This window comes from Jiella mangrovi (assembly GCF_017815135.1).
In the GTDB taxonomy this organism is placed as follows: domain Bacteria; phylum Pseudomonadota; class Alphaproteobacteria; order Rhizobiales; family Rhizobiaceae; genus Jiella; species Jiella mangrovi.
This window is the reverse complement of record NZ_JAGJCF010000002.1, coordinates 225,013-340,355: the sequence shown is the minus strand read 5'-3', so window position 1 is coordinate 340,355 and position 115,343 is coordinate 225,013. Positions and strand designations below refer to the sequence as shown.

The window sequence follows — 115,343 nt, the reverse complement described above, 5'->3', positions numbered from 1 at the left end:
CGCCGCCGAGAACAGGGAGCCCGTCTTCAGGCTGTTGGTCGCGGCGATGTCGCTGACGTTGCGCTGGTGAGCGCCGTCGCGCAGATCGGCGAACTGGCCGGCGACGAGACCGGAGACCCCGACGGCGCGCGTCAGGATCACGACACTTTGCGCGCGCACCTCGTCGCTGGCACCGGAAAGCTTCGCCAGCGTTTCGAAGGCACCCGAGAGCGCGGCGATCGCGGCCAGGATGGCGACGTCCTCGCCATAGGAGGCGTGGACCGCGGGACGGCCGCGCCGCAGGGTCGCGTCGTCCATCGACGGCAGATCGTCGAGGGTGAGGGACGCTGCATGGACCATCTCGATCGCGCAACCCGCATCGACGGCGGTCGCCACGTCGCCGCCGAGATCCGCCGCGATCATCACCGTCATCATCGGCCGTAGCCGCTTGCCCGGCGCAAGCACGCTGGCTTCGATCGCTTCGTCGAGCGCGGTCTGGCCGGGCAGCGCGCGCGGCACCAGCCGGCGCAAGCGGTCTTCGATCATTTCCCTCTGCGAGGCGAGGCTGCGCTTGAGCTCGGGCGTCATGGCGCCACCGTCGCTTTGCTGGCAGAACCGGGCATTGCTTCGGGGCAGTCGCTCGCGCATTCTGCGCAAGCCGATGTCGTCTTCAACTGCATGAATGGTCCCTGGCGGATTTCTCGATGATCTCTTAGCGGGAAATACGATCTGCCGACAGCCATATGTCTTTCTCCGCCCTGGCTGGAAGCTTTCGTGGCTGGACACTTTCGTTCGATCACGCGACCCCGATTTTCCGTATCGTTGCAAACGATTGAGCTATCGACAATAGCGTGACGGCGAGGATGCGGCAGCCGCAAGGGACCTGTCTGCGACGATTGGACACTAATGTTTGATGACGGATATGCGATGAGTGACGACGGCGCGCCTTCGAAAGCCTCCGACATCGCGGGGCGTAAAAGCGATCACATCGACATCGTGCTTGCCGGCGCCAGCGCGCAGCCGCGCGGCCGCGCCACAACCGGGCTCGACGAGATCCGGTTCGAGCATTGCGCGCTGCCGGAAATCGCGCTCGGCGCAATCGATCTGTCCGCGCAGTTCCTCGGCCGGCGGCTGAAGGCGCCGCTCCTGATCTCCTCGATGACCGGTGGGCCTGAGCGTGCGGCGAGGATCAATGCCCATCTGGCGGAAGCTGCGCAGGAACTCGGCATCGCGCTTGCCGTCGGCTCGCAGCGAATCGCCATCGAGGGGCGGGCAAGCGGCGGGCTCGACGCGCAACTGCGCCGTCTGGCGCCGTCCGTTCCGATCCTTGCCAATGTCGGGGCGGCGCAGTTCGGTCTCGGCTACGGCGTCGCGGAGGCCATGCGTGCAGTCGAGATGATCGAGGCCGACGCGCTGATCGTCCATCTCAACCCGTTGCAGGAAGCCGTCCAGGCCGGAGGTGACACCGACTGGCGCGGGATCTTCGCACGTATTGGAGAGATATGCCGGGGGGTGAGTGTGCCGGTCGTCGTCAAGGAGGTGGGCGCGGGAATCTCGGCGCGCCTTGCGCGAAGGCTCGTCGAGGCGGGCGTTCACGCGATCGACGTCGCCGGGGCCGGCGGCACCAGCTGGGCGGCGGTGGAGGCCGAGAGAGCCGTTGACCCGCGCCTCAGAAAGACCGCCATGGTCTTTGCCGACTGGGGCATCCCGACCGCGCGGGCGATCGCCGAGGTGCGGACATCCTGTCCGGGGACGCCGCTGATCGGATCGGGCGGGCTCAAGACCGGCCTCGACGTTGCCAGAGCCATCCGCCTCGGCGCCGACATTGGCGGCCAGGCGGCGGCTTCGCTGGCGGCGGCGGATCTGTCGTCGGAAGCTGCGGTTGCGCATTTTGCCGGCGTCATCGAAGAGTTGAGGATCGCCTGCTTCTGCACGGGTTCGGCCGATCTCGCCGCCTTGCGCAACGCGCCGCTCATCGATCCGCCAGGATTCGTTCCTTCGCAAAGTGATCCTGCGTAAACGTCGATCTACCCCGCACCGACCGCCTCGGCCGGATGAAGCCTCTGCAGGACCGGCAGATGGTTGGCGCCGCGCTCGACCAGAAAGGCCTTGAACGCCTTTTCGGCGGGGGCGGCGATCCTGTCCTGGCGGCAGACGGCATACCATTTGCGCTGGATCGGCATCTCGGCGACGTCGAGCACCGCAAGCCGGCCCATTTCCACCTCGAAGGCGATCGTGTGGGCGGAGATGAAGGCGATGCCGAGATCGGCCATCACCGCCTGCTTGATGGTCTCGTTCGATCCCATCTCGACGCTGCGGGCAAAGAGTCGATCCGTCTTTCCGGCGAAGAAGCCTTCCAGTGCTGCGCGGGTGCCCGAGCCGTGCTCGCGGATGATGATCGTCTCTTCGAGCAAGCGATCGCGACGGATGCCGTGCTGACGGGTCAGGGGATGCGCGGGATCGGCGATGATCACCAGCGGATGGTCGCCGAAAAAGGTCGAATCGACCGGGAAGTCGAGCGGAGGACGGCCCATCAGGGCGATGTCGAGCTTGTAGTTCTTGAGTTCGGCGACGACCTCGTGGCGATTGCCGACCGTGAGACGGACCTCGATTTCCGGATAGAGCCCGAGAAACGCGGCGATCAGTCTCGGCGCGAAGTATTTTGCCGTCGAGACGACGCCGAGATTGATCGTTCCCGAGCGGACGCCCTTGATCGAATCGATCTCGTCGGAAAGCGCACGAAGGCTCGTCTCGATGGAGTTGGCCGCGGCCAGAACCGCGCGGCCGGCCACCGTCAGCCGCATCCCGTCGCTCGTCCTGTCGAACAGGGCGAGACCGGCGTCTTCCTCGATTTGCTTCACCTGCAGGGTCACCGCCGGCGCCGTCAGCCCTAGTTTCCTCGCCGCGGCGGCAATCGTGCCGTGGCGGCTGATGGCCTGTATCGAGCGCAACTGGCGAAGAGTGAGGTTTCGCATGGTCATGTAGTTAGGTTGATTTACGGAATGCGTAAAGATAATAAATTTTACTTAGCCAATGAGGGTGCCCCTGCTCATCGACACCGAGCAAGCGAGGCGCACAATTTTGCAGCCCAATGGAGGATCACATGGCTTCGTCTCTCGACGCCCATCTCGAATCGGAATGTGGCGAAGACCCTCTGAAGCGGCAGGTCGGAGACACCATCCGTCATCTTGCCGGCGCCGCGATCAAGCTGGCCGACAAGATCGCCGCCGGCGGCGACGGCATGGGGCAGGCGCAGGGCGCGACGAATGCCGGCGGCGATGTCCAGAAGGAGCTCGACGTCATTGCCGACAAGGTCTTCATGGAGGCCGCCGAGGCCTCGCCGCTCGCCTTTTTCGGCTCGGAGGAGCAGGACGACGCGGTCGCCCTGAAACCAGACGCCAATCTGGCGATGGCGATCGATCCCTTGGACGGCTCGTCCAACATCGAGACCAATGTCTCGATCGGAACGATTTTTTCCATCCTGCCGGTCGAGGACGAGCATCGCGCCGATCCGTCGCGGGTCTTTCGCCAGAAGGGATCGCGGCAGCTCGGCGCCGGCTTCTTCATCTACGGGCCGCAGCTCCTTCTCGTCATGTCGATGGGCAACGGCACCCACACCTTCATCCATGCGCCGGGCCGCGGCGAGTTCATCGCGCTGAAGATGTCGATGACGATGGGCGAAAAGGCCGGCGAGTTCGCCATCAACGCCTCGAACTACCGCCATTGGGACCAGCCGATCCGCAGCTATATCGACGATCTTCTGGCCGGCAGCGAAGGCCCGCGCGAGCGCGACTTCAACATGCGCTGGGTCGGGTCGATGGTCGCCGACTGCTACCGCATTCTCCTGCGCGGCGGGGTGTTCCTCTATCCGGGTGACGGCCGCAAGGGCTATGCCAAGGGCCGTCTGCGGCTGGTCTACGAGGCCAACCCGATCGCGCTGTGCGTCGAGAATGCCGGTGGCGGGGCGACCGATGGAACGACGCGGATCCTCGATATCGAGCCGGAGGGTCTGCATGACCGTACGCCGCTGGTCTTCGGATCGGCGCGCGAGGTCGAGCGTGTGGCGAGATACATCGCCGATCCGTCCGCACTTGCCGAGCGCTCGCCGCTGTTCGGCAAGAGGAGCCTGTTCCGGACTTAGGCGAGATGAGGCCGGCGCGTTGGGAGGCGCGCCGGAATCGGGGAGGAAACGCGATGTCCGCAAAGCATCCGATCATCGCCATCACCGGCTCGTCCGGCGCGGGCACGACGTCCGTGAAGAATATCTTCGACCAGATTTTCCGCCGCGAGCATGTCCGCGCCGCCTTCATCGAGGGGGATGCCTTTCATCGCTACGACCGGGAGGCGATGAAGGCCAAGATGCTCCAGGAGGAAGCCGCCGGAAATCGCGACTTCTCGCATTTCGGCCCCGAGGCGAACATCCTGGAAAAGCTGCAGGAGGTGTTTCGCAATTTCGGACAAAAGGGCCTGGGCGAGACCCGTCACTACATTCACGACCGTGACGAGGCCGAACTCTACGGCGCCGAACCCGGCACGTTCTCGCAATGGGCGCCGCTCGAGGAAAGCGACCTTCTGTTCTATGAGGGCCTGCATGGCTGCGTGAAGACCGAGACCGTCGATCTGGCTCCGCTCGTCGATCTCAAGATCGGGGTCGTGCCCGTGATCAATCTCGAATGGATCCAGAAAATTCACCGTGACAAGGCGACGAGAGGCTATTCCACGGAGGCCGTGATGGACACGATCCTGCGGCGCATGCCCGACTATGTGAAATATATCTGCCCGCAATTTGCCCGCACCGACATCAACTTCCAGCGCGTCCCCGTGGTCGATACGTCCGATCCGTTCATTGCGCGCTGGATCCCGACACCGGACGAATCGATGATCGTCATCCGTTTTGCCAAGCCGCGCGGCATCGATTTTCCCTATCTTCTATCTATGATTCACGGGAGCTTCATGTCTCGCGCCAACTCGATCGTTGCGCCGGGCAACAAGCTCGACATAGCAATGCAGCTCATCCTGACGCCGCTGATCCTTCAGCTGATGGAAAAAAAGCGCCGCGCAACATGAGTTCGAACACGAATTCCAAGGAAGACAACATGTCTCATTCCGCCGAAAACATGCCCCACGACATGGCGGGCGTCTCGCTGCGCGACATGGCCAATGCCATCCGTGCTCTGTCGATGGACGCCGTCCAGAAGGCCAATTCCGGCCATCCCGGCATGCCGATGGGCATGGCAGACGTTGCGGCCGTCCTGTTCTCGAAATTCCTGCGCGTCGATCCCACCAAGCCCGACTGGCCGAACCGCGATCGCTTCGTCCTGTCGAACGGCCATGGCTCGATGCTGCTCTATTCGGTCATGCATCTCCTCGGCTTTCCGGAAATGACGATCGAGGAGATCGAGAATTTCCGCCAGCTGGACAGCCGGACCGCCGGCCACCCGGAATACGGCCATGCCGCCGGTATCGAGGCGACCACCGGGCCGCTCGGCCAGGGCATCACCATGTCCGTCGGCATGGCGCTCGCCGAGCGCATGCTCGCCGCCCGCTTCGGTGACGATCTCGTCGATCACTACACCTACGTCTTCTGTGGCGACGGCTGTCTGATGGAGGGCATTTCCCACGAGGCGATCGATCTCGCCGGGCATCTGAAGCTGAACAAGCTCATCTATTTCTTCGACGACAATCACATCTCCATCGACGGCGACACCAAGCTCTCGACCTCGATCGATCAGAAGGAGCGCTTCGAGGCCCATGGCTGGAACGTCTTCGAGGTCGATGGCCATGATCCCGATGCCATCGAGAAGGTGATCGTCGAGGCGAGAAAGAGCGACAAACCGGCCTTCGTCGCCTGCCGCACCATCATCGGCTACGGCGCGCCGAACCTGCAGGGCACCGACAAGGTGCACGGCAGCGCGCTCGGCAAGGACGAGGTCGCGGCGACGCGCAAGAACATCGGCTGGACGTCGGAGCCCTTCGTCATTCCCGAGCCGATCACCGCAGCCTGGCACAAGGCCGCCGAGAAGGGGCGCGAGGCTCGGGAAGCCTGGGAGAAGACCTGCGAGGCCGCGCCGAACAAGGCCGCCTTCGAGGCCCAATACGCGACGACGCTGCCGGAAAACCTCGCCGATCTCATGGCCAAGGCGCGCGCCGACATCGTCACCGAAAAGCCGAAGGTCGCGACCCGCAAGGCGTCGGAAATGGCGCTCGAGGTGATCAACGGTGCGAGTGACCTGACGATCGGCGGCTCGGCCGATCTGACCCCCTCCAACAACACCAAGACCAAGGGGCTCGAGGACATAAAGCCGGGCGAATATGCCGGGCGCTACGTCCGCTACGGCATCCGCGAGCACGGCATGGCAGCGGTGATGAACGGCATCGCGCTGCATGGCGGCTTCGTGCCCTATGGCGGCACATTCATGTGCTTCACCGACTATGCCCGCGGCGCGATCCGCCTGTCGGCGCTGATGGGCATCCGCGTCGTCTATGTCATGACCCATGATTCCATCGGCCTCGGCGAGGACGGTCCGACCCACCAGCCGATCGAGCATCTGGCGATCCACCGGGCGACGCCGAACCTCCTCCTGTTCCGGCCGGCCGATGCCGTCGAGACCAACGAGGCCTGGGAGATCGCCATGGGCGAGACCAAGCGTCCCTCCGTCATGGCGCTGTCGCGCCAGGGCGTGCCGACGGTGCGATCGGGCTCGGTCTCGGAGAATCAGACCCGCAAGGGCGCCTATCTTCTGAAGGATCCGGGCGCGGTTCGCGACCTGACGATCCTTTCCACCGGCACCGAAGTCGAGATCGCCGTCGAGGCGGCCAGGCAGCTGGAGGAAAAGGGCCTGAAGGTCGCGGTGGTCTCCATGCCCTGCTGGGAGCTTTTCGAGGAGCAGGACGCGGCCTATCGCAAGTCCGTCCTCGGCTCGGCGCCGCGCATCGCCATCGAGGCGGCGGCACGGCTCGGCTGGGACCGCTGGATCGGCGAGGACGGCCGCTTCATCGGCATGACCACCTTCGGCGCTTCGGCGCCGGCGCCGGAAGTCTATGAAAAGTTCGGCATCACGGCCGACGCCGTCGTCGAGGCGGCCGGCGAGATGCTGCGGCAATAAGCCAGAACATGAAGCGAAGGGCCGGCTGAACCAGCCGGCCCCTATCGTGGAGAAGAGGACCGGCATCGTCGTGCCTCCGGCGCGATGATGGAACGCGCCAGCCGCCGCGCCCATGGCGATCGCGACACCCGCATGCTCCTCTGGAGCCCTCATCCTGTGGCGCGAGCGGAGCGAGCCTCGAAGGGTTAAGGCGCGCCGCGACATCGACCGCTGCGTGCCCCCATGGTCGAAGACGTTGCGGTCCGCCGGCCGTTCCTGCAAAAGCGCCGCGAGAGCGCAGACCATGTTCACCTGCGGGCGGTGAAAGAGGAGAGACATTCATGAGCCGACCGATCGTCATCGCCCCGTCCATCCTTTCGGCGGATTTTTCCCGGCTCGGCGAAGAGGTCGCGGCGGTCGACCAGATGGGGGCGGACTGGATCCATCTCGACGTGATGGATGGGCATTTCGTCCCCAACATCACCTTCGGCCCGCCGATCGTCAAAGCGATCCGCGCATCGTCGCCGAAGGTGTTCGACTGCCATCTGATGATCGAGCCCTGCGACCCCTATATCGAGGCCTTCGCCGAGGCCGGCTGCGACATCATCACCGTCCATGCCGAGGCGACGACCCATCTCGACCGCTCGCTCCAGGCGATCAAGGCGACGGGCAAGAAGGCCGGCGTCGCGCTCAACCCGTCGACGCCCGAAAGCGTCATCCAGTATGTCCTCGACCGGCTCGACCTCGTCCTCCTGATGACCGTCAATCCCGGCTTCGGCGGCCAGGCCTTCATCCCCGCCGTCTGCGACAAGATCGCCCGGGTGAAGGCGATGATCGGCGACCGTCCGATCGACATCGAGGTCGACGGCGGCATCACGCCACAGACCGCGCCGCTGGTCGCCGCCGCCGGGGCGAACGCCCTCGTCGCCGGTTCGGCCGTGTTCAAGGGCGGGACGCCGGCCGACTACGAGCGCAACATGGCGGCGATCCGCGATGCGGCGTTTGGGGCGGTGTCGTAGGGTTGCGTGAGTCGCGGTCGATCCCGCGCACATAAGAGCTGCACGCAAGCGCCCCACCCATCCGCTTCGTCATCCCGGGCTTGACCCGGGATCCATTCCAAACCATCGACGCTGCAAGGGCGGCCGACAGCTATCTCATTGTCTATTCTGTATCGAAGAGATTTTTCAGATGCAGAGGAACGGGTCCCGGGGCAGGCCCGGGATGACGAAGCTTTGAGGGGGCTGCGAGCCTGTTCAGGCTGTCTGCGGCGGAAACCCGATCGGCCAGGTCTCGCGCCCCCCGCAATCTCAGGATCAACGGGCGCCGACAGCCTGCAGCCAACCGCTCATCCCTCGCTTTTCACCCGCTCGCTCTCGCCCTGCAGAAGGTCGATCAGCTTCGAGGCGTCGGCCTTGGTCAGCTGGTCGTCGAAGGGATGGCCGGTCTCCTCGCAGAGCGTCTTGAGGTAGGAGGCCTGCGCGCCGGTCATCGGCTCGCCGCCCGTCGTCCAGTCGGACGGGTCCTTCTCGGTGTTCGATCCGGTGTCGGTCTTGGCGTCTGTCTGGCTCATGGTTCATCTCCGGTTTGATCTGGTTGTTCCGGAAATGTTCCGTGCACCGATTGGTTCCGGAGACAGGCTCGGGCGCTCGTGTCACCCAATATGGATCGCCGCGAGGGATCGCGTCGGCAACTTATCGCCTTGCTGATCAGGCGCCGCTGAGCAGCCAGCGCAAAGAGGGGCGCGAGCTTGTACGACTCGTCATTCTCGGGCCCCGTCCCGAGAATCCAGGGGCGCTTGCCAAAATCGCCGGCCGCTCGCGTCTTCGTTGCGTTGAAACGGATTGTGCCCCACGGCTCCTGGATTCTCGGGACGGAGCCCGAGAATGACGAAGTGGTGAGGGCGGCGCCATCCAATCCAGCGCCCGCGCATGTCTCGATGCAACACCGCCCGTCGCCCGCATCACCCCTTCATCGCCTTTTCGGGATCGACGCCGGCCAGTTCGCAGACATAGGCGAACTCGGCCTCCGTCACCGGCTGGACCGAGAGGCGCGAATTGTTGACCAGCACCATGTCCTTCAGCTTCGGCTCGGCCTTGACCTGCTCCAGCGACACCGGCTTGGGCACGTCCATTACGGCCTTGATGTCGACGCACTCCCACTTGGCGTCGTCGGCGGTCGAATCGGGATGGGCTTCCTTCACCACCTCGACGATGCCGACGATCTCCTTGCCCTCGTTGGAGTGGTAGAAGAAGCCGCGATCGCCGACGCTCATCTCGCGCATGAAATTGCGGGCCTGATAATTACGCACGCCCGTCCATTCCTCGCCGGCCGCGCCCTTTTCCTTCTGCTGGTCCCAGGACCAGGTGGCCGGTTCCGACTTGTAGAGCCAATAGCGCATCTTACGCGGCATCCGGGTTGTTGACGGTCCAGTTCCAGCGGGTGACGGCGACGTTGGAGAAGAGGCCGGCCTTGGCATAGGGGTCGGCCGCGGCGATCGCCCGTGCGGCATCGAGCGTCTCGGCCTCGACCACCACGAGGCTGCCGGTCGGCTTTTCGTCTTCGCCGAGGAAGGGGCCGGCGAATTTCAGGGTGTCGCCGAGGCCTTTCAAATGGGCCAGATGGTCCGGGCGGGCATCCATGCGGACGTCCAGATGGTCGGCCTTGTCGGTGCAGATGATGGCGTAGAGCATGGCGGGTCCCCGAGGTTTGGCCGGCGCGCAAGCCTCTCTGCGAAGCTGCGGCCGACGGGAAGGATTTCGATCAAGGAGCTATCGAAAGCGGAGAAGGCTTTCAACCGACTTCGCGTTTCAGCGGCCTTGCCAGGAGCCGCTGGACGGCCTCGTCCACCGTCAGCTCGCGCTCGAGGACGGCCGCGACGGTCTCGACGATCGGCGCCTCGATGCCCGATTGCTGCGCCAGACGAAGGGCGATCGCCGCGGTGTAGACGCCTTCGGCGAGCTTGAGGTTCGACAGATCCTCGCCCCGCCCGAGGGCGGCGCCATAGGCGAAATTACGCGATTGCGGTGATGAGCAGGTGAGAACGAGATCGCCGAGTCCTGAGAGGCCCATCAGCGTTTCCGCCCGGCCCCCGAGCGCTTCGCCGAGCCGCCGGAGTTCGACGAAGCCGCGGGTGACGAGGGCGGCCTGGGCGGAGGCGCCGAGGTTGCGCCCGCTGACGATGCCGGCGGCGAGTGCCAGGACGTTCTTCAGGGCGCCGCCGGCTTCGACGCCGGTGAGATCGTCGCTGGCATAGCAGCGGAAGGTCCCGCTGGAGAGTTGCCGGGCCAGAGCGTCGGCAGCGTCGGCGTCTGTTGCCGCGACGGTCACCGCCGTCGGCAGGTCGCGCGCGACGTCGCTGGCAAAACTCGGACCCGACAGCGCGGCGACCGGGTGGGGCGCGAGGGGGCCCGCGACGAGTTCCGACATGAATCGGCCGGTCTGCCGCTCGATGCCCTTGGCGCAGAGAACCAGTGTCGCACCGGGTGCAAGATGCGGCTCGAGGCTCGCGGCCACGCCGGCAAGACTCTGGGAGGGGACGACGAGCAGGACGAACTCGGCGTCCGCCAGCGCCAATTCGGGATCATCGGTGGCCTGAATTGCCGGGGGCAGGGCTATGCCCGGAAGGTATCGCCGATTCTCGTGATGCTCGTTGATTGCGGCAAGGCTGCTGGCGTCGCGCCCGACGAGATGGACGGTTTGGCCGCCTCTGGCATGGAGGGCGGCGAGCGCCGTGCCCCAGGCGCCTGCGCCGACGACGGCGATCCGGCTCATGCCTTGGCTCCCCTTCGGCCATGGCCGACCAGCGGCGCGGATTTCTCGTCGAGCGGCCAGCGCGAGCGGACGGCGGCGTCGAGCGGATCGGTCAGCCCCGCCTCGAGCCGTTCGAGCCCGGCATAGGCGATCATCGCGCCATTGTCCGAGCAAAGGACGAGCGGCGGCGCAACGAGCCGCGCGCCGGCCGCCATGCATTCGGCAAGGAGCGCTGCGCGGATCGCCTGATTGGCGCCGACGCCGCCGGCAACGCCGAGGACGGGGTTGGCGAGGCCGGGGAACTCGTCGCGAAACCTTGCCAGCGCCCGGCGAACCCGGTCGGCCACGGTTTCGGCGGCGGCGAGCTGGAAGGCTGCGCAAAGATCGGCGACGTCCCCGTCGGAAAGTGGCGCGTTCGCTTCGGCGACGAGGCGGAGCGCCGTCTTCAGGCCGGAGAAGGAAAAGTCCAGCCGGGCCTCTCCTTTCATCGGCCGCGGCAGGGAAAAGCGCTTCGGATCGCCCGACGCCGCCATTTTCTCGACATTGGGCCCGCCGGGATGGGGCAGGGACAGGAGCTTTGCCGTCTTGTCGAAGGCTTCGCCGAGCGCGTCGTCGATGGTCGTGCCCCAGCGCTCGTAGTCGCCGAGGCCGCGCACCAGAAGGATCTGGCTGTGGCCGCCGGAGACGAGCAGCAGGAGATAGGGATAGGCGATGCCGTCCGACAGGCGCGGCGAAAGGGCATGGCCCTCGAGATGATTGACCGCGACGAAGGGCAGACCGCGCGCTGCGGCGATCGCCTTGCCGGTCATCGCCCCGACCAGAAGCCCGCCGACGAGGCCGGGGCCGACGGTCGCCGCGACGGCATCGACATCGTCGAGCGTCGCACCGGCGTCTTCGAGGGCGGCGCGAACGATCCCGTCGAGCGCCTCGACATGGGCTCTGGCCGCGATTTCCGGCACGACGCCGCCGAAGGCCGCGTGCTCGCTGATCTGAGACAGGACGACGTTCGACAGGATCTCGGCGCTGCCATCCGAGGAGCGGCGAACGAGCGCAGCCGCGGTCTCGTCGCAGCTCGTCTCGATGCCGAGAATGGTCCCGCCGGTCATGGATTGCGCAGTCTGTGTCATCGGCGTGGCTTCAGTTCCTGGCGAGCGGTGCGGACGCTTCGGTGGTTTCGGCGGCCATCTGGCCCGCCCTCGGCTCGTCGACAGGAGCGTCGGTGGCCGGGGGCAGGGCGGTTCGGCGCGACCGGAGATTGCTCCTTGCCCTTGATCACGCCATGCTATGCGCGATCTCATCGCGTGATGGCAAGGCGGGGACCGCTGCGCTGGTGGTGCGCCGGCCGAGACGAAGACGGACGCACGTCGCAAGACGACGCGTGTGCCAGGACCTATTGGGGAGTGAGCTTGAGCGATACGAAAATCCGAATCGGGACGCGCGGCAGCCAGCTGGCGCTGGCTCAGGCCAGCGAGGTTCGCGCCCGGCTGATGGCGGCGCACGACCTGCCGGAGGACGCCTTCTCGATCGACGTCATCTCGACCTCGGGCGACCGCATTCTCGACCGGCCGCTTTCCGAGGTCGGCGGCAAGGGGCTTTTCACCAAGGAGATCGAGGCGGCGCTCCTCGATGACCGGATCGACCTCGCCGTGCACTCGTCGAAGGACATGGCGACGGGCTTGCCGGACGGTCTGGAAATTTCGGCCTTTCTGCCGCGTGAGGACGTGCGCGACGTCTTCATCGGCCGTGCGGCGAAGACGATCGCCGAGCTTCCAGAGGGCGCGACGATCGGCTCCGCGTCGCTGCGGCGGCAGGCGATGCTGAAACGCATGCGCCCCGATCTCGACGTCATCATCTTTCGCGGCAACGTGCAGACCCGGCTGAGGAAGCTGGAGGAAGGGCAGGCCGACGGCACACTGCTCGCCATGGCCGGCCTCAATCGGATGGACATGCAGCATCTGGCGACCGAGATCCTCGATCCCGAGGTTTTTCCGCCGGCTCCGGGGCAGGGAGCGATCTGCATCGAAAGCCGGATCGGCGACGAGAGGGTGAAACGGCTGGTCGAAGCGATTTCCGACCGGCCGACGACGATCGCTTTGACCGCCGAGCGCGCCTTTCTGGCCGAGCTCGACGGGTCGTGTCGCACCCCGATTGCCGCTCATGCCAGGATCGCCGGCGACGGGACCTTGTCGCTGCACGGCGTGATTCTGACGCCCGACGGCAGCGAGATGCACGAAACGCGCCGCGAAGGCGTCGTCGAGGATGCCGAGCTGATCGGCAGACTTGCGGGCCGGACGGTTTTGGAGGCTGCCGGCCCCGGCTTCTTCGACGGCTGGGCCGGCTGAGGACCGGGGAGGCTGCCTTGTCGCGCGTCCTGATCCTGCGTGAGGCCGCGGAGGCGGAGCGGACCGCCGTCACCCTTGCCGGCCTCGGCCACCAGCCTTTGATCCTGCCGCTCGAACGCACGGTGGATCTCGATCCGGGCCGGGGTGGAGCCTTCGAGGCCGATGACCTTGCCGGTTTTGCCGCAACGAGCGCCCGGGCCGTTCCGGCGCTCGGCAAGCGGTTTGCGGGGGATGGGCGCCCGCTGCTCGCCGTCGGTGCGGCGACCGCTCTTGCCGGCGAAGCTGCGGGTTTCGGCAATGTTCACGTCGCAGGTGGGGCTGCGTCGTCGATGGGCGAGTTGGCGCTTAGCGCCGGGATCAAGGCAGGCGAGACGCTGCTTTATGCCGCCGGCCGCCGCCGGACCGGTACGCTCGAGGCCTCGCTTGCGAAGGTCGGCATTCGGTGTGTGATCGAGGAGGTCTACGACATCGTCCCGGTCAGCCTGTCCGAAGGCGTCGTGCGCAGCGTCTTTGCCGGTGGTCCGCCGGACTTCGTGCTGCTTCTGTCGGCCGGGCAGGCGGAAGGCTATGGCCGCCTCACTGACGAAATGCCGCAACTGTTCCGGCCGTCGCCGCGCCTTCTGGCGCTGTCCGTCCGTGTTCGCGATGCTTTGCCGCAATCTCTGCGAGAGGGGGCGGCCATTTCGACCAAGTCGAGCCTTGCATCGCTTTTCGAACTTATCGACTAACCTACATGACGTTGGCAGGTGAACTCGGCGCTTGCGCCATGCGTGCGAATGAAGGACCAATGAGCTTGGAAGAAATGGTGGCACCGGACATGAGCGGCGAAGGTGCCTCCTGGACCGCAAGCATGGAGCTGACGCTATGACCAATCGTCCCCGGCGATCCCGACCGAACAAGACGCGTGGCCAGACGATCGATCTCAAGGCGGAAAAGAAAGCGACAGTGAGCGAAGGCGAGAAGACGACGACGGCGCAAGCCGCCAAGACCGACAGGCCCGCATCCGGTCGCGCGCCCGCAGCCGGCAGTGTTGGGGGCGCCGCCGCCATCGCGCCGGCGGGAGCCGGCTCCGTCGCTCCGGCGAAGGCCGATCTCACGACGCCTGCCCGCGCATCGGCGAGCGGCGGCGGGACGAAGCCCGCCCCGAGTGCCACGGCCGCAAGTGCCGCCGCGTCCCGTGTTTCCATGGCGAGCGCGCCGTCGAAGGCGGGCGTCGCAAGCTCGCTCGCCAATCCCGACAAGGGACGCATCGGCGGTGCAGCTCCGCTCGCCGGACCGTCGCGAACGGCGGCTGCGAGCATCAGCCCCGCGGGCGCCGCGTCGTCTGCCGCGGCGTCTCCGGTCGGGGCGCCGGCCAAGAGCGAGGCGCGAAGTTCGTCGGCCCGTGCCGCTGATGCCACGCCGTCACCGACGCCCACGCCGGCGACCGCCTCGTCGGCCGCGGCAGGCGGCAAGGCGTGTTCGAGCGCTTCCTCCGTCGCGTCCGGCAGTACGGCTGGCAAAACATCATCGACCTCCACGGGCACCACGATGCCCGGCTCGCCACCACCGCCCAATCGCTCGGGCGGTGTCGGCATGGGCGGTGTTCTGGGGGCCGCCGTCCTAGGCGCGGTGCTGGCGCTCGGCGGTGCATGGATCCTGACGGCGAATGGTCTTTTGGGCGGTGCCGCGACCAACGCGCCGGCGACGGCCGACAACGACTATGCGACGGCGTCTTCGGTCGACGACGTTCAGGCCGAGATCGCCAAGCTGCGCGACGAGCTGTCGGCTTCGGCCGGGAATGGTGGCGGGACGGTCGATCTTGCGCCGATCGAAGAACGCATCGCCGCGCTTGAAAGCACGACGGCGGATATTGCCGCGATCAAGCAGACGGCCGACACGGCCAGCGAGACCGCCACGGCATCGCAGCAGGCCGTCGCCGGCATCAAGGCGACCAGCGACAAGGCCTCCGCCGACGCCGGGAACGCGGTGCAGCAGGCATCGGCGGCCAGTCAGGCGGCCGAGGCGTCGCGGCAGGCCGCGTCAGGGGCTGTCGAAACCGCCAACACCGCACAATCGACGGCCCAGTCGGCGCTGGATAAGGCAAATTCCGCCGCCAGCGCGGCGAGTGCCGCGAACGAGGCGGCCTCTTCTGCCAATTCCAAGGTCGACAACGCCATGTCCGATCTTCAGGAGCGCATTGCCGCGATCGAGGCCGCGAACAAGCGGGCCGAGATCGCGCTTGCGGCGGCCAATCTGAAATCCTCGATCGATACGGGCGGGCCTTTCGCCCGCCAGCTCGAGACCTACGCCGAGACGGCCGGTTCCACCGAGGCGACCGGTAGCCTGAGGACCTTTGCTGCCGATGGCGTTCCCACCGAGCGTCAGCTCGCCGCGCAGTGGCCCGATGTCGAGACGAAGATCGCGGCCGCACTGTCGCCACCGCAAACGAACGCTCCCGTCGGCGATCAGGTGCTGGCCGGGCTCCGCTCGCTGGTTCAGGTTCGTGCATCGAAGACGCCGCCGCCGTCCGACACGAGTGACAGTGCGATCCTCGCCCGGCTCGACGCTGCGATCGATTCCGGCGATCTGAAGGGCTTTTCTTCCGAGTGGGAGACGCTCCCCGACGATGCCAAGTCCGTCAGTGCCGATTTTGCCGACAAGGTGAAGGCCCGCATGACGGCGCAGGGGATCGTGGCTTCGACCCTCGAGGGCGCTCTTACCGGATCGCAGCCTGCTTCATCTGACACGCCGGCCGCCGCCGAACCCGACAACCAGGGTTAGCCCCAGGATAGATACATGCTGCGCATTCTCGCATTCTTTCTCATCATCCTGGCCATATCGCTCGGTTTCGGCTGGCTCGCCGACAATCCCGGTTCGGTCAGCTTCGACTGGCAGGGCCAGACCGTCCAGACGAGCCTGATGATCTTCCTGATCGCGCTCGGCATTTTCGTCGTCGCGGTGATGCTGGTCGTCTGGCTGATCTCGGCTTTCTTCCGCACGCCCCACACGATCCATAGCTGGTTCGAGACGCGGCGCCGCGACAAGGGCTACAGCGCCCTGTCGAGCGGCATCATCGCGGCCGGCGCCGGGGATGCGATCCTGGCGCGCCGCATGACCAAGCAGAGCCAGAAGCTTCTCGACCAGCGCAAGGAGCCGCTGATCCGCTTCCTCGACGCCCAGACCGCGATGATCGAGGGGGACTACGACCACGCAAGGTCAGTGTTCCAGACGATGGAGCGCGACCCCGAGACCCGGCTTCTGGCCATGCGCGGGCTTTATCTCGAAGCCGAGCGCGTCGGCGACGACGAGGCGGCACGCTTTTATGCCGAGCGGGCGGTGCGTCTCGCGCCGCATGTGCCCTGGGCCGGCGGCGCCGTTCTCGAGGGCAAATCCAATGCCGGCGACTGGGACGGCGCGATGGAGGTTCTCGAGGCGCAGAAGAACACCCGTCTGATCGAGCGCGACGAATCCCGGCGCACGCGCGCCGTGCTTTTGACCGCCAAGGCGATGGACCGGGTGGAGGCCGATCCCAAGGCTGCGAAGTCGGCCGCTCTTGAGGCGCACAGCCTCGCGCCGGAGCTGGTGCCGGCCGCGCTGTTGGCGGCGAAGGCGTGTTTCCGCCTCGGCGATCTGCGCAAGGGCGTGAAGGTTCTCGAAAAGAGCTGGACCTACGGGCCGCATCCGGACGTTGCAGATGCCTATGTTTCGGCAAGGCCGGGCGATTCGGTCGACGATCGCCTCAAGCGGGCGCGGCATCTGGCGGCCCTTCGGCCCGGCAATGTCGAATCGTCCCTGTGCCTCGCCCGTGCCGCCCTCGATGCGCATGACCTGACGCTCGCGCGCAAGTCGGCGCTCGAGGCCGCCGAAATCGAGCCGCGCGAAAGCGTCTATCTGCTCCTTGCCGATATCGAGGAAGAGGACACCGGCGAGGTCGGCCGGGTGCGCGAGTGGATGGCCAAGGCGATCCGCGCGCCGCGCGATCCCGCCTGGACGGCCGACGGTGTCGTTTCCGAGACCTGGGCGCCGGTCTCACCCGTCACCGGACGGCTCGACGCGTTCGAGTGGAAGGCGCCGCCGCAGCGCGCCCATGCGGTGCAGGCTCATGTGCTCGAAGAGACCGCCGCGCCAGCCGAGACGGTCGATGCCGGCGCAAACGCCAAGACCGGTGGCGGCAAGCCGCAGGTGGCCGGACATCCCAAGACCTCGGCCGACAAGGCGAACGACGGGAAGGGCGATGGCGCCCCGGCGCCGACGACCGCCGATAACGCCACAAAGAGCTCGGCGTCGGGCAAGGCCGGTGAGCCACTTCCCAAATATCTGCCGCCAGACCCCGCTGCCGTGAAGGCGGCGAAGAACGGCGCCCACACGGGTTCGCAAGGGCAGCCGCAATCCGACAAGTCTCAGGCGAAGTCGGAGTTCGGGCGCACGAGCGAAGAGCGCAAGGAAGCCCGGTTCGGCTGATCGAGGGCGATCGGGGCGTCTGATGGCGCCCCCGACGGCCTCTCCACTGCAACCCCTTCAATGACGGGTACGGATGTTCGATTCGATCAAGGGCTTCTTTCGCGCCATCTCTCTCACCGACGACGAGGATCAGCGCTCCCAGGGCGAGGACGACGTTCGGGTGGCGAGCGCAGCGCTGCTCTTTCACATCATCGAGGCGGACGGGATCGTCACGGATGCCGAGCGCAGCCGCCTCGTCGATATTCTCGGCGACGAGTTCGGCCTGTCCGTCCAGGAGGCCGAGCGCCTTGCCAGGGAGGGCAAGCAGGCCGACCAGCAGTCGATCGATCTTTATCACTTCACCTCCATTCTCAAGCGGGAACTTTCCGAGGAGCACCGCGTGCGCTTCGTCGAACTGCTTTGGGAGGTGACCTATGCCGATGGCGAGGTGCACGAGCTGGAAGACAATCTCATCTGGCGGATCTCCGAGCTTCTGGGGGTGTCGACCCGCGAGCGCATGCTGATGAAACAGGAAGCGGCCGGACGGCAGAACCGCTAGTGCATGGTCAAGAAAACTGGCAACCGGTTTTCGGAAAAGACCATGCCTGGCAAGAGATAGAGCGCGACGTCGAGCGAGGCTCCAGTGTGCAAGACGGTTTCGTCGAACGGCGCATATCGAGTGCCTGACGGTCTGAGATCAGGCGTCCGCTTTTATCGCGCTCGTCATGCTCGGGCCCCGTCCCGAGCATCCAGTGCGCCGGTTAAGCTTCTGTTGTGTCAAATGTTTCTGGATTCTCGGGACGGGGCCCGAGAATGACGAAGCGTCGAATGCTGCGCCGTCTCGATCAGGTCGTGGCTGGCCCTAGAGGATCGTCTCGCACAGTGAGAGCGAGGTTCATCTCATCTCGCTCTACTGGCCGGCGTTCTCGACCTTTCCAGCCAATCGGCACGCGGCTTGCTTGGCTTGTCTCGACCCATCGTCGAGTGTAGGTCGTGGGCATTCGCACGACACACTTTCCGGTGCAACGAACAGGTTGCGGCACCACAACATGGCATTCCACGAGCATTCACTGATGAACGAAACGGCAGCAAAGCCCGCCTCGGGACAGCCGGACTACGTTCTGGATGGCGCCGACGAGCGGCCCATCCTCGTCGTTCTCCACCAGGAAAGCTCGACCCCCGGCCGGGTCGGGCAGGTGCTCCAGCGGCACGGCGTCAGGCTCGATATTCGCCGCCCGGTGCTGGGCGAGGCGCTCCCTGAAAGCCTCGACGACCACCGCGGAGCGATCGTCTTCGGCGGCCCGCCGAGCGCCAATGACCGCGACGACTATCTGCGCACCGAGCTGGACTGGCTGCAGGTGCCGCTGTCGGAGGAGCGGCCGTTCCTCGGGATCTGCCTCGGCGCGCAGATGCTCGCCAAGCATCTCGGCGCGACCGTCAGCTCCCATCCCGATGGCCTTGCGGAGGTCGGTTACTATCCGCTGCGTGCGACCGAAAAGGGCCGTCAGCTGGTGCCGGAGTGGCCCCGGATGATCTATCAGTGGCACCGCGAGGGCTTCGACCTGCCGCATGGTGCGAGCCTTCTCGCTGAGGGCGACTGGTATCCGAACCAGGCGTTCCAATACGGCCCCGCGGCCTTTGCCGTGCAGTTCCACGCCGAACTGACCCTGGCGATGATGTATCGCTGGACGACCCGCGGCCACGAGCGGCTGCGGCTGCCCGGAGCGCAGGGGAGGCGTGCGCATTTCGATGGCCGCGGCATCTATGACCCGCCGGTCCTGCGCTGGCTGGAAGCTTTTCTGGCGCGGGCCTTCGGCCGCAAGGTCACGGGCCGGTAGAGCGCTTCCGGCGAAGACGGGTTGCCCTGAAATTCACATCGCTCAGAGCGCCGGGCGAAAAAGTGGAATCCGGTTTTGCGAAAAGCCGGCGCGCCAGCGAGAATATACAGCATCGAGCGATGCGAAGTTATCGCCCGATGCTGTAGTCAGGTCGCAATGTCCGCAAGTGAAAGCCGAATCGGCTTTCACTTGAACTGCTTTATGCCGCTTGGGCCGATTTCCTTCGGAGCGTCCAGGCGCAACGAGCACGAGCCGGTCGCCGAGAATTGGGCGGCCGGTGGTCTTGCTACTGCCGATCCGGCGACGTCTTTGCAGCGATGAGTTCGACGGCGCGGGTTAGCGCGAAGTCGTAGCCCCTGGTGCCGAATCCGGCGATCACGCCCTCCGCTCTGCCCGAGACGAAGGAGTGGTGGCGGAAGCTTTCGCGCTTGTGGATGTTCGAGATATGCACCTCGAAGACGACGCCGTCATAGGCGTTGAGCGCGTCGAGAACCGCGACCGACGTGTGGGTGAAGGCGCCGGGATTGATGACGATGGCCTCGGCCGCCTCGCGCGCCTCATGGATCCAGTCGATGATTTCGTATTCGCGGTTCGACTGCATGCAGCGAAGGTCATGGCCGAGCTCGCCGGACAGTTTCGTCAGCCGCGTTTCGACGTCCTTCAGGGTCTCGAAGCCATAGACTTCGGGCTGGCGCTTGCCGAGGAGGTTGAGATTCGGGCCGTTGATGCAGAATATCGTCGTCATAGCCCGCATTAGACGCAACTGGTCCGCTATGGCAAGATCGATGGCCGGAGGCGGCGCGCCTCTGACCACTCAGCTTCGCGATAGCGCGTCGGCCAGCCATTCGCGGGCGATGCGCGCGAGATTTCGGGAGCGCTTCTGCCGCGCGATGGATCTGACGGCGGTCTCGACGGCCTTCTCCCGGTCTGGCCGCAGGCCCAGAACAAAGGTCGCGACCGGAATACGGTCCGGCCAGAACCGGTTCATGATGAAATTGTCGGGCATCGCGCAGGAATCGGCGCTCTTGATCGACGGGTCGGCGATCAGCGCCTTGGTCGTCTCGTCGACGAGTTGCTGGCCCGGCGAGGCCTTGGCGAAGCTCTCGTCATAGGCCGTCTTCCAGGCAAAGGCCTGACCGGCCTGGACGAGAAGGACGAGGCTTGCGACCGGCCGTTCGCCGACGAGCAGCGAATAGATCCGCGCCCGTCCTTGCTCGGCGAGCGCGTTGACGGCTTCCCGGGCGAAGGCGGCACGGTAGCGGTCGAGCACCATGGCGCTACGGGCCTTGCCCTTCCAGCCGCTCGCCTCGAGCGTCAGAAACGCCTCGAGTGCGGCCCGCACGCAAGGGGGATCGCGCGACACACGCAGCTGGACGGGGCCGTGCGCCTCGAGAAGACGGCGCTGGCGCTGCAACTCCCGTCTGCGGCGGGGCGAGGCACATGTCGTGCGCATGTAGTCCGTCGTGTCACCCTTCACGAGCCCGGCGCGATCGAACGCATCGACCGTCTGGAGGGGAAGGCCGGCGGATGCCGCCGCGCTCTGCAGCGCGGCTGAAAAGGGCCCGTCGGTGTGGATCTCGGGCAGAACCAGAACATCCGGCAGTCCCGCCTCTTGCGCGACCAGCATTTCGAAGAACCCGAGCAGCGTCTCCTGCGGGTCGTCTCCGTCGAGGGGGAGGGTGCCGAGCCGGCCGAACGGGTGAACCCAGGCCCGGATCGTCGAAACGCCTTTGAAACCGAACGAGCGCTCGATCGTATAGGGCATCAGAAGCCGCAGCCTGCTTCGCTCCGGCCCTTCGTCGCGCAGCACCATGAGGCGGACGCTCCGTTCGTCGAGACGCGGCATGGCCGGCACGAAGAACTGCGGATCGAAGAAGACGTTCGGCTCGATCGACCGTCGCGACAGATGCTGCAATTCGTCGATCAGTCCGAAGGCCTGTTCCGGCCGGTAGATCGTGAAACGTCTGCTCCCGCCACTGCGCGCAACGGCAAGATCGAGGACGGTGGACATGGAATGACTGGCGCCACGCTCGCGCGACTGCGGATTCCGGGGATCGTTCTGGGAGTTGCCCGAGACAGCCGCGCCTGGCAAGGAGATGCCCGATGTCTCTCGCACGGTGCTGTCGCCCAATCCGGTGGTTGCAGACTCCATTCTAGGTATACTCGGTTACACGCTGGAGGTAGCTCCGCAATTGGGGCCGTCCTGGTGATTTTCGCAGAGAGATTTTAAGATTCTGTCGCGACAGATCGCCTTGCTCTCTCATTTCGTCGTAATATCCTAGATATCAGCAACTGTTTTGGCCACTGACGGATATCCGCTGTGTCCGACCCTGATGTCAGCCGGAGAACCCGCCGGCATCGAGATACGCCTGTTCCGCCGCCGTGGTTTCACGGCCGAGAACCGGATTTCGATGCGGGAAACGCCCGAAGCGGGCGATGATTTCGCGATGCTCTTCGGCGAATTCGACATTGTCGCGATCGCCGATCCGCTCCATCCAGGAGACGCATTCCTCCTGATCGGATAGCTGTTCGGAATGCATCAGCGGCATGGCGAGGAACTGGTTCACATCTTCGGCAACTGTCTCGTGATCGCCGCGCGAAAGGGCGGTGTGAGCGATCTCGAGGGCCTTTTCGTCCGTCGCGAAGGCAAGTGGCGAAGACCGGAACATGTTTCGCGGAAACTGATCGAGAAGGATGATCAGCGCCAGAGCCCCGTTGGCATCTTCCGCCCAGTGATCGAGCTCGCCGCGCGCGGCCATCTCGTAGAGATCGCCGTAGCGCTGCCGGATGGTCGCGTCGAAGTCGTCGTCCTTGCCGAACCAGCGCTCGGGGCCTGCCTCGCGCCAGAAGTCGACGATGGTCTGGGGATCGGGAGCGTAGGGGTGCGGCATGGCGCAGTTTTCTCGCGAGGGGTTGGGGCGCATCGGCTATGATGCGCGTTCAAGACATAGGCACGCTGGCGGAGCATCACAGTGGATCTGTCCGGGAAAATTCCGACGGGTGGGCGAGACGCTGCGGTTCGGGAACTCGACCTGCGCGGGCTGCGCTGCCCGCTGCCGGCCCTTCGAACCCGCAAGAGTCTGAACGCCATGGCCCTTGGCGAGCGGCTGATCGTGCTTGCGGACGATCCTCTGGCGGCGATCGACATCGCGCATCTGTGCAGCGAGGATGGGCATCGGCTCGTCAAAACCCGCAGCGAGGCCGGCGCCATGCAATTCGAAATCGTCGCCGGCATGGAGTGACCATGGTCGTCGCCGCAAGGAGCGGCGCCAGAGCCCCTCAGCCGCCGAAGCGCATGCCGGGGATGGCGAGGGGATTGGCTTCGATGGCGGCGCGGTCGGCCGTGTCGGGCGCAACGCCCCCGGTGAACGCCGAAAAGAGATCGCGGGCGTAGCGCTCCTCCAATCCCTGGCCGATCAGAACGATCCGCGTCTTCGGCTCCGTGTCTCCCGGCCAGCTTGCAAGTTGCACGGGCGGGTGAAGAAACCCCTGAACGCCATGCAGCACCAGCGGACGCTGGGGATTTTCGGCGAGAAGCACGATGCCTTTCATCCTCAGGATGGTCTGGCCCGCCGTCTGGGTGAGGATCTCCAGAAAGCTTGCAATCGCGTCGAAGGGGATCGGCCTGTCGGTCTCCAGCGAGAAAGAGCGGATGCCGTCGTGGCGGTGCTCATGGTCGTGATGCTGATGCCCGTGATGATGATGGTGATTGTCCACCTCGCTCCCATGGGCTCCGTCATGGGCGTGGTCGGATGCATCGGTCGCGTCGGTCGCTCGCCCGAAGCTTGCCGCGCTCGTTGCGCCGGCCGCCCGCTGAACCTCGCCGAGCCAGCCCCCGACACCGTCGCCGCGTGACAGGGCATCGGCGAGACCGCATCCAACGAGGATGCCCTCGGCACCGTCGATCGTTGCCGCGTCGACGATCGGGGCGCGCGGATTGATGCGGCGAAGCGCTTCGCCGAGTCCGGCTACCACGTCGGCGGAGACGAGATCACTCTTGGTCACGACGATCCGGTCGGCGACCGCGACCTGCCGGCGGCTGTCGAGATGGGCAGCGAGCGTCCTTCGCCCGTTGGCGGCGTCCACCACCGTGACGACACCGTCGAGCGAATAGGTCTCCGACAGGATGGGGTGGGACATGATCGCCGCGAGAATCGGGCCGGGGTCGGCGAGACCGGTCGTCTCGACGACCACACGTTTGGGCGGCGACCGGCCGGTATCCTCGCGTCCCGTCGCCAGATCGCTCAGCGTATCGACGAGTTCGCCGCGCACGGTGCAACACAGGCAGCCATTGGACAGCGAAATCACCCCGTCGCTGGAGACGGCCTCGATCAGCAGCGGATCGATCGCCGCCTCGCCGAACTCGTTGACGACGACGGCGGCGTTCTCAAGGGCCGGATCGCCGATCAGCCGGTTGAGAAGGCTCGTCTTGCCGGCGCCGAGAAATCCGGTCAGCAGGGTGAGGCGGATGGGCGGCCGGGCCGCCGGATTCTGCGAGATCATGATCGATGCCTAATCCGCGCCCTGGTCTGGCGCGTCGCGCTGGTTTCCGAACGCGGTGGGACGAAGATCGCGATGTGCGCCGATGTCGAGGCGTGGTCCGCGGATTGCCATCGGGCTTTGGACACCGAGGGGAAAGCGGAGCCTGCTCTCCTGGCCGCCGCTATAGGCGTTGACCGCCGCCGGCGTCTTGTCCGGCTGCCGGGCGCCGGATCCCGGCAGTTCGCTTTCCTCGGCAGGCGCTGCATCCGTTCCGGGCTGCGGCGTATCCTCCTCCGCGGCGGCGCTTGCGACGGGGGGCTCCGGCGTCGGCCGCGGGGTCGGGATCGGAATGCCGTAATTCTCGATGACCGAGATACCCGCCGCGACGACATCGTTGCCGGCGGCGCCGCCCAGTCCGACCTTCACCGTGACGGGTGGCCGCTTCATCTCGGTCAGATAGGGCGAGCCGTAGAACTGGTCCCGGTTGCGTTCCTCAAGCCGATCATTGGCCCGTGCCGTGCGCCCCTCCCTCGAGCAGATGTAGTCCGAGAGATCGACGACCTGGCTCGGGGTCGAGGGAAGATCCTCGATCGTCTGTGTCTTGATGGCCGGATCGGTCTCAAAGCCGGCCTCGAGAATCGCGGCGGACAGGCGCTCGCGCTCGATCGTGCCGTTGGCGCCGAGAACGACGGCGACGAGAGTGCGGCCGTTTCGCGTCGCCGAGGAGACGAGGTTGAAGCCCGAGGCGCAGATATAGCCGGTCTTCATGCCGTTGGCGCCGTCGAAGCGGCCGAGCAGCTTGTTGCCGTTCCTCATCAGCGACCGGCCGTTGCTGATCGCCTCGATATCGAAATAGCCGGTGAAGGCGGGGAACTCGCGACGGATGTGGATCGCCAGCAGGGCCAGGTCGCGGGCCGAGGAATATTGGCCGTCGCCCGGCAGGCCGTTCGGATTGATGAAGTGCGTGTCGTGCATGCCGAGCCGTCTGGCCTCGGCATTCATCATCGCGACGAACCCTTCCTCCGAACCGCCGGCAAGGCTCTGGCCGATCGCCACGGCGATGTCGTTCGCCGATTTGACCAGCATCATCTTCAGGGCATTGTCGAGCCGGATCACCGACCCCGGAGGGTAGCCCATCTTCGATGGTGCCTGGCTCGCCGCCGTGCGTGTGACGATGACCGGCGAATCCAGCGCGACCCTGTTCTCGCCAAGGGCCTTCAGGGCGAGATAGGCGGTCATCAGCTTGGTCGTCGAGGCCGGATAGCGGTGTTGCGTGGCGTCCTTTTGCGACAGCACCTTGCCGGTCGCGAAATCGACGACGATGCTCGCCATCGTATAGCGCGGTTCTTCAGCGGCGGGCGCATCTGCCGCAGGGGCGGGCGTCCCGGCAGAGGCAGGGTCAGCCGCCTCGGAAGCGCTTTCGCCGTCGTCGGCCGAATCCTCGTCGTTCGAGGCCGCGGCCTCGACGGATGGCTTCGGTGTCGGGACGACGGCCTGTGATGCGGGCGGCGCCTTCGCCGCGGCCGGCCCCGCAGGCAAGGCGAGCGCCACAGCGAGGATCGCGCCGCCGAGGAGGCTTGCGAGCCGTTGTCCGAGCGGCGATCTCACCACGCATTTCTCCCTGAACTGCGCGCCGCCCAGGCCGATCGCGCGGTCTTCGCTCTGTTGACAGGGCGCCTCGTGCATGTCGCACTGCGAAAGGCCGCTTGGCCGACGGCGCGGGCCGCGGCTGATGCCACATCCTCCGCCGGACGGCCGAACGCGGCCATGATCGTTGCGGCTCGCCTTATCTAACGCAGGCGGCCCATCTTTCACGGATCGACTGCCCCATAAAGGCCCAAGCGGACCTAGCCTCGAACGGAAACGGATCATGCCTGTCAGTAACCGAATCGCCGCCCTAAGACCAGAGATCGAAGCCTGGCGCAGAGCTTTGCACCAAACGCCCGAGCTTCTCTACGACCTCGACGACACCGCCGCCTTCGTCGCCGCCCGCCTGCGGGAGGTCGGCTGCGACGAGGTGACGACGGGGATCGGGCGCACCGGTGTCGTCGGGCTGATTCACGGCCGCGATGGGCCGAATGGCGGGATGATCGGGCTCAGGGCCGATATGGACGCCCTGCCGATCCTCGAGGAAACCGGGCTAGACTATGCGTCGGGGCGCCCCGGCACGATGCATGCCTGTGGCCATGACGGGCACATGGCGATGCTTCTGGGCGCGGCGAAGAGCCTGTGCGAGACGCGCGGCTTTTCCGGCACGGTGGCGCTGATCTTCCAGCCGGCGGAAGAGGGCGGCGCCGGCGGCAAGGCGATGATCGAGGACGGCCTCTTCGAGCGCTATCCGGTCACAAGGGTCTATGGCATGCACAATCTTCCCGGCCTGCCGGTCGGCCGGTTCGGCATGCGCCAGGGCGCGATCATGGCCTCGACCGACGAGTTCGCAATCACGTTGAAGGGCCGCGGCGGCCATGCCGCGATGCCCCATCGCTCGGCCGATCCCATCCTTGCCGGCGCCGCTCTCGTCCAGGCGCTGCAGGCGATCGTCTCGCGCAACGCCGATCCGCTCGCCTCCCTCGTCGTCTCGGTCACGCAGTTCCACGGCGGCTACGCCCACAACGTCATTCCCGAGGCGGCCGAAGTCTCCGGCACGGTCCGCGCCCTTGATCCCGCCATGCGCGACCTCGCCGAGACACGGATCCGCGAAGTCTCGGCGGGCATCGCCGCCGCCCATGGCCTCGAGGCCGTGATCGCCTGGGACCGGAACTATCCCGTCACCATCAACGACGCGGCCGAGAGTGACTTCTGCGCCAATGTCGCAATGGATGTCGTCGGCGCCGCCAATGTCGATCCGAACGCTCCGCCGCTTCTGGCCGGCGAGGACTTCTCCTACATGCTGGAGGAAAAGCCCGGCGCCTACGTCTTCATCGGCAATGGCGACTCCTCCGGGCTGCACACGGCGACCTACGACTTCAACGACGAGGCGCTGGTGCTGGGGGCGGCCTACTGGGTGCGGCTGGTGGAAAGGGCGCTCCCGGCAGGGTGACGGCCGGCGGTGCGTGCTGCAAAGCGCGGATATGCGTTGAGCCTTGATTAACTCCGCGCTCCCTCAGCGCGGGCCCGGTGCGATTAAGGGGGTGACGCCGGCGCCTGACGTCGTGCAAACTCTGCGGGTCGTTGAGGGTCATCGTGGCCCCTGGTTGCGATGCTGTCGAAACGAGGTCTGCGCATGAGATGCTTCCTAGCCGCCGCAATGATGAGCCTTCTTGCGGGCCCGGCTTTTGCCAACGACCCGCTGCTCGAAGAGGCGGTCGAGTTCACCGGCCAGATCTTTCATCTCCAGACCGGCGTTCCGGGGCTGGTGATCGCCGCCGTCAGAAACGGCGAAACCGCCGTCTTCGGTTTCGGCGAGACGGCCAGGGGCAACGGCGTGGAGCCGGGCGAAACGACCCGGATCGGCGTCGGTTCGATCACCAAGACCTTCACCGGCATGACGCTCGCCGGGCTCGCCGCCGATGGAACCGTCCTTTTGACGGGGCCGGTGGCGCCGCATGTCGATCTCGTCGAGACCTTCCCCGAGCGGGGCGGGCAGGCGGTTCGCTTCGTCGATCTCGCCACCCATTCGAGCGGATTTCCGCGGGAACTGAACCCCGTTGCGGACGCCGAGAAGTACAGCGACGCGTCCTTTGCGGGCAATCTTGGCGACGATGCCCTGTTGTTCAGGCCGGGCCGCGGCCTGCTTTATTCCAATGTCGGCTTCGACCTTCTGGCGAGGGCGCTTTCCGGCGCGGCGGACATGCCCTACGCCGCGCTGTTGAAAGAGACCGTGCTCGATCCGATCGGCCTTGCAGAGACCGGATATGACCGGCCGGACGATGCGGTGCGCATGGTCGGCTACGACTGGAACGACAACGAGATGGATCCGGGCGCCCCGATCCCCAACCGCGCCGGCGCATCCGGCCTTTACACCACCGCCGCCGACATGCTGCGCTATCTGCAATGGAACCTCGATCGCTTCGGCGAAAACGCCGAAATGCGCACGCTCAGCCATGCCGGCTACGTCATTCGCGATGGTCTCGATCCGGTCTCGGGCCTCGACGAATCCGGCCACATGGACGCGATGGGGCTCGGCTGGGTGGTGATGATGCCAAAGGACGACCGGCCGCTGATCATCCAGAAGGCCGGCGGCACCAACGGCGTCTTCAGCTACCTCGCCTTCGCCCCGACACGCGGGGTCGGCGTCTTCATGGCGATCAACAAGTTCGACTTCGCCGCCTCGGTGGAGATGGCGAGCGTCGTCAACCACCTCATCGCAACCCTCGCGCCGCGGTGATCGGCTGCGCCGGCGAGTGAAACTGGAGCCAGCGCCGCAGCTCATCTCTCTGGCGAAGATTTGGCTACGGCCGCCGCCGTTACCGCGCGGGGACGAAGCTAGTCGCCACTCCTTCACTTCGTCATCCTCGGGCTTGTCCCGAGGATCTACCGCCGTTTGGTGAAGGCCTGACCGCAAGCGGCCGGGCGCCGTTCGACGCTTCTGTTGCGGACCTCGCAGGAGATCCTCGGGACAGGCCCGAGCATGACGCTGCGTCGAGTGTGGCGGTCCGTTTCCGGCCGACCGGCTGTGGTAACGCCGACCCCAGCGCTTTAAGCCCTGCAGGCCGATGCGGTCTCGGGCCCTTCCGAGCAGGGCATCGCGGGGGAGTCTGCCGTTCAGAACTTCTCCGCCGCCCTCACTTCACGATCAGCGTTCCTGCGCCGTGCTCGGTCAAAAGTTCGAGCAGGACGGCGTGCTGGGTCTTGCCGTTGAGGATGACGACACCCTCGACGCCGCGCTCGATCGCCTCGATGCAGGTCTCGACCTTGGGAATCATGCCGCCGGTGATCGTGCCGTTGCGCATGAGGCTTTTGGCTTCCGAGACCGACAGTTCCTTGATCAGCTCGCCCTGTTTGTCGAGGACGCCGGGAACGTCGGTGAGGAAGAGCAGGCGCGAGGCCTCCAGCGCGCCGGCGATGGCGCCGGCGAAGGTGTCGGCATTGATGTTGTAGGTCGCCCCGTCCCGGCCGGGCGCCACCGGCGCGATCACCGGGATCATCTCCGAGCGCGCCAGAAGATCGAGCAGCGTGCGATCGACCTCGACGGGCTCGCCGACGTAGCCGAGATCGAGAACGCGCTCGATATGGCTGTCGGGATCGATCACGGTCTTCTTGGCCTTTTCGGCGAAGACCATGTTGCCGTCCTTGCCGCAAAGGCCGATCGCCCATTCGCCCTCGGCATTGATCAGCGCGACGATTTCCTTGTTGATCGAGCCGGCCAGCACCATCTCGACGATCTTCACCGTCTCGGCGTCGGTGACGCGAAGCCCGCCCTCGAAGCGCGATTCGATGCCCATCTGGGTGAGCATCCGGCCGATCTGCGGCCCGCCGCCATGAACCACGATCGGATTGACGCCGGATTGCTTCAACAGGGCGATGTCGCGGGCAAAGGCCTGGCCGAGCGTCGGATCGCCCATGGCATGGCCGCCATATTTCACGACGACGGTCCTGTTCTCATAGGCCTGCATGAAGGGCAGGGCCTCGGCGAGAACCCGGGCGCGGGACTCGCCATTGTCGTTTGTTTCGCTCATGGCTGGCTCCGATGGCATCGAAGATCGTTCGTCTGGCGCGGCTTCTAGCGTGAAACGCGAAGGAGCGGAACAGCCCTTGGCAAAGCCTGTCGCGATCGCGGGCGCGCGGTGATCACGCAAGACCTCACGCGATCGTTGGAGGCGCATGGCTGGGCGGGGCGGCGCAGCGCCCGACTTGAAGCGTCGAGACCGAGGCTAAAACGGCGCAAGCGGGAGATTTTCGATGATGCGAATTGTGAGGCGAACGATCCTGGCGGCGGGGCTTGCGATGCTCCTTGCGCCGATGCTTTCTGGCGCGGCAGCCGCTCAGGACGCCTGGGGCGCTGCGCGGGCCGAGGGCACGCACATCTTGATGCGCCACGCCATTGCACCGGGCACGGGAGACCCTTCGAACTTCACGCTCGGTGACTGCAAGACCCAGCGCAACCTGTCCGCAGGGGGACGCGCGCAGGCGGCGCGGATCGGTGAGGAGCTGAAGGACAACGCCGTGCCGATCGATGTCGTCCTTACCAGCCAATGGTGCCGGGCAAGGGATACGGCGGACCAGCTAAGATACCGGCCGGTCGAGGACGAGCCGGCGCTGAACTCGTTCTTTGCCGGGCGAGGTGACCGTAAGGCCCAGACGGCGGCGCTGAAGCAGCGGATCACGGCTCTGGATATGGCGGGTCAGAAGGCGGTGCTGGTCTCGCATCAGGTGAATATCACGGCGCTGACTGGCGTCTATCCGTCGTCGGGCGAGATCGTGGTAATCAGGCTGGGCGACGATGGCAAGGTGAGCGTCGAAGGGCGGATCCGGACAGAGTAGCAACACTGTCTGCGAATGCCTCGCGGAGATCGAGAAGAATCAGATCAACGATTAAAATACCTTAAGATTTTCTCGGTGAAGAGAATGAAGGCTCCATCTTTGTCGACTGGAGCGTTTGCGACTTCGACGATGATGGTAGTCATGTCAACATCAGTTGCCTTCATGTCCCAGAGAAGTTGACGGAGCTCGCTGATCTTTGGGGCAGCCCGCGCGTCATTGTTCATAGCCCAGCCGATTGAGTCTGCAAGCTGGTTTGGGCTTGGAATTTTTTTCCCTGTCGTGATGCGCAGAACGGGCGAGTGGGACTCGAGAACTTTTTCGTAGGCACTGGGATGGTTCGTCCGGAGATCCGCTAGGATTGCGTTGACTCGGCGGATTTTGTCATGAACCTGCGCCATTTCATACTCCTAATGGTGGCAGGTTATATATACACCAGTTTAAGTTGTTTCGGCCAGCTTTTCCTAGTACGGTGCTTTAATGTACGAATTCCATTATTGGTCTCTGACGATCGTCCGGATCTCGTCAAGCGCCGCCGGGTCCTCGATCGTCGCGGGCGTATCGAAGGGCTGATCGTCGACGATCGCCTTGATCGTGCGCCTGAGGATCTTGCCGGAGCGGGTCTTCGGCAGCCGGTCGACCACCAGAACCTGCCGGAAGGCTGCCACCGGGCCGATCTGCTCGCGGACGATCGCGACCAGTTCCTTTTCGATCGTCGCGCGATCCTTGTCCGTGCCCTTCTTCAGGACGACGAAGCCGCAGGGGATCTCGCCCTTCAGATCGTCGGCCATGCCGATGACGGCGCATTCGGCGACGGCGGGGTGGGTGCCCACGGCTTCTTCCATCTCTCCGGTCGAAAGCCGGTGCCCGGCGGTGTTGATGACGTCGTCGGTGCGGCCCATGACATAGAGATAGCCGTCATCGTCGAGAAATCCGGCGTCCGAAGTCGCGTAGTAGCCGGGAAACTGCGAGAGATAGCTTTCTCGGAACCGCTCGTCTGCGTTCCACAGCGTCGGCAGGGCGCCGGGCGGCAGCGGCAGCTTGATGGCGATGGCGCCCATGTCGTTTGCCCCAACCGGTTGGCCATGAGGATCGAGAACCTGGACGTCGAAGCCGGGCATCGGCACGGTCGGGCTGCCACGCTTGATCGGCATAAGGCCAAGGCCGAGGGGGTTGGCGACGATGGGCCAGCCGGATTCGGTCTGCCACCAATGGTCGATCACCGGGCGGTCGAGGGCGTTCTCGGCCCAAAGAAGCGTTTCGGGATCTGCGCGCTCGCCGGCGAGGAACAGGGCGGTGAACTTCGACAGGTCGTAGCGCTTCGGCATTTCGCCTTCCGGGTCTTCCTTGCGGATCCCGCGAATGGCCGTCGGCGCGGTGAAGAGCACCTTGGCGCCGTGTTCGGCGACGACGCGCCAATAGGTGCCGGCGTCGGGCGTGCCGATCGGCTTGCCCTCGAACAGGATCGAGGTGGCCCCGCGCAGGAGCGGCGCATAGACGATGTAGCAATGGCCGACCACCCAGCCGACATCGGAGGCGCAGAAGAAGGTCTCGCCCGCGTCGGTGTCGAAGATGTTCTTGAGCGACCAGTGGAGCGAGACGGCGTGGCCGCCATTGTCACGCACGACGCCCTTGGGTTTGCCGGTCGTGCCGGAGGTGTAGAGGACGTAGAGCGGGTCGGTCGCCTTGACGGGAACGCAGGGAACATCGGTGCCGGCGTCGATCTGCGCCATGGCCTTTGCCCGCAGCGCCTCCCAGTCGTGGTCGCGGCCGTCGATCAGAGCCGCCTCGAGCTCGGGACGCTGTTTGACGATCACCGCGCCGGGCTTGTGGGTGGCAAGCTCGATCGCCTTGTCGAGGAGCGGCTTGTACTCGACCTTGCGGGTCGGCTCGATGCCGCAGCTCGCCGACAGGACGAGTTTGGGCGCCGCGTCGTCGATACGGGCAGCGAGTTCCTTGGCGGCAAAGCCGCCGAAGACGACGGAATGGATCGCGCCGATCCTCGCGCAGGCGAGCATGGAGAAGACCGCCTCCGGGATCATCGGCATATATATGATCACCCGGTCGCCCATGGCGACGCCGAGTTCCGTCAGGGTCAGGGCGAGGGCCTTCACCTCCGCGAGCAGCGCTTCATAGCTGATGGTGCGCTTCGAGCCCGTCACCGGCGAATCGTGGATGATCGCGCTGCGCGCCCCGTTCCCGGCGATGACGTGGCGGTCGACGGCGTTGTGGCAGGTGTTGAGTTCGCCGTCCGGAAACCAGCGGCCATAGACGCCGCCATCGGCATCGAAGGCCGTTTCAGGGGGCTTCGTCCAGTCGATGCCCCTTGCCGCGTCCAGCCAGAAGCCGAACGGATCCTTTCGCCAGGCCTCTTGGACGGCGTGGTACTGGCTGGTCATCGCATCCTCCCCGATCCGACCTCTCCCGAAAGCCTTTATAGCCGGTTCGAGCCCAAGGTCATCAGGGAGGGAATTGACGGCAGGATCTCGGAGAAGCCTGACGAGGCCATCGCCGCCTTGCCGATACCGAGCGGCATTGTGGAGGAGCCGGCTGATCCGGCCCCGCCGACATCACACGTGCCGGCCATTTTCGGCGACGGGCAGGCCACGCTCCAGCATCTCGCCGATCGAACGGGCGAGGATTTCCTCGTTGTAGGGTTTCGGCATGTAGAGCTCGAACAGCTCTTCGCTTTTGTGCGGGAGCTGGTTCTTCGGGATCGCCGTGGTGACGATGGCCGGCGCGGCATGTCCTTCCTCGCGCAAAGCCGATAGCATGGCGATGCCGTCCATCTCGGGCATCATGAAGTCGGTCACGATCACGTCGACCTTTTCCCGTCGCGCAAGTTCCAGCCCCTTGCGCCCGTTGGCGGCACCGAGGACCTCATAGCCATGATCTTCCAGGACGATCGAGGCCAGCATCAGCAGCATCGCCTCGTCTTCCACGACTAGGATTCGCGCCATTATTCGACGCCTCCCGAATTCGCCGCGCCTTGCTGCGGCGGCGGTACGCTGGTTTTGACGCCGCCGGCGGGGGCGTCGATGGCCTGGTCCAGAACCAGGCCGGCATCCGTGATCTGAAAGATCCTGCCACTGTGGTCGAAATCGCTGTCTCGCACTTTCAGGAGAGTCGCTCTTCGCTCGACGGCGTGCCCAGACAGGGCATAGTGCAGAAGCAGGGTGTTGTCGACAAAACCCGAAAATTGCCCGAAGGCCAGCGTCTCGGGGAAAAAGAGTTGCGGCACTTCCATCGTATAGAAGATGGTCGAGCCCATGCCGACCACCTTGGCATTGAGTGCGCGCAGAAAGCTGCGAAGCCGCGTCTCGTCGGCCAGCGGCCTGCCTGTTTCGGCAAGGCCGTCGATCACGACGCGTCGCGCACCCGTCGTTCCGACCACATCGAGAATCTTCTGGCCGATCTCGTCGATCATATTGTCGCCGGGGGCAATCCAGACGAACTTCACCGTCCCGGCCTCGATTTTAGCGCGAAGATCGAGACCGATGCCTGCGGCCTTCTTGATCAGCCGGGCCGGCTGCTCGAAAAAGCTGAAGAAGACCGCCGGGTCGTCAGCTGTGGCGTCGGCCAGGAAATGCAGGCCGACGGTCGTCTTGCCGCTGCCGGTCGGTCCGATGATGGCGGTCGTCGAGCATTCCGGCACGCCGCCGCCCATCATCGTGTCGAGGCCGGAAACGCCGCTCGTCAGGCGTCCCGAGGCCGCTTCCGTCGTCTCGCTGGCCGCCAGGGTGGACTCGATTCTCGGGTAGACGAGCATGCCGGGCGAGGCGAGGCGGTATTCGTGCCGGCCCCTCAGGATCGCGCTGCCGCGGTGTTTGTGGACGATGAGATGGCGACGCGGCTGGTGCGACGAAAGGTCGTCCACGAGCTCGATCCAGCCATCGACCATGGTGTATTCGGGCGAGGAAGGACGGCGGTCGGAATTGGTGACCAGGAGGACGGTGATCTGGTTCTGTGCGGCGAGAGCGCCGAGTTCGTTCAGGAACCTGCGAAACTGGTTTTCCCGGCCGGCCGTATCGAAATATTCGCCGATCGCAAACAGGCCGTCGAAGACCAACAGGCTCGGCCGTCGCTTGCGGACCTCGTTCACGATGAGATGCAACAGAGCATCGACGCCATCGTTGCGGAGCGTCGCATAGGCGCTGGCGTAATAGATGTAGTCGGGAACCTTCTTCATGTCGAAGAAGTCGAGAGAGCCGAGAAACGAGAACATCTGCACGAAGCTCTCCGACAGGAGCGTCATGTAGAGACAGCTGCGGCCCTTCGCCGCCTGGGCAAAGCAGATCTGGTTGGCGAGAATTGTCTTTCCCGTTCCAGGAGAGCCTTGCAGGATATAGGAGGCACCCTCGGCAAAGCCTCCACCCAGTATCTGGTCGAGTTTGGGGATCCCGCTTTCAAAGCGCTGCATTGTCGTGTGAGGCATCTGGGAGGTCCCGGAACTTTGCGACTGTGATCGGTGGAGGTCGTCGGTGTATGGCGTTTGGTCGGCGGTTGCCCGGCTGAGATCGCTCCCTAAGTCCGACGAAGGATGCCGTGGTATGGCAGGACCAGGTGGTGTCATAGTTGCATATAGAACGCGCGGGCAAGTGTTCCCGTTCGGCTATGTTCTTTGACGACTAAGGGGGAGCGCACATCTGTCGCGAGGATCGATGCCTGTCTCAAACCCAGCTGAAAGTTCGCCCTTATGCTAGATTCCAGTCCGTTTGGCGCCGCCGGCAACAGGTCGGACGATCGGATCGGTTCGAGCGACAGGCTCGACCTCCTGGCCCGGAGCGACCTCCTCGACACCGACGCCGAGGAAGTGTTCGACCGCGGTGTGAAGCTGGCAAAGAAGCTGCTCGGGACCCACGTCGCGCTGCTCTCGCTGGTCGATGTCGAACGGCAGTTCTTCAAGGCGCAGCAGGGGCTTCCCTCGCCTTACTCCGAGACGCGTGAGACGCCGCTCAGCCATTCCTTCTGCAAGCATGTCGTGGCGACGCGGGAGATTCTGGTCGTTGAGGATGCGAGGAAAGACCCGCTCGTGCGTGACAATCTGGCGATCCCGGATCTGGGCGTGATCGCCTATCTCGGCGTGCCCATCGTCGTGGACGACGGTCACGTGCTCGGATCCTTTTGCGCAATCGATTCCAAGCCGCGCGTTTGGTCGAGCGAGGATATCGAAACGCTGCGCACGATCGCGACGGGCGTCGAAAGCGAGATCCGGCTGCGGATCGAGGCGGGGCGTCGGCTGGCGCTGCAGCGCGAGGCGGAGGCGGACAGGGCAAGGCTCGCGCTCGTCTTTCAAAGCACCGCCGACGGGGTTCTCAGCATCGATCGCAGCTCGACGGTCGTCTTTGCCAATCGACGCGTCTCGGAAATTCTCGACCTGTCGGAGAGCCCGGTCGGCGCATCGCTCTTCGACGTATTTCCGCGAGGCGATGGCGAGGCTTTCGTCGCGATGGTCGAGACGGCGCAGCAAGCCCGCGAGGCCGCCGAAGTGGTGGCGGAATGCTCGCAATCGGGCCGGTGGATCGAAGCGCGTGCAGCGCCTTCGGGCGAAGGGACCACGGTGTTCTTTCGCGACGTGACCGCGCGCCAGAAGACGCATGAATCGCGCAAACTGCTGGTGCGCGAGCTGCACCACCGGGTGAAGAACCTCTTTGCGATCGTGCGCGGCATGATCGCGATGGCGGCGCGCGATGCGAGCGATCCCGTGGAGATGGCGAAATCGCTGCAGGGAAGGCTGATCTCGCTCGCCCGCGCCCATGACCTCATTCGCCCGGCTTTGTCGGGCGATGGGGTCTCCAACTATCAGGATATCTTCCTTGCCGACCTCGTGCAGATGCTGGTCGAGCCGCACGGCAAGCCAGAGCTCGAAAAGAAGCTTTCCGTCGCCGGGCCGCCGCTACGTCTCGGCGTCAATTCCACGACGCATGTCGCGCTTCTTCTTCACGAGCTGACCACCAACGCCATCAAGTACGGCGCGCTTTCCCGCCCCGACGGACGCTTGGCCGTGGTCTGGTCGCTGGACGGCGAGAGCCTGACGTTTCATTGGTCCGAGGATGGCGGGCCGAGGCTCTCTGGCCGCCCCGCGTCCCGAGGCTTCGGCTCGCAGCTGATCGAGCTCTGCATCACGATGCAGCTCGAGGGAGAGATGGAGGTCGAGTGGCTGCCGACCGGCATGCAGCTCAGGGCACGGATACCGATCGTGGCCATCGAGCGCTGAGGAGGATCGACGGCGGGCCGATCTCGGCATCTGTCAGTCGATCGCAACGTCGAGGCCGAGATCGGCCAGCGCCCTTGCGAGCCTCTCCGGCGAGACGAAATGCACCCCCTGCCAGCCTGCGGCACGGGCGCCTTCGACGTTCTTTGCCGTGTCGTCGATGAACAGCGCCCTGGCCGGATCGATGCCGAAGCTCTCGGCGTGGATGTCGTAGATCGCCCGATCCGGCTTGATCTCGCCGACGTCTCCCGACACCGTCACGCCGCGAGGCACCTTGAGAAACGGAAAGCGCTCCTGCGCCTCGCGAAACGTGTCCGAGGCGAAGTTGGTCAGCATGGTCACGTCGACGCCGGCCTCGATCAGGCCGAGCATGACCGCGACGCTCTTGTCATAGGCATGGGGGACCATGAGGTGCCAGTTTCGGCGGAACGCCCGGATCTGGTCTTCGCGGTCGGGATGCCGCGCAATGGCTTCGGCCTCCGCCTCCGGCCAGGGACGGCCCCGGTCCTGCTCGAGGTTCCATTCGTGGGAACATACCTCGCTCAGGAAGAAGCGCCGCTCGGCCTCGTCCGGGATCATCTCGGCGAAGGCGAGATGCGGATCATAGTGGATGAGCACCTTGCCGATATCGAAGACGACGTGCCGGGGTCTGTCCGCTGTCACGGTCTGGTTTTCCTTCCTTTTGCCACGCCGCCCGCTTCTCGGGGCGGCGGGTGAGCGACCTTCGCCGCCTTCAAAACCTTGCGCATGACGGTCGGCAGGGCCTCGGAGGCGACGTCCTCGGGGCGCGACCACCAGCCATCGCTCGATCCGTCGCGAACGTTCTCGGCACGCCAGACTTCGAGGGTCAGCCGGAAATGGGTGAACCCGTGCTCGATCTCGCCGACGGGCTGCCAATTCGCCTCGAACGGCGCCGCATCCGGCCCGAGCGCGCCGTCGCCGCGCGCCGACCAGTCGCTTGTCGGGGGTTCGCTCATGCCGCCGAGCATGCCGGTTCCCGGCCGTTTGCGCAGGAAGACGGCGCCGTCGGGGCGCAGCGCGACGAAGGCCGCGCCGCGTCTTTCGGGCACTGCGGCCTTTTTCGGTTTCACCGGAAACCGTTCGGCTTCTGCCGTCTTTGTCGCCGTGCAAAAGGCGCGGACCGGGCACAGGACGCATGCCGGCCGGGTCGGCGTGCAGATGGTTGCGCCGAGATCCATCATCGCCTGGGCGAAGTCGCCCGGCCGCCGGTCCGGTGTCAGCCCGGCAACGAGCGAGCGGATCTGCGGTTTGGCCTTCGGCAAAGGCGTGCCGATCGCGGCAAGGCGCGTGACCACCCGCTCGACATTTCCATCAACGACGGCGGCGGGCTCGTCGAACGCGATGGCGGCAATGGCGGCCGAGGTGTACTCGCCGATCCCCGGCAGGGTCTTCAGCGCCGCCGCCGTTTCGGGAAACGCCCCGTCATGGGTCTCTGAAACCGTCTTCGCGCAGGCATGAAGGTTGCGGGCGCGGGCGTAGTAGCCAAGGCCGGCCCATTGCGCGAGGACGTCGCCCTCGGGCGCCGCGGCCAGATCCCCGACGCTCGGCCAGCGGGCGGTGAATTTTTCGAAATATGCTTTCACCGCCGCGACGGTTGTCTGCTGCAGCATGATCTCCGACAGCCAGATCCGGTAGGGATCCGGCTTCTGCCCGGCGGCGCGGGCGCGCGGCGACACGCGCCAGGGCAGCTCCCGGTGATGCCGGTCGTACCAGGTGATGAGGGCAGCCTGAAACGCCGTCGGATTGATTGTCGGCATGGGGTGAGGGCGCTTGTCGGCAGTGGAGACTGATCGGGGTGAGCCGGAGGTCGCGACGCTTCTCCGGCGAGGGGGCTGTGGTCGCACGGAGCCGCCGGCTTGGCAACAGATCGGACGCGGTCGTAAGCCGCTCGGACGGGGCGAGAAGGGCGGCCCGGCTGCTTGCGGCAAGAGGCTGGTCCGCGTTATGCCATGGGAAAATCAGCGGGAGGTGTCCGGGCAATGGCGGCAGACCAATCCGACGCAGACCGGCGCAAGCCGGCGCCGCGCTTTCGGTACGGCGCGCGCCCGCTCGCCGAGCTTTCGAGCGATCTGATCGACCCGATCCTGAGGCGAAAGGCGGGGATGACGACCGGTCTCGTCGCTGCGTGGGCCGGCATTGTCGGCGATCGCCTGGCGGAAATGACACGGCCGGAAAAGCTGCAATGGCCGAAAGACCGCTCGAACGGTGATGCCTTCGAGCCGGCGACTCTCGTCGTCGCGGCCGAGCCCAGGGCGGCGCTGCGCCTGCAGCATCAAACCAGCGAGATCCTGTCCAGCGTCAACGCCTTTTTCGGATTTTACGCGGTCTCCAAGGTGCGCTTCGTCCAGAAGCCCGTCGCCACGCCGAAGCGCGATCTGCGGCCGGCGACGCGTCCGCTCGGCGCAGACGAGACCGCGAAAATTTCGGCGATGGTCGAACGCATCGAGGACCCGAAGCTCAAGGCGGCGCTCGCGGCCTTCGCCAATGCGACCCTCAGCCGATTGCCGTCCAAATGAACGAAATTTAATGAGAACGGTGAACACAAGCCTGTCAGTTGCCCCGAGAACGAGCCTCCCCCGCCTTTAAAAGTTCGCCGTTCTTCCTTAAACCGCGAACGATCGCCGGCAGCGGCAAGCGGGAGAGAGTTCGCCCATGAGAGTACCATCTGCATCAAACCACGCCGTCCCCAACCGCAAGCTGCGGCGGGGCCTCACCGTCTCGGCGGCGCTCGCCGGCCTCATCGCCTTCGGCGCCTGGTCCGCTGACGCGGCTGCGGGCGAAGTCGGCGCGGCGGATGGCCCGGTTCTCCTCGCCCAGGCGACGTCCGAGACCGCGGCCGCCGACAGCGACGTGAAGGTCCCCGAGGCGAGCGGCAAGGTCGATGTCGAAAAGCTGATGTCCGGCGAGGCGCTGCCCGATGTCGTGATCGGCGACAAGAACGCGCCCGTCACCATCGTCGAATATGCCTCGATGACATGCTCCCACTGCCGGGACTTTCATTCGGAGACCTACCCGACCATCAAGAAAGAGTTCATCGATACCGGCAAGGCCAAGCTGATTCTTCGGGAATTTCCGTTCGATCCGCGCGCTCTGGCGGCCTTCATGCTGGCGCGCTGCGCCGGCGACGACGCCAAGCGCACGGCAATGGTCGACGTCCTGTTCGATCAGCAGCCGCAATGGGCCTACTCCAATCAGGCGTCTGCCGAACTCCTCAAGATCTCGCGGCTCGCCGGCATGACGGAGGAGCAGTTCAAGGCCTGTCTGAGCGACAAGGAGCTGCAGAAGAAGATCGTCGAGATCCAGCAGCGTGGCGAAAACGAGTTCGGCGTCAATGCGACACCGACCTTCTTCGTCAACGGCGACAAATATGCCGGCGCGCTCTCGCCCGAGCAGATGGCGGCGGTGATCAAGAAGCATATGTGAGGCTGCCCCGGGCGAAGGCCCGCCAGCAACGCCTGCGTCGAGGCCGGAGCGGTTCGTTCCGGCCTTTTTTCGTTGCGCGCGCAGCTTTGGAAGATTTGCTGCGGCGGCGCGCGACCCGGCGTTTTTGCAATGCAGCAATTGGCGTGCGGCCGATTTTGCTCTAGACCGGTCGGTGCAGTCGCATATCGGCTGAGGCGATGCTGGATGCATGGTACGGCAGGACATGCCAAAACGGATCTTCACCTTCAGGCAGGGCAATGCCGAAAAAACCGCCGACGCCATCGCGGCGCTGGGGGTGAAGGGTGCGAATCTGGCGCTTCTCGCCTCCCTGGACGCGCCGGTCCCGCCGGGCTTTACGATCGCCACGCATGCATGGCGCGAGATGAAGGGCGCGGGCGGCGATCTTCCGCAAACTCTCAAGGCCGACCTGCGGTCTTCCGTCGAATGGCTGGAAGGCGTCACCGACCGCCGCTTCGGCGGCGACAAGCGGCCGTTGCTCCTTGCGGTGCGCACCAGCGCGGGCACGTCGATGCCGGGTCTTGCCGAGAGCGTCCTCGATGTCGGGCTGACCGACAGGACGGTCGACGTCGTCGCCGAGGAACTCAACGACTGCGACTTTGCCTATCGCAGCTATCGGCGTTTCATCGAGAGCTATGCGTCTCTGGTCTTCGACGCGGATCTTTCCGAGTTCGAGGATCTGAGCGACCGCGAACGGGAGAGGGCGGGCTGGAGCACCGAGCCTCGCAACGTCAGCGAATGGCGCATGCTGATCGGCCGTTACCACGATTTTCTCGAGCGCGAGCTTGGCGCCGTCGTCCCGCAGACCCCGCTGCAGCAACTCGTCGAGGTGATCCAGGCAAGCTTTGCCAGCTGGCGAAGCCCGATGGCCTCGTCGTCTCGCCTCATCCATGCGATCCCCGAAAATGCCGGCCTCGCGGTGACCGTGCACGGCATGATCTTCAACGAGCGCAACCAGAAATCGGGGCGTGGGCGGGCGATCTCCCGTGATCTTGCCACCGGCGAGGCGCTGATGACCGGCGAGTTCGCGCTTGGCGGGCGGATCGAGGCCTTTCACGAGGCACCCGAGACGATCGATCTTTCCAGCCTCGCCGAGAATGGCGATGCTCCCTTTCCGAGCATCTTTGCCGATCTCGCCGGCCACGTCCGCCGCATCGAGGCGCATGTCGGCGATGCCGTCGAGGTCGAGTTCATGGTCGGGGACGGTGCCCTGTTCCTGATGCAGTACCGCCCGGCCCGGAGAAACGCTCCCGAAGCCGTGCGGGTCGCGGTGGAACTCGTCAGCGACGGCATCATCGAGCCGCAGGACGCGATCTTGAGGATCGATCCGGCCTCGCTCGAACTCCTGCTGCATCCCACCATCGATCGCACGGCGGAATTGACGGTGCTTGCGAAAGGCATGGGGGCCTCGCCCGGCGCCGCCAGCGGCGTGATTGCCTTCACCTCCGAGCGGACCCAGGCCTTTGCCGCCGAAGAGCGGCCGGTGATCCTGGTTCGCAACGAGACCCATCCCGAGGACATCCACGGCATGCATGTCGCCGATGGTGTCCTGACCATTCGCGGCGGCACCACGAGCCACGCGGCGGTCGTTGCGCGCGGTATCGGCCGGCCCTGTGTCACCGGCGCCGGTTCCCTGCGCATCAACGCCGAGCGCGGGACGCTGCATGCTGGCGGAAAGGTCCTCAAAGAGGGGGACATGATCACCATCGACGGCTCGTCCGGGGAGGTGATCCTCGGCGAGGCGCGGCTGATCCGGCCGAGCCTTGCGGGCGACTTCGCGACGCTGATGGAGTTTGCCGACGCTGCCCGTCGCATGCGCGTGCGCACCAATGCCGACACGCCGGACGAGGCGCGCGCGGCGCGCAACTTCGGGGCCGAAGGCATCGGTCTTTGCCGCACCGAGCACATGTTCTTCGAAGGCGACCGGATCCAGACGATGCGCGAGATGATCCTCGCCTCGGACGAATTCGGCCGGCGCCGGGCGCTGGACAAGCTGCTGCCGATCCAGCGATCGGACTTCATCGAGCTCTTCGAGATCATGGCCGGCCTGCCGGTCACGATCCGGCTCCTCGATCCGCCCTTGCACGAATTCCTGCCCAAGAGCGAAAGCGAGATCGCCGAGACCGCCCTGACACTGGACGTCGACGAGGCGGTGGTGCGCCATCGCATCCAGGCGCTCGAGGAGTTCAACCCGATGCTCGGCCATCGTGGCTGCCGTCTTGCCATCTCCTATCCGGAGATCGCCGAGATGCAGGCCCGCGCGATCTTCGAGGCGGCGATCGAGGCCGGCGAGCGGGCGGGGGCGGCGGTCGTGCCCGAGATCATGGTGCCGCTCGTCAGTCTTCGCCGCGAACTCGACTTCCTCAAGGCCCGCATCGACGCGGTCGCAGCCCGCGTCATGGAAGAGCGTGACCGGCGCATCGACTATCTGGTCGGCACGATGATCGAGCTGCCGCGCGCCGTCGTGCGCGCCGATTCGATCGCCGAGGTGGCGGAGTTCTTCTCCTTCGGCACCAACGATCTCACCCAGACCGTCTACGGCATTTCGCGCGACGATGCGGGGACGTTCCTGTCGACCTATGTGCGCGAGGGAATTCTGGAGCGCGATCCCTTCCAGACCGTCGATGTCGAGGGTGTCGGCGAGCTGATCGCGCTGGCCACCGAAAAGGCCCGGCGCACGCGCCCGGACATCTCGCTCGGCGTTTGCGGCGAGCAGGGAGGCGATCCCGCCTCGATCGCCTTCTTCGAGGAGACCGGCCTCGACTACGTCTCCTGTTCGCCCTTCCGCGTGCCGATCGCACGGCTTGCAGCAGCCCAGTCGGCGATCCGCCTCAGCCGGGCCGGCCGCACGCGCGGCCGGCGCTGAACGTTCGGGCGGTGGAGCCTCTCGTCACGCTGGATAGTAGAAGTAGATCGCGATGGTCGTCGCGATGCCGACGATGATGTTCATCGGCAGGCCGACCTTCACGAAGTCGAAGAAGCGGTAGTTGCCCGCCGCATAGACCAGCGTGTTGGTCTGGTAGCCGATCGGCGTGGCGAAGGAGGCCGAGGCGCCGAACATGACCGCGACGACGAGGCTCCTCGGATCGATGCCGAGCTTGGCGCCGAGGGCGATGGCAATCGGCGTCACGATGACGGCGACGGCATTGTTGGTGACGATCTCCGTCAGGATCGAGGAAAGCGCGTAGACGACGAGCAGCACGACGAGATGGGGCGCATTCTCGATCCATGGCGTGACGGCGTCGACGATCATCTGGGCCGTGCCGGCCTGCTCCATCCCCGTGCCGATCGCCAGCATGGCGAAGATCAGGATCAGGAGGTCGCCGCGGATCGAGCGCCAGGCCTCGTCGGCATCGATCACCCGCAAAAGCAGGATTGCCGCGATCGCGACGAAGGCGGCGGTCTGGATCTTGGTGATGCCGAAGGCCGAGACCAGAATGACGGCGGCGAGCGCCGCGATGGCGAGCGGCGCTTTCTCCCGGCGGAAGCGTCTTGCCCGGCTGACATTGACGCCGACGAGATCGTTCGCCTCCGATATCGCGGCGATCGAATCGGCAGATCCTTCCAAAAGCAGGCGATCGGCCGGGCGCAGCCGCGTTTCACCAAGGCTTGGCCCGGGAACGTGACGGTGACGTCTGACGCCGAGGACGGCGGTGCCGGAGCCTGACAGGCCGGAGAGCTCCCACACCCCGCGTCCAACGCCGCGCCGGTGCGGCGCGACCGTCGCCTCGACGACGACGCGCTCCTCGCCCTGGCGAGCGGGCAGCGACCGGGCCACGCGGAAGCCGTCGCTGGCGCGCAAGGTCAGGATTTCCTCAGGGCTCGCGAACATGACAATGCGGTCGGCCTTGCGCAGGACGACGCCGGCTATGTCGCGCCGGAGCGTCTCCGTGCCGCGGCGTAGCGCCACGGGACGGATGCCGCGCGAGGAGAGCGCGCCGACTTCGCCAAGCGGCTTGCCGATGGCGCTGGCGCCGTCGAGCACGACGACCTCGGTGAAGTAGCTGTCCTGGTCGTTCTCGGAGAGTTTGGCGCCCAAATCGCTTCGCGACGGCAACAGCCTCCAGCCAATGAGCGAGAGGTAGAGAAGGCCGACAACGGCCGTGACGACGCCAATCGGCGTGATCTCGAAGATCGAGAAGGCGGGCAGGCCCTGATTGCGCGCCACCCCGTCGACGAGAAGATTGGTCGACGTGCCGATCATCGAGCAGGTGCCGCCGAGGATCGTCAGAAACGACAAGGGCATCAGGAGCTTGGTCTCGGCAACGTTCAGCTTCCGGGCGATTTCGACCGCGATCGGCAGCAGAACGACGACGAGCGGCGTGTTGTTGAGAAAGGCAGAGGCGAAAACCACACCCGCGCCCGCCGCGACGAGCGCTGCCACGGGATTTCGGGCGGCGCGGGTCACGAGCCAAGTGGCGGCCGCGTCGAGGACGCCGGTGCGAATGAGCGTTCCCGACAGGACGAACATCGCGGCAATGGTGATCGGCGCGGGGTTGGAGAATACCGCCGTCATCTCCTCGGCGGGCAGATAGCCGCACAGAAGAAATGCGACCGCGCCGCCACAGGCCACCACCTCGGGCGGATAGCGCTCGATGACGAAGGCGACGAAGACGACTGCGATGATGACGAGCCCGACGAGGGCAGAGTGGTTCGACAGAAATTCGGCCATGGACCACCGTGCGAGATGAGACGGCACGAAGCTGGTGTCGGGTCTAAATTCGGCAAGATGACGACTGGCGATATATCGTATTGGCGCGACGTCCTCGCGGCGCCGGGTTGGCAGCGCCAGATCTCATCTCAAAAAAACGGCGCGACACGAGATCCGTGCGGCGCCGTCGAGCTGACAGGAGGGGTCTTGGGATATTGCCGCCGTCAGGCGGCTTCTTCGTCCAGCGTGAAGCCGGCGAACATTTTGTCGAGATCAAGGAAGCAGATCATGCCGTGGCCCGTCGCCAGAACCCCGGTGACGTAGCCACCGGTGAAGCTGCCGCGCATTTCCGGGGTCGGCTGGACCGCGTTGTTCTCGACGGTGAGGATGTCCGCGACCCGATCGACCAGAAGGCCGATGACGGCGGACTGGACCTCGGCGACGATGACCGCGCTGCGGGCATCAGGCTCGGAGGGCGCCATACCGAGCTTCGAGGCCATGTTGACGATGGGAATGATCGAACCGCGAAGGTTCATCATGCCCATGACTTCGTGGGGCGAGCCCGGCAGGGGGGTGGACTTCGTCCAGCCCCGGATCTCACGAACCGCTGTGGTGCGCACGCAGAACTGCTGGCCACCGATTTCGAAGGCGATGATCTCGATGACGTTGTCTCCGAGATCCGAGCTGAGGGTGTCGAGCGGTTGATCCAGCATCAGAAATTTTCCCAGTTGTCCTGCTTGAGGGCAGCGTTGCCGTTGGTGGAGTATGCCTGTCGCAAGTTGCTCTGAAGTTTACGAGCAGCCGAAACTGCCGCTTGCGAGCGCCGCGCCTGCGGGTCCCTTGCGGCTGCCGTGGAGAATTTCGACAGAAGCTCGTCCAGATCACGGGTCTGGGAAGCGAGGTTGTGGCAGGCCGCCGTCGATTCCTCGACCATGGTGGCGTTCTGCTGGGTGCCATCGTCGATCGAGGCGACCGCCTTGTTGATCTCGGCGAGACCGATCGACTGGTTGCGGGCAGCCTCGACGATGGCGCGAACATTCTGGTCGATCGTCTGGACTTCCGCGACGATCGTCTGCAGAGCCTTGCCGGTTTCACCGACGAGCGACACGCCTTCATTGACCTGGCTGGTCGATTTCTGGATCAGACCCTTGATCTCCTTGGCCGCTTCCGCCGAGCGCTGGGCCAGCGCCCGCACTTCCTGGGCGACGACGGCAAAGCCCTTGCCGGCTTCGCCGGCACGTGCCGCCTCGACGCCGGCGTTGAGCGCGAGAAGGTTGGTCTGGAAGGCGATCTCGTCGATGACGCCGATGATCTGGGAAATCTGGCTCGAGGAATTCTCGATCTCGCCCATGGCATGGACGGCCCGGGCCACGACTTCGCCGGAGCTTTCGGCGCCGGCCTTGGTCCGGGCGACGAGCGATCCGGCCTCCTCGGCGCGGCTCGTGGAGGCACGGACGGTATCGGTGAGTTCGCCAAGGGCTGCCGATGTCTGTTCGACGGAGGCGGCCTGCTGCTCCGTGCGGCGGGCGAGATCGTCCGAGGCGACACGGATCTCCTCGGTCGCGCAACTGATCTGCGAGGCCGTCTCGCCGACCGCCGTCAGTGTCTCGCGGAGCGTGGCGATCGACGCGTTGAAATCCAGTCGCAGCTTGTCGAGGGAGGGGATGAAGGGTTCCGCCAGCTCCTGGGAGACATCGCCCTTCGCAAGCTTGTCGAGGCCGCTCGCGATGGCGTTCACGGCATTGACACGGCCGGTGACGTCGGTGGCGAATTTCACCACCTTGATAACCTTGCCGTTCATGTCGAGGATCGGATTGTAGGTCGCCTGGATAAAGACCTCCTTGCCGCCTTTGCCGATCCGTCTGAATTCGCTGGAGATAAATTCGCCGCGGCCGAGCTTCGCCCACATCTCCCGGTACTCGGTAGTGGCGACCACGGCAGGCTCGACGAACATCGAGTGATGACGTCCCTTGATCTCAGCGAGCGCGTAGCCGAGAGCGCTGCAGAAGTTCTCGTTGGCCGTAATGATCGTGCCGTCGGTCTCGAACTCGATGACCGCCTGTGCCTTGGAAAGTGCTGCCAGCTTGCCGGTGTTTTCGGCGCTCTGCAGCTTGCTCGCGGTTATGTCGGTCGCGACCTTGACGATCTTGACGACCTTTTTGCCGGCGAAGACCGGATTGTAGGACGCCTCGATCCACACATCCCGGCCGCTCTTGTGGCGGCGCTTGTACTGTTTTGCATCGAACTGGCCGCGTGCGAGCTTATCCCAGAATTCGCGATAGGCGGGCGCCTGGGCCTCGGACGGATCAAGGAAGATCGAATGGTGCTTGCCTGTAATTTCGTGGAGATCGTAGCCCAGCACCGCGCAGAAATTCTTGTTGGCGGTGATGATGGTCCCGTCAGGCTTGAACTCGATGAAGGCCAGCGCCTTGTCGAGCGCGTCCATGATCGCTGTGCAATCTGAACCTGATCTTCCTTTTGAACCGAACATGCTTTCCTCCACCTTTGAAGCTGGACCCGGGGATCTGTCATCCGAGTCCGAACGGCCAATCGGAACTGTGTTTCACTGGAATTTTACAATGGTATCATGGATATGAATCATGTAATTATCCATTACTCATCTCAGCTGAGATATTATTTCGGTTATTTAGGCGCCAGGTATTAAAAATTTCCCAATCCGAAATCTGGCAAGAATATCAAGTTATTGATTTTTTGACGGGTCATCGTGAATTTTAATCATTGGCCGGTGATTTTATCTCGGCACAAGTTGTAATTTCAGAACGCGATTTGGGCGCATGACAAAGCACTGAGTGGATCATGAATTTTGCGGCGCACGTAAAAACTTGATTTCTACTACTGCGGGATCTTTGGGGTGCGCAATGATCAGGCGTACCCACGTTGCGCCGCAGGCGGCATTGCGCTGTTACGGCCAAGGCCGTCGATAAGGGCGGGAGTTGTCAGGCTGCAGCCTCGGCCAGTTCGTGACAAACCGCTGCGCGGCGCCGACATGACGTCGGCACCGCGCTCCTTGTCTCATGCCGGATGGGCATTCGCATTTCTTGCGGGAAACGGTTTTCGGCCCCTGGCTAGTCGGAATGGGGCGACGTGACCGCATCGGCCATTTCGATATCGCGCATGCGGCGCAGGCGATCCAGCGCATCGACCTCAAGCGGCAGCTTGGCCGCCGCGACGACCTGGTGCCGTTCGAGCCCGGTGATGTCTCTCAGGATGTCGCTGTCGACCCTGAGAAGTGTCGCAAGCGCATCGCGCCGCAATTTCTGAAGACGCCGTTCGCGGCTCCACGACCGGAGCCAGCCGCCCGATCCGGCGCGAACGTTTGCGGCGGCGGTTTCCTCGATGCGCGGTGAATAGACCGACTGAAGCATGACACTCTCCTTGCTTGGGACTGAGGGGAGAGTGGTCTGCGGGGATTGATGAGTCCAACGAATAGGTTTAACATCTACGATGAGCCTATCTCATAGATTCAGAGAAAGTCAGCGCCATGAACCAGATGGCTCCCGTCATCAGCAATCTCGACATCGATCTCGCCCGTACGTTCGTGGCGATCTGCGAGACCGGAAATTTCACGCGGGCGGCGGAGCGGGTGTTCCGTTCGCCCTCGGCGGTCAGTCTGCAGGTCAAGAGGCTGGAAGAGATCGTCGGCCGGCCGCTGTTTCGCCGTGAGACGCGTGCCGTCGACCTGACGGTGGATGGCGAGCACCTTCTCGGCTTCGCCCGCAAGATGCTGAAACTCAACGACGATGCCATGTCGTATTTCCGGCGGCCGGTCATCGAGGGGCGGGTCCGCTTCGGAGCGCCGAACGATTCGGGCGTCTTTGCCGTGCCTGAAATCCTGAAGCGGTTCGCTTCGACGCATCCCCATGTCGAGGTGGAAGTGCGACTGGATACGAGCTCGGAGCTGAGACGGCGCTGTGTCGCGGGGGAACTCGATGTCGCGCTGTTCACCTGCGAGGAAGGATTTGGCCTTCCCGTGCGCGAGGTGCATACGGAAATGCTCGTCTGGGTCGGGCTGAAGAACGGCTGTGCGGCGACGCGCGATCCACTGCCGCTGGCATTGGCCGGGCATGGCTGCTCCTGGCGGTCGCTGGCGCTGGATTCGCTGGATCGTGCGGGCCTCGAATATCGCGTCGCCTATTCCAGCGAGCAGTGCCAGGCGCAGATCGCCGCTGTGGAGGCCGATCTTGCCATCGCCGCGCTGCCGGCGAGTGTTTTGTCACCCCGTCTCGTGCGGCTCGACGGGCCGGGCCGTCTGCCGGCGATCGGTACGTACCGGGTCGACCTGATGACGCGCGAGGGATCGGGGCCGGTGGCCGAAGCGCTGGCCGAGCATGTCGCGGAGAATTTCCGCGAATGTGCCAGCCACGGCGCGCGGCTGTTTGCCTGAGGCACGGCTTCTGCCGGAGCCCGCAGGCTCCGGCTCGACTTATCATGGATCGGCCGGCATGCGCCGGGTATTCAGCCGTCGTCAGAACCCGCCATTGGCCGCGATGACGTCGTCGATGCTGATCGGCTGCAGCATGGCATGGCCGGCGCTTTTTGGCCGTTCGGCGCTCACCGTGCTCGCGGCCTCCGCATAGGGCGGCTCCGTGGGAACCGGTAATGCACGCGGGTCTGGCTGTGATCTCGGCGCTTTGAGGCTCGGTACCTGGGCGTGGATCGCCTGCGCTGGCGCCGAGCTGTCGATGTTTTGCGTCGGCGCGGTCTTGTAGGCCAAGAGCATGACACGAGCCGCCCGATTGGCCGCTTCGAGCCCTGGCGGGTTGACGAAGGCCGGGTCGCTCTTGCGGCGGGCGTCCTTGCGCTTTTCGTAAAAGACGTTGCCTCCCGCCTCCACCAGATAATGCATGTTGGTGTAGGGGAAGGTCATGCCGGCGGTGTGGAAGAATTTGGCATTGCCGACATAGCGGTGCCGGCCGCCATTCAGCACCTTGGTCGCCATCGAGGCCGCAAGCCGGCTGCCCTTGCCCATCTCGCGCGACAGGACGCCGGGGGCGAACTGGTTCTTCTGGCCGACGACGGCGCAGACGCTGTTGGGATATTTGTCGCTTTTCACGCGGTTCATCACCACCGTGCCGACGGCAAGCATTCCCTCCGGGCTCGAGCGGTTGGATTCGAAATACATCACGCGCGTCATGCATTCATGCGCGGTCATCACCCGCCGTCCGAACAGCGACGAGGCGCAGCCCGACAGGCTGATGGCGACGAGAAGCAGCGCGGCTGCGCGGATGGCTTTGGCCGATTTCGGAAATGACATTGGCAAACTCGGATGGCCGACATCGATTCGGGCGGTTCGAATTCACGATATTGTCCGTGAGGGCTTAACGGGTGGTGCCGAATTGCCATCAGCCCCGCAGAATTGCGGGAGTTGGTTAATAGTTGACGAAAATTCGAGGCAATTCCTCGGCCGCGGGACAAGCCGTTGGAAACAGTGCCGCCGCTCGATCGTTGAGGCTGTGAGACCGGCGACAGACCGGCCGCACAGCAACGAAAGGGCAAAGCCATGTTGGACAAGCCGATCGACTACAAAACCTGGATCCTCGTCGCGGACGGCGAGAAGGCGCTGTTCATGGAGAATATCGGCGACGGCGAATTGCCGAATTTCGAGATTCGCCGAGTCGAGGAACAGGACAACCCGCCGAGCCGCGAGCAGGGCGCCAACATGCCGGGGCGGATGAGCGATGGCGGCACCGCCCACCGTTCGGCGGTGGAGGACACCGACTGGCACGAACTCGGCAAGGAGCGCTTTGCCGCCGACATCGCCGAGATGCTCTACAAGATGGCCCATCGCGGCCGCTTCGAGAAGATCGTCATCGTCGCGCCGCCGAAGATCCTCGGCGAGATGCGCCAACAGTTCCACAAGGAGGTCGAAGCGAAGATCGTCGGCGAGATCGCCAAGGATCTGACCAACCACCCCCTCGGCGAGATCGAGAAGCTGGTCGCGGCCTGACGGTGTCGCGCAGGACCACTGGGGGAGCGGTGCGCGCCGCTCCCCGTCGTGCATTACCGGTGTCAGGCCGTCCGTTTTCGGCCCGTCAGGAATGATCGTTGGCCCGGGTTGCCGCCGATCTTGCGAAGCAAAGGACACGGGATGGCCATCGAACAGCTGATTCTCGAGCAGATGAAGAACGTCTACGAGCAGCTCAACGTCGAGAGCATCAAGAAGGACGTCGACGAGAAGGGCATCGATGCCGTCATCAATCAGGCGGCGCTGTGGGCCGGCGCTACCGGCGCCGTCGCCGGCACGGGCGGTGCCGTCACCATGGTGTTCGGGCTTCCCGTCAGCGTGATCAATACGCTCGTCCAGCAGTTTCGCGTCACCATGGCGGTGATCCACCACAAGCGCCAGAGCGTCGTTCCGTCCTTCGAGGACTTCATGAAGATTGTCGGCCTGTTGCTCGGCGTGCAGATCGGCGCCACGATGACGCGCAGCCTCCTTTTGAACATCGCCGGGCAGATCGGCGCGCGTGTGGCGACCGGCGGGTTCGCCATGGCGGTCCCGGTTCTCGGCGGCGTGGTCGGGGGCGGGGCGAATTATCTCTACATCAGGGGTATCGGCGCTTCGCTGAAGCGCATGAACATGAAGGTGATAGAGGGTGTCGAACGACCGACACTCGAAAAGGAAGACCACCTTCCCGCAACATGAGGTGTGTGAGCCGGGTGGTCGGTCGTAGTCGCGCGAGCGATGCAAAACGGCGGCAAAGGCGGGAGCGACGGGACGATCAGCCCTGTCGCCGCGCCAGAAACGCCAGCCGCTCGAACAGATGCACGTCCTGCTCGTTCTTCAGAAGCGCGCCATGCAGCTTCGGCAGCATCTTGGTCGGGCTCTCGCGCAAATCCTTGGCCTCGACGTCCTCGGCGACGAGGAGGCGGATCCAGTCAAGCGCCTCGGAGGTCGAAGGCTTCTTCTTGATGCCGGGCTGCTCGCGGATCTCGTAGAACTGGGTGAGGGCGGCGCGCACGAGATCCTGCTTGATGCCCGGATAGTGGACATCGACGATCCGTTGCAGCGTCTCGGGGTCGGGAAACTGGATGTAATGGAAGAAGCAGCGGCGCAGGAAGGCGTCCGGCAGCTCCTTCTCGTTGTTGGAGGTGATGATGACGATCGGCCGGTGCCTTGCCGCGATCGTCTCGCCGGTCTCGGTGACGTCGAAGCTCATCTTGTCGAGCTCCTGCAGGAGGTCATTGGGAAACTCGATATCGGCCTTGTCGATCTCGTCGATCAGAAGGACGACGCGTTCGTCGGAGGCGAAGGCGTCCCAGAGCTTGCCGGGCTTGATGTAGTTTTTGATGTCGTAGACCCGTTCGTCGCCGAGCTGGCTGTCGCGCAGCCGCGAGACGGCGTCATATTCGTAAAGGCCCTGCTGTGCGCGCGTCGTCGACTTCACCGTCCACTGGATCAGCCTGAGGCCGAGCGCTTCGGCGATCTGAAAGGCGAGTTCGGTCTTGCCGGTGCCCGGCTCGCCCTTCACCAGCAACGGTCTCTCGAGCGTGATTGCGGCATTGACCGCGACCATCAGATCCTTGCCGGCGACATATGTCTTGGTTCCGGTGAAGCGCATGTTCCGTCCCGTTCCGTCTCGCCGGCTTATGCGTCAACGCGCATCCATGCCGACCCTTTGCCCGCCGCAACCATAGGGGCAGCCCCCGGCGTTGCAAGCCGCTGGGGTCGGCGAAAGAAGACTGTCCGTTCAAAGGGGAGCGGCAAAGCACCCTCTTTAATCTTTCGCAGCTGCGAATAGATTTCGCCTTGATCGGCAGCGTCGATCTGCCCTCCTTCCTCTCGAGCCCGGCTTCGCCGCGCGATCGGCGGCCTCGGCCTGCATCCTTTGAACCGGAAAGTCCATCCATGAGCCAGAGCGCGACAAAAGCTGCCTCGGCGGGCGACAGCGCCGGCCTTGGCGGGGCGCTGACCTTCCTTTTCGCCCTGTCCTGCGGGGCGCTCGCGGCCAATCTTTATTACGCCCAGCCGCTGGTCTCGCTGATGGGCGCCGATCTCGGCCTGCCGATCGCCGCCGAGAGCGCGATCGTGACGGTGGCCCAGATCGGTTACGCCATCGGCCTCGTCTTTCTGGTCCCGCTCGGCGATCTTCTGGAGAACCGGGCGCTGATCCTCGTCACCATGGCGACGAATGTCGTCGGCCTTGCCGGGCTGGCGCTGGCGCCGGGGCTGACTTCGCTGTTCGCCGGCATGCTCTTCGTCGGCGCGACCTCCTGCGCCGCCCAGATGCTGGTGCCGCTCGCGGCCAATCTGGCGCCGGAAGAGGAGCGAGGCGCTGTCGTCGGCAATGTCATGAGCGGCCTTTTGGGGGGCATCCTGCTCGCCCGGCCGGTCTCGAGTTTTCTTGCCGACTATCTCGGCTGGCGGGGCGTCTTCGGGCTCTCGGCCGCCCTGATCGCCGTCTTGGCCCTGGTCTCCCTGTTCATGTTGCCGCAGCGCGAACCTGCCGGCGAGCGCGGCTATTGGAGTCTGATCCGCTCGCTCGGCCGTCTCTTCGTCACCGAGCCGGTGCTGCGGCGTCGCGGCCTCTATCACGCCGCGATGTTCGCCGCCTTCTCGCTATTCTGGACGGCCGCGCCGATCATTCTTTTGCGCGAACCGTTCGACTTTTCGCCGAGCGGCGTCGCGCTGTTCGCGCTGGCCGGCGTCCTCGGCGTCTTCGCCGCTCCCGTGTCGGGCCGGCTCGCCGATCGCGGCTATGCGCGCATCGGCACGATCTCCGCTCTGTCGATGGTAATCGCCGCCTTCTTCGTCGCGATCTTCGGCGCGACGTCGCTCACCGCGCTGGTGGTCGCCGCGGTGGTCGTCGATCTCGGCGTCCAGGCCAACCTCGTCTTCGGCCAGCGCGAGATCTATCGCCTGGCGCCGAACATCCGCAACCGCCTCAACGCCGTCTACATGACCACCTTCTTCATCGGCGGGGCGATCGGCTCGGCCCTTGCAAGCCCGGTCCTCGAGGCCTTCGGCTGGTTCGGCGTCTGCATTCTCGGCATGGCCATGCCGGGCGCGGCGCTCGTCTATTTCGCGCTCGCCGAGGGGAAGGGAGACTGAGCGTCCCACTTGTCGAGAAAGGCTTCGATCGGCAGGGCCTGCATGTCCGGAACGGCGTCGAACAGCGTTTCCAGCGGCCAGTCCCACCAGCATAGCGCGGCGATCCGGTCTGCGATCGGCGAGGAAAAGCGCGCGCGGATCGGCTTGGCCGGCACGCCGGCGACGATGGTGAAAGGGGGCACGTCGCGGGTCACGACGGCTCCACCCCCGATCACCGCGCCGTCGCCGACAGAGACGCCGGGCATGACGACCGCGCCGTGGCCGATCCACACGTCGTTTCCGATCCGCACGCTCTGGGCCCTGCGTTTTTCGCCGACGCTCTGATCGACGCTCAGCCAGCGGAAATATTCGTTGGGTCGATAGCTGATCTTGTGGGTGGTGAGGCGATCTGTCGGGTGCGCGAGCGCATTGATCCGCACATTGGCGGCGATCGAACAGAACTTGCCGATCACCGTGTAGGTCGCCTCGCCGCCGCGTTCGAAATAGGAAAAATCACCGACCTCGACCTCCCGCAGAATGACGCGCGCCCCGATCTCGGCGTAGCGGCCGAGCCTCGTGCGCTTCAGTTCGGCGGTCGTGGCGATCTTCGGCTCGCTCGGCCGGAAGCGCAGTTCCTCGAAATTTTCAGGTCGCGGTGTTGGGTCTGGCATCGGGGATGGATGGTGGTTCCGTCGTCGTTTCGGGACCGTAGTCCGGTTCCGGCTGCGATGCCACCAGGAGCGACGACGCGGGCTTGCCCGATCGCCTGCGTTTTGCGCGATCGCGATGAAGGGCGAAACCGAGCAGGATGGCAACGCCGACGAAAACGGCGAGAAGTTCGAGCGCCAGCGGTATCCCCTCGCGGCCGAAGACGGACACCGTGACGATGTCCGAAAGGATCTCGCCGAGGACGAAGATCGGCAGGCTGTTGCGCCCGGCGGCGAAGACGGGCCTCAGCCAACCCGTCGGCGAAAGACGCTGCAACGCGTCGAGATTGAAGACGACATAGACGATCGCAAGGGCATTGATCAGCCGGAGGGGCCCCTCGCTGGTCTTCGAGATCAGGAAGCGCAGCGGTGTCGTCTCCCCGTATTCGCCGAGATGGATGACGAGATCGGCCGGTATCGCGACGAGGCAGAAGACGAAAGCAAGGATGAAGAGCGGCTTTGAGAACGCAAACGGCGCCTGGCCCTGCCGAACCCTCAGACCGGCCAGCAGGCCGCAGACGAACACCAGCTGCCAGGAAAAGGGATTGAAGTACCAGAGGCCCTTCGGCTGGGAGAAGTCGACGAGGTTGAGGTGAAAGATCCCGGCCAGCAGCCAGAGCGCAACGGAGGCCGCCAGAGCAAGGCGCGGCGCGACGTCGATCGCGGCGAAGAACAGCGGCACTGCGGCAATGAGCAGCATGTAGAGCGGCAGGATGTCGAGCTCGGCCGGCAGATAGCGCAGAAAGATCGCCTCCACCGCATATCTGACCGGTTGCGCGGCAAGCTTGTCGAGCGACCACTCCCTCACGAGAGCCGGGTCGCGGATGAACGGGAGCAGGAAGACGGCCGCCACCACGGCGGCGAGCATCAGGAGATGGATCCAGTAGAGCTTGAAGCTTCGGCGCAACGTCCGCGACGCGGTGGCCCTGAAACCGGCGGCGCCGCTCGCCGGGTGATAAGCCAGCGCGGCCGACATGCCGGCCATCATGACGAAGAGTTCCGCGGCGTCGCAAAAGCCACGGCTGTGCTGCAGCGCTCCCGAAAAAGACAGATTGGAATGGTCGACGAAGATCACGAGCAGCGAAAGGCCGCGAACGAGATCGATGCGGTTTTCGCGGGCGAGCGACATCGGCTTCGGATCCAGGCAGGGCGTATCTTATCCCTGCGGCAGATGTGTCTTAAGAATCGTAGCGGAAGTTTGTCGAATTATCTTGATCGCAGACGGAAGCAGCCAACCCGCAATCTCAAATCCTATCGCTCACTTTCACGCAATCGGATATCGGTGACAGGTGATGACAGATCAGAACGCGCCCCTTGCGCCCCCTTCGAAACGACCGGACTTTCCGCTGGCGCTTGCCGGCGTCGCCGCGATCGTCGCGATTGCGGCGCTCGGTTTCGTGCTCTGGCTTGATCAGGGCGAAGCGCTTCTCGTAAAGCTGGCCGCAAGTGCCTGGGCGAGCTGTTTCTGACGGCGACAGTTCACGGCCAAAGGGAGGAGCGGGGCTGCGGGCTGGCGAGCCGGCCGCAGGGTCCCGGTGACGGTCAATTCCGGAGTTGGATCAATGAACACGCGCACGATCATCCAGACCGGGCTTTGGGCCGTCGTGGCCCTCGTCGCCGGAGCGCTTGCCATCACCTATCTGAACCTGTCCGGGGGGGGCGTCGCTGACAAGCCTTACGGAACGCCCTTCACCCTGGTCGATCAGAACGGCGAGCCATTCAGCTCGAAGCGCCTCGCAGGCAAACCCTACGCCTTGTTTTTCGGCTACACCCACTGTCCCGACGTCTGCCCGACGACGCTCTACGAATTGGCCTCCCAACGCCAGGAGATCGAAAAGCAGGGCGGCGACTTCAATATCGTCTTCGTCACCGTCGATCCGGCCCGCGATACGCCGGGCGTCCTCAAGGACTATGTCGATGCCGTCTCGCCGGGCATCGTCGCCCTGACCGGCGATGCGGGCAAGATTGCCGAGACCGCAAAGGGCTGGGGAGCCTATTTCGCCAGGCAGGGCGACGGCGAAGACTATCTCATGGACCACACCGCGACGACGTTTCTGATCGACGAAGATGGCCGTCTCGCCGGAACGATCGCCTATGGCGAGGCGCCGAAAACCGTGACGGCAAAGCTCGACCGGCTCGCCGGGGTGTGAAAATCGGTCGCGGGCAGAGGCCGCGATCCACGGCCTTTTGCGCGTTCCCGCCAGTCACACGAGGCGTAGCGCTTGAGCCTCTGCCGCATTGCAGCGCGCCGTTCGACGGCGCGGTGCACTCATCCGATCCGCGGCGCTTGTCGGGTGCACTGGGCCGATCGGGCGCGCGCCATATCTAACGCCGATCAATCGACGCTGCCGGGCGAGAGCCTACACCGCACCGAACCGACAGGACATTTCGCCGATGCACGATCTCGCCATGCAGCTCGCCGTGATCGGAGGCGCCGGCATCGCCTCGCAATGGGTCGCCTGGCGCCTGCAGATTCCCGCCATCGTGATGCTTTTGGGCGTCGGGCTCGTCTTCGGCCCGCTGACCGGGATGATGAATCCGCGCGAGGACTTCGGCGAACTCTACACGCCGCTGGTCTCGACGGCAGTTGCCATCATCCTGTTCGAGGGCGGCCTGACGCTGAACTTCCGGGAAATTCGCGAGACGTCGACGGCGGTGCGCCGCGTGGTTCTTGTTTCGGGGCCGCTCGTATGGGGAATGACGGCGCTGGCGGCTCATTATGTCGGCGGCATGGCGTGGCCGATCGCCATCATCCTCGGCGCGCTCCTCGTCGTCACCGGCCCGACGGTGATCATGCCGCTCTTGCGCCACGCTCGGCTGCGGGCCCGGCCCGCCTCGCTCCTGCGGTGGGAAGCGATCCTGAACGACCCTGTGGGAGCGCTTTTTGCGGTCGTCTCCTTCGAGGCCTATCTCGTCCTACGCGGCGACGACAATGCCGAGCACCTGGTCCTGATGACCGTCGCGGCTCTCGTCGTGGCGGTGGCCGGCGGAATTCTGGTCGGACGGGCGCTGACGACCTTCTTCGCCAGGGGCTATGCGCCGGAATATCTGAAAGCGCCGATCCTCCTTGCAGCCGTCGTCGGCATGAACGCGCTGACCAACATGCTTCTCGAGGAAGCCGGGCTTCTGACCGTCACGGTGATGGGCATCACCATGGCGAATACCCGATTGGCAAGCCTCGCCGAATTGCAGAAGTTCAAGGAGACGATCACCGTCCTCCTCGTCTCCGGCCTGTTCATCATCCTGACGGCTTCGCTGCAGCGCTCGGTGATTCTCAGCCTCGAATGGCGGGTCGTCGCCTTTCTGGCGCTGGTTCTTCTCGTCATCCGGCCGGCCGCGATCTTCGCATCGACGATCGGAGCGGGGCTGGGATTTCGCGAAAGGCTGCTGGTCAGCTGGATCGCGCCGCGAGGCATCGTCGCGGTCGCGGTCGCAGGTCTGTTCGGCGCGTCGCTGGCGCGGATCGGCATGGAGGATGCCGACCGCATGGTCGCCTACACCTTCGCCGTCGTCGCCGCGACCATTCTCCTGCACGGCTTCACCCTGAAGCCTCTGGCAAAGCTCCTCGATCTGCGCGTCACCAACCGGCCGGGCATCCTCATCGTCGGGGCCTCGCGCTTTTCCATCGCCCTGGCGCAGCGCCTCAAGGCCCAGGAGGTGCCGGTGCTGATCGCCGATTCCAACTGGTCGCACGTTTCGGAGGCGCGGCTTGCCGAGGTCGAGGTCTGGTTCGGCGAGATCCTCTCCGAAGAAGCCCATCACTCGCTCGATCTCTCGCGCTTCGATCACATGATCGCGGCGACCGACAACGACGCCTACAACGCTCTCGTCTGTACCGATTTCGGCGCCGAAATCGGCCGGTCGGAAGTGTTTCAGATCGGAGCGACGGCCGGCGGTCAACAGAGCGGCGGCGCGCGCCATGTCATGCACTTCACCCTCGGCGGGATGCCGCTCTTCAAGCCGCCGCGCACCTATAACAAATTGCGCGACGACATCATCGACGGCTGGACCTTCCAGGCAACGCGCCTGACGCCGGAATTCGGCCTCGAGCAGTTTCAGGGCTCCCGGCCGGAGGGGACTCTGCCGGTCCTGTGGATCCGCCCGTCGCACGAGATCGTCTTTGCCGCGAGCGAGGGGGCGGGCGAGCCGGTGCCGGGCGACACGATCATCTCCTTCGGCCCGGCCCGGGCCGATCGCGATCAGGAAAAGATCGTGCGCGGCACCTTGACCGAGCGCGATGCGCGAAGGGAAAAGGCCCGCAAGACCTCCGAAGAGGTCTCGAAACAGGCCGAAGGAACGAATTGACGGTGCAGATCCGGTATTTTTTCAGGTCGACGCGAGCCGTGGCAGAGAGCGCCTATGCCCGCCTCGAACCGGCATTCGAGGACGAGGGCGCACCGCTCGCCATCACCGAGATCGACGAGGCGGCGGGGCTGTGGGAGGTGGCGGCTTATCTCGAGGTTGCGGTCGGCGATGACGGCGAGGCCGTTTCGGGCGACGAACGGGCCGAGGAGTTCCGGGCCGCCGCCGGGCTTGGCGCCGACGTCGAGATCGGCTGCGAGGTGCTGCCGGACAAGGACTGGATGGCCGACGTTCTGGCCGAGCTCAAGCCCGTGCGGGCGGGGCGGTTCGTCGTTCACGGCGCCCATGATCGCGACAAGATCGGCGCGCATGAACTTTCGATCGAGATCGAGGCGGGGATGGCTTTCGGCACCGGCCATCACGGCACGACGGCGGGCTGTCTGACGCTGATCGACCGGGTGGTTCGCAAGCGCAGGCCCCGCGCCGTCCTCGATCTCGGCACCGGCAGCGCGGTGCTGGCGATCGCGCTCGCCAAGCTTGCCCGCCTTGCCGTCATCGCCACCGACATCGATCCCGTGGCTGTCTCTGTCGCTGCGCAGAACGTGCGGGCGAACGAGGTGGCCGGGCTCGTCGAGACGGTGCGCGCCGACGGCTTTGCCGTTCCGGCCGTCCGGCGCCGGGCGCCTTTCGATCTCATCGTCGCGAATATCCTCGCCGGCCCGCTCATTCGTCTGGCGCCGGATTTCAGACGCCACGCTGCCAGAAACGCGGATGTCGTCCTGTCCGGAATTCTGGTCGAGCAGGCCCCGGCCGTTCGCGCGGCGTTCCGCGCCCAGGGCTTCGCTCATCGCGAGACACTGGTGATGGGCGAGTGGGTGGCGCTGCATCTTCGCCGATTGGCGATCTGAACGACAAAGGCCCGGCAGCCGCAAGGGGCGCCGGGCCTTTGTCGAAATCCGATCGGGTCTCGTCGCGGCGCCTCGCCGCGACGTGAGACTTCGGGCCACCTGATCCTGCAAGGCGGTGCTGATCTCAGCCCCAGCTCTCCGCAGACGGGATGCGCTCGGCTCAAGAGCGGTGCGGAGCGCGCCCTTCGAAGTTCGAGGTGGTTTCCGCGGCAGCAACTTCGGGCGCGAAGCGCTTGCCGTACTGGCTGGCGATGTAGCGGCGAGCTTCGCGCTCGCGGGCTTCCATCATCCGGTTGAGCATCGTGCGCATGATGCCGACAGACTGCTGGCGCGGACGTGCGGTGGTGGTCTCATTGCTGGCCAATTGCGATCTCCTTCAGATGGCTGTGTTCGGCCTCCCGTTGCAGTGCAATATGATCGATCGCGACGAACTGCGGTAGCGTCCCGGCCGCATGGGTGCATCCCGTCTGCTGCAATGCAGCATGAGCCGGGTGCGCCGTCAGTCATCGTGCCGGCCGTTTTGTCGCCGGTGCATTGCTCGTGAGCGGCGGCGCTCTTGCGGCGATGGGCGAAATGCCTGAGACAACGGATGAGTATTCAGACCAAGGGAGCGGCCATGGAGCGTCCGGCCGGGCGTGCCGCCCCCAAAGCGCCAAAGGCAGCGCAGCGGAAGGATCGCCATGTTCCAGAGTTTCGACAATCTCAGTGATTTTTCGCAAAGCGCCAGCCGGATCGCCGAGCTGCGCCGGGTTCTGGTCGATGCCGGAGTCGATGGCTTCATCGTGCCGCGTGCCGACGAGCATCAGGGCGAATACATCCCCCCCTCCGCCGCGCGGCTGGAATGGCTGACCGGCTTTTCGGGCTCGGCCGGGGTGGCGGTCGTTCTGAAGGAGAAAGCGGCAATCCTCGTCGACGGTCGCTATACGCTGCAGGTGCGCGATCAGGTCGATCTTTCGGTCATCACGCCGCTCTCCTCGATCGAGACGCCGCTTTCGACCTATCTGAAGAGCGAGGCGGCCGGCCTCAAGATCGCCTATGATCCGTGGCTGCACACCATCGCTTCGGTCGAGAGGCTGAGCCAGGCCATGGCCGAGACCGGCGGCGAACTGGTCGCCATCGCCGACAACCCGATCGACCGCATCTGGACGGATCGACCGGCGCCGCCGAAGGGCAGGGCGTTTCTGCACGGCGAGAACCTTGCCGGAAAAAACGCGGCCGACAAACTCGCGGGGCTGCAGAGGGTGATCGTTGACGCGAAGGCCGACCTGACCGTTCTTACCGACCCGTCGTCGATTGCCTGGACCTTCAACATTCGCGGCGCCGATGTCGAGCACACGCCCCTGATGCTCGCTTTCGCGATCGTTCCGGCCAAGGGCAAGGCGCTGATCTACGTCGACAAGGACAAGATCGACGACGGTGTCGCCGGCAATCTGACCGCGCTTGCGGAGATATGCGAGCCGAAAGCCTTCGAGAGCGATCTGGCAAAGCTCGTCAAGGATCGGGCGGCGGGGCTCGACGGCGATCTTGCCGCCGCACGCCTTGCCGAAATCGTCGATGCTTCAGGCGGGCGTGTCGTCGAGCTCGCCGATCCGGCGCGCCTTCCGCGAGCGATCAAGAACGAGGGCGAACTGGCTGGCAGCCGTGCGGCCCATCACCGCGACGGCTTAGCCGTGACGCGGTTTCTCGCCTGGCTCGACCGCCAGCAGCCCGGCTCGATCGACGAGATTACCGCGGCCGAGACCCTCGAGGCATTCCGGGCCGAAGCCGGAGACGCAGCCGGCATTGCGCTGGCCGACATCTCCTTCGATACGATTTCGGGCGCGGGTCCGAACGGGGCGATCGTCCATTACCGCGTCAATCGGCAGACCAACCGGCGGCTTCAGCCGGGCGAGCTGTTTCTGATCGATTCGGGCGCGCAATATCTCGACGGCACGACGGATATCACGCGGACCGTGCCCATCGGCGAGCCCGACGCGCTGATGAGGACGCGCTTCACGCAGGTGCTGAAGGGAATGATCGCGATCTCGACCGCGCGCTTTCCGAAGGGAACGCGAGGCGTCGACATCGACGTTCTTGCGCGGATCGCGCTTTGGAAGGCGGGCTGCGACTATGCCCATGGCACCGGCCATGGCGTCGGCGCCTTCCTTGCCGTTCACGAGGGGCCGCAGTCGATCTCCAGGCGGGGAATGGCGGTGTTCGAGCCCGGCATGATCGTTTCCAACGAGCCCGGCTACTACAAGGAGGGGGCGTTCGGCATCCGCATCGAAAATCTCGTCGTCGTCACCGAGCGCGAGGCGATCTCCGGCGGCGATGCGCCGATGCACGGCTTCGAGACCCTGACGCTCGCACCGATCGATCGTCGGTTGATCGATTCCACCCTTCTGACCGAAGAGGAGCGGGGCTGGTTGAACGCCTATCACGCAAGAGTGCGCGATGCGCTCATGGGCGAATTGTCGGAACCGGATGCCGCCTGGCTGGAAGCTGCGACCCGGCCCGTCTGAACGCCCTGGCCTGTCTCTGCGGCCTACAGCATCGGGCGATAACTTCGCATCGCCCGATGCTGTAGATTCTGCATTGCGCGCCGACTCATCGAAAAACCGGATTCCACTTTTTGCCCGGCGCTCTAGCGGCAGCGCCGGCGCTTGCCGTGATAGGGCTGGTAGGTGCCCGAGCGGGCGTCGAAGGAGCGGTATTTCGCCGCGCAATAGCGATACCAGGCGCGCGAGCCGGGCCGCGGGGCATGGCGATAACGAACGTTCGGGCGAATGCGATAGAGCGGCCTCGGGCCGTAGTAATAGGGCTCGTAATAGCGCGGCTCGGCGATCGAGAGGCCGAGGCCAAGCCCGAGAATGCCGCCGATGACCGCCGCGGCGGCGGCATCGCCGCCGCGATGAGAGTGCCGCCAATGCCCGGCTTCCGCCGGCTTTGCACCGACGATCGGCGTTCCGGCGGGAAGCGCCAGAGGGGCCAAGGTCAGCGCGATCGCGGCAGTGATGATGGGCAGCGACAGTCGGCGGAACGAAAGATCTCGAACAAATGGCATCGCAGTCTCCTCCCGGTTCGCGGGGAAGCGAGTTGCCGAAAGCGTCCCCACTTCCAAATTTGTTCGTCCTGCTGTCGGTTCGACCGGCCCAACGCTCTGAAACCAGACGAAAACATGCGTTCGAGGCAATAGTGACGCATTGACCGCCTTTATGCAACCTCAGGTGTATTATGTCGCCTTGCGTGCAACTTTTGGCGATGCGACAACTGGAGTGGAGGCAGCCGATGGTTCCGCATCTCGTCTATTTCGCCGATCCGATGTGCTCGTGGTGCTGGGGCTTTGCGCCGGCTATCGACGCAATCGCCGCCCGCCATCCCGACTTGCCGGTTCGCCTCGTTCTCGGCGGGCTCCGGCCCTTCAACGACAAGCCGATGGACGATGCGGCCAAGGCGGATATCCGCCGGCACTGGGAGCATGTCGAGGCGGCGAGCGGGCAGCCCTTCGACTACGGCTTCTTTAAGCGGAAAGGCTTCGTCTACGACACCGAACCCGCGGCGCGCGCGGTCGTCGCCGCGAGGCGGCTCGATGCCGGGCATGCCTTTGCCCTGATGCGGCGGATCGCCGGGGCCTTCTATGCGCGCAACCGCGACGTTACCGATACGAGCGTCTTGACCGAGCTTGCCACCGAAGAGGGACTCGACACCGCCCGGTTCGAGGCGGTGTTCGAGGACCCGGCGACGCGTGAGGAAACGCTGGCGGATTTCGCCGTCAGCCAGGCCTCCGGCGTCACCGGATTTCCGACGCTCGTCGCCGGCCCAAAGGCCGGCGGAAACTACGAGGCGATCGCGATCGGCTTCCTGCCGCCGGAACAGGTGCTGAGCCGGGTCGACGCGTTTCTCGGCGCGGATTGAGTTCCGCTACGGTATTGGAATGCATCGGAACGGACGTCTCGCCGAAAAAAGGCTCGACAAAGCGGAAAAACTATGGCGTCCTTACGGAATGAGAGATTGGCTTTCATAAGGTTCTCGCCAAGATCCGCAGTGTCTCGTGGCCGTGTCCGCGAGTTTTGACGGTTCTTGTTTCGTAAATTTCGGCGCTCCACTTCGCCGACTACGAATCTCTATTCGGGCCGAGCTGCGAAGGCCAAGCAGGGCGCCCGGATCTGCGGTCCTTGCAGATAATGCGTCGACACCCATGCCGACGCTTCTCCGGCGTGAAGCGGAATCGGGACGACAGTGATCGTGAAGCCGGGGCGTTTTGTTCCCGGCGGCTCGACGAATGTGGCCGGCGGGTGGGGCGCCTGCCGGCCGCGCCTCCACACCGCGCTTTCCTTACTTAAAGGCAGCGTGTTTGGGTTCGCCGGGTCTTCCGCCCGGGTTGCAGCCCGGTTCCCGGCCGGTTCTTCGATCGTCAGCGCGCTCGAAGCCGTGTCACGCCCGGGAAGGCCGCCCGGACTCGCGGCGAGGCGTCAGTCGGCAGCTTCTCCAGAGATCGCCAGCGTGCGGCCGAGGCGCCCTGCAAGATCCATGATGAACTGATGGGCGACACGTCCGGAGCGGCTGCCACGCGTTGTCGCCCATTCCAGCGCCTCGCGCCGAACGTCTTCACGCTCAACGAGATCGCTCAGCCCATAGGCCGCGACATAGCCGTCGATCATCTCGAGATATTGATCCTGGCTGCAATTGTGGAAGCCTAGCCAGAGGCCGAACCGGTCCGACAGCGACACCTTCTCCTCGACCGCTTCGCCGGGATTGATCGCCGTCGAGCGCTCGTTCTCGATCATGTCGCGGGGCAGGAGATGGCGCCGGTTGGAAGTGGCGTAGAAAAGCACGCTGCCGGGCCGGCCTTCGACGCCGCCTTCGAGCGCCGCCTTCAGCGACTTGTAGGCGGTGTCGTCGTGATCGAAGGACAGATCGTCGCAAAACAACAGGATCGGGGCGGGCGCTCTCACGAGGAGCGACATCAGGTCAGGCAGATGGGCGATGTCCTCACGCGGGATCTCGACGAGCTTCAGTGGCGGTCGGGCGGTGGCGGCAAGTTCGGCGTTCACCGCGGCATGGACGGCCTTGACCAGCGACGACTTGCCCATGCCGCGCGCGCCCCACAAGAGGGCGTTGTTGGCCGGCAGCCCCCTGGCGAAGCGCAGCGTGTTGTCGAACAGGATGTCGCGGGAGCGGTCGATCCCCTTCAACAGGACGATCGGCACCCGGTTGACCCGGCTGACGGGCTTAAGGCCGGTCGCGGGGTCGAAGACGAAGCAGTCGGCCGCATCGAAATCGGGCTCTGCCACCGGCGGCGGCGCAAGCCTTGCAAGGCTTGCGGCGATCGTCTCGAGGCTCGCGGCGATCCGGGCGAGTTCGCTGTCGTTCGGCATGTTGCGGTCCATCGGTCGGGCTCTTGAACGGGCTCTTACCACCGGCCGGACGAAGGGCCGGAGGGTGGCCACCGCCTCAATAGGCAAGGAATCGGCGGCCTGCAAATGCCGACGCTTGTTGCATTGGACGGCCTCGTTCGTATATTGCGGCCACGCTTGGGCAGGCATCCATCGGGATTTCGGGCGTCTTCGAACGTCGCTTCGGCGTCCTTCTTCTGTCTTTCGCCTGAAACTTTTTGCTAGTGAGGTTCATGATGTTCGTGTCCGAGGCTTTCGCCCAGTCCGGTGGTGCTGCCGGCGGTGGGAGCGAATTGTTGATCAGTATTCTTCCCTTCATCGCCGTCTTTGCGATCATGTACTTCCTCATCATCCGCCCGCAGCGGACGACGATGAAGAAGCGGGAGGAAATGCTGAAGAACATCCGGCGCGGCGACACGGTGGTCACCGGGGGCGGGATCGTCGGCAAGGTGACGAAGGTTCTGGAAAACGGCGAACTGGAGGTGCAGATCTCCGAGCAGGTCCGCATTCGGGTGCTGCAGGGCACCGTCGCCGATGTTCGCGTCAAGGGCGAGCCGGCGGCAGCCAACAACAAATAGCCAATTTCATGGACCAACGGCAGGTCCTGCCGTAATATCGCCTGAGCTGCCGAAAAAAGCAGCAAGACGGTGAAGCGCGCTTCAAACCGGACCAGGGCGGGCCCTCGGTCCGATATTTGCGAGACCACCATGCTCTATTTCTCGCGCTGGAAGACAGTTCTGATCTGGCTGACGGTCCTCGTCGGGCTCGTCTATGCCGCGCCGAACGTGCTTCCACGCAACGTCACGGACAGCCTGCCGGACTTCTGGCCGAAGCAATCCGTCACGCTCGGGCTCGACCTGCAGGGCGGCTCCTACATTCTGCTGCAGGTCGACAGCGCGTCGCTCGTCCAGGAGCGGCTCCAGGCCATCCAGGACGAGGTGCGGCAATCCCTTCGCAACGAGCGGATCGGCTATTCCGCGATTTCGGCAAACGGGCGAACGGTGACCGTCAGGCTGCGCGATCCGGCGCAGGCCGACGCCGCGCGGCAGGCGCTTCAGCCGCTGACCCAGCCGATTTCGGGTGGTCTTCTTTCCGGCGGCTCGGTGGCCGAGGTGGCGCTGGCCGAGCCGGAGCCGGGCGTCATCACCGCCTCGCTCACCGATCAGGGCGTCGCCTACCGCACGTCGGCCGCCGTCACCCAGTCCATCGAGGTGGTGCGTCGCCGCGTCGACGAGCTCGGCACCACCGAGCCGGTGATCCAGCGCCAGGGCGACGACCGGATCATGGTGCAGGTGCCGGGTCTCGGCGATCCGCAGCGATTGAAGGAACTCCTCAACCAGACCGCCAAGCTGACCTTCCAGCTCGTCGACCAGAGCGAGAGCGCCGAGCAGGTCGCCAGGGGCTCCCGGGCACCGGCGGGGTCGGAGCTTCTCTACACCACCGACAATCCGCCGCAGCCGATCCTTGTCAAGAAGCAGATCATGGTCTCGGGCGAGAACCTGACCGACGCCCAGGCCGGTTTCGACCCGCAGACCAACGAGCCGGTCGTCAACATCCGCTTCGATTCCCAGGGCGCCCAGCGCTTCGGCCGGGTCACCCAGGCAAATGTCGGCAAGCCCTTCGCGATCGTTCTCGACAACAAGGTTCTGTCCGCTCCGGTGATCCGCACGGCCATTCTTGGCGGCCAGGCGCAGATCTCGGGCTCGTTCACCGTCCAGAGCGCCAACGATCTCGCGGTGCTTCTGCGGGCCGGCGCGCTGCCGGCGACCCTCGACATCATCGAGGAGCGTACCGTCGGGCCGGGCCTCGGCGCCGATTCCATCGCCGCCGGCGAGATCGCAGGCGTCATCGGCGCGATCGCCGTCGTCGTCTTCATGTTGGCTGCCTACGGATTTCTCGGCATCATCGCCAATATCGCTCTTGCGGTGAACGTGATCCTCCTTTTCGCCATTCTCACCGTGATCGGTGCGACGCTCACGCTGCCGGGCATCGCCGGCATCGTTCTGACGATCGGCATGGCGGTCGATTCGAACGTTCTCATCTACGAGCGTATCCGGGACGAGCGGCGACAGGGCAGGCCGGTCGTCCAGGCGATCGACAGCGGCTTCAAGAAGGCGCTGGCGACGATCCTCGACGCCAACATCACCACGCTGATCGCCGCCGTCGTCCTGTTCTTCCTGGGGTCGGGGCCCGTGAAGGGTTTCGCCGTGACCCTGGCGATCGGCATTCTCACCACGGTGTTCACCGCCTTCACCCTGACGCGCTGGCTCGTCGCCGAATGGGTTCGCCGGCGCCGGCCGCGTGAACTGCCAAGGGGCTATCTGCGGCTCGTTCCCGACGTGACGCGCATTCCGTTCATGAAGGTGCGGCTGAAGATCTTCGGCCTGTCGATGGCGCTCTGCGTGGCCTCGATCGTGTCGCTGTTTGCGATCGGTCCGAATTTCGGCATCGATTTCACCGGAGGCACGCTGATCGAGGTTCAGGCGAAGCAGGGGAGCGCCGATGTCGGCGATATCCGCCAGCGCCTCAGTGAAGCCGGGATCGCCGATCCGCAGGTGCAGGAGTTCGGAACCGACCGCGAGGCGCTGATCCGTATCGGCTCGTCCGGCGAAGTCTCCGATGCCTCGCAACAGGCCCTGGTCGACACCGCCAGCCAGGCAATTTCGGCCGATTACGACATCCGCCGGACCGAGGTCGTCGGGCCGACCGTTTCGGGCGAACTCGCCTGGGCGGCGATCATCGGCGTCCTCGCCTCCCTCGTGGCGATCCTGATCTATGTCTGGCTGCGTTTCGAGTGGCAGTTCGCCATCGGGGCGATCATTGCGACCATCAACGACGTGGTCCTGACGCTGGGCTTTCTCGTCGTCACACAGCTCGATGTCAGCCTGTCGACCGTCGCTGCGATCCTGACCATCGTCGGCTATTCCCTGAACGACACGGTCGTCATCTACGACCGGGTGCGCGAGAACTTGCGCAAATACAAGAAGATGCCGCTCGGCCAGTTGCTCGACCTCTCCGACAACGAGATGCTGTCGAGAACGACGATGACGTCGCTGACGACGGTGCTCGCCCTGACGGCGCTGTTCGTCTTCGGCGGCGAGGTGATCCGGTCCTTCGTGGCGTCGATGCTGTTCGGTGTCATCATCGGCACCTTCTCGTCGATTTTCGTCGCGGCGCCGGTCCTGATCTTCTTCAAGCTGAGGCCGACCGATGCCGCCGAGGCGGCGAAGGCTGCCGATGACAAGGCGAAGGCCGAGGCGGAGGATCCGACCGAGCGCGGCCACGTCAACCCGGGCCAGGCCTGACGAATGCCCAAGGGGATCGAGATCCGCGAGGCGCATTTCCCGGGCCGGGCGCCGATCGAGGCCTATGGCAATGGCGGTTTCCGCTTTGCCGACATGTCGCATCGCGGCTCGGTTCTGTGCCTGCCATCGGGTATCTACGGCTGGTCGGCGACGATCGATCAGCCGTTTTCGGGTGAGCGGCTCGAGCTGGTCTTCAAGGAGGAGATCAAGTTTCTCCTCTTCGGAACGGGGACCGACATCAAGCGCCTGCCACCCGGCCTTGCCGAACGGATGAAGCGGGCGGGCATCTCCTGCGACCCGATGTCGACTGGTGCGGCGGTGCGAACCTTCAACATCATGCTGTCCGAGGGGCGTCCCGTCGGAGCCGCGCTCGTCGCTGTGGACTGACGCGCGTCGGCGGCAGCTTTCAAGAAGAGAGAGGCTCCGTCTTCTCTCTTTGAACGCAAGCCGCGGTGTCGCCCGTCGCATCGATGTGGCAGGGCCGTCATCAGTCCCAGCATGGAGCAACAGGCTCGCGAGGAACCCCAATGGCCGCCAACGAGAGCGATCCCTGCCGCGAACTCGTCGAGAGCGACGACCGCGACCGCGCGCTTTCGCTTGCCTTTGCGCCGCAATCCGTCCGCGCCGATCTCGCCGCCCTATACGCCTTCAATGTCGAGATCGCGCGGATTCGCGATCACATCAGCCAGCCTCTGCCGGGCGAGATCCGACTGCAGTGGTGGCGGGATGTGATCACGGCCAAGGCCGGAACGGAAGACGCGCCCGGGGGTGGCGAGGCGGGGCACCCCGTCGCGAGCCGCCTGACCGAGGTGATTGCCCGCCGCCGCCTGCCTGTGGCCGCCTTCGACCGGATGCTAGAGGCGCGGATTTTCGATCTTTATGACGATCCGATGCCTTCGCGCGGTGATTTCGAGGCCTATGCCGGAGAAACCGCCTCGACGCTGATCGTCCTTGCCGCGACGATCCTCTCGCGTGACGATGCAGATCATATCGCCGATGCCGCCGGTCATGCCGGCGTCGCCCAGACGGTGGCGGGCGTTCTCAGGCTCCTGCCGATCCACCGGGCCCGCCGTCAGGTCTATCTGCCCGCCGATATCCTTGCCGCGTCCGGATGCTCGCCCGAGGCGCTGATCGCTGGCGAGGCCGAGCCTTCGAGGCGCGCCATCGCCGCGATGGCCGCTTTTGGCAGGCAGCACGCGGCCGACGCGCGCCGGCATCTCGCCAGGGCCGCAAAACCGGTGCGCGCGGCATTCCTGCCGGCGCTTCTCGCCTCGCCATATTTGAACCGCATCGAGCGCTCAGGAACAGGGGCGCTGCGCGAGCCGCCGGATATTGCCGCGCCAGTGAAGGCGTTTCGTTACTGGCGCTGGATGCGCGGCTGAGCTGCCGACCCAAAGGCGAGGGGGCAATGGCCGCCGTAACCGGCTCGCCAGCCTGATCTTTTGCTCCAACGACGAACCGCAGGATGCAGAGCAAAACCGAAACGGACCGACCGCCGCGTCTGCGGCGATGGGCAGGCCGCTTTGCGGGCTCTGCGGCGAAGGGCGCGGAAACGGCACTTCTGCGGTTTCCCGTGGCCTCGCTCGCCTTTCTGCTCTTCTCGGTGGTCAGCAATGTCGCTGTGGCGGATGCCGCTTTCGTGTCCGAACGCGCCTTCATCTGGCTGCTCGGTGCGCTTTACGGAGCCGCGGCGGCCTCGATTGCCGCGACGCTCGCCGCCGAGGCGAGAGGCTGGTCCCGCATCGCCTCGCAGGCGCTCGCTTTTGGCGTCGCGGTGGTCGCCGGTGCCGCGATCTATTGGGGCGGCCGGGCCGACAACCATCTGCCGGCACTGACCGCCGCGTTGACACTTGCCATCCCGCTCGCGCCCTTCGTGGCACGCGGCGGCCCGTCGCGCTTCTGGACGTTCACGCTGTGGACGTCGGTCGGGGTGATGCTCGCCTTTCTGTCGGTGCTGCTCTTCGTGCTCGGCCTTTCGGCGATTTTCGAACTGATCCGGTTTCTGTTCGAGGTCGGCCTCGGGTCTGAGGCCTATGAGCATATCTATACGACGGCCTTCACTTTGGTCGGGCCGCTCTTTGCGATGGGCCGGCTGCCGCGCAGTTTCGAGGACGGGCCGGAGCTTGCGGACGAGCGCCTGGTTGGCGGGGTGCGGCTCCTGGTCGATTGGGTCGCCGCGCCGCTCGCCCTCGCGACAGCCGTCCTTCTTCACCTTTACGCGGCGAAGATCGCGATCGTGGGCGTGCTGCCGAAGAACGAGATCGGCCGGATCGTCATCTTCTATGCCCTGTTCGTCCTGTCCCTGCGGGTTGGCGCCGAGCCGTTCCTGGCGGGGGGCGCGTGGCTGACACGGTGGTTCGCGAAGGTCTGGGCGCCGATCCTGATCGTGCCGCTGGCGCTGGCGAGCTACGGCATCGGGCTCAGGATCGCGGCAGAGGGCTTCACGCTTCAGCGCTACTACGTCGTCCTCGGGATTCTGGCGACGGTTCTCGTCCTCGCCATTCAGCTCGTGCCGCGGCTTGCACGCGACATCCGGGTCATGACGGCGATCCCCGTCGTCCTTCTGGCACTGTCGGCCTTCGGGCCGTGGGGCGCTTCGAGCGTGGTCGGCGCCAGTCAGATCGCCCGGATCGTCGAGGAGTTCGGTGTTCGGGTTCCCGGCGACGAAGCGATCGTCGTTCGCACCAGTGGCAGCGACAAGGCTTCGCTGCAGCAGCTTCGCTCGAGGCTTTCGGCCCTTTCCGATGCCGATCGGCTCGGCGATCTGCGGCCTTATCTCGACGCGGACCTTCGCGAACGGCTCCAGGCGGCGCTTCGCAGCCAGACTTCCTGGCAGGCGCTGCAGGTCGCGACCGATGGGCTCGGCGCCGACCTGTCGAGCGTATCGCGCGCCCGTGGCCGGAGTTTCGTGGCGCTGAAGTCCGGCACGATCGACATCGGCGGCTTCGACCGCGCCGCCCTCGGCCGGTCCGCCACCACGATTCGCCAGAGTGAAAGAATGCCGGGCGGCGAGGCCTCGTCGTCGGCAGGCGCAGAGGACGACATGAGCTTTTCTCTCGACGGGGATCGTCTCGTCGCAAGCTTGAACGGCGTCTCGGACAGTTTCGCCCTGACGGATGCCATCGCCAAGCTGCCGGCCGGGCTGTTCTCGGCTGCTCGCGTCGATTCAGCCAAGCCGGTTCTGGATCTGAAGGCCAGCAGTGGCCGCACCCTGCGCCTGGCCGTTCAGCGCCTCGTCGAGGAAGAGGACGGCCGCGTCACGCTTCTCCAGTTCGACGCTTTTTACAAGGCCGCCGACTGGCGCTGAGAAAGGTGCATCGGCGCGCCGCGCTGATGGCCGCGAAGGCGGGCCGAGCCTACTCGGCCGCCTCGCGAAGGCTTGATCCTGCGAGCCAGGCGGCAAAATCTGAGAGCGCGCGCCGGGAAAGCGCATTCTTCTTGGCGATCGCCTTTTCCTTGCCGCGAAACCGCTTCTGACCCTCCGGCTTGACGATCGCGCCGGGCTCCAGCGGCGCGAACAGGCCGAAATTGACGTTCATCGGCTGGAAGGACCGCTTGCCGCCATCCTCCTGATGGGCGAGGTGACCGCCGGTGATGTGCGCGATGAGCGCGCCCATGGCGGTGGTCTGGGGAGGGGGCAGGATCGTCTCGCCGCGACGCTCGGCGGCCGTGAAGCGACCTGCCATCAGCCCGACCGCGGCCGATTCGACATAGCCCTCGCAGCCGGTGATCTGGCCGGCGAAGCGCACATTCGGACGGGCCTTGAGACGAAGCGATCCGTCGAGCAGGACCGGGGAGTTGAGATAGGTGTTGCGGTGGAGGCCGCCGAGACGCGCGAACTCGGCGTTTTCGAGGCCCGGAATTATCCGGAAGATCTCCGCCTGCGCGCCGTATTTCAGCTTCGTCTGGAAGCCGACCATGTTGTAGAGCGTGCCGAGCGCATTGTCCTGGCGCAGCTGGACGACGGCATAGGGCTTGATGTCGGGCTGATGCGCATTGGTGAGGCCCATCGGCTTCATCGGGCCGTGGCGGAGCGTCTCGGCGCCGCGCTCGGCCATCACCTCGATCGGCAGGCAACCGTCGAAATAGGGCGTGCCCTCCCAGGACTTGAACTCGGCGCGATCGCCCTCGATCAGGGCCGCGACGAAGCGCTCGTAGGTTTCCTTGTCGAGGGGACAGTTGATGTAGTCCTTGCCGGTGCCGCCGGGGCCGACCTTGTCGTAGCGCGACTGGAACCAGGCCTTGTCGAGATCGACCGAGTCGAAATGGACGATGGGCGCGATGGCATCGAAGAAGGCCAGCGCGTCCGCGCCCGTCGCCGCGCGGATCGCTTCGGCGAGCGACGGTGCGGTGAGCGGGCCGGTTGCGACGATGCTGGTGCCCCAGTCCTCCGGCGGCAGGCCCTCGACCTCGCCGCGCTCGAGCGTGACCAGCGGATGCTCGGCGAGAGCCTGGGTGACCGCCTGTGAAAACCCCTCGCGATCCACCGCGAGCGCGCCACCGGCCGGAACCTGATGCTGGTCGGCCATCGCCATGATCAGCGATCCGGCGAGCCGCATTTCCGCATGGATGACGCCGACGGCGTTGGCCGTGGCATCGTCGGAGCGGAAGGAGTTGGAACAGACGAGTTCGGCGAGACCGTCCGTCTTGTGGGCCTCGGTGCCGCGCACCGGACGCATTTCGTGGAGGATGACGGGAATGCCGGCCTCGGCAATCTGCCAGGCCGCTTCCGATCCGGCGAGCCCGCCGCCGATGACGTGAATGGGTTCTGTCGACATGAGAGATATCTAGGCCATCGCGGGCGGATGCGAAACCACCATCGCGGCAAGATCTCCGCCGCCGGGCCGCATCGCCGGGTTTTTCTCGCGGCAGTGCCGAAACGACGAAACCCGCCGGGGGAGGACCGGCGGGTTTCGTTTGTCTGACCTGCATTTGGGAGGAGGATCTGCAGGTCTTATCCGCTCGGACCCGGGAGGAGGTGGGCCCTTAGCGAAAGGCTGAAAACTCGTCTTTACCAAAAGCGCCCGCCGGGGGAGGACCGGCGGGCGACAATGGATGGTCTGCCGCATTTGGGAGGAGGTTGGCAGACCGTTTTCCACCTAGGCCCGGGAGGAGGTGGGCTTCGGCGAAACCTTGAAACTTTAGTCCCCTTGTTCGCCCGCCGGGGGAGGACCGGCGGGCGACAAAGGATGATCTGCCGGTTGGGAGGAGGTTGGCAGATCGTTTTCCACCTGGGCCCGGGAGGAGGTGGGCTTCGGTGAAACCTTGAAACTTTGATCCCCTTGTTCGCCCGCCGGGGGAGGACCGGCGGGCGACAAAGGATGGTCTGCCGCATTTGGGAGGAGGTTGGCAGACCGTTTTTCACCTAGACCCGGGAGGAGGTGGGCTTCGGCGAAACTGCGATTTCGTTGGCTCAGACGGCCGTGCGGCGCGCGACGGCCGGGATGTCGGTGCGAGCGATGCCGAGATCGGCCAGCTCGCGATGCGAAAGACGGTTGAGCTCGTTGACGGTCTCGCGGTAGCGGCGCCAGCTCTGGTAGGAACGAACAAGGTTCATCTGAGAACCTCCTTTCAGTCTTCAATCCGGGTTCGGCGGGAAGTGTTTCGTCACTCGCCCCGTCGTGTTGATCCCAATCTATGACCGGTCGCCGGTCGCCGCTAGAGCCCGAACTGCATGGCAGCAATGCGGATTGTGCAATGCAACACAAGTTAACGATCTGTGAGCGATGGCAGGGGTTTGGCGGGAAAAGCTCAGAGATCTCACATGCCTCTCGTTCGGCATAAGTCAACGAAAGTGCCTTATTGCGCCCATAACGCAGGATGAAACCGGGAGGGTCTCGCCGCGATGCCGCCTCACGCCGCGAACGCGTTCCGCCGCGAAAACGTCCGGTTTTGCCCTTTCGTGGTGGAATTCGCGGTGATATAGAGGCGCGCGCTTCGCAACGTCCGTCGCCGGCGCGCCGTGCGGGTGTGGCGGAATTGGCAGACGCACTTGGTTTAGGTCCAAGCGCCGAGAGGCTTGGGGGTTCAAGTCCCTCCACCCGCACCATTTGCCGAATTTAATGAGATTGCGCTAGGCCGGGCCCGCAAAACACGGCCTGCCCGCGTAGCAAACAGGATCAAGAAGGTAACAACAGTATGCAGGTTACGGAGACCAAGGCCGAGGGCCTGACGCGCGAGATCGAGATCGTCGTTCCCGCCTCGGACCTTGAGGCGCGCCTTCAGACCCGGCTCTTCGAGGCCAAGGACAAGGTGCAGCTGAAGGGTTTCCGTCCCGGCAAGGTGCCCGTCTCGCATCTGCGCAAGATGTACGGCAAGTCGATGATGGCGGAGATCGTCAATCAGATCCTGAACGAGACGCCGGGCTCCGTCATTGCCGATCGCAAGGAACGCGCGGCCATGCGCCCCGAGATCGGCATGACCGAGGACGAGGGCGAGGCCGAGAAGGTTCTGAACGGCGAGACCGATTTCAAGTTCACGCTCTCCTACGAGACCCTGCCCGATTTCGAAGTGAAGGATTCGAGCGGCATCAAGATCGAGCGTCCGATCGTCGAGGTTTCCGACGAGGAAGTCGCCGAGCAGGTCGAGCGGATCGCCGAGAACGCCCGGACCTACGAGGACAAGGACGGCGCAGCGGAGAAGGGCGACAAGGTCATCGTCGATTTCGTCGGCAAGATCGACGGCGAGGCCTTCGAGGGCGGTTCGGCCGAGGATTCCGAGCTGGTGATCGGCTCCGGCCGCTTCATTCCGGGCTTCGAGGAGCAGCTGATCGGGGTCGAGAAGGGCTCCGACAAGACCGTCGAGGTGACGTTCCCGGAAAACTACGGTGCCGAGCACCTCGCCGGCAAAGCCGCGACCTTCGACGTCAAGGTCAAGACCGTCCAGGCTCCGACCGAGACCGCGATCGACGACGAGATGGCCAAGAAGCTCGGCCTCGAATCGCTTGAAAAGCTGAACGAGGTCGTTCGCGACCAGATCCAGAGCCAGTACGGCATGGCGACCCGCCAGAAGGTCAAGCGTCAGCTCCTCGACGCTCTCGACAAGCAGTACGACTTCGAGCTGCCGGGCAAGCTCGTCGAGGCCGAGTTCGACAACATCTGGAACCAGGTCCAGCGCGAGCTGACCGAGAACGGCAAGACCTTCGAGGACGAGGACACGACGGAGGAGAAGGCGCGCGAGGAATATCGCCGTCTTGCCGAGCGCCGCGTCCGTCTCGGGCTGGTGCTTTCGGAAATCGGCGAGAAGGCCGGGGTCCAGGTCGGCGAGGAAGAGCTGCAGCGTGCGCTGTTCGAGCAGATGCGCCGCTATCCGGGTCAGGAGCAGGAAATCCTCAAGATGTTCCAGGAGAACCCCGAGGCGATCCAGAGCATCCGTGCGCCGCTCTACGAGGAGAAGGTGGTCGACCATCTGCTCACCGAGGCCGACGTCACCGACAAGACGGTGACGAAGGAAGAGCTGATGGCCGAGGACGAAGCCGAGACGGCGTCGGGCGAAACGGCCAGCGCCTGAGCCACGACGACATCGACGATGGAAAGGGTCGGCGGTTGCCGGCCCTTTTTCTTTTGCTGCCGCACTCTCGTCAAAGGCGTCGGCAATAGCCACGCCAGTCTCGCGCCGTAGCATGGCCTGCGCCATCTCTGTGGCAGCGCCCGCCCGACGATCCGATTTTTCAAACACAGACCGTTCTTCACTATGACGTTCCGCTTTCTGCCAACGATTTCTGCCCGGCACCTGATGGCTGGGCTGGCCTTCGTCGTTCTGCTTCTCGCCGCTTCGCCGCAGACGGTTCTTGCGCAGAGCGTCCCCGGGCTCTCCAGCGTGAGCGGATCCGCGTCATCGTCGAATGATGAGGGCAAGGCGAGTGCGAATGAGCCGTCGCTGAACGATCTGATCTCGATTCTCGAGAACGACAACACGCGAAAAAAGCTGATCGAATCGCTCAAGGCGGCCGCCTACAAGGCGCCGGCGAACGATCAACAGGGCGCGGCAGCCGCCGAAAATGCCGACGAGCCGGCCGAGATCGTGCGATCGCTTCCGGGGCGGGTGGCGGAATACACCCGGATGGTCATCGGTGCCTTGGCCGATAGCGTGGCGGAGGTCCCGCAATATCTCCAGCTGTCGGTCAATATGTTGTCCGGTGCGAAATCGATCGACATCCCCAATATTCTGCAGGCGATCCTGCCTGTCGCGCTCGTCGCACTCGTCGTCTTCGCGATCCTGTTCGCGGCCCGCTCCCTCGTTCGCGGCCTCTTTCGCAAGCTGGCTGTACGTGCCGAGCAGTCAGGCCCGCTCGGAAAGCTCGGCTACCTCGTTCTGTCGGGCCTGATCGAGGCACTCGTCGTCATCGTCAGCTGGGCCTGCGGCTATCTCGTCGCGACGCTCTACAGCGGCTCTCGCCCGGTGTTCAGTCAGGCGCTGTTTCTCAACGCCTTTCTCTTCATCGAGTTGATCAAGGTCGGGCTGTCCGCCTTCGTCGCCCCGAACTATCCGGCGCTGCGACTGACGCCTTTCTCGAACCGGCAGGCGAGCTACTGGTATTTCTGGATCTCGCGGCTCGTCTCGATCCTCGGCTACACCTTCCTCTTCATTGCGCCGATCATTCAATGGGCATCGACGGCGGCGGCCGCCGAGGCGACCCAGTTCATCGTAGCCTTCGGATCGCTCTGCCTGACCATCGGCCTGATCCTGAAGAACCGCGGCGTCGTGCGTGAGAGGCTGAAGCGCGCTCGCAAGAACGGCGACACGAGTTTCCGCGCCGTCGTCCATGCCTTCATCGGCCAGATCTGGTGGGGCGTCGCGATCTTGGCTGCGGTCGCCTTGTTCGTCGTTTGGTTGCAGAGCCCGCAGGAGGGCCTGAAATTCGTGGCCATGGCGACCGCGAAATCAGTCGCGGCCATGGCCATTGGCGGGCTGATCAGCTCGGTTCTGGCGCGCATGATCGCCCACGGCGTGAAACTGCCGACGGAGCTGAAATACCGCCTGCCGCTGCTCGAGGGCCGGCTCAACGGCTTCGTGCCGAAGATCCTGACCGTGATCAGCCTCCTGGTGGCATTCGTCGTGATAACCTACATCCTCGACGCCTGGGGCGTGTCGAACTTCGGCAGCTGGTTTGCCAGCGCGATCGGCCAGAGATTTGCCGGCAGCCTCGTCGGGGCGCTGTTCATCGTCGTCATCGCGGTTGCGATCTATCTCGGCGTCTCGTCCTGGATCGAGTACCGGCTCAACCCGAACTACGGCAAGGTCCCGACGGCGCGCGAGCGGACGCTGCTGTCGCTGTTCCGGAACGCCTTCACCATCACCCTCGTGGTGGTGATCTCGATGCTCTTCCTCTCCCAGATCGGCATCGACATCGCGCCGCTCCTTGCCGGTGCCGGTGTCGTCGGCCTCGCCATCGGTTTCGGTGCGCAGAAGCTGGTGCAGGACATCATCACCGGCGCCTTCATCCAGATTCAGAATGCGATGAACGAGGGGGACATCGTCGAGCTCAACGGCATCTCGGGAACCGTCGAGCATCTGACCGTGCGCTCGGTCGGTCTGCGCACGGTCGATGGCACCTGGTATCTGATCCCGTTTTCCTCGGTCGATCAGGTCGCGAACTTCTCCAAGGACTTCGCCTACTATGTCGCCGATGTCGGCGTGGCTTACCGCGAGAATGTCGACGACGTGAAGGACATGATGATCGCCGCCTTCGAGGAGTTGAAGACGACGAATGTCGGCGAGAACCTGATTTCCGGCTTCGACATGTGGGGCGTCAACGAGTTGGGTGATTCGGCCGTCGTGGTCCGCGCCCGCGTAATGACGAAACCGGGCACGCAATGGGGCGTCGGCCGGGCCTATCGCGAGATCGTGAAGCGGATCGCCGACGAGCGCGGCATCGAGATCCCGTTCCCGCACATGACCATCTGGTTCGGCGAGGATCGAAACGGCAAGGCGCCGCCGATCCGCATGCGCAACGACCCCGCGCCCAAGGGAAAGCTCGTCGAGGAAACGCCGGCCCCGCGTCCGCGGGACACCGAGGACCGGGACATGACAAGACATGGAACGGTCGAAGCCGACGGCCGCCCGATCCCGCCGGATCAGGTCGATATCGACAGCGCGGGTGGGGGACGAGGCTGAATTTCGCCCTCGCCGGGAGCTTTGAGGCCGCCTTTTCTCCCGGCGCGGGAGTTGCCTTGCCGTTTACCTCATAAAGACGCCGCGTCCAGCCGGGCAGCAGACGGGTTGCGGAGCCCGGTCGCAACGCCCTATCTAGTGCGAACGGCTCCCGTCGCTGATTCTTAGCAACGGAAAGGCCAATCCTTTTTCTCGCGACTCTTTGAGATACAAACATGAAGCACCCGATCGAAACCGCGATGAACCTCGTTCCGATGGTCGTCGAGCAGACCAACCGGGGCGAGCGCGCCTACGATATCTTCTCGCGCCTCCTCAAGGAGCGGGTGATCTTCATCACCGGGCCGATCGAGGATTCGATGGCGACGCTCGTCTGTGCGCAGCTGCTCTTCCTCGAGGCCGAGAACCCGAAGAAGGAAATCGCCCTCTACATCAACTCGCCCGGCGGTGTGGTCACCTCCGGCATGGCGATCTACGACACGATGCAGTTCATCAAGCCGGCGGTCTCGACGCTGTGCATCGGCCAGGCCGCCTCGATGGGCTCGCTTCTGCTTTGCGCCGGCCACAAGGACATGCGCTTTGCGACGCCGAACGCCCGCATCATGGTGCATCAGCCCTCGGGCGGCTTTTCCGGACAGGCTTCGGATATCGAGCGTCACGCCCAGGACATCATCAAGCTGAAGCGCCGTCTGAACGAGGTCTATGTCGAACACACCGGTCAGGACTACGAGACCATTGAACGCACGCTCGACCGCGACCACTTCATGACAGCGGGCGAAGCGCAGGCTTTCGGCCTCATCGACAAGGTCTATTCATCCCGCGAAGCGCTCGAGAAAGAACTTTCCCAATAGCGTCGATTCAGCGCATGTGGTCACTTGCGGGCCACAGTTGGACGTCGATAATGGGAAGTTCCCGGTTAAGGACCGCACAAGCAATTGGCGTTATGCCGTAAAATGTGGATTGCTACGTGGCGTTTGGGGGCTGTCGGCGCACGCGATCGCGGGGCCGAATGTGAGGCCCCGGCCGAGGTGCTGATTCGCTGGGGAAGACGTAAACGGGTACGATTCGACCCGATCGGAAGGAAAGACGAATGAGCAAAACGAGCGGCGGCGATTCGAAGAACACGCTCTATTGCTCTTTCTGCGGAAAGAGCCAGCACGAAGTCCGTAAGCTGATCGCCGGGCCCACGGTCTTCATCTGCGATGAGTGTGTCGAACTTTGCATGGACATCATCCGCGAGGAAAACAAATCCTCGATGGTGAAGTCGCGCGAGGGCGTGCCGACCCCGCAGGAGATCATCGCGGTCCTGGACGACTATGTGATCGGTCAGGCTTACGCGAAGAAGGTTCTTTCGGTCGCGGTCCACAACCACTACAAGCGCCTCGCCCATGCGGCGAAGAACAACGATGTCGAGCTGGCGAAGTCGAACATCCTGCTGATCGGCCCGACCGGCTGTGGCAAGACGCTGCTCGCGCAGACGCTGGCCCGCATCCTCGACGTGCCCTTCACCATGGCGGATGCGACGACGCTCACCGAGGCCGGCTATGTCGGCGAGGACGTCGAGAACATCATCCTGAAGCTTCTGCAGTCGGCCGACTACAATGTCGAGCGGGCGCAGCGCGGCATCGTCTATATCGACGAGATCGACAAGATCTCTCGCAAGTCGGACAATCCTTCGATCACGAGGGACGTGTCGGGCGAGGGCGTCCAGCAGGCGCTTCTGAAGATCATGGAAGGCACCGTCGCCTCGGTGCCGCCGCAGGGCGGGCGCAAGCACCCGCAGCAGGAGTTCCTGCAGGTCGATACGGCGAACATCCTTTTCATCTGTGGCGGCGCCTTTGCGGGTCTCGACAAGATCATCTCCGACCGCGGCCGCAAGACGTCGATCGGCTTTGCCGCCAGCGTCGAATCGCCGGAAGACCGGCGCTCGGGCGAACTCCTGCGCCAGGTCGAGCCCGAGGATCTCTTGAAATTCGGCCTGATCCCGGAATTCGTCGGACGTCTGCCGGTGCTGGCGACGCTCGAGGATCTCGACGAGATCGCGCTCGTGCAGATCCTGGAGCAGCCGAAGAACGCGCTGGTCAAGCAGTATCAGCGGCTCTTCGAGATGGAGAATGTCGAGCTGTCCTTCCATGAGGACGCACTGAAGGCCATCGCCCGCAAGGCGATCGAACGCAAGACCGGCGCTCGTGGCCTGCGGTCGATCATGGAGGCAATGCTTCTCGACACGATGTTCGACCTGCCGACGCTTGAAGGCGTTCAGGAGGTCGTCATCTCCGAGGAAGTGATCGACGGCAGCGCGCGGCCTCTCTACATTTACGCAGACAGGGCCGACGAGAAGGAAAACGTTTCGGCGTGATCTTTCGTCCGCCATCACCAGTCTGACGCGGCCACATGCCCGCTCGGTCAACCGGGCGGGCATTTTCGTGTCTTGCGCGGATCTGGTGCTGCAATGCGAAAGGGCGTGAGAGCGCTTGAAAAACAGGGGGCTCGGCGCCAGATTGGTGTTGGCAAATAGCCTCTCGCGCAAGCGCTTCGAGTTAAGGTTTGTGCTTGAGGGCTGCAGACGGCCATCCGCCGTAGAAAGGAAGTTTCATGTCCAACACGCCAGACCGCGCCGAGGTCGGTGAATCGGCACTGTTCCCGGTTTTGCCGCTTCGCGACATCGTGGTGTTTCCTCATATGATCGTGCCGCTCTTTGTCGGCCGCGAGAAGTCGATCAGGGCGCTTGAGGAAGTGATGGGCGCCGACAAGCAGATCCTGCTTGCGACCCAGAAGAACGCCGGCGACGCCGATCCTTCGCCCGACGGAATCTATCCCGTGGGAACCGTCGCCAACGTGCTTCAGCTGCTCAAACTGCCGGACGGGACCGTCAAGGTTCTCGTCGAGGGCATGTCGCGTGCTCAGATCACCTCCTTCACCGATCGGACCGAATGGCACGAGGCGGAAGCCGAGATCGTCGGCGATAGCGAGGACGACGCCGTCGAGGTCGAGGCGCTTGCCCGCTCGGTGGTCTCGGAGTTCGAGAACTACGTCAAGCTGAACAAGAAGATTTCGCCCGAAGTGGTCGGCGCCGCCGGCCAGATCGAGGACTATTCCAAGCTCGCTGACACGGTCGCCTCGCATCTGGCGATCAAGATCCCCGAGAAGCAGGAAATGCTCTCGCTGTTCTCCATTCGCGAACGGTTGGAGCGGGCGCTCGGCTTCATGGAATCGGAAATCTCCGTCCTGCAGGTGGAGAAGCGCATCCGCTCGCGCGTCAAGCGCCAGATGGAGAAAACCCAGCGCGAATATTACCTCAACGAGCAGATGAAGGCGATCCAGAAGGAGCTCGGCGACGGCGAGGACGGCCGCGACGAGATGGCCGAGCTCGAGGAGCGCATCAAGAAGACCAAGCTGTCGAAGGAGGCTCGCGAAAAGGCGGGCGCCGAGATGAAGAAGCTCAAGCAGATGTCGCCGATGTCTGCCGAGGCGACGGTCGTGCGCAACTATCTCGACTGGCTGCTGGGCCTGCCATGGGGCGTGAAGTCGAAGGTCAAGATCGACCTGAAGAAGGCCGAAGAGGTCCTCGACGCCGATCATTTCGGGCTCGACAAGGTCAAGGAGCGGATCGTCGAGTATCTCGCCGTCCAGAGCCGGCAGAACAAGCTCAAGGGTCCGATTCTGTGCCTCGTCGGTCCTCCGGGCGTCGGCAAGACGTCGCTCGCCAAGTCGATCGCCAAGGCGACCGGGCGCGAATATGTGCGCATGGCGCTGGGCGGCGTTCGTGACGAGGCCGAGATCCGTGGCCACAGGCGGACCTATATCGGCTCGATGCCCGGCAAGGTCATCCAGTCGATGAAGAAGGCCAAGAAGGCGAACCCGCTGTTCCTGCTCGACGAGATCGACAAGATGGGCCAGGACTTCCGCGGCGATCCGTCCTCGGCGCTGCTCGAGGTGCTCGATCCGGAGCAGAACGCCACCTTCATGGATCACTATCTCGAGGTCGAGTACGATCTCTCCTCGACGATGTTCGTGACGACGGCCAATACGCTCAACATCCCGGCGCCGCTGATGGACCGGATGGAGATCATCCGGATCGCCGGCTACACCGAGGACGAGAAGGTCCAGATCGCGCGCCGGCACCTTCTGCCGAAGGCCATTCGCGACCATGCCCTGAAGGACGGGGAATTTTCGGTCGCCGAGGACGCCCTGCACGAGATCGCGCGCCGTTACACCCGCGAGGCGGGGGTGCGCAACTACGAACGTGAGCTGATGACCCTTGCCCGCAAGGCCGTCACCACGATCCTCAAGGGTGAGACGGATAAGGTCGAGGTCACGGCCGCCAACATCTCCGATTTCCTCGGCGTGCCCCGCTATCGCTTCGGCGAGGCGGAGCTCGACGATCAGATCGGCGTGGTGACCGGGCTTGCCTGGACGGAAGTCGGCGGCGAACTGCTGACGATCGAAGGCGTCATGATGCCCGGCAAGGGCAAGATGACGGTCACCGGCAATCTGAAGGACGTCATGAAGGAGTCGATCTCGGCTGCCGCGTCCTATGTCCGCTCGCGGGCGCTCGACTATGGCATCAAGCCGCCGTTGTTCGACAAGCGCGACATCCATGTCCACGTGCCGGAAGGCGCGACGCCGAAGGATGGTCCGTCGGCGGGGACGGCGATGGCCACGGCGATCGTTTCGGTGATGACCGGCATTCCGGTTCGGCGTGACATCGCCATGACCGGCGAGATCACCTTGCGCGGCCGTGTGCTGCCGATCGGCGGCCTGAAGGAAAAGCTGCTTGCCGCGCTTCGGGGCGGCATCAAGAAAGTTCTGATCCCGGAGGAGAACGCCAAGGATCTGGCGGACATCCCCGACAATGTGAAGAACGAGCTTGAGATCGTGCCGGTGTCGCGCATGGGCGAAGTGCTCGCGCACGCCCTGGTCGAACCTTTGAAGCCGGTCGAGTGGTCGGAGGCCGACGAGCCCCTGGCTGCGCCGGATCCGGCCGGAGAAGGTGCAACGGCTGTTGCGCACTGACCTCACTTGACGGGTTATGTGGGAAATGCCGCCCTTCTGGGCGGCATTTTTTTGCCAAGGCCCCGATTCAGGCTTTCCGGGCGTTGCTGAGAACCAGCCTTTCCGCAAAAGTGAACGCTGGTTCTCTGAATAGAATCACGTGGGCGCAGACGCCTGATAAGGAGAATGCTAATGAACAAGAATGACCTCGTCTCCGCCGTTGCAGAGCATGCGGAGCTTTCCAAACAGCAGGCCGGTTCGGCCGTCGACGCCGTTTTCGAGGCGATCGAGACCGCTATGGCCAAGGGCGACGACGTTCGTCTCGTCGGGTTCGGGACGTTCTCCGTCTCGCACCGCGCCGCCTCGAAGGGCCGCAATCCTTCGACCGGTGCCGAAGTCGACATTCCGGCTCGCAACGTCCCGAAGTTCGCTCCGGGCAAAGGCCTCAAGGACGCCGTCAACAAGTAAGTGCGTTCCTCGCGTCCGGCCTGCGATGAAGCATTGCAGGCTGGGCTCGCGCCGATCGAGCAAGCGGTCGTGAAAATGACGGCTTCGATCGCGGCGCCCGCCACGAGCCTCGGACTTCGCCGATCGGCGGATTCCAAGTCAAAGACGGGTCGATCAGCCCTGGCCGCGTGGCGCTCCGCAGAGCGCGAGCGACGAGGCCAAGGCTGTTCCCCGCATGTCAGGCGGGATCGATGATCGATCATCGCCGCCGCCCAAATCTTTGGATCGACGGTTCCGGCAGCCACTTTGCCCGTTCCGTCGACGGGGCCGTCCGTGCCCCTTCATGTTTCATCGCGCGGCGACGCCTGCCCTCGTCGCGGAAGTCTCGCCGCCTCTGTCTCGCCGTCTCCACCGTCATCTTGACCACCTGAGGCGGCCGGGCCAACCATGCCGGCCGTGCTTGCTGCGTTTCGCGATGCGCTGCCAGGACATGCCCCGCAAAGGAGGGCTGGCGTGCAGTCCTGTCGTGGTCGATAAGGTGGGCGTTGCGCAGCCGCGTCGCTCGCGGCCCGGCGTGATGGCATGCCGCCGATGGGAGGAGCGAACTCATGAATGAGACGAACGACACGAGGGGCAGGGCGCCGACGGTTCTCAAGCTCGACCCGACCGACAGCGTCGCAGTGGCGCTCAGGCCGCTCGCGATTGGCGAGACGATCGAGGGTCTGACCCTCACGAACCCCATTCCGGTGGGCCACAAGCTTTCACTGACCGACGTCGCTGAAGGCGAGCCGATCATCAAATACGGCCAGGTAATCGGCCGGGCGACTGCAGCGATTGCCGCCGGAGAGCACGTTCACAGCCACAATTGCGGGATGGCGGACCTGCGCAACGCCGCCGCTCCGGCCGCGCTCGCGCGGCGTGCGCCCCCCTCCCGCACGACCTTCAACGGGTTCCTGCGCCCGGACGGCCGGGCCGGGACGCGCAACTACATCGGCATTCTGGCGTCGGTGAACTGCTCGACGACGGTGTGTCACGCGATCGCGGCCGAGGCGGAGAAACGGCTGCTGCCGCGCTTTCCCGGCATCGACGGCTTTGCCGCCATCGTTCACGACCAGGGCTGCGGGATGGCGGGGGCCGGGGAGGGCTTCGAGACCCTCGTCAGGACGCTGAAGGGCTATCGCGACCATCCGAATTTCGGCGGCATCCTGATCATCGGGCTCGGCTGCGAAGTCAACCAGCTCACGCTCTATCAAAGGACCGACTGGACGAAGGAGCGCTTTGCGACCTTCAACATCCAGGAGGTCGGCGGGTCGGCTTCGGCCGTGCGACGGGCGCTGGAAATCCTCGAGCCGATCGCGGCCGCCGCCGACCGGGACCGGCGCAGCGAGGTGCCGGTGTCGAAGCTGACGCTCGCCATGCAGTGCGGCGGTTCGGACGCGTTTTCCGGAATATCGGCGAATCCTGCCCTTGGCGTGGCATCGGACATTCTCGTCGCCGTCGGGGGCACGTCGATCCTCTCCGAAACGCCGGAGATCTTCGGGGCCGAACATCTTCTGATCGGTCGCTCGGATGCCGCGACCGGCGAAAAGATTGCCCGGATGATCGACTGGTGGCGGGATTACGCCACGAAGAACGGCGCGGAGCTCGACAACAATCCCTCTCCGGGCAACAAGCGCGGCGGGCTGACGACCATCCTCGAAAAGTCGCTCGGAGCGGTCGCCAAGGGCGGTCGCGCGCCGGTATCGGGGGCTTACGCCTATGCCGAGACGATCGATCGGACGGGCTTCGTCTACATGGACAGCCCGGGATACGATCCCGTCTCCGCGACAGGGCAGGTGGCGAGCGGCGGCAACGTCATCGCCTTCACCACCGGGCGCGGATCCTGCTTCGGCGCCAAGCCGACACCGAGCATCAAGCTCGCTTCCACGACGGCCCTCTTCAATTCGATGCCGGAAGACATGGACATCGATTGCGGGCGGGTGCTTTCGGGCGAAACCGACCTCGAGGCCCTCGGTCTGTCGATCTACGAGACCATCCTCGACGTGGCCTCAGGCAAGAAGAGCAGGTCGGAGGAATTCGGCTATGGCGATCACGAATTCGTTCCCTGGAAGATAGGCGCGACGCTTTGACGCGGACGTTTGGGTAAAGGTGATGGTTTTTGGACGTCGCAATCCGGCCATTGGCATGGGTGAAGCGGCCGCAGATCGTCTGCCAGCGATCGCCGTCCGCCTGAGCGTCCGGCGTTTTGCGCACTGCTTGGTATGGAAAGCCGGCCGGACAAGGTTCGAAGATCGTAGGCGACTGATGAAACCTGCCTTCTGAGGCTGCAACTCAAGACGCCAGTGAACAGTTTCAATACCATCCCACAACATCACAGGTGATGACATGAAACTTCTCGTCGCGGCTGCTGCTGCCGCCCTTTTCGCTGCTCCCGCTTTCGCTCAGACCGGCTCCGGCAACCCGGACAGCTCGCGCTCGACCGAGGAAGCGCCGACGACCTCCGGTTCGGTCACTGATTGCTCCGCCAATCCGACGGCCGCCCAGTGCGATGGATCTGCCACCACCGGCACGACGATGGCTCCGGCCGCTGGCGGTACGATGGGCACTTCGGAATCGACGAATTCCGATTCGGCCGGCTCCTCGACCGCTCGTAGCGGCGCCGAGGGCAACGGCGCCGATACGACCGCGCCGGCCGGCGGTATCGTTCCGGGCCAGACCAGCAACTGACCTGACAGCCGGGTCTGCCGCTCATTCGGCTGAAACCGTCGACTGAGGAAACACCCGGACCAGACAAAAGGGGCTGTTCGAACATCTGTCGAGCAGCCTCTTTTCGTTTGGGGATGCGCCGTGCCAAGCCGCCAAATCAGCGCCAACCACTCCCGCAGCATCATCGTGATCAGGCGCGAGATCGGGCGAGGCGCGCCGGCAGATGGCGATGCGTCGAACGGTGGACGAGAAAATGGTCGATGGTGGGCGCGACAGGGATCGAACCTGTGACCCCTTCGGTGTGAACGAAGTGCTCTCCCGCTGAGCTACGCGCCCGTCCCGCGTCGGGCCTTCCAGGGAAGGAGCATCGACGCATTCACGATTTCCAGATGGACAGACCATCTCACACTGGGAGGAAACCGTGCTCGCCGCCAGCCGGCGACTTGTGACCTGCCTATAGGGTGGGACGGCCGCATCCGTCAATATGCGATCGTGGTCCTTCCGAAGACGCCGGACCATTAAAGCGAAAACGGCGGATTTTCCGTCGCGATCAGTCAGGCATCGCCAGATACCTCATTCGCGCTGACATGCGGCCGCGACCATGCGTCTTTTGGCTTTGGCAGACGTCTCTTCATGATAGCGGGCGAAATGCACGCCACGCCCTATGCCCGAAGGCAAGGGCACATTATTGTTTTCCCGATGCCGCCCTGTGCGCGGCATTCATTCGTCATTCAGCCGGGTCTTGCTAGAGCTGTTAGCCACGGTTCAGACCCCGGCAATCTCGATTGGACTAGAATGGCCATCCTTCGCACGATCCTGGCTTTCGCAGTGTCGACCGGTCTTTCGGCCGGTCCCGCTTTTGCCTACCAGGGCGGCGGGGGCGACTGGAGCATGAGCCCGTCGGCGCCGCCCGCCGCGAGCGCCCCGCAGGACGTCCTGACGGACGAAGCGCCGGAGCTTCTTTTCGCGGCTTCGGATTGTTCCGGGGCGGCGAGCCGCGCGGCGCGGCAGACCGGGGGCCAGGTGCTTTCGGTCTCGACCCAGAACCAGGGCGGCAAGACGGTCTGCGTCGTCACCGTTCTCGTCCCCGGCAAGGGCGACCAGCGACCACGCAAGCAGACCATCACGATCCGGCCGTAATTTGCGGCTTGGGCCTGTCCCGGGACGGGCCAGCCCCGCGGGAACCGCGACGAAACGATGAAACGAGAGCGATGCGTATTCTGATCGTCGAGGACGACGAGACCTTGAACCGCCAGCTCAGCGAAGCACTCAGCGGCGCCGGCTATGTCGTCGATCGTGCCTTCGACGGCGAGGAGGGGCATTTTCTCGGCGATACCGAGCCTTACGATCTCGTCGTTCTCGACATCGGTCTGCCGCAGATGGACGGCATCAGCGTCCTGGAGCGCTGGCGGCGCGAGAACCGGTCGATGCCGGTGCTGATTCTCACCGCCAGGGACCGCTGGAGCGACAAGGTCGCCGGGATCGACGCGGGCGCGGACGACTATGTGACGAAGCCGTTTCATGTCGAGGAAGTTTTGGCGAGGGTGCGGGCCCTGATCCGCCGTGCCGCCGGCCATGCGTCTTCGGAAATCCTGTGCGGCCCGGTCCGCCTCGACACGCGGACGTCGAGGGTGACTGTCTCGGGCATGCCGTTGAAGCTCACCTCGCACGAATACCGGCTGCTCGACTATCTGATGCACCATCAGGACGCGGTCGTATCCAGAACCGAGCTGATCGAGCATCTGTACGATCAGGATTTCGACCGTGACTCCAACACGATCGAGGTCTTCGTCGGGCGCTTGCGCAAGAAGCTCGGCCTCGATCTGATCGAGACGATCCGGGGGCAGGGCTATCGCATGTCGCACACGGGAGGCGAGGGCTGAGCCCTGCGCGCCCAACCGCGAACCCGCGCCGCCAGGGCCTGCGTCGCCGGCGGGCCCGCCGCGCAATCGGCAGGGTGAAAACGGCCGCGACGGCATTTCTGCAGCCGGGCTCGCTGACGTCGCGGGTCATCTTCCTGACCAGCCTGTGGGCTGTGCTGGCGCTGTTTGTCGCCGGTGCGCTGATCTCGACGCTTTACGAGCGCACGGCCCGTCAGGGCTTCGAAAACCTTCTCGGAGCGCAGCTCTACAACCTCGTCAACGCCGTCAGCGTTTCGTCCGACGGCGTCCTTCAGGGAAATCCCGACCTCGGCGACCTGCGCTATGCGCGCCCGCTCTCCGGCTGGTACTGGGAGGTGCTGCCCGCCACCGGCAACACCTCGGGCCGCTTGACATCGGCTTCCATGGTCCTCCTGACCGTTCCGCAGGCATCGGTCGCCGACGTGCCGTTCGACCAGATGTATCGCCGCTCCTACGAGGAGCCGGGCCTCGACGGCGAAACGCTGGAGGTCATCGAGACGGAAGTCGTTCTCGATTCGGACAACCATACCGCGCGATTTCGTGTGATGGGAAGCCTGTCCGCCGTCCGGGACGACATCGCCGCCTTTGACCGGACGCTGCTCTTCTACCTCGGCACGGTCGGGCTCGGCACGGTTCTCGTCAACGTCATCGTGATTCTCGTGGCGCTGCGGCCGCTCGGACGCGTTCGCCAGTCGCTCGCCGACGTCCGGGAGGGGCGGGCCGAGCGGCTGAAGACCGGCTTTCCCGTCGAGATCGAGCCGCTGGCGATCGAGATGAACGCGCTCATCGACAACAACCGACGCATCGTCGAGCGCTCGCGCACCCAGGTCGGCAATCTCGCCCATTCGCTGAAGACGCCGATCGCCATCCTCACCAACGAAGCCGCGACGATCGGCGACGAAAAGGGCCGGGTGGTCGAGGAGCAGGCGGCTCGGATGAACAGCCAGGTGCAGCATTATCTCGATCGCGCCCGGATGGCGGCCCAGGCCCAGAGCGTCGTCTTCCGTACGCCCGTCAAGGACGTGCTGGAGCGCATCGTGCGGGTCATCGTGAAGCTCAATCCGCATCTCGACGTCGAGTTTGAGGGCGACGAGGCGGGCGATCTGGTCTTTGCCGGCGAAAAGCAGGATCTCGAGGAGGTGGTCGGCAATCTTCTCGACAATGCCGGCAAGTGGGCGAACGCCCGGATCAGGCTGTCCTGCCGCCCCGAAGGCCCGGATCGTTTCGCCGTTTCGATCGAGGACGACGGTCCCGGCCTGACCAGCGCGGAAATACGCGAAGCCCTCAAGCGCGGCCGGCGCCTCGACGAGGCGACGCCCGGCAGCGGCCTTGGTCTTGCGATCGTCCGCGATATCGTCGGCGAGTACCGCGGGAGCCTGGAACTTCGATCCTCAAAGCTCGGCGGTCTTGCTGTGAATGTCATGTTGCCGCGGATCAGGTGAGGGCCCGCAGCTTCGCTCCTGGCCGACCGCCGGACGGTGTCGGCTGGTGTGACCCACTTGCCGCATTGGCGAAAATGGTATGGCGAGCGACGGGATGCGGCGAGGCGCGCTGGACCGGAGTTTTGCCGCCGAACTTGCGCGAAATCGAGCCTTCCGGGGCGTTCGCGGCCATGGTTTCAGCCAAAGCTCGTTCCCACCGCATCGCCGCCGCAATCCTTGACATCGGCTCCCGGAGAGGGAACTCCCTTTTCAGTGAGCCGCAGAGGAGCGGCGCCTCGTTTCTCCCGCGGGTGGGCACCTTTCAATGCGACTGGCAACGGCGATTCCGGTTCTTCTGTCGATCCTGCCGCTGAGCGGCTGTCTCGGTATCGGACAGTCGTCGACCCAAAGCGCATTCTCGTCCGGCGCGATAGCGCTCGGTGGCGGGCTCGTCGGCCAGACGGCCTTTGCCGCTTCGATGCCGGATGAGGTGAAGACCAGGGCCGTCGAAGCGGAATTCCAGGCCCTGCAATTCAGCCCGGCGGGCGAACCGGTGCGCTGGAGCGAGGACGGCTATAGCGGCGAAGTCGTGCCGACGCAGGTCTATCGCGTCGGTTCGCAGGATTGCCGCGCCTATTCGCACTTCCTCACCACGAGCGCCAAGCCCGTCAAGGCGACGGGCGTGGCATGCAAGACCAAGGACGGGCTCTGGAAGCCCGTCGCCTGAGCGGCACGAGCTGGTCATTTTCCCGCAGCATCGACGTTGCCGGCTGATCGCGCTCCTCCTGACGAATTGAATGGGCTTCCAGCACCGGCTCTGCTAATTGGAAAGAGGCTGTCAGCAGGACTTCGGGCCCTCGCGGCAAGGGGCTTGGCAGCAGGGCGTCGATCGGCGCTCGCGGAACGCGGCTCGTTCGTTCGCACGCAAAGGGCGTGATCTGCGACGCGCGATCTGCCACCGTGATTGATGGAACTGCCTCGGCCTGAAAACCGGTCGCGGTTTCAGGGCGGCGGGTTTGGTGCTGACCGGGGGAGATCAGCGTCGCGAAGGCTGGAAGGGAGCGTCACGGCGAAGCATTGTTCGGCGGCTGTGGCGGGCGTAAGTGTAGCGCATGGTATTCTGGATTGTTGCAGCCGCGATGACGGCCGTCGTCACCCTGGCCATCCTGTGGCCGCTGGTGCGTCGAAGGGGATCTGGCGCAGGGTCTGCAGCCGAGCACGACGTCGAGGTCTATGCCGCGCAACTGCGCGAGCTCGATGGTGATCTCGAGCGCGGCACCATCGCCGAAGCCGAGGCAGCCTCGGCACGCGCCGAGATCGGACGGCGGCTGTTGCGAGCCTCGGAGCGGGCTGCCGCGCCCGGACAGGCATTCGCTGCCGTCAACACCCCCCGCCGGCCGGCCGTCCTTGCCGCCATCGCTGTCGTCGTCGTCGCGATGCCGGCCGCCGCCTTTCTTTTCTACGGCCGGATCGGCGATCCGAAGCTCCCCGACCAGCCGCTGGCGTTTCGTGAGCAGCCGCAGCCGCAACAGGAAAATCTCGATCTCGCCAACCTCGTCGAAAAGGCCGAGGCGCGGCTGAAGCAGGACCCGAAGGACGGCAATGGCTGGGACGTTCTGGCTCCGATCTATCTCAGGATGAACCGGCCGGCCGACGCCGTTGCAGCCTATCGTCAGTCGATCGCCCTCAACGGCCCTTCGGCGACCCGTTTCGGCGGCCTCGGTGAGGCGCTGACCGAAACCGCCGGCGGCGAAGTGACGGACGAAGCGAAAGCGGCCTTCCAGCGGGCGGTCGGGATCAATCCCGCTTACCTGCCGGCAAAGTTCTTCCTCGCCCTCGACGCCTCGCAGGAAGAACGTGCGGCCGATGCCGAAACCCGCTGGAGCGATCTGATCTCGCAAAGCCCGAAGAACGCCCCGTGGCTGAAGATCGCGCGGGCCGGTCTCGCCGATGCTAGGCAGCGGCTCGGCAAGGATGCTCCGACCGGGGCGGACGCGCCGTCCGGCGACGTCGCATCGAATGCCGGCGGCCCGGGTGCCGGGCAGAGCGCGAACGAAGGCAGCGGCGGCGCCTTCAAGGGGCCGGATGCGGCCACCGTCGCGGCCGCCTCACAGATGTCGCCGGCTGACCGCCAGGCGATGATCGAGGGCATGGTTTCGGAACTTGCCGCACGGCTGAAGCAGAATCCCGACGACGTCGAGGGCTGGAAGCGGCTGATCCGCTCCTATACGGTGCTCGGTAAGACCGAGGAGGCGAAGACGGCGCTTTCCCAGGCTCGCGACGCCTTGCCGGCAAATTCGGCGGCGGCCCGCGAAATCGCCGCTTTTGCGGGCGAAATCGGTCTCTCCACGGGAGAGGAGGCGACGACACAATGACGCGCAAGGCCAAGCGATTGTATTCGATCGGCGCAATGCTCGTCGTCGTCGGCGGCGCCCTGGGCCTGGTGTTGACGGCGCTGTCGAGTTCCGTTGCCTATTTCCAGTCGCCCACCGATCTCGTGAACAATGCGCCTGGGCCCGCCCAGCGCATCAGGCTCGGCGGGCTGGTCGAGGACGGTTCGGTCAAGCGCGACGACGGCTCCTCCCACATCACCTTTCGCGTCACCGATACGGTCGACAGCGTTCCGGTGTCCTATACCGGCATTTTGCCGGATCTCTTCCGCGAAGGGCAGGGGGTGATCGCCGAGGGGACGCTCGGGCCGGACCGGGTCTTTGCCGCCGATACCGTGCTTGCCAAACACGACGAGAACTACATGCCGAAGGAGGTCGTCGACGATCTCAAGGCGCGGGGCCTTTGGGAAGACGGCAAGGGCCTCGTGAAAAAACCTCAGGAGACGGTTTCGGCAACGCAAGTGGGAGCCGGATCGTGATCGTCGAAATCGGCCATTTCGCGCTGGTCCTGTCGCTCGCCGTCGCCATGGTGCAATCGGTGCTGCCGATCATCGGTGCGAGGAAGGGCGACGAACGGCTGATGGAGACCGGGGCGATCGCGGCCACCGGCGGCTTCGTGCTGATCGGCATTTCCTTTGCCGCCCTGATGTCGTCCTACGTCACCTCCGACTTCTCGGTTCTGAACGTCGCAGAAAACTCCAACTCGCTGCAGCCGCTGCTCTACAAGTTCACCTCCACCTGGGGCAATCACGAGGGCTCGATGCTCCTGTGGGTGCTGATCCTCGCCTTTTTCGGCTCGCTCGTCGCTTTGTTCGGCCGCGACCTGCCGGCGACGCTTAAGGCCAACGTCCTGTCGGTGCAGGCGTGGATTCTCACGGCCTTTCTCCTCTTCATTCTCTTGACGTCCAACCCCTTCGAGCGGCTCGACCCGGCGCCGATGGAGGGGCAGGACCTCAACCCGATCCTCCAGGATATCGGCCTCGCGATCCATCCGCCGATGCTCTATCTGGGCTATGTCGGCTTCTCCATCGCCTTCTCCTTTGCCATCGCCGCCCTGATCGACGGGCGGATCGATGCCGCCTGGGCGCGATGGGTCCGGCCCTGGACGCTGATCGCCTGGATCTTCCTGACGCTCGGCATCGCCATGGGGTCCTACTGGGCCTATTACGAGCTCGGCTGGGGCGGCTGGTGGTTCTGGGACCCGGTCGAGAACGCCTCCTTCATGCCGTGGCTCGCGGGAACGGCGCTGCTGCATTCGGCGCTGGTGATGGAGAAGCGCTCGGCGTTGAAGATCTGGACGATCCTTCTCGCCATCCTCACCTTCTCGCTGTCTCTGCTCGGCACCTTCCTGGTGAGATCCGGCGTCCTCACCTCGGTTCACGCCTTCGCCACCGATCCGACCCGTGGCGTCTTCATCCTTTGCATCCTCTGCCTGTTCATCGGCGGCGCGCTGTTTCTTTTCGCCCTGCGCGCTCCGTCGCTGGCGGGCGGCGGGTTGTTCGCCCCGATCAGCCGGGAGGGCGCGCTGGTCTTCAACAACCTGTTCCTGACGACGGCCGCCGCGACGGTGCTGGTCGGCACCCTCTATCCGCTGGTCCTGGAAGTCGTTGCAGGCCAGAAGATCTCCGTCGGCGCACCCTTCTTCGATCTGACCTTCGGGCCGTTGATGGTGCCGCTTCTCTTCGCCGTGCCCTTCGGCCCGCTGCTCGGCTGGAAGCGCGGCGATCTTCTCGGCGCGGCCCAGCGGCTCTACTTCGCCGCCGGCTGTGCGCTCGCGGCCCTCGTCGGCGTGCTCGCCTTCACGGGCGGCACGCGGGTTCTGACGGCCTTCGGCTTTGCACTGGCATTCTGGCTTCTTGCCGGCAGCCTGACCGATCTCTTCCTGCGGGCCGCCTTTCTCAAGGTCGGATGGCGGACCGGGCTGTCGCGATTGCTCGGCCTGCCGAGTTCGGCCTTCGGTGCGACGCTCGCCCATTTCGGTCTCGGCGTGACCTTGCTCGGCATCGTCTCGGTTTCCAGCTTCCAGCAGGAGCTGATCACCTCGATGGCGCCCGGCAAGACCGCCGAGATCGCAGGCTATACGCTCTCCTTCGACCGGATCGACCAACGGCCCGGGCCGAATTTCGACGCCCAGGCCGCGACCTTCACGGTGCGCCAGGGCGGTGTCGAGATGACGAAGATCGAGACCTCCAAGCGGTTCTTCCCGGTCCGCCAGATGACCACCACCGAATCCGGCATCTGGACCCACTGGTTTTCGCAACTCTATCTTTCGCTGGGTGACCCCTCGCCGGACCTTCAGACCATCGTCGTGCGGATCTGGTGGAAACCCTTCGTGACACTGATCTGGATCGGGACCGTGTTCATGGGCCTGGGGGGCGTCTTCTCGCTGGCGGACCGGCGCCTTCGGGTCGGCGCACCGACCAGAAGCCGGCGCAAGGCGGCAGGCCGGGATGCGGCCCTCGGGGCTGGGGCCTGACGACGATGTTCGCGCGCAGGCTGATCCTCGTCCTTGCCGCGATGTTCGCCTTGTTCTCGGCGACGCCGCAGCTCACGCTCGTTACGCCGGCCTATGCCGTCAATCCCGACGAGATGCTGAAGGACCCGGCGCTGGAGGCGCGGGCACGCCGGCTTTCGGCGGGGTTGCGATGCCTCGTCTGCCAGAACGAATCGATCGACGATTCCAACGCCGATCTCGCCAAGGACCTTCGGCTGCTGGTGCGTGAGCGCATCAAGGCCGGCGATACCGACGACGAGGTGATCGACTATCTCGTGTCGCGCTACGGGGAATTCGTCCTGTTGAAGCCGCGCCTCGACTGGGCGACCCTTGCGCTGTGGGCAACGCCGCTGGTCGTTCTTTTCTGCGGCATCGCGCTTGCGGGCATCACGGTTGCCGGCCGGCGCAAACCCAAGGCACCGCCTGAACTGTCGGACGCCGAGGAGGCGGCCATCGCCCGCATCACGGCAGATCACGGCTAGAGCGCCGTGCGTCCGACTGGACGCACAAAGGACGCTTTGACCGGTTGAATCCACGCATCGTGCTTTCCGACAAATCGATTCCGATTTTTCGGGCCGGTACCGTAGATCTTTGCTCACGCATCGCCCGCCGCAACGTCGAACGCGTCCCACAGTAAATTTTTGAAACGGCTCTAAAAGCCAGCACGTCAGATCCGCGTCAACCTTACCGACTTTTCATCCAGCCGAAAAAATCTCGTAAGATAGAGGCTACTAGATTTGAACCCATCGAATGGGACGACTTGATAATGATGTCGAACCATTCCCGGATTTCTTGAGGATTCTTGAAAGGAACCCAGATGCAGCAGGATACTCAGCCTCGCAAGAAACGCAGCCGCCTTTTCGCAGGCGCGCTTGCGGCCGGTGTGGCCGGTGCAGCGCTGGCCGGCGGAATGGCCACGGGAACGCTTCCCGTCCTCGCCGATCCGGTCCATGTCGATGCGCCGCAGCAGAGCTTCGGCTTTGCCGATGTGGTCGCCAAGGTGTCGCCGGCTGTCGTTTCGGTTCGCGTCGATGAGGACATCAAGCCCGCCGCCGATGACGGCAGCGAGCAGATGCAGAACCCCTTCGAAGGCCTGCCACGGGACCATCCGCTGCGCCGCTTCTTCGGCATGCCCGGAATGCCCGGCATGCCGGGTGCCGAGCCGCGCGGCCGACAGGTGCCGCGCCATGCGGTGGCCCAGGGCTCGGGCTTCTTCATTTCCGACGACGGCTATCTCGTCACCAACAACCACGTCGTCGACGGCGGCTCGAAATACACCGTCGTCATGGATGACGGCAAGGAATACGACGCCAAGCTGATCGGCACCGACAAGCGCACCGACCTGGCGCTTCTCAAGGTCGATGCGAAGGACCACAAGTTCACCTATGTGGGCTGGGGCGACGACAGCAAGGTGCGCATCGGCGACTGGGTGGTGGCCGTCGGCAACCCCTTCGGCCTCGGCGGCACCGTGACGGCCGGCATCATCTCGGCCCGCGGCCGTGACATCGGCGCCGGTCCCTATGACGACTTCCTGCAGATCGACGCAGCGGTCAATCGCGGCAACTCCGGTGGTCCCGACTTCAATCTCGAAGGCCAGGTCATCGGTATCAACACCGCGATCTTCTCGCCCTCGGGCGGCAATGTCGGCATTGCTTTCGCGATCCCCGCATCGGTCGCCAAGGACGTGATCCAGTCGCTCAAAGAGCGCGGCTCGGTGGAGCGCGGCTGGCTCGGCGTGCAGATCGCGCCGGTCACCGACGACATCGCCGAAGCGGTCGGTCTCGCGGACGCCAAGGGCGCCATCGTGACGCTGCCGGACAACGAGACGCCGGCCTCCAAGGCCGGCATCAAGACCGGTGACGTGATCACCGCGGTCAATGGCGAGACCGTCGACGGACCGCGTGAACTCGCCCGCGAAATCGGCAATGAGCACCCTGGCAAGAAGGTCGAGATCACGGTCTGGCGCGACAACCAGGCCAGGACCATCGACGTGACGCTCGGCAATCTCGCCAGCCTCGACGAGGCCGCCTCGCTCGGTGACAACGGCAAGAGCCGCGTGCCGACCAGCCCGTCGTCGCTGTCCGGCTACGGCCTGACGCTGACCCCTTCGGACGATGGTGACGGTGTCGTCGTGACCGATATCGACCCGGATTCGACCGCAGCCGAGAAGGGCATGCAGCCCGGAGACGTGATCGTCTCGGTCAACGGCAAGGCGGTGACGAGCCGCAGCGACGTCAGCGAGGCGCTTGCCGACGCGGCCAAGTCGGGCCGCAAGGCGGCCCTGTTCCAGCTGCGTCAGGGCGATCAGAACCGCTTCGTCGCCCTGCCGATCTCGAAGGGCTGATCGGCCCTTGTGGCCGATGCGAGCGCGCAGGCACGACGCTTGCGCCTCGCGCCGTGAAGAGCGCGGCGAGCGCGGATCCAGCGTGCTCGCCCTGCCAGGAGATGGCCGCCGACCGCCGAAAGGTCGGCGGTGACATTGATTTTGGACACGAACACGTCGATCTAGAGGCTTGAATCATGACCGAAGCCGCAACCGAAGCCGCCACGACATCGACGGAGTCCATGCGAATTCTCATCATCGAAGACGACCGGGAGGCCGCCTCCTATCTCGTCAAGGCGCTCAAGGAGGCCGGACACGTCGCCGACCATACGGCCGACGGCGAGGCGGGGCTGCACGCGGCAGAGACGCGGGACTACGACGTCCTGATCGTCGACCGGATGCTTCCCAAGCTCGACGGCCTGTCGGTGATCGCCCAGTTGCGCGGCGCCGGCAAGCTGACGCCGGTCTTGATCCTCTCGGCCCTCGGGCAGGTCGATGACCGGGTTAAGGGGCTGCGAGCCGGCGGCGACGACTATCTGTCGAAGCCCTTCGCCATTTCCGAGCTTCTCGCCCGGATCGAGGTTCTCGGCCGGCGGCGCGGCTCCAAGGATGTCGAGACGTCCTATAGGGTCGGCGATCTGGAGCTCGATCGCCTGTCTCACGAGGTTCGCCGTGCGGGCAAGCCGGTCGTGCTGCAGCCGCGTGAATACCGGCTGCTCGAATATCTGATGAAGCACGCAAACCAGGTGGTCACCCGCACGATGCTCCTGGAAAACGTCTGGGACTATCACTTCGACCCGCAGACCAACGTGATCGACGTCCATATTTCGCGCCTGCGTTCGAAGATCGAGCGGGATTTCGCGACGCCGATCCTGCACACGGTGCGCGGCGCCGGCTACATCATGCGCGCCGAAGACTGATTGCCGCCTGAACCATTGCCGCTGCCGGGACCGGGCGAGACCGCCCCTCATGGCAATTTGAAGCGCTCTACATATTCGGACCCATGGAACGCTTCCGTTCACTGATGCGCATGACCGCCGTCCGGCTCTCGGCGGTTTACTTTCTGCTCTTTGCCGTCTGCGCGGTGGTGCTCGTCGTCTATGTCACGGCGACCGCATCGACCATCGTCGAGGATCAGAGCCGCGCGGCGATCTCCGAGGAACTCGCCGATCTTGCCGGCGTGTACCAGCAGAGCGGCATCGTCGGCCTCGTGCGCATGATCGATCGGCGCGCCCGCCAGCCCGGCGCCTCGCTCTATCTGGTCACCGACGCCAGCGGCCGCATCATTGCCGGCAATGTTGAAAGCCTGCAGGCCGGCGTCCTCGACGACGCCGGTCCGACGCCGGATGCGTTTTCCTACGAGCGCTATTCCGACGAGCAAGGCCAGCGCTACCACCTGGCGATCGCTGAAGTCGTCAGCCTTCCCAACGGCATGCGCGTTCTGGTCGGGCGCGACCAGAGCGAGCAGGTGCGCTTTCGCGGCGTCGTCCAGAGCGCGCTGATCCTGGCGCTGGCGCTGATGGGGGTCGCCGCGCTGATCGCCTGGTTCTTCGTCGGCCGCAGCGCTCTCAAGCGGCTCGATGGCGTGACCGGGGCGAGCGCCCGGATCCTGTCGGGTGATCTGTCCGAACGCCTCCCGGTGACCGGAGCCGGCGACGAGTTCGACCGTCTGTCGGACAATCTCAACACGCTGCTTGCCCGGATCTCCCTGCTTCAGGAGGGGCTGCAGCAGGTGTCCGACAACATCGCCCACGATCTTCGAACGCCTTTGACGCGGCTTCGAACCCGTGCGGAGGGCGCGCTCTCGGCGCCGCCGAATGCGGGTGAGGCGCGCGAGGTCATGGAGCAGATGATCGCCGAATGCGACCAGATGATCCGCACATTCGACGCGCTGTTGATGATCTCGCGGGTCGAAGCGGGGTCCGATCAGGTGTTGAAGTCCGAGATTGAACTCGCCGCGATCGCCGCCGATGTGGTCGATCTCTACGAGCCCCTGGCCGAAGACGCCAATGCCGAACTCGTGCTCGAAGCGCCCGCAAGCCTGCATGTCTATGCCAGCCGGGAACTCATCGCCCAGGCACTCTCCAACCTCGTCGACAACGCCCTGAAATATGCGACGAACACGGAGCAAAAGACCCGTATCGTGGTTCGCCTGTCGAAGAGCGAGGGAATCTGGTCGCTCGGCGTCAGCGACGACGGGCCTGGGATACCGGCCGAAAAGCGGGACCGCGTGCTCGAACGGTTCTACCGTCTCGACCAGAGCCGGTCGATGCCGGGCTCCGGACTCGGCCTGTCGCTGGTGCAGGCGATCGCCAGGGTGCATGGTGGCAAACTGGTGCTCGAGGACGCCGGCCCCGGCCTTGCCGTCCGGCTGGAGGTGCCGCGGGACGAACGGGTGACGGGCGAGCGAGGCGATGGGTGAGGCGAAGAGGGGACGAACCGGCGACGCAGGCTTTCTGATCGACGGCGAGTTCCATCCGCGCCCGCTCGACGAAGAAACCGCGAAACGTTGGCGTGCGGATCTGCGGGCAAGGGCTGAGGAGCTGCAGCTCTCCCGTCTCGGCGCGCTGCTCGACAGCGATCACACCGATGCCGATCGGCTCGTTGCCATCCTCGACCTCTCACCTCATCTGTGCGCGATTTCGCTTCGCAATCCCGAATGGCTGGAGGAGCTGATCGAGCGCTCTCCGGCCGATCTCACCCGTGAGACGGTCGATCGCGTCGGCGCTCTGCCGGGGCGTGACGACACTGAAAAGACGCTGATGGCCAAGCTGCGCGAGGCGCGGCGGCGGGTGGCGCTGTTTCTGGCCGTTGCAGATGTCTTCGGCGCGGCCGCCCCCGCACAGACATGCCGGGCCCTGTCGGATTTCGCCGCCGCCGCGGTTGCCGCCGCCTGTCGCTTCTGCCTTGCAGACCTTCATGCGAGCGGCAAGATCAGCCTTCCGGATCCGGGCGATCCGGAAAGGGGCTCTGGCCTCTTCGTCCTCGGCATGGGCAAGCTCGGGGCCGAGGAGCTGAACTATTCGAGCGATATCGACATCGTCGTCTTCTACGACGATGCCCGCACGCTGACGAGCGATCCGCTGGATGCGCCGGAGATCCTGTCGCGGCTGGTTCGCCGGCTCTCGCGCATCCTCTCGGAGCGCACCGGCGATGGCTATGTGGCGCGGACCGACCTTCGCCTGCGCCCCGATCCGGGCGCGATGCCTCTGGCCATCTCGACGGCGATGGCGCTGACCTATTACGAAGGTTCGGGGCGCGACTGGGAACGGGCGGCGATGATCAAGGCCCGGCCGATCGCCGGTGACGGCGAGGCGGCTGAGGCGTTCCTGAAGGACATCACGCCCTTCGTCTGGCGCAAATATCTCGACTTTTCCGCCGTCGCCGCCATTCAGGACATGAAGCAGCGCATCGACCGTCATCGCGGCTTCGACGACATCGGCATTGCCGGCCACAACGTGAAGCTTGGCCATGGCGGCATCCGCGAGATCGAATTCTTCGCTCAGGCCCAGCAATTGATCGCCGGAGGACGGGCGCCGAAACTCCGTGTCCGCCGGACCGACGACGCGCTGCGCGCGCTGGCCGCTGGCGGCTGGATCGATCCATCGACGGCGCGGGAACTGACCGACGACTACTGGCTGCTTCGCCGTGTCGAGCATGCCATCCAGATGGTCGCGGACGAGCAGAGCCACACCTTGCCTGAAGAACCGGAAAAGCTGCGTGCCGTTGCGCGGCTTGCCGGCTTCGCCGACGAGACCGCTCTGTCAGCCGCGCTGCTGCCGTGCCTGCAACGGGTCGACCGGCGTTATGGCAAACTCTTCAGCGGGACGCGAAGCGAGGCTTCCGATCACTCCATCGAAGCGGCGCTCAAGCGGCTTTCGGCATCGGGCGACGATGACGAAGCGATCGCCGCCATCGCGGGCTTCGGCTATGAGCGCCCGGCGGACATTGCCCGTGTCGTCCACGGCTGGACGCTCGGTCGCTACCGCTCGACGCGCACGGCGGCGGCGAGAAGTCGCCTGGCCGCCGTGCTGCCGGCCCTGCTCGAGGCGTTCGGCAAGGCGCTCGATCCGGACGCTGCGCTTCTCGCATTCGACCGGTTCCTGTCCGGTCTGCCCTCCGGCATCCAGTTTTTCTCCCTGATCGCCTCGAACCCCAAGATGCTGGAGCTTCTCGCCGACATCATCACCGGCGCGCCGACCCTGCGCGAGACCATCGCGGCGCGGCCGCATGTCTTCGACGCGCTCCTTGACCCGGCCTTTCTGGAGGAGCTGCCCGACCGGGATCTCCTGCGCGACCGCCTTGCGACCTTCATGGGCCTGTCGCGCGACTATGAGGACGCGCTCGGACGGCTTCGGATTTTCGCCTCCGAGCAGCGCTTCCTCGTCGGCGCGCGGATGCTGAGCGGCGTCGTCGATCCCGGGGAGGCGGGCGCGGCCTTTTCCAACATCGCCGACGTCGTTCTGGAAGAGACGCTCGCGGCCGTCGAGGCGGCGTTCGCGGCGGTTCACGGACGCGTGCCGGGCGGGCGCATCGCGATCCTCGGTATGGGCCGGCTCGGCAGCCGGGAGCTGACCGCAGGGTCCGACGTCGATCTCATCCTGTTCTACGATCACGACGAGGACGCCGAGGCCTCAAATGGACAGCGCCCCCTCGCGCCGAGTCTCTACTTCGCGCGGCTGACCCAGCGACTGATCGCCGCGATGACCGCGCCGATGCGCGAAGGCATTCTCTACGACGTCGATTTCCGCTTGCGCCCTTCCGGTAACAAGGGGCCGCTGGCGACCCATATCGACGCCTTCCGCCGCTATCAGGACGGCGAGGCCTGGACCTGGGAGCGCATGGCTTTGACGCGGGCGCGCACCGTTGCGGGGGATCAGAGCTTCATGGTCGAGGTCTCGCAAACGATCCGGGAGATTGTCGCCGCGCCCCACGATCCGGCAAAGGTGTCGAAAGAGGTTGCGGCGATGCGCCAGCGCATCGAGGCGGGCAAGCCCGCTTCCGGGCCCCTCGATCTGAAGCTGCGCCCGGGCGGTCTGGTCGATCTGGAATTTCTGGCGCAGTGGGCGCTTTTGACGGATCGGGCGGATCGCGACCTTTGCGGTGAGCCGACCCGCGCCGTTCTTGAGGCAGCCGACTTCGGAGGCGCTGCCGATGGCAAGGCCCTGGCGACGTCGATGACCGGCCTGACCCGGATCATCCAGTTACTTCGCCTCGGTTCACCCGACGTTCGCAAGGCCGCGGATCTGCCCGCCGGGCTTGCCCGGGCGATCGCCGAGGCGATCGACTTGTCGAACGCCTCGGCGATCGAAGCTTTCCTCGATAAAGAGACGGTCAAGGTCCGCTCGGCCTTCAAGGCCGTGGTCGGCTCTGCCGAAACGTAGGCAGCTCGACCAAGACCGCGTGCCGGCGCCGGGGCACTCGCTTGCCGGCGCATGGACCGACGTTGCGCTCGCCTCTTCTCTGTCGTCTCAAGCGGCGGCGCGCGAGATGCGGGCGGTTCGGCGACGCGTGGTCTTCTTTCCGGGCTGCGCGATCGCGTTCTGGGGCTTTTGCGTCGATGCCGCGAGCGACTCCACGGGTAGGCGCAGACTGACCAGCGTTCCGCTTCCCAGCTGCGAGAGGATGCGCAAGCGTCCGCCGTGAAGCGCGACGAGGGCTTTGGCGATCGGGATGCCAAGGCCGGTTCCGTGGCATTTCGCCCGGACCAGTTCGCTACCGACCTGCGCGAAGGGCATGCCGAGGGTCGCGAGAGCGGACTTCGGGATGCCGGGACCGTTATCGAGGATCGAAAGGCAGGCGGTATCCCCGACCTTTCGCAGCCGCAGCCGGACCTCACCTGCCTCAGGGGCAAATTTCACGGCATTGGAGAGGAGGTTGAGAACCACCTGCGACGTCGCGCGGCGGTCGGAAATCAAGGCGAGCGTCTCCGGCGCCTCGATGGTGAGGGCGATACCCTTTTTGCGCGCCAGCGGCTCCACCATGGCTGCGCTTTCGCGCACGATGTCGCTGAACTCGACCTCTTCCGACATCAGTTCGAGCCGGCCCGATTCGATCGTCGCCATTTCGAGAACGTCGTCGATCATTCTGAGAAGATGGCTGCCGCTCATGTAGATGTCGTCGACATACTCGCCATATCGCTCTCCGACCTCGCCGAATGTCCGCTGGCGGATGATGTCGGAGAAGCCCAGAATGGCATTCAGCGGCGTGCGCAATTCGTGCGACATGTTTGCGAGGAAGGCGGTCTTGGCTCTGGACGCGCTTTCGGCCCGTTCCTTCTCGGCCATGTAGCTGACGTTCAGCTCGCTCAGCTGATGAGCCTTGCGCTCGGCATCTTCCGTCGCCGCTTCCAGCTTCGCGATGGTCGCGAGAAGCTTCTGCTTGGAATCCATGGTCAGGGTTTTGTGATGCTTGATCTGCGTGATGTCGGTTCCGACCCACACGGTCCCGCCATCGACCATGCGCCGCGCGGAGATCAGCAGCCAGCGTCCGTCCGGCATCTGTGCTTCTTCGGCGCTCTCGCCTGGGCCCGCGTCGCCGGAATCGAGAGTGATCGCCCGGATCGGCCGCCGCGCCTTGCGAAGCACCTTGTCGATCGGCGTGCCTGGGGCGACGTCCTCCTCGTCGAGACCGAAGGTCTTGCGGTAGATCGAGTTGCAGATGACCACCTTGCCCTCGCTATCGCAGAGCAGGAAGGTCTCGGAGATGTTCTCGATCGTGTTCTTGAGCCGGTGGTTGGCTTCGTCGGTGCGACGCGCCAGCTCCCGTTGTTCGCTGACATCGACGGCGATGCCGATCAGGTGAATGTCGCCGTCGGCGCCGTGGGTCACATTGGCCCGGCCGCGAATCCAGACATATTCCCCGTCGGCGCGGCGCATGCGGAACATCTGATCGAGGTGGTCGATTCGGCCTTCGGCGACGCTGCGTGCGACATGGAAGAGGCCGCCATCGTCGGGATGCATCAGGGGCGCGATCTCGGAGAAGGGAATGACGCCATCCGTCGGCTCCATGCCGAGGATCTCGTACATGGAGCGTGACCAGTACATCTGACCGCGGCCGATGTCCCAGTCCCACAGGCCGCATTTCCCGCGTGACAGGGCCATGTCGACGCGCTGGTGGGCCTCGGCGAAGAGTCCGCTGAAATTCTCCGCGCGGCGCGACTGGCGGAAATAGGCATTGAGGACGAGAAGCAGGATGGTCCCGGTCAGAACGAAGAGCGAGACGCTGATCGCGGTCTTCTGACGCCAGCCGGCCAGAAAGTCTTTCTCGGGCCAGAACACGTTGATCCGGCCTTCGTCGCTCGGCAATGCAGCCGAGGCGGCGATCGCCCTGTCGCCCATGAAGCCGATGTCGTGGATCCTGCGAGCTTCCTCGACCGCTAGGAGCTCTCTTGGATCCGAGACGAGATTGTAGACGCTCGTGCCGATGCGCGACGCGTCCTCCGGGATGGACGCGAGGATCATGCCGTCCCGGTCGGTGACGAAAAGCAGAACGTTGGCGGGCAGGACCTTACGGTCGGACAGGCCGTTGACGAAGCTCGCAGGGTCGAACGGCGCGCCGTTCGCCGCCATGAGCTTGAGGTTCGTGCTCAAGAGCTCCGTGATCGTCGACAGGCTGTGATTGGCCCCGTCGACATGGATGTATCTGTCGCCGAGCGTGATGCTCAGACGCGCTGCCGCAAGGGTAAGGAGGAAGAGAAGGACGAGAGTGGGAACGACCTTGCGCGAGACGAGAAAGCGAGGGGCGCGCCACTCGGTCGGCTCGTTGCCGTCATCTCCCCGCCAGGGCGATCGGCGCTCCGCGTCGCGCCGCCCGCCGCGCAAGGATCTCAGCCATGCAAGCACACCTTCCCCGTTCGGTGCGCTGGACGCGTCCGCTCGCATCGATGATCCCTCGTTGCCGCATCAAAGACCCGGTATCCGCATTACCGAATCGCAACGAATTGATCAGACACGAATCGCCTTGTCCATAGCTGGCGGACTCGGGTTGGGAAAATTTTCAATGAATACATCGCTCATTTTAGCGAACGATCCACAATATCCTGCAGATCCTTTGAAAGCCCTTTCGTCTCAGAAACTTGACGCAGAGTCTGTTCAAGCTTCGCGCGCCGGCCCGGTTCGAAACTGCGCCAAGCGCGGAACGTGGTCGCGGTTCGCGCCGAAACCTGCGGGTTGATCCCGTCGAGCGCGACGAGCTTTTCTGCGACCCACTCGTAGCCGGCGCCGTCGGCGCGATGAAACGCGACCTGGTTGGCCGCGGCGAAGGCTCCGACGAGCGCGCGCACCCGGTTCGGATTGCGCATCGTGAAGCGCGGATGTGCGGCCAGGCGCTTGACGGTTTCCAGCGTGTCGTGGGCGGGAGCGGTGGCCTGCAGGGTAAACCATTTGTCGAGGACGAGATCGTCCGCCTCGTAGCGTCTGTAGAAATCGTCGAGAGCCCGTTCCGTCTGTGGATCACCGGGGAAACGGTGGGCGAGGATCGCGAGGGCGGCGCTGCGATCGGTCATGTTGGTCGCGGACTGATACTGGGCGATCGCCGGGCCGGGATCGCGGGTGGCGGCGCTGATATAGCCGAGCGCGGCATTGGACAGGGCCCGGCGTCCGGCACTGGCCGCGTCCGGCGAGAACTCCTTGGAAGACGCGAATTCGTCTCGCAGCCGCTCAAGGACGGCATGCCCGGCGGTGCCGATTGCCGCGCGTGCCGCATCGACCACCTCATGCACACGGTCCGGATCGACATTCTCGGCAATCTGTCGGGCGATGTCCGATTCGCCGGGAAGCGCCAGACCCTGGGCCCTGAACGCCGGATCGAGGCCGTCGTCGCCGGCAAGGGCGATGAGCGCCTCGATGACGACCGGCTTGAGAGCCGGCGAGGTGTCGCCGGGAGCCCGCTTTGCCGCCGTTGTCATCGCCTCGGCGACGAGGTCGTCGAGCGCGCGCCAGCGATTGAAAAGGTTCGGGTCGAGCCGGGCGAGGGCGAGCCGGGCGGCCTCGCTCTGCTCGTGGTCCAGCGTGACCGGCGCCGAAAAGTCCCGCAAGATGGACAGATATGGCCGGTCGGGAAGGTCGTTGAACGTGATCGTCGCCTCGCGCCCGGTGAGGACGATGAGGTCGTCCTTGAGCTTCGCCGAGCCCGCGACCTGGCCGTCTGCGACGCTGTCTTCGCCGTTGCCGCCGACGAGCCCGAAGCGCACGGGCAGGACCATCGGTTCGAGGCCGGTTCCGGCCGTGCCGCGCGCAAGGCTCTGTCTGAGCGTCACCTCGTGGCGCCTGGCTTTGGCGTCCCAGCTTTCGGTGACCGTCAGGGTCGGCGTCCCTGCCTGGGCATACCACAGGGCGAATTGCGACAGGTCCGTCTTCGCCGCGTCCTCGAAGCAGGTGATGAAATCCTCGATCGTCGCCGCCTCGCCATCGTGGCGCTCGAAATAAAGATCCATCCCCTTGCGGAAGTCTTGCGGCCCGACGATCGTCGCGATCATGCGGACGAGCTCGGCACCCTTGTCGTAGACGGTGGCGGTGTAGAAGTTGTTGATCTCGCGATATTCCGCCGGGCGGACTGGATGCTGCAGCGGCCCTTGATCCTCGGGAAACTGATGGGCCTTCAGCCGGCGGACCGAGCCGATCCGCTGCACCGTCCGCTCGCGCTCGTCGGCGGAGAACTCCTGGTCCCGAAAGACCGTCAGCCCTTCCTTCAGGCAGAGTTGGAACCAGTCGCGGCAGGTGATCCGGTTGCCGGTCCAGTTGTGGAAATATTCGTGGGCGATCACCGTCTCGACGCCCGCATAATCGGTATCCGTCGCGATGTCCGGGTCGAGCAGGACGTATTTGTGATTGAAGACGTTGAGGCCCTTGTTCTCCATCGCGCCCATGTTGAAATCGGCGATGGCGACCACGTTGAAGACGTCGAGATCGTATTCGCGGCCAAACCGCCGCTCGTCCCAGGCCATCGAGCGCTTCAGAGCATCCATGGCGTAGCCCGCCTGCTCGCTGCGGCCTTTCTCGGTGTAGATGCCGAGGGTGACCTTGCGCCCACTCATGGTGACGAATTCGTCGGCCAGAAGGTCGAGATCGCCCGCGACGACGGCGAAGAGATAGGACGGCTTGTTGAAGGGATCGTCCCAGACGGCGTAGTGCCGGCCGTCTGCGAGCTCGCCGCTGTCGACCGGGTTGCCGTTGCCGAGAAGGACCGGCGCTGCGGCCTTGTCCGCCTCGATGCGCACGCGGTACGGGGCAAGCACGTCCGGGCGGTCGAGGAAATAGGTGATGCGGCGGAAGCCCTCGGCCTCGCACTGGGTGCACCAGATGCCGTTCGAGCGAAACAGGCCCATCAGCTTCGAATTGGCTTCGGGCGCGATCCGGGTTTCGACCGCCAGTTCGAAGCGGCCGCTTTCGGGCAGGCCGCGCACCATCAGCCGGTCGGGCGTCGCCTCGTATGTCTCGGGGGCAAGCGGCGCGCCATCCAGAACAAGGCTCTCTAAAACGAGCTCGTCGCCGTCGAGATGAAGTGGGGCATTCGCCGAGACGCCGGGCCGGCGCTCGAGGCTGAGCCGGGCGAGCACCTCGGCACGGCCTTCGAACAGCTTGAGCGTCATAGCGACGCCGAGAAGGACGAAGTCCGTCGGTCGATAGTCCACAAGTCTCACGGTCTGGCCGTCCTCGGTGCGCTGCATCGTCCTGTCCTTTCGTGCGACTGGCTCGCTCTTGTTGTTCCGCAATGGCCTTCGCCGGTCAGAAGCGCAAGGTCGTCGCCTGATCTCTGTCTTCGCGGGTGAGATCGCCTCGACGCGGCCGTGCCACGGCAATGGGGCCATCGATGCCCTCGACGCCACGTGCGTCTCGCAATAAGTGTTGCAGGTCCGCGGTCATTGAAGTGCCGATCGGTGAACATTCATCGGCAATCGGGTCGCGAAATTCAGTCTGCCGGCATTTGAGCCCTGATGAGTCAGGTCGCCGGGGGGAGCATCGAGAATGACCGTGATGACACCGAAATTCGGCCTGGGCGCCTCCGTCCTGCGCCTCGAAGACGATCGCCTGATCCGCGGCGCCGGCCGATACACCGACGACGAGTCGCGGCCCGGCATGCTGCATGCGGCGGTGGTCCGCTCGCCCCATGCCAGCGCCCGCTTCACCATCGCCGACATCGAGGCGGCAAAGGCGGCGCCGGGCGTCCGTCTCGTGCTCACCCATGCCGACGTCGCCGAGCTCGGCGACATTCCCTGCCTGGGCAAACCGTCGATGGCCGACGGCGCCGAATTTGCCTCGCGCAATGCGCCGGTGCTCTGCAAGGACGTCGTGCGCCATGTCGGCGACGCGGTCGCCTTCGTGGTGGCCGACACCGCGATGCAGGCGAAAGACGCGGCCGAACTGGTGGAGGTCGATTACGAACCGCTCGATGCCGTGGCCGATCTCAAGGCTGTGATGGGCGAGGGGGCACCGCTGGTGTGGCCCGAAGCCGGGAGCAACGTTGCCGGCCGCATACATGTTGGCGACAAGGCCGCCACGCAATCGGCCTTCGAGAATGCCGCCCGGACGGTGAAGATAGAACTCGTCCAGAACCGGCTGGTCTGCAACTATATGGAGGTCCGCTCCGCCATCGGCGAGTTCGTCGAGGACGAGGATCGCTTTCAGCTCACTTCGGGCAGCCAGGGCGTGCATAGCCTGCGGAACACGCTTGCGAACGTCGTCTTCAAGGTCGATCCGTCGAAGATCCGTGTCGTCACGCGCGATGTCGGCGGCGGTTTCGGCACGAAGGCGTTCCTCTACCGCGAATACGCGCTGGTTCTCTTCGCCGGCAAGACGCTCGGACGGCCGGTGAAGTGGACGGCAGACCGCAGCGAGCACTTCGTCACCGACACCCATGGCCGCGACAACATCGTCACCGGCGAGATGGCGATCGACGAGAACGGCCGCTTCACCGGCCTCAGGATCGACATCGCCGCCAATCTCGGCGCCTATTCCTCGCAGTACGGGCCGATGATCCCCTGGTTCGGCATGTCGATGGCGACCGGGCTCTACGACATCCCGGCGATCGACGTCGGCTGCGCCGTCTATTACACCAACACCGTGCCGGTCGACGCCTATCGCGGTGCGGGGCGGCCGGAGGCGGCCTATCTGATCGAGCGGCTGGTCGACAAATGCGCCGTCGAACTGGGCGTCGGCCGCGACGAGATCCGCCGCAACAACTTCATCAAGCCCGAGCAGCTGCCCTACAAGACCGCCTTCGGCCGGCTCTACGACACCGGCGATTTCGCCGGCCACATGGCCGAGGGCATGCGCCGGGCCGACTGGGCGGGCTTCGAGGCACGCCGCGAGACGGCGAAGGCCGAGGGCAAGCTGCGCGGCATCGGCATGGCGACCTATGTCGAGGCCTGCGCCTTTCCCGGCTCCGAGCCCGCCTATGCGGAGCTCACATCCGATGGACGGGTGACGCTGAAGATCGGCACCCAGACGAACGGGCAGGGCCACGAGACGGCCTATGCGCAATTCGTCGCCGAGGCGCTGAAGCTCGACTATGACAGGATCGACGTGCGCCAGGGCGATACCGACGACACGCCGACCGGCGGCGGTACCGGTGGCTCGCGATCGATTCCGCTGGGGGCGGTTTCGGTTCGCCGGGCGAGCCAGGCACTGGCCGAAAAGCTGAAGAAGCTCGCCTCGGACGAACTCGAGGCGGCGGCGGCCGATATCGAGATCGAAGGCGGATTTGCGCGGGTCGCGGGCACCGACCGGGCGATCGACTTCTTCGCCCTCGCAGCCGCAGCCAAGAGCGCCGAGGATCTCAAGGCGATGGGCGAGTTCAAGCAGGACGAATGCACCTATCCGAACGGCACGCATATCTGCGAGGTGGAGGTGGATGAAGAGACCGGCGTGGTCGAGATCGTCGCCTACACCATCGTCGACGATTTCGGCGTAACGGTGAACCCGGCGCTTCTCGCCGGCCAGATCCATGGCGGCGTCGCCCAGGGCCTTGGCCAGGCGCTGCTCGAAGATACGGTCTATTCGGTGGACGGCCAGCTCGTTTCAGCAAGCTTCATGGACTATGCCATGCCGCGAGCCTGGGACCTGCCGATGTTCGACTTCAAGACCCGCAACGTGCCCTCTACGACCAACGCCCTCGGCATCAAGGGCGCCGGGGAGGCCGGGACGATCGGTGCCGCGCCCGCCGTGATGAACGCGGTTGCCGATGCGCTGCGGCCGGCGGGCGTCGGCCATATCGACATGCCGGCGACACCTTCGCGGGTCTGGGACGCGCTGCAGGCCGCCGGCCGCGCCTGATTCCGACGGCCACGGCCGGCACCATCCTTCGACGAGGCGGCGAGAAAAGGCGCCATGTCGTTGGTTTTGTAACCGTTCGTTAGGGCTTTCGGTTCACCACTTCTGATATCGTCGCGCGGCCGCCATCTTTGGCGTTCCCTGCCGGCGACATCTTTCCGATCGAAGAGAGGTGCCTTGGCGCGCTGAGGCGCGAGGGCAAGAATGAGATCATGGCGATGTCGCCGCCCACCGATCCGAACCCGACACTCGGGATCGGACTGAAATGCATTTCCGTCGTCGTCTTCGTGGGAATGCAGACCCTGATCAAGACGGTCGGGGAGGAAATACCGGCGGGCGAGGTGGTGTTCTTCCGGTCCTTCTTCGCGCTCGTCCCGGTCGCCATCTATCTCGCATGGCTGGGTGACCTCAAACACTCGCTGACGACCGACGATCTGTCGGGCCATCTCCTGCGCGGCCTCATCGGCGTGACATCGATGATCCTCGGGTTTTTCTCGCTGGCCCGGCTGCCCTACCCGGAATGGATCTCGATCTCCTACGGCGCACCGCTCCTGACCGTCGTCTTCGCGGCGGTGTTCCTGAAAGAGGTCGTCAGGGCCTATCGGTGGACCGCGGTGGTGATCGGTCTTGTCGGCGTCTCGGTTGTGACGGCGCCCAATCTCAGCCTCCTGTCGGCCGGTGGCGGGATCGGCGGAGCGGAAGCGCTGGGAGCGCTCGGGGCGCTTGGCTCGGCCTGTTTTGCCGCGGTCGCGATGACCCAGATCCGGCGCCTTGCGCAGAAGGAGAAGACGGCGACCATCGTCGTCTACTTCTCGCTGACATCATCCCTGATCGCGCTGGTATCGCTGCCTTTCGGCTGGGTCCTTCCGTCGACGCTGGAGGCGGCGAGCCTCATCGCGGCGGGTCTCCTGGGCGGGATCGGCCAACTGCTGCTCACCGCCAGTTACCGATACGCCGACACCTCGACGATCGCGCCGTTCGAATACACCTCGCTCATCCTTGCCATCGCCATCGGCATATTCCTGTTTGGCGACGTTCTCGAATGGACCACCGTCGCCGGCAGCGCGATCGTTGTCGGAGCCGGCATCTTCATCATCTGGCGCGAGCATCGCCTCGGCATCGAGCGCCGCAAGGCGAGGCGGGTCTGGCCCCCCGGCGGAAGCTGACCTTCAGGCGCTATGCAGCGTCATCTCTGTGTCATCACCCTTCTATAGCGAGACCTGGAATTCTTCCAGAATACGGTCGCATGATCGTGTCCGGACGAGCATCGATCCAATGTCCGCGAGGGGTAGTCATGCAAGATCAGAACTGCGAACGAAACGTCTTCAAGACCAGCCGGCTCGAAGAAGCCGACGGCGACGGTCTCAACCCGACCAACAACCGCACCATGGGCGAGATCATCGCCACGCGCTTTTCCCGGCGCGGTTTCCTGCGCGGTTCGATGGCCGTGACCGCGATCGCCGCCACCGTCAGTCCGGCGGCGCTGATGACCGCCGAGAAGGCCAAGGCGGCCGAGGGCGGCTCGAAATTCACCTTCACCGAAGTCGAGGCCGGCGTCGATCAAACCCACCATGTCGCTGAGGGCTATGACGCCGACGTCCTGCTGCGCTGGGGCGACGGCCTGTTCCCGGATTCGCCGGAATTTGATCCGACGAAGCAGACGCCGGAAGCCCAGGCCCGGCAGTTCGGCTACAACAACGACTATGTCGGCTTCATTCCGATCGACGGCTCATCTGAGCACGGGATGCTCGTCGTCAATCACGAATATACGAACGAACATCTGATGTTCCCGGGCATCGTCACCGTCAAGGACGGTCAGGCGGAGGTGGCTCCCGCCGATCAGAAGCGCGTCGATATCGAGATGGCCGCCCACGGCGGCACCATCGTCGAGATCCGTAAAGAGGGCGGCAAGTGGCAGGTTGTGCGCGATGGCGCCAACAACCGCCGCATCACCGCGACGACCGAAATGGAGCTGACCGGTCCCGCCGCCGGCCACGACCGTTTGAAGACCTCCGCCGACGCGACCGGCAAGAAGGTCTCCGGTACGGTCAACAACTGCGCCGGCGGTGTCACGCCCTGGGGGACATACATCATGGCCGAGGAGAACTTCCACGGCTACTTCCTCGGCGAGTTGCCGGAGGGAAATCGCGAGGCGGAGAACTACAAGCGCTACGGCGTGCCGAACGGCTCCTACGAATGGGGCAGGTTCCATGACCGGTTCGACCTGTCCAAGGAGCCCAACGAGCCGAACCGCTTCGGCTGGGTGGTCGAGGTCGATGTGGACGATCCGAACTCCGTTCCGAAAAAGCGCACGGCGCTCGGCCGCTTCAAGCACGAGGGCGCCGACAACATCGTCTCCAAGGACGGCCATGTCGTCTTCTATCTCGGCGACGACGAGCGGTTCGACTACGTCTACAAATTCGTCACCGCTGGAACCTACAATCCGGATGATCGTGCCGCGAACATGGACCTTCTCGACGAGGGCACGCTCTACGTTGCGAAGTTCGAAGACGACGGCAGCATGGAGTGGCTTCCGCTGACCCATGGCGAGGGTCCGCTGACCGCCGAGAACGGCTTCGAGAGCCAGGCCGACGTTCTGATCGAAACCCGCAAGGCGGCCGATCTGCTCGGCGCGACGCCCATGGACCGGCCGGAAGACATCGGCCCCGACGGCAATACGGGACGCGTCTATGTGATGCTGACCAACAATACCAAGCGCAAGGATCCGAACGCGGCCAACCCGCGCGCCGACAACGCGTTCGGCCACATCGTCGAGATTGCCGAGGACGGTGGCGATTTCGCCGCGACCAAGGGCACGTGGGAAATCCTCGTCAAGTGCGGCGATCCCTCCGTGGCCGAGGTCGGCGCGACCTTCTCCACCGAGACCACCAAGGACGGCTGGTTCGGTATGCCCGACAACTGCGCTATCGACACGGACGGCCGCCTCTGGGTCTCGACCGACGGCAACTCGCCAAAGGACACCGGCCGCACCGACGGCCTCTTCGCGGTCGATACCGATGGTGAGGCGCGGGGCACCTCCAAGCTCTTCTTCCGCGTGCCGATCGGTGCGGAGATGTGCGGCCCGCTGCCGACGCCGGATCTCACCACCTTCTTCGTCGCGGTTCAGCACCCTGGCGACGGCGGCGAGGACTGGGAAGGCTTCGGTCGTCCGTCCTATTACGAGGACCTCTCCACCCGTTGGCCCGACTTCAAGGACGACATGCCGGTGCGTCCGTCGGTTCTCGCCATCACCAAGCAGGGCGGCGGCAAGATCGGCGTCTGATCGACGCATCGATGAGCCGGGCGATCGTCACGAATCGCCCGGAGCTTGGACCGGCGAGCATCGCTGGCGAGCAGGTGGGTACAATGACAACGGCCGCCCGGGAGACCAGGCGGCCGTTGTCGTTCATGCGCTGCGCGCCGGTCTCAGCGGATGATCAGTGCCGGGACGGTGCAGCGGCGGATGATCTCGGTGGTCGTCGAACCGACGATGAAGTTGCGGATGCGCGAATGGCCGTAGGCGCCCATTACGACGAGGTCGATGCCGCCATGCTCGACCTTCTTGCCGATCAGCTCCTCCGCGTCTCCTTCCTCGGTAAAGACCGAAACCTTGTAGCCGGCCGTGCGCAGACGTTTTTCCGCTTCATGCAGCCGATGGCCCGCATCCCCGCTCGGTTCGCCGACCATGAACAGCTCGCAAGGCACGTCCTTGAGGAGCGGGCTTGCGAATAGCCGTTCGATGATCTGCTGCGAACTCTTGCCGCCGTCGAAGGCGACGAGGAATTTCTCGATCGGCTTGAAGGCTCTGGAGGTCACCAGCAGCGGACGTTTCGCCGAGCGGGCGACCCGCTCGAGATTCGAGCCGAGATGGCCTTTGGCGAAATCCGCCGCCTCGCCGCGCTTGCCGACGACGACGATCCGAGCATCCTCGGAAAGCTCCGACAACGTGTCGGCAATGTCGCCATGCCGCAGCTTGCTGGTGACGTCGGAGACGCCGTCGGCCTTCAGGCGTTCGAGCGCTTCGTCGATCAGAACACGCCCCCGTTTGAGGGCGATCTTGGCGCGCTTCTCGTCAAGCTCGGAGAGTTCGCCCATCAGCGCGGAGCGCTCGTCCGCGTCGAGATTGCCCGACATGTCGAAGGCGCCGCCGCCCGCTTCGCGCCGGCCGATCGCGTGGACCACTTCGACCTGCGCACCAAGCCGCTTTGCGGCCCATGCGGCGTGGTCGACGACGCTCTCGCGATAGACCGATCCGTCGACGCAGGCCAGGATCTTTTCCATGTGTTCCTCCCCTGGAATGACCGCCATGGGAACCCTTGCTTTTTCTTGAGTGCTTTATCGGCGGGCGCCCGGCAGCGACGGTAGCAGATACGCCGGCCGGATGTCGCCTTTGCCGTTCAATGGGCGCCGAGCTGGTCGAGTGCGCCCGGCTTGTCGTGGATGGCGATCTTGTCGACCAGCGTCGCGCTCGCTTCGTTGAGCCCGCGCAGTTCGACTTCCGCGCCTTCGCGGCGGAATTTCAACACCACCCGGTCGAGCGCGCCGACGCCGGAAAGATCCCAGATATGGGCGGCACCGACGTCGATGATCACCTTGTCCAGCGCCTCCTTGAAGTCGAACGAGCCGGCGAAGCGTTCGGTCGAGGCGAAGAACACCTGCCCCTCGACCCGGTAGGTGCGCGTGAGGCCGTCATCCGAGAGAACCGACGTCACGCGGAAGATCTGGGCAACCTTGGAGGCGAAGAATACGCCCGACAGCATCACGCCGATGACGACGCCGATGGCGAGATTATGCGTCCACACGACCGCCACCACCGTCGCCAGCATCACCACGGAGGAGCGACGCGGGTGGTCCTTCAGATTGATGATGGACGACCAGGAAAAGGTGCCGATCGAGACCATGATCATGATGGCGACGAGGGCGGCCATCGGGATGATCGCGACCCAGTCGCCGAGGCCGACGATCAGGATCAGCAGGAAGATGCCGGCGCAGAA

93 protein-coding genes and 2 tRNA genes (2 of these 95 only partly in view) are annotated in these 115,343 nt (G+C 65.0%); 58 read left to right on the top strand and 37 right to left on the bottom strand.

Going from position 1 to position 115,343, the window contains the following annotated elements; genetic code table 11:
• Nucleotides 1–567: the 5' portion of a polyprenyl synthetase family protein gene (locus J6595_RS04485; protein WP_209593237.1), read on the bottom strand. Its footprint begins 363 nt before the window's first position; the window shows 567 of its 930 coding nt (coding positions 1–567); it begins with the start codon at nucleotides 565–567; its stop codon lies off the left edge, out of view.
• Nucleotides 568–906: 339 nt separating this feature from the next.
• Here J6595_RS04485 and fni point away from each other — a divergent pair, with 339 nt between their 5' ends.
• On the top strand, nucleotides 907–1,998 hold the full coding sequence (gene fni, locus J6595_RS04480; RefSeq protein WP_209593236.1) for a type 2 isopentenyl-diphosphate Delta-isomerase: 1,092 nt from the start codon (nucleotides 907–909) through the stop codon (nucleotides 1,996–1,998).
• Nucleotides 1,999–2,006: 8 nt separating this feature from the next.
• Here the strand turns inward: fni and J6595_RS04475 are convergent, their stop codons facing one another.
• A complete protein-coding gene (locus tag J6595_RS04475) occupies nucleotides 2,007–2,954 on the bottom strand; it encodes a LysR family transcriptional regulator (RefSeq protein ID WP_209593235.1) in 948 nt (315 codons plus the stop codon).
• 128 nt (nucleotides 2,955–3,082) lie between these two features.
• On the opposite strand from J6595_RS04475, the gene J6595_RS04470 reads away from it, so the two are divergent.
• From J6595_RS04470 to rpe, 4 genes are all read left to right on the top strand, one after another.
• Nucleotides 3,083–4,120, top strand: a complete 1,038-nt coding sequence (locus J6595_RS04470) for a class 1 fructose-bisphosphatase (RefSeq protein WP_209593234.1) — start codon at nucleotides 3,083–3,085, stop codon at nucleotides 4,118–4,120.
• Between the two features lie 53 nt (nucleotides 4,121–4,173).
• Complete coding sequence (locus J6595_RS04465; protein ID WP_209593233.1) at nucleotides 4,174–5,046, top strand: phosphoribulokinase; 873 nt, start codon at nucleotides 4,174–4,176, stop codon at nucleotides 5,044–5,046.
• A gap of 29 nt (nucleotides 5,047–5,075) precedes the next feature.
• Entirely contained in the window at nucleotides 5,076–7,085 is a 2,010-nt protein-coding gene (tkt, locus tag J6595_RS04460; protein ID WP_425342124.1) for a transketolase, read from the top strand.
• Between the two features lie 320 nt (nucleotides 7,086–7,405).
• The gene (rpe, locus tag J6595_RS04455; RefSeq protein WP_209593232.1) at nucleotides 7,406–8,083 is read left to right on the top strand and encodes a ribulose-phosphate 3-epimerase; all 678 of its coding nucleotides are present in this window, start codon (nucleotides 7,406–7,408) and stop codon (nucleotides 8,081–8,083) included.
• Nucleotides 8,084–8,409: 326 nt separating this feature from the next.
• On the opposite strand, the gene J6595_RS04450 is transcribed toward rpe, so the two are convergent.
• The 5 genes from J6595_RS04450 to tsaD all read right to left on the bottom strand — a co-directional run bounded on the left by J6595_RS04450 (nucleotide 8,410) and on the right by tsaD (nucleotide 11,920).
• On the bottom strand, nucleotides 8,410–8,634 hold the full coding sequence (locus J6595_RS04450; RefSeq protein ID WP_209593231.1) for a DUF3072 domain-containing protein: 225 nt from the start codon (nucleotides 8,632–8,634) through the stop codon (nucleotides 8,410–8,412).
• A 390-nt stretch (nucleotides 8,635–9,024) separates the two neighbouring features.
• Nucleotides 9,025–9,462, bottom strand: a complete 438-nt coding sequence (locus tag J6595_RS04445; protein ID WP_209593394.1) for an EVE domain-containing protein — start codon at nucleotides 9,460–9,462, stop codon at nucleotides 9,025–9,027.
• 1 nt (nucleotide 9,463) lies between these two features.
• Entirely contained in the window at nucleotides 9,464–9,754 is a 291-nt protein-coding gene (locus J6595_RS04440) for a YciI-like protein (protein ID WP_209593230.1), read from the bottom strand.
• 100 nt (nucleotides 9,755–9,854) lie between these two features.
• Entirely contained in the window at nucleotides 9,855–10,835 is a 981-nt protein-coding gene (locus J6595_RS04435) for an NAD(P)H-dependent glycerol-3-phosphate dehydrogenase (protein WP_209593229.1), read from the bottom strand.
• Nucleotides 10,832–11,920: a tRNA (adenosine(37)-N6)-threonylcarbamoyltransferase complex transferase subunit TsaD gene (gene tsaD, locus J6595_RS04430; RefSeq protein WP_209593393.1), complete on the bottom strand. Its 1,089-nt coding sequence runs from the start codon at nucleotides 11,918–11,920 to the stop codon at nucleotides 10,832–10,834. The genes J6595_RS04435 and tsaD overlap by 4 nt, the downstream gene beginning before the upstream one ends.
• Before the next feature lie 300 nt (nucleotides 11,921–12,220).
• Here tsaD and hemC point away from each other — a divergent pair, with 300 nt between their 5' ends.
• The 6 genes from hemC (at nucleotide 12,221) to J6595_RS04400 (ending at nucleotide 19,416) form a co-directional block, all read left to right on the top strand.
• A complete protein-coding gene (hemC, locus tag J6595_RS04425) occupies nucleotides 12,221–13,156 on the top strand; it encodes a hydroxymethylbilane synthase (RefSeq protein WP_245197608.1) in 936 nt (311 codons plus the stop codon).
• A gap of 17 nt (nucleotides 13,157–13,173) precedes the next feature.
• Entirely contained in the window at nucleotides 13,174–13,884 is a 711-nt protein-coding gene (locus J6595_RS04420) for a uroporphyrinogen-III synthase (protein WP_209593228.1), read from the top strand.
• 217 nt (nucleotides 13,885–14,101) lie between these two features.
• The gene (locus J6595_RS04415) at nucleotides 14,102–15,919 is read left to right on the top strand and encodes a mitofilin family membrane protein (protein WP_209593227.1); all 1,818 of its coding nucleotides are present in this window, start codon (nucleotides 14,102–14,104) and stop codon (nucleotides 15,917–15,919) included.
• Nucleotides 15,920–15,934: 15 nt separating this feature from the next.
• Complete coding sequence (locus J6595_RS04410; RefSeq protein ID WP_209593226.1) at nucleotides 15,935–17,599, top strand: heme biosynthesis protein HemY; 1,665 nt, start codon at nucleotides 15,935–15,937, stop codon at nucleotides 17,597–17,599.
• A gap of 73 nt (nucleotides 17,600–17,672) precedes the next feature.
• A complete protein-coding gene (locus J6595_RS04405) occupies nucleotides 17,673–18,137 on the top strand; it encodes a tellurite resistance TerB family protein (protein ID WP_209593225.1) in 465 nt (154 codons plus the stop codon).
• A gap of 514 nt (nucleotides 18,138–18,651) precedes the next feature.
• Nucleotides 18,652–19,416, top strand: coding sequence for a glutamine amidotransferase (locus J6595_RS04400; RefSeq protein ID WP_245197607.1), 765 nt, complete (start codon nucleotides 18,652–18,654; stop codon nucleotides 19,414–19,416).
• A gap of 286 nt (nucleotides 19,417–19,702) precedes the next feature.
• Here J6595_RS04400 and aroQ read toward each other — a convergent pair whose 3' ends face one another.
• The 3 genes from aroQ to J6595_RS04385 form a co-directional block, all read right to left on the bottom strand.
• Nucleotides 19,703–20,161, bottom strand: coding sequence for a type II 3-dehydroquinate dehydratase (gene aroQ, locus J6595_RS04395; protein ID WP_209593223.1), 459 nt, complete (start codon nucleotides 20,159–20,161; stop codon nucleotides 19,703–19,705).
• A 69-nt stretch (nucleotides 20,162–20,230) separates the two neighbouring features.
• Entirely contained in the window at nucleotides 20,231–21,568 is a 1,338-nt protein-coding gene (locus J6595_RS04390) for a GNAT family N-acetyltransferase (RefSeq protein WP_245197606.1), read from the bottom strand.
• A gap of 184 nt (nucleotides 21,569–21,752) precedes the next feature.
• Complete coding sequence (locus tag J6595_RS04385; RefSeq protein WP_209593222.1) at nucleotides 21,753–22,307, bottom strand: DUF924 family protein; 555 nt, start codon at nucleotides 22,305–22,307, stop codon at nucleotides 21,753–21,755.
• Nucleotides 22,308–22,388: 81 nt separating this feature from the next.
• Here J6595_RS04385 and J6595_RS04380 point away from each other — a divergent pair, with 81 nt between their 5' ends.
• Nucleotides 22,389–22,658, top strand: coding sequence for a sulfurtransferase TusA family protein (locus tag J6595_RS04380; RefSeq protein ID WP_342453088.1), 270 nt, complete (start codon nucleotides 22,389–22,391; stop codon nucleotides 22,656–22,658).
• A 37-nt stretch (nucleotides 22,659–22,695) separates the two neighbouring features.
• On the opposite strand, the gene J6595_RS04375 is transcribed toward J6595_RS04380, so the two are convergent.
• Complete coding sequence (locus J6595_RS04375; RefSeq protein WP_209593221.1) at nucleotides 22,696–23,919, bottom strand: CobW family GTP-binding protein; 1,224 nt, start codon at nucleotides 23,917–23,919, stop codon at nucleotides 22,696–22,698.
• Nucleotides 23,920–23,928: 9 nt separating this feature from the next.
• On the bottom strand, nucleotides 23,929–25,509 hold the full coding sequence (locus tag J6595_RS04370; protein ID WP_342453087.1) for a D-alanyl-D-alanine carboxypeptidase family protein: 1,581 nt from the start codon (nucleotides 25,507–25,509) through the stop codon (nucleotides 23,929–23,931).
• Nucleotides 25,510–25,768: 259 nt separating this feature from the next.
• On the opposite strand from J6595_RS04370, the gene J6595_RS04365 reads away from it, so the two are divergent.
• Together J6595_RS04365 and ampH are read left to right on the top strand one after the other, a co-directional pair.
• Nucleotides 25,769–26,938, top strand: coding sequence for a M20 aminoacylase family protein (locus J6595_RS04365; protein WP_209593220.1), 1,170 nt, complete (start codon nucleotides 25,769–25,771; stop codon nucleotides 26,936–26,938).
• A 183-nt stretch (nucleotides 26,939–27,121) separates the two neighbouring features.
• The gene (gene ampH / locus J6595_RS04360; protein ID WP_245197605.1) at nucleotides 27,122–28,225 is read left to right on the top strand and encodes a D-alanyl-D-alanine-carboxypeptidase/endopeptidase AmpH; all 1,104 of its coding nucleotides are present in this window, start codon (nucleotides 27,122–27,124) and stop codon (nucleotides 28,223–28,225) included.
• A gap of 397 nt (nucleotides 28,226–28,622) precedes the next feature.
• On the opposite strand, the gene argB is transcribed toward ampH, so the two are convergent.
• Nucleotides 28,623–29,516 (bottom strand): acetylglutamate kinase, encoded by an 894-nt coding sequence (argB, locus tag J6595_RS04355; protein ID WP_209593218.1) that lies wholly within the window; start codon nucleotides 29,514–29,516, stop codon nucleotides 28,623–28,625.
• 223 nt (nucleotides 29,517–29,739) lie between these two features.
• Here argB and J6595_RS04350 point away from each other — a divergent pair, with 223 nt between their 5' ends.
• On the top strand, nucleotides 29,740–30,321 hold the full coding sequence (locus J6595_RS04350) for a histidine phosphatase family protein (protein ID WP_245197604.1): 582 nt from the start codon (nucleotides 29,740–29,742) through the stop codon (nucleotides 30,319–30,321).
• Nucleotides 30,322–30,365: 44 nt separating this feature from the next.
• Here J6595_RS04350 and J6595_RS04345 read toward each other — a convergent pair whose 3' ends face one another.
• From J6595_RS04345 to J6595_RS04330, 4 genes are all read right to left on the bottom strand, one after another.
• Nucleotides 30,366–30,719 carry a hypothetical protein gene (locus J6595_RS04345; RefSeq protein WP_209593217.1) on the bottom strand — a complete coding sequence of 118 codons (354 nt, stop codon included), beginning with the start codon at nucleotides 30,717–30,719 and terminating at the stop codon, nucleotides 30,366–30,368.
• Nucleotides 30,720–30,812: 93 nt separating this feature from the next.
• Entirely contained in the window at nucleotides 30,813–32,717 is a 1,905-nt protein-coding gene (locus tag J6595_RS04340) for a propionyl-CoA synthetase (protein WP_209593216.1), read from the bottom strand.
• 171 nt (nucleotides 32,718–32,888) lie between these two features.
• A complete protein-coding gene (locus J6595_RS04335) occupies nucleotides 32,889–33,278 on the bottom strand; it encodes a response regulator transcription factor (protein WP_209593215.1) in 390 nt (129 codons plus the stop codon).
• A complete protein-coding gene (locus J6595_RS04330) occupies nucleotides 33,278–34,753 on the bottom strand; it encodes an RAD55 family ATPase (protein ID WP_209593214.1) in 1,476 nt (491 codons plus the stop codon). Before J6595_RS04330 ends, J6595_RS04335 begins: the two co-directional genes overlap by 1 nt.
• A 261-nt stretch (nucleotides 34,754–35,014) precedes the next feature.
• Here J6595_RS04330 and J6595_RS04325 point away from each other — a divergent pair, with 261 nt between their 5' ends.
• On the top strand, nucleotides 35,015–36,535 hold the full coding sequence (locus J6595_RS04325) for a sensor histidine kinase (protein ID WP_209593213.1): 1,521 nt from the start codon (nucleotides 35,015–35,017) through the stop codon (nucleotides 36,533–36,535).
• Nucleotides 36,536–36,568: 33 nt separating this feature from the next.
• Here the strand turns inward: J6595_RS04325 and J6595_RS04320 are convergent, their stop codons facing one another.
• A complete protein-coding gene (locus J6595_RS04320) occupies nucleotides 36,569–37,195 on the bottom strand; it encodes an HAD family hydrolase (RefSeq protein ID WP_342453085.1) in 627 nt (208 codons plus the stop codon).
• Nucleotides 37,192–38,310 carry an A/G-specific adenine glycosylase gene (gene mutY / locus J6595_RS04315; protein WP_209593212.1) on the bottom strand — a complete coding sequence of 373 codons (1,119 nt, stop codon included), beginning with the start codon at nucleotides 38,308–38,310 and terminating at the stop codon, nucleotides 37,192–37,194. The genes J6595_RS04320 and mutY overlap by 4 nt, the downstream gene beginning before the upstream one ends.
• A gap of 222 nt (nucleotides 38,311–38,532) precedes the next feature.
• Here mutY and J6595_RS04310 point away from each other — a divergent pair, with 222 nt between their 5' ends.
• From J6595_RS04310 to ppdK, 3 genes are all read left to right on the top strand, one after another.
• Entirely contained in the window at nucleotides 38,533–39,069 is a 537-nt protein-coding gene (locus J6595_RS04310; RefSeq protein ID WP_209593211.1) for a DUF721 domain-containing protein, read from the top strand.
• Between the two features lie 136 nt (nucleotides 39,070–39,205).
• Nucleotides 39,206–39,976 carry a DsbA family protein gene (locus J6595_RS04305; protein ID WP_209593210.1) on the top strand — a complete coding sequence of 257 codons (771 nt, stop codon included), beginning with the start codon at nucleotides 39,206–39,208 and terminating at the stop codon, nucleotides 39,974–39,976.
• 223 nt (nucleotides 39,977–40,199) lie between these two features.
• Complete coding sequence (ppdK, locus tag J6595_RS04300) at nucleotides 40,200–42,860, top strand: pyruvate, phosphate dikinase (protein ID WP_209593209.1); 2,661 nt, start codon at nucleotides 40,200–40,202, stop codon at nucleotides 42,858–42,860.
• A 24-nt stretch (nucleotides 42,861–42,884) separates the two neighbouring features.
• On the opposite strand, the gene J6595_RS04295 is transcribed toward ppdK, so the two are convergent.
• From J6595_RS04295 to J6595_RS04280, 4 genes are all read right to left on the bottom strand, one after another.
• Complete coding sequence (locus J6595_RS04295) at nucleotides 42,885–44,666, bottom strand: SLC13 family permease (protein ID WP_209593208.1); 1,782 nt, start codon at nucleotides 44,664–44,666, stop codon at nucleotides 42,885–42,887.
• Nucleotides 44,667–44,869: 203 nt separating this feature from the next.
• Complete coding sequence (locus J6595_RS04290; RefSeq protein ID WP_209593207.1) at nucleotides 44,870–45,358, bottom strand: chemotaxis protein CheW; 489 nt, start codon at nucleotides 45,356–45,358, stop codon at nucleotides 44,870–44,872.
• The gene (locus J6595_RS04285; protein WP_245197603.1) at nucleotides 45,358–47,091 is read right to left on the bottom strand and encodes a methyl-accepting chemotaxis protein; all 1,734 of its coding nucleotides are present in this window, start codon (nucleotides 47,089–47,091) and stop codon (nucleotides 45,358–45,360) included. Before J6595_RS04285 ends, J6595_RS04290 begins: the two co-directional genes overlap by 1 nt.
• A 640-nt stretch (nucleotides 47,092–47,731) precedes the next feature.
• Nucleotides 47,732–48,031, bottom strand: coding sequence for a hypothetical protein (locus tag J6595_RS04280; protein ID WP_209593205.1), 300 nt, complete (start codon nucleotides 48,029–48,031; stop codon nucleotides 47,732–47,734).
• Between the two features lie 116 nt (nucleotides 48,032–48,147).
• Between J6595_RS04280 and J6595_RS04275 the strand changes: the two genes are divergently transcribed.
• Entirely contained in the window at nucleotides 48,148–49,050 is a 903-nt protein-coding gene (locus J6595_RS04275; protein WP_209593204.1) for a LysR substrate-binding domain-containing protein, read from the top strand.
• Nucleotides 49,051–49,131: 81 nt separating this feature from the next.
• Here the strand turns inward: J6595_RS04275 and J6595_RS04270 are convergent, their stop codons facing one another.
• Nucleotides 49,132–49,920, bottom strand: coding sequence for a cell wall hydrolase (locus J6595_RS04270; protein WP_425342121.1), 789 nt, complete (start codon nucleotides 49,918–49,920; stop codon nucleotides 49,132–49,134).
• A gap of 246 nt (nucleotides 49,921–50,166) precedes the next feature.
• Between J6595_RS04270 and J6595_RS04265 the strand changes: the two genes are divergently transcribed.
• Nucleotides 50,167–50,613 (top strand): host attachment family protein, encoded by a 447-nt coding sequence (locus J6595_RS04265; protein ID WP_209593203.1) that lies wholly within the window; start codon nucleotides 50,167–50,169, stop codon nucleotides 50,611–50,613.
• Nucleotides 50,614–50,754: 141 nt separating this feature from the next.
• On the top strand, nucleotides 50,755–51,309 hold the full coding sequence (locus J6595_RS04260) for a hypothetical protein (RefSeq protein ID WP_209593202.1): 555 nt from the start codon (nucleotides 50,755–50,757) through the stop codon (nucleotides 51,307–51,309).
• A gap of 76 nt (nucleotides 51,310–51,385) precedes the next feature.
• Here the strand turns inward: J6595_RS04260 and J6595_RS04255 are convergent, their stop codons facing one another.
• A complete protein-coding gene (locus tag J6595_RS04255) occupies nucleotides 51,386–52,225 on the bottom strand; it encodes an AAA family ATPase (protein WP_209593201.1) in 840 nt (279 codons plus the stop codon).
• A gap of 287 nt (nucleotides 52,226–52,512) precedes the next feature.
• Here J6595_RS04255 and J6595_RS04250 point away from each other — a divergent pair, with 287 nt between their 5' ends.
• Nucleotides 52,513–53,715: an MFS transporter gene (locus J6595_RS04250; RefSeq protein WP_209593200.1), complete on the top strand. Its 1,203-nt coding sequence runs from the start codon at nucleotides 52,513–52,515 to the stop codon at nucleotides 53,713–53,715.
• On the opposite strand, the gene J6595_RS04245 is transcribed toward J6595_RS04250, so the two are convergent.
• A complete protein-coding gene (locus tag J6595_RS04245; RefSeq protein ID WP_209593199.1) occupies nucleotides 53,682–54,365 on the bottom strand; it encodes a DapH/DapD/GlmU-related protein in 684 nt (227 codons plus the stop codon). The genes J6595_RS04250 and J6595_RS04245 overlap by 34 nt on opposite strands.
• Entirely contained in the window at nucleotides 54,340–55,530 is a 1,191-nt protein-coding gene (locus J6595_RS04240; protein ID WP_209593198.1) for an OpgC family protein, read from the bottom strand. Before J6595_RS04240 ends, J6595_RS04245 begins: the two co-directional genes overlap by 26 nt.
• 163 nt (nucleotides 55,531–55,693) lie before the next feature.
• Here J6595_RS04240 and J6595_RS04235 point away from each other — a divergent pair, with 163 nt between their 5' ends.
• From J6595_RS04235 to J6595_RS04220, 4 genes are all read left to right on the top strand, one after another.
• Nucleotides 55,694–55,870, top strand: coding sequence for a hypothetical protein (locus J6595_RS04235; RefSeq protein ID WP_209593197.1), 177 nt, complete (start codon nucleotides 55,694–55,696; stop codon nucleotides 55,868–55,870).
• A 93-nt stretch (nucleotides 55,871–55,963) separates the two neighbouring features.
• Entirely contained in the window at nucleotides 55,964–56,551 is a 588-nt protein-coding gene (locus J6595_RS04230) for an SCO family protein (RefSeq protein ID WP_209593196.1), read from the top strand.
• Nucleotides 56,552–56,795: 244 nt separating this feature from the next.
• Nucleotides 56,796–58,706, top strand: a complete 1,911-nt coding sequence (locus J6595_RS04225) for a cation:proton antiporter (protein WP_209593195.1) — start codon at nucleotides 56,796–56,798, stop codon at nucleotides 58,704–58,706.
• A complete protein-coding gene (locus J6595_RS04220) occupies nucleotides 58,703–59,611 on the top strand; it encodes a 50S ribosomal protein L11 methyltransferase (protein WP_245197602.1) in 909 nt (302 codons plus the stop codon). The genes J6595_RS04225 and J6595_RS04220 overlap by 4 nt, the downstream gene beginning before the upstream one ends.
• A 160-nt stretch (nucleotides 59,612–59,771) precedes the next feature.
• Here the strand turns inward: J6595_RS04220 and J6595_RS04215 are convergent, their stop codons facing one another.
• The gene (locus J6595_RS04215) at nucleotides 59,772–59,975 is read right to left on the bottom strand and encodes a hypothetical protein (RefSeq protein WP_209593194.1); all 204 of its coding nucleotides are present in this window, start codon (nucleotides 59,973–59,975) and stop codon (nucleotides 59,772–59,774) included.
• Nucleotides 59,976–60,291: 316 nt separating this feature from the next.
• Between J6595_RS04215 and J6595_RS04210 the strand changes: the two genes are divergently transcribed.
• A complete protein-coding gene (locus J6595_RS04210; protein ID WP_209593193.1) occupies nucleotides 60,292–62,112 on the top strand; it encodes an aminopeptidase P family protein in 1,821 nt (606 codons plus the stop codon).
• A 122-nt stretch (nucleotides 62,113–62,234) separates the two neighbouring features.
• Here the strand turns inward: J6595_RS04210 and J6595_RS04205 are convergent, their stop codons facing one another.
• A complete protein-coding gene (locus J6595_RS04205) occupies nucleotides 62,235–62,654 on the bottom strand; it encodes a BA14K family protein (protein ID WP_209593192.1) in 420 nt (139 codons plus the stop codon).
• A gap of 224 nt (nucleotides 62,655–62,878) precedes the next feature.
• On the opposite strand from J6595_RS04205, the gene J6595_RS04200 reads away from it, so the two are divergent.
• Nucleotides 62,879–63,505: a DsbA family protein gene (locus J6595_RS04200; protein WP_209593191.1), complete on the top strand. Its 627-nt coding sequence runs from the start codon at nucleotides 62,879–62,881 to the stop codon at nucleotides 63,503–63,505.
• Nucleotides 63,506–64,062: 557 nt separating this feature from the next.
• Here the strand turns inward: J6595_RS04200 and J6595_RS04195 are convergent.
• Complete coding sequence (locus J6595_RS04195) at nucleotides 64,063–64,968, bottom strand: ATP-binding protein (RefSeq protein ID WP_209593190.1); 906 nt, start codon at nucleotides 64,966–64,968, stop codon at nucleotides 64,063–64,065.
• A 254-nt stretch (nucleotides 64,969–65,222) separates the two neighbouring features.
• Here J6595_RS04195 and yajC point away from each other — a divergent pair, with 254 nt between their 5' ends.
• The 5 genes from yajC to J6595_RS04170 all read left to right on the top strand — a co-directional run bounded on the left by yajC (nucleotide 65,223) and on the right by J6595_RS04170 (nucleotide 71,598).
• Nucleotides 65,223–65,564 (top strand): preprotein translocase subunit YajC, encoded by a 342-nt coding sequence (gene yajC, locus J6595_RS04190; RefSeq protein WP_209593384.1) that lies wholly within the window; start codon nucleotides 65,223–65,225, stop codon nucleotides 65,562–65,564.
• 129 nt (nucleotides 65,565–65,693) lie between these two features.
• On the top strand, nucleotides 65,694–68,291 hold the full coding sequence (secDF, locus tag J6595_RS04185; protein WP_209593189.1) for a protein translocase subunit SecDF: 2,598 nt from the start codon (nucleotides 65,694–65,696) through the stop codon (nucleotides 68,289–68,291).
• A gap of 3 nt (nucleotides 68,292–68,294) precedes the next feature.
• The gene (locus tag J6595_RS04180) at nucleotides 68,295–68,678 is read left to right on the top strand and encodes an Mth938-like domain-containing protein (protein ID WP_209593188.1); all 384 of its coding nucleotides are present in this window, start codon (nucleotides 68,295–68,297) and stop codon (nucleotides 68,676–68,678) included.
• Between the two features lie 140 nt (nucleotides 68,679–68,818).
• Complete coding sequence (locus tag J6595_RS04175) at nucleotides 68,819–69,673, top strand: phytoene/squalene synthase family protein (RefSeq protein ID WP_209593187.1); 855 nt, start codon at nucleotides 68,819–68,821, stop codon at nucleotides 69,671–69,673.
• 83 nt (nucleotides 69,674–69,756) lie between these two features.
• Nucleotides 69,757–71,598 carry a DUF4153 domain-containing protein gene (locus J6595_RS04170; RefSeq protein WP_209593186.1) on the top strand — a complete coding sequence of 614 codons (1,842 nt, stop codon included), beginning with the start codon at nucleotides 69,757–69,759 and terminating at the stop codon, nucleotides 71,596–71,598.
• Between the two features lie 49 nt (nucleotides 71,599–71,647).
• Here the strand turns inward: J6595_RS04170 and trmFO are convergent, their stop codons facing one another.
• Both trmFO and J6595_RS04160 read right to left on the bottom strand, forming a co-directional pair.
• On the bottom strand, nucleotides 71,648–73,069 hold the full coding sequence (gene trmFO / locus J6595_RS04165) for a methylenetetrahydrofolate--tRNA-(uracil(54)-C(5))-methyltransferase (FADH(2)-oxidizing) TrmFO (protein WP_209593185.1): 1,422 nt from the start codon (nucleotides 73,067–73,069) through the stop codon (nucleotides 71,648–71,650).
• 635 nt (nucleotides 73,070–73,704) lie between these two features.
• Complete coding sequence (locus J6595_RS04160; protein ID WP_209593184.1) at nucleotides 73,705–73,848, bottom strand: DUF1127 domain-containing protein; 144 nt, start codon at nucleotides 73,846–73,848, stop codon at nucleotides 73,705–73,707.
• A 407-nt stretch (nucleotides 73,849–74,255) separates the two neighbouring features.
• Here J6595_RS04160 and J6595_RS04155 point away from each other — a divergent pair.
• The 9 genes from J6595_RS04155 to J6595_RS04115 all read left to right on the top strand — a co-directional run bounded on the left by J6595_RS04155 (nucleotide 74,256) and on the right by J6595_RS04115 (nucleotide 86,570).
• A tRNA-Leu gene (locus J6595_RS04155) sits at nucleotides 74,256–74,340 on the top strand.
• Between the two features lie 89 nt (nucleotides 74,341–74,429).
• The gene (tig, locus tag J6595_RS04150; protein WP_209593183.1) at nucleotides 74,430–75,800 is read left to right on the top strand and encodes a trigger factor; all 1,371 of its coding nucleotides are present in this window, start codon (nucleotides 74,430–74,432) and stop codon (nucleotides 75,798–75,800) included.
• 225 nt (nucleotides 75,801–76,025) lie between these two features.
• Nucleotides 76,026–78,407 carry a mechanosensitive ion channel domain-containing protein gene (locus J6595_RS04145; RefSeq protein WP_209593182.1) on the top strand — a complete coding sequence of 794 codons (2,382 nt, stop codon included), beginning with the start codon at nucleotides 76,026–76,028 and terminating at the stop codon, nucleotides 78,405–78,407.
• Between the two features lie 212 nt (nucleotides 78,408–78,619).
• On the top strand, nucleotides 78,620–79,252 hold the full coding sequence (locus J6595_RS04140; protein ID WP_209593181.1) for an ATP-dependent Clp protease proteolytic subunit: 633 nt from the start codon (nucleotides 78,620–78,622) through the stop codon (nucleotides 79,250–79,252).
• Between the two features lie 239 nt (nucleotides 79,253–79,491).
• Nucleotides 79,492–80,760: an ATP-dependent Clp protease ATP-binding subunit ClpX gene (gene clpX / locus J6595_RS04135; protein WP_209593180.1), complete on the top strand. Its 1,269-nt coding sequence runs from the start codon at nucleotides 79,492–79,494 to the stop codon at nucleotides 80,758–80,760.
• Nucleotides 80,761–80,996: 236 nt separating this feature from the next.
• Nucleotides 80,997–83,417 carry an endopeptidase La gene (gene lon / locus J6595_RS04130; protein ID WP_209593179.1) on the top strand — a complete coding sequence of 807 codons (2,421 nt, stop codon included), beginning with the start codon at nucleotides 80,997–80,999 and terminating at the stop codon, nucleotides 83,415–83,417.
• 165 nt (nucleotides 83,418–83,582) lie between these two features.
• Nucleotides 83,583–83,864: an HU family DNA-binding protein gene (locus tag J6595_RS04125; RefSeq protein WP_425342120.1), complete on the top strand. Its 282-nt coding sequence runs from the start codon at nucleotides 83,583–83,585 to the stop codon at nucleotides 83,862–83,864.
• A 587-nt stretch (nucleotides 83,865–84,451) separates the two neighbouring features.
• Nucleotides 84,452–85,972, top strand: coding sequence for a UxaA family hydrolase (locus J6595_RS04120; RefSeq protein ID WP_209593177.1), 1,521 nt, complete (start codon nucleotides 84,452–84,454; stop codon nucleotides 85,970–85,972).
• Between the two features lie 256 nt (nucleotides 85,973–86,228).
• Nucleotides 86,229–86,570, top strand: coding sequence for a hypothetical protein (locus J6595_RS04115; RefSeq protein ID WP_209593176.1), 342 nt, complete (start codon nucleotides 86,229–86,231; stop codon nucleotides 86,568–86,570).
• Nucleotides 86,571–86,810: 240 nt separating this feature from the next.
• Here the strand turns inward: J6595_RS04115 and J6595_RS04110 are convergent.
• Nucleotides 86,811–86,885, bottom strand: a tRNA-Val gene (locus J6595_RS04110).
• A gap of 459 nt (nucleotides 86,886–87,344) precedes the next feature.
• Between J6595_RS04110 and J6595_RS04105 the strand changes: the two genes are divergently transcribed.
• The 12 genes from J6595_RS04105 to J6595_RS04050 all read left to right on the top strand — a co-directional run bounded on the left by J6595_RS04105 (nucleotide 87,345) and on the right by J6595_RS04050 (nucleotide 102,462).
• Entirely contained in the window at nucleotides 87,345–87,689 is a 345-nt protein-coding gene (locus J6595_RS04105) for a hypothetical protein (protein ID WP_209593175.1), read from the top strand.
• Between the two features lie 71 nt (nucleotides 87,690–87,760).
• Complete coding sequence (locus J6595_RS04100) at nucleotides 87,761–88,432, top strand: response regulator transcription factor (RefSeq protein ID WP_209593174.1); 672 nt, start codon at nucleotides 87,761–87,763, stop codon at nucleotides 88,430–88,432.
• Nucleotides 88,433–88,587: 155 nt separating this feature from the next.
• Complete coding sequence (locus J6595_RS04095) at nucleotides 88,588–89,892, top strand: ATP-binding protein (RefSeq protein WP_245197632.1); 1,305 nt, start codon at nucleotides 88,588–88,590, stop codon at nucleotides 89,890–89,892.
• A gap of 304 nt (nucleotides 89,893–90,196) precedes the next feature.
• Complete coding sequence (locus tag J6595_RS04090) at nucleotides 90,197–90,598, top strand: hypothetical protein (protein WP_209593173.1); 402 nt, start codon at nucleotides 90,197–90,199, stop codon at nucleotides 90,596–90,598.
• Nucleotides 90,599–90,983: 385 nt separating this feature from the next.
• Entirely contained in the window at nucleotides 90,984–92,246 is a 1,263-nt protein-coding gene (ccmI, locus tag J6595_RS04085; protein WP_209593172.1) for a c-type cytochrome biogenesis protein CcmI, read from the top strand.
• Nucleotides 92,243–92,740 carry a cytochrome c maturation protein CcmE gene (gene ccmE / locus J6595_RS04080; protein WP_209593171.1) on the top strand — a complete coding sequence of 166 codons (498 nt, stop codon included), beginning with the start codon at nucleotides 92,243–92,245 and terminating at the stop codon, nucleotides 92,738–92,740. Before ccmI ends, ccmE begins: the two co-directional genes overlap by 4 nt.
• A complete protein-coding gene (locus J6595_RS04075) occupies nucleotides 92,737–94,737 on the top strand; it encodes a heme lyase CcmF/NrfE family subunit (protein ID WP_209593170.1) in 2,001 nt (666 codons plus the stop codon). The genes ccmE and J6595_RS04075 overlap by 4 nt, the downstream gene beginning before the upstream one ends.
• Nucleotides 94,738–94,742: 5 nt before the next feature.
• The gene (locus J6595_RS04070; RefSeq protein ID WP_425342119.1) at nucleotides 94,743–95,237 is read left to right on the top strand and encodes a cytochrome c-type biogenesis protein; all 495 of its coding nucleotides are present in this window, start codon (nucleotides 94,743–94,745) and stop codon (nucleotides 95,235–95,237) included.
• 335 nt (nucleotides 95,238–95,572) lie between these two features.
• Nucleotides 95,573–97,099 (top strand): Do family serine endopeptidase, encoded by a 1,527-nt coding sequence (locus tag J6595_RS04065; RefSeq protein ID WP_209593169.1) that lies wholly within the window; start codon nucleotides 95,573–95,575, stop codon nucleotides 97,097–97,099.
• A gap of 176 nt (nucleotides 97,100–97,275) precedes the next feature.
• Nucleotides 97,276–97,998: a winged helix-turn-helix domain-containing protein gene (locus J6595_RS04060; protein ID WP_280890255.1), complete on the top strand. Its 723-nt coding sequence runs from the start codon at nucleotides 97,276–97,278 to the stop codon at nucleotides 97,996–97,998.
• Between the two features lie 83 nt (nucleotides 97,999–98,081).
• Nucleotides 98,082–99,500: a sensor histidine kinase gene (locus J6595_RS04055; protein WP_209593168.1), complete on the top strand. Its 1,419-nt coding sequence runs from the start codon at nucleotides 98,082–98,084 to the stop codon at nucleotides 99,498–99,500.
• Complete coding sequence (locus tag J6595_RS04050) at nucleotides 99,493–102,462, top strand: bifunctional [glutamine synthetase] adenylyltransferase/[glutamine synthetase]-adenylyl-L-tyrosine phosphorylase (RefSeq protein ID WP_209593167.1); 2,970 nt, start codon at nucleotides 99,493–99,495, stop codon at nucleotides 102,460–102,462. Before J6595_RS04055 ends, J6595_RS04050 begins: the two co-directional genes overlap by 8 nt.
• Nucleotides 102,463–102,549: 87 nt before the next feature.
• On the opposite strand, the gene J6595_RS04045 is transcribed toward J6595_RS04050, so the two are convergent.
• Nucleotides 102,550–104,961: a sensor histidine kinase gene (locus J6595_RS04045; protein WP_209593166.1), complete on the bottom strand. Its 2,412-nt coding sequence runs from the start codon at nucleotides 104,959–104,961 to the stop codon at nucleotides 102,550–102,552.
• A 131-nt stretch (nucleotides 104,962–105,092) separates the two neighbouring features.
• A complete protein-coding gene (pepN, locus tag J6595_RS04040) occupies nucleotides 105,093–107,747 on the bottom strand; it encodes an aminopeptidase N (protein WP_209593165.1) in 2,655 nt (884 codons plus the stop codon).
• 298 nt (nucleotides 107,748–108,045) lie between these two features.
• On the opposite strand from pepN, the gene J6595_RS04035 reads away from it, so the two are divergent.
• The 3 genes from J6595_RS04035 to J6595_RS04025 all read left to right on the top strand — a co-directional run bounded on the left by J6595_RS04035 (nucleotide 108,046) and on the right by J6595_RS04025 (nucleotide 113,632).
• On the top strand, nucleotides 108,046–110,352 hold the full coding sequence (locus tag J6595_RS04035; RefSeq protein ID WP_209593164.1) for a xanthine dehydrogenase family protein molybdopterin-binding subunit: 2,307 nt from the start codon (nucleotides 108,046–108,048) through the stop codon (nucleotides 110,350–110,352).
• Nucleotides 110,353–110,561: 209 nt separating this feature from the next.
• Nucleotides 110,562–111,515, top strand: a complete 954-nt coding sequence (locus tag J6595_RS04030) for a DMT family transporter (RefSeq protein WP_245197601.1) — start codon at nucleotides 110,562–110,564, stop codon at nucleotides 111,513–111,515.
• A gap of 128 nt (nucleotides 111,516–111,643) precedes the next feature.
• Nucleotides 111,644–113,632 carry a PhoX family protein gene (locus J6595_RS04025; RefSeq protein WP_209593163.1) on the top strand — a complete coding sequence of 663 codons (1,989 nt, stop codon included), beginning with the start codon at nucleotides 111,644–111,646 and terminating at the stop codon, nucleotides 113,630–113,632.
• Between the two features lie 143 nt (nucleotides 113,633–113,775).
• On the opposite strand, the gene J6595_RS04020 is transcribed toward J6595_RS04025, so the two are convergent.
• Nucleotides 113,776–114,630 carry a universal stress protein gene (locus J6595_RS04020; RefSeq protein WP_209593162.1) on the bottom strand — a complete coding sequence of 285 codons (855 nt, stop codon included), beginning with the start codon at nucleotides 114,628–114,630 and terminating at the stop codon, nucleotides 113,776–113,778.
• 116 nt (nucleotides 114,631–114,746) lie between these two features.
• Nucleotides 114,747–115,343, bottom strand: partial view of a SulP family inorganic anion transporter gene (locus tag J6595_RS04015; protein ID WP_209593161.1) — the 3' end only. 888 nt of this gene lie beyond the right edge of the window; the window shows 597 of its 1,485 coding nt (coding positions 889–1,485); its start codon lies beyond the right edge, outside the window; the stop codon is at nucleotides 114,747–114,749.

Coding starts and splice junctions, on each gene's coding strand:
- fni (WP_209593236.1), top strand. CDS start 907: ATGAGTGACGACGGCGCGCCTTCGAAAGCCTCCGACATCGCGGGGCGT.
- J6595_RS04475 (WP_209593235.1), bottom strand. CDS start 2,954: ATGCGAAACCTCACTCTTCGCCAGTTGCGCTCGATACAGGCCATCAGC.
- J6595_RS04470 (WP_209593234.1), top strand. CDS start 3,083: ATGGCTTCGTCTCTCGACGCCCATCTCGAATCGGAATGTGGCGAAGAC.
- J6595_RS04465 (WP_209593233.1), top strand. CDS start 4,174: ATGTCCGCAAAGCATCCGATCATCGCCATCACCGGCTCGTCCGGCGCG.
- tkt (WP_425342124.1), top strand. CDS start 5,076: ATGTCTCATTCCGCCGAAAACATGCCCCACGACATGGCGGGCGTCTCG.
- rpe (WP_209593232.1), top strand. CDS start 7,406: ATGAGCCGACCGATCGTCATCGCCCCGTCCATCCTTTCGGCGGATTTT.
- J6595_RS04450 (WP_209593231.1), bottom strand. CDS start 8,634: ATGAGCCAGACAGACGCCAAGACCGACACCGGATCGAACACCGAGAAG.
- J6595_RS04445 (WP_209593394.1), bottom strand. CDS start 9,462: ATGCGCTATTGGCTCTACAAGTCGGAACCGGCCACCTGGTCCTGGGAC.
- J6595_RS04440 (WP_209593230.1), bottom strand. CDS start 9,754: ATGCTCTACGCCATCATCTGCACCGACAAGGCCGACCATCTGGACGTC.
- J6595_RS04435 (WP_209593229.1), bottom strand. CDS start 10,835: ATGAGCCGGATCGCCGTCGTCGGCGCAGGCGCCTGGGGCACGGCGCTC.
- tsaD (WP_209593393.1), bottom strand. CDS start 11,920: ATGACCGGCGGGACCATTCTCGGCATCGAGACGAGCTGCGACGAGACC.
- J6595_RS04410 (WP_209593226.1), top strand. CDS start 15,935: ATGCTGCGCATTCTCGCATTCTTTCTCATCATCCTGGCCATATCGCTC.
- J6595_RS04405 (WP_209593225.1), top strand. CDS start 17,673: ATGTTCGATTCGATCAAGGGCTTCTTTCGCGCCATCTCTCTCACCGAC.
- J6595_RS04400 (WP_245197607.1), top strand. CDS start 18,652: ATGAACGAAACGGCAGCAAAGCCCGCCTCGGGACAGCCGGACTACGTT.
- aroQ (WP_209593223.1), bottom strand. CDS start 20,161: ATGACGACGATATTCTGCATCAACGGCCCGAATCTCAACCTCCTCGGC.
- J6595_RS04390 (WP_245197606.1), bottom strand. CDS start 21,568: ATGGAGTCTGCAACCACCGGATTGGGCGACAGCACCGTGCGAGAGACA.
- J6595_RS04385 (WP_209593222.1), bottom strand. CDS start 22,307: ATGCCGCACCCCTACGCTCCCGATCCCCAGACCATCGTCGACTTCTGG.
- J6595_RS04375 (WP_209593221.1), bottom strand. CDS start 23,919: ATGATCTCGCAGAATCCGGCGGCCCGGCCGCCCATCCGCCTCACCCTG.
- J6595_RS04365 (WP_209593220.1), top strand. CDS start 25,769: ATGCCTGTCAGTAACCGAATCGCCGCCCTAAGACCAGAGATCGAAGCC.
- ampH (WP_245197605.1), top strand. CDS start 27,122: ATGAGATGCTTCCTAGCCGCCGCAATGATGAGCCTTCTTGCGGGCCCG.
- argB (WP_209593218.1), bottom strand. CDS start 29,516: ATGAGCGAAACAAACGACAATGGCGAGTCCCGCGCCCGGGTTCTCGCC.
- J6595_RS04350 (WP_245197604.1), top strand. CDS start 29,740: ATGATGCGAATTGTGAGGCGAACGATCCTGGCGGCGGGGCTTGCGATG.
- J6595_RS04345 (WP_209593217.1), bottom strand. CDS start 30,719: ATGGCGCAGGTTCATGACAAAATCCGCCGAGTCAACGCAATCCTAGCG.
- J6595_RS04340 (WP_209593216.1), bottom strand. CDS start 32,717: ATGACCAGCCAGTACCACGCCGTCCAAGAGGCCTGGCGAAAGGATCCG.
- J6595_RS04335 (WP_209593215.1), bottom strand. CDS start 33,278: ATGGCGCGAATCCTAGTCGTGGAAGACGAGGCGATGCTGCTGATGCTG.
- J6595_RS04330 (WP_209593214.1), bottom strand. CDS start 34,753: ATGCCTCACACGACAATGCAGCGCTTTGAAAGCGGGATCCCCAAACTC.
- J6595_RS04325 (WP_209593213.1), top strand. CDS start 35,015: ATGCTAGATTCCAGTCCGTTTGGCGCCGCCGGCAACAGGTCGGACGAT.
- mutY (WP_209593212.1), bottom strand. CDS start 38,310: ATGCCGACAATCAATCCGACGGCGTTTCAGGCTGCCCTCATCACCTGG.
- J6595_RS04310 (WP_209593211.1), top strand. CDS start 38,533: ATGGCGGCAGACCAATCCGACGCAGACCGGCGCAAGCCGGCGCCGCGC.
- J6595_RS04305 (WP_209593210.1), top strand. CDS start 39,206: ATGAGAGTACCATCTGCATCAAACCACGCCGTCCCCAACCGCAAGCTG.
- ppdK (WP_209593209.1), top strand. CDS start 40,200: ATGCCAAAACGGATCTTCACCTTCAGGCAGGGCAATGCCGAAAAAACC.
- J6595_RS04295 (WP_209593208.1), bottom strand. CDS start 44,666: ATGGCCGAATTTCTGTCGAACCACTCTGCCCTCGTCGGGCTCGTCATC.
- J6595_RS04290 (WP_209593207.1), bottom strand. CDS start 45,358: ATGCTGGATCAACCGCTCGACACCCTCAGCTCGGATCTCGGAGACAAC.
- J6595_RS04285 (WP_245197603.1), bottom strand. CDS start 47,091: ATGGACGCGCTCGACAAGGCGCTGGCCTTCATCGAGTTCAAGCCTGAC.
- J6595_RS04280 (WP_209593205.1), bottom strand. CDS start 48,031: ATGCTTCAGTCGGTCTATTCACCGCGCATCGAGGAAACCGCCGCCGCA.
- J6595_RS04275 (WP_209593204.1), top strand. CDS start 48,148: ATGAACCAGATGGCTCCCGTCATCAGCAATCTCGACATCGATCTCGCC.
- J6595_RS04270 (WP_425342121.1), bottom strand. CDS start 49,920: ATGTCATTTCCGAAATCGGCCAAAGCCATCCGCGCAGCCGCGCTGCTT.
- J6595_RS04265 (WP_209593203.1), top strand. CDS start 50,167: ATGTTGGACAAGCCGATCGACTACAAAACCTGGATCCTCGTCGCGGAC.
- J6595_RS04260 (WP_209593202.1), top strand. CDS start 50,755: ATGGCCATCGAACAGCTGATTCTCGAGCAGATGAAGAACGTCTACGAG.
- J6595_RS04255 (WP_209593201.1), bottom strand. CDS start 52,225: ATGCGCTTCACCGGAACCAAGACATATGTCGCCGGCAAGGATCTGATG.
- J6595_RS04250 (WP_209593200.1), top strand. CDS start 52,513: ATGAGCCAGAGCGCGACAAAAGCTGCCTCGGCGGGCGACAGCGCCGGC.
- J6595_RS04245 (WP_209593199.1), bottom strand. CDS start 54,365: ATGCCAGACCCAACACCGCGACCTGAAAATTTCGAGGAACTGCGCTTC.
- J6595_RS04240 (WP_209593198.1), bottom strand. CDS start 55,530: ATGTCGCTCGCCCGCGAAAACCGCATCGATCTCGTTCGCGGCCTTTCG.
- J6595_RS04235 (WP_209593197.1), top strand. CDS start 55,694: ATGACAGATCAGAACGCGCCCCTTGCGCCCCCTTCGAAACGACCGGAC.
- J6595_RS04230 (WP_209593196.1), top strand. CDS start 55,964: ATGAACACGCGCACGATCATCCAGACCGGGCTTTGGGCCGTCGTGGCC.
- J6595_RS04225 (WP_209593195.1), top strand. CDS start 56,796: ATGCACGATCTCGCCATGCAGCTCGCCGTGATCGGAGGCGCCGGCATC.
- J6595_RS04210 (WP_209593193.1), top strand. CDS start 60,292: ATGTTCCAGAGTTTCGACAATCTCAGTGATTTTTCGCAAAGCGCCAGC.
- J6595_RS04205 (WP_209593192.1), bottom strand. CDS start 62,654: ATGCCATTTGTTCGAGATCTTTCGTTCCGCCGACTGTCGCTGCCCATC.
- J6595_RS04200 (WP_209593191.1), top strand. CDS start 62,879: ATGGTTCCGCATCTCGTCTATTTCGCCGATCCGATGTGCTCGTGGTGC.
- J6595_RS04195 (WP_209593190.1), bottom strand. CDS start 64,968: ATGCCGAACGACAGCGAACTCGCCCGGATCGCCGCGAGCCTCGAGACG.
- yajC (WP_209593384.1), top strand. CDS start 65,223: ATGTTCGTGTCCGAGGCTTTCGCCCAGTCCGGTGGTGCTGCCGGCGGT.
- secDF (WP_209593189.1), top strand. CDS start 65,694: ATGCTCTATTTCTCGCGCTGGAAGACAGTTCTGATCTGGCTGACGGTC.
- J6595_RS04180 (WP_209593188.1), top strand. CDS start 68,295: ATGCCCAAGGGGATCGAGATCCGCGAGGCGCATTTCCCGGGCCGGGCG.
- J6595_RS04175 (WP_209593187.1), top strand. CDS start 68,819: ATGGCCGCCAACGAGAGCGATCCCTGCCGCGAACTCGTCGAGAGCGAC.
- J6595_RS04170 (WP_209593186.1), top strand. CDS start 69,757: ATGCAGAGCAAAACCGAAACGGACCGACCGCCGCGTCTGCGGCGATGG.
- trmFO (WP_209593185.1), bottom strand. CDS start 73,069: ATGTCGACAGAACCCATTCACGTCATCGGCGGCGGGCTCGCCGGATCG.
- J6595_RS04160 (WP_209593184.1), bottom strand. CDS start 73,848: ATGAACCTTGTTCGTTCCTACCAGAGCTGGCGCCGCTACCGCGAGACC.
- tig (WP_209593183.1), top strand. CDS start 74,430: ATGCAGGTTACGGAGACCAAGGCCGAGGGCCTGACGCGCGAGATCGAG.
- J6595_RS04145 (WP_209593182.1), top strand. CDS start 76,026: ATGGCTGGGCTGGCCTTCGTCGTTCTGCTTCTCGCCGCTTCGCCGCAG.
- J6595_RS04140 (WP_209593181.1), top strand. CDS start 78,620: ATGAAGCACCCGATCGAAACCGCGATGAACCTCGTTCCGATGGTCGTC.
- clpX (WP_209593180.1), top strand. CDS start 79,492: ATGAGCAAAACGAGCGGCGGCGATTCGAAGAACACGCTCTATTGCTCT.
- lon (WP_209593179.1), top strand. CDS start 80,997: ATGTCCAACACGCCAGACCGCGCCGAGGTCGGTGAATCGGCACTGTTC.
- J6595_RS04125 (WP_425342120.1), top strand. CDS start 83,583: ATGCTAATGAACAAGAATGACCTCGTCTCCGCCGTTGCAGAGCATGCG.
- J6595_RS04120 (WP_209593177.1), top strand. CDS start 84,452: ATGAATGAGACGAACGACACGAGGGGCAGGGCGCCGACGGTTCTCAAG.
- J6595_RS04115 (WP_209593176.1), top strand. CDS start 86,229: ATGAAACTTCTCGTCGCGGCTGCTGCTGCCGCCCTTTTCGCTGCTCCC.
- J6595_RS04105 (WP_209593175.1), top strand. CDS start 87,345: ATGGCCATCCTTCGCACGATCCTGGCTTTCGCAGTGTCGACCGGTCTT.
- J6595_RS04100 (WP_209593174.1), top strand. CDS start 87,761: ATGCGTATTCTGATCGTCGAGGACGACGAGACCTTGAACCGCCAGCTC.
- J6595_RS04090 (WP_209593173.1), top strand. CDS start 90,197: ATGCGACTGGCAACGGCGATTCCGGTTCTTCTGTCGATCCTGCCGCTG.
- ccmI (WP_209593172.1), top strand. CDS start 90,984: ATGGTATTCTGGATTGTTGCAGCCGCGATGACGGCCGTCGTCACCCTG.
- ccmE (WP_209593171.1), top strand. CDS start 92,243: ATGACGCGCAAGGCCAAGCGATTGTATTCGATCGGCGCAATGCTCGTC.
- J6595_RS04070 (WP_425342119.1), top strand. CDS start 94,743: ATGTTCGCGCGCAGGCTGATCCTCGTCCTTGCCGCGATGTTCGCCTTG.
- J6595_RS04065 (WP_209593169.1), top strand. CDS start 95,573: ATGCAGCAGGATACTCAGCCTCGCAAGAAACGCAGCCGCCTTTTCGCA.
- J6595_RS04060 (WP_280890255.1), top strand. CDS start 97,276: ATGACCGAAGCCGCAACCGAAGCCGCCACGACATCGACGGAGTCCATG.
- J6595_RS04055 (WP_209593168.1), top strand. CDS start 98,082: ATGGAACGCTTCCGTTCACTGATGCGCATGACCGCCGTCCGGCTCTCG.
- J6595_RS04050 (WP_209593167.1), top strand. CDS start 99,493: ATGGGTGAGGCGAAGAGGGGACGAACCGGCGACGCAGGCTTTCTGATC.
- J6595_RS04045 (WP_209593166.1), bottom strand. CDS start 104,961: ATGCGAGCGGACGCGTCCAGCGCACCGAACGGGGAAGGTGTGCTTGCA.
- pepN (WP_209593165.1), bottom strand. CDS start 107,747: ATGCAGCGCACCGAGGACGGCCAGACCGTGAGACTTGTGGACTATCGA.
- J6595_RS04035 (WP_209593164.1), top strand. CDS start 108,046: ATGACCGTGATGACACCGAAATTCGGCCTGGGCGCCTCCGTCCTGCGC.
- J6595_RS04030 (WP_245197601.1), top strand. CDS start 110,562: ATGGCGATGTCGCCGCCCACCGATCCGAACCCGACACTCGGGATCGGA.
- J6595_RS04025 (WP_209593163.1), top strand. CDS start 111,644: ATGCAAGATCAGAACTGCGAACGAAACGTCTTCAAGACCAGCCGGCTC.
- J6595_RS04020 (WP_209593162.1), bottom strand. CDS start 114,630: ATGGAAAAGATCCTGGCCTGCGTCGACGGATCGGTCTATCGCGAGAGC.